The organism is Parabacteroides faecis, assembly GCF_014647375.1.
GTDB lineage: Bacteria > Bacteroidota > Bacteroidia > Bacteroidales > Tannerellaceae > Parabacteroides > Parabacteroides faecis.
Genome location: NZ_BMPB01000013.1, coordinates 57,672 through 173,014, shown reverse-complemented (window position 1 = coordinate 173,014; position 115,343 = coordinate 57,672). Strand labels below are relative to the sequence as shown.

General features: G+C 43.4%; 90 protein-coding genes (2 of these 90 cut by a window edge). 39 read left to right on the top strand and 51 right to left on the bottom strand.

Annotation, left to right across the window (positions count from 1 at the left end; all coding sequences use genetic code 11):
- On the bottom strand, positions 1–384 hold the start of the coding sequence (locus IEY67_RS19025) for a M13 family metallopeptidase (protein WP_183670788.1). It extends 1,662 nt beyond the left edge of the window; the window shows 384 of its 2,046 coding nt (coding positions 1–384); it begins with the start codon at positions 382–384; its stop codon lies beyond the left edge, outside the window.
- Between the two features lie 156 nt (positions 385–540).
- On the opposite strand from IEY67_RS19025, the gene IEY67_RS19020 reads away from it, so the two are divergent.
- Positions 541–2,880 (top strand): beta-galactosidase, encoded by a 2,340-nt coding sequence (locus tag IEY67_RS19020; protein ID WP_183670790.1) that lies wholly within the window; start codon positions 541–543, stop codon positions 2,878–2,880.
- A gap of 113 nt (positions 2,881–2,993) precedes the next feature.
- On the opposite strand, the gene IEY67_RS19015 is transcribed toward IEY67_RS19020, so the two are convergent.
- Positions 2,994–4,004, bottom strand: a complete 1,011-nt coding sequence (locus tag IEY67_RS19015; protein ID WP_122352974.1) for an AI-2E family transporter — start codon at positions 4,002–4,004, stop codon at positions 2,994–2,996.
- An 804-nt stretch (positions 4,005–4,808) separates the two neighbouring features.
- On the opposite strand from IEY67_RS19015, the gene IEY67_RS19010 reads away from it, so the two are divergent.
- Positions 4,809–5,327, top strand: a complete 519-nt coding sequence (locus IEY67_RS19010) for an HdeD family acid-resistance protein (RefSeq protein WP_122352973.1) — start codon at positions 4,809–4,811, stop codon at positions 5,325–5,327.
- A gap of 9 nt (positions 5,328–5,336) precedes the next feature.
- Here IEY67_RS19010 and IEY67_RS19005 read toward each other — a convergent pair whose 3' ends face one another.
- Positions 5,337–6,239: a helix-turn-helix domain-containing protein gene (locus tag IEY67_RS19005; RefSeq protein ID WP_122352972.1), complete on the bottom strand. Its 903-nt coding sequence runs from the start codon at positions 6,237–6,239 to the stop codon at positions 5,337–5,339.
- A gap of 237 nt (positions 6,240–6,476) precedes the next feature.
- Here IEY67_RS19005 and IEY67_RS19000 point away from each other — a divergent pair, with 237 nt between their 5' ends.
- The 12 genes from IEY67_RS19000 to IEY67_RS18945 all read left to right on the top strand — a co-directional run bounded on the left by IEY67_RS19000 (position 6,477) and on the right by IEY67_RS18945 (position 18,485).
- A complete protein-coding gene (locus IEY67_RS19000) occupies positions 6,477–7,094 on the top strand; it encodes a TetR/AcrR family transcriptional regulator (RefSeq protein WP_183670792.1) in 618 nt (205 codons plus the stop codon).
- Between the two features lie 33 nt (positions 7,095–7,127).
- Entirely contained in the window at positions 7,128–8,519 is a 1,392-nt protein-coding gene (locus tag IEY67_RS18995) for a TolC family protein (RefSeq protein ID WP_122352970.1), read from the top strand.
- 39 nt (positions 8,520–8,558) lie between these two features.
- Positions 8,559–9,581, top strand: coding sequence for an efflux RND transporter periplasmic adaptor subunit (locus tag IEY67_RS18990; RefSeq protein ID WP_122374173.1), 1,023 nt, complete (start codon positions 8,559–8,561; stop codon positions 9,579–9,581).
- Positions 9,582–9,594: 13 nt separating this feature from the next.
- Entirely contained in the window at positions 9,595–12,720 is a 3,126-nt protein-coding gene (locus tag IEY67_RS18985) for an efflux RND transporter permease subunit (RefSeq protein ID WP_122360594.1), read from the top strand.
- Between the two features lie 114 nt (positions 12,721–12,834).
- Positions 12,835–13,128: a PG0541 family transporter-associated protein gene (locus tag IEY67_RS18980; protein ID WP_122360595.1), complete on the top strand. Its 294-nt coding sequence runs from the start codon at positions 12,835–12,837 to the stop codon at positions 13,126–13,128.
- A gap of 5 nt (positions 13,129–13,133) precedes the next feature.
- Positions 13,134–13,691, top strand: a complete 558-nt coding sequence (locus IEY67_RS18975) for an STM3941 family protein (protein WP_122374071.1) — start codon at positions 13,134–13,136, stop codon at positions 13,689–13,691.
- 19 nt (positions 13,692–13,710) lie between these two features.
- Positions 13,711–14,472, top strand: a complete 762-nt coding sequence (locus IEY67_RS18970) for a DUF1295 domain-containing protein (RefSeq protein WP_183670794.1) — start codon at positions 13,711–13,713, stop codon at positions 14,470–14,472.
- 37 nt (positions 14,473–14,509) lie between these two features.
- Positions 14,510–15,736, top strand: coding sequence for an NADH:flavin oxidoreductase (locus IEY67_RS18965; RefSeq protein WP_122374070.1), 1,227 nt, complete (start codon positions 14,510–14,512; stop codon positions 15,734–15,736).
- A 2-nt stretch (positions 15,737–15,738) separates the two neighbouring features.
- Positions 15,739–16,590, top strand: a complete 852-nt coding sequence (locus tag IEY67_RS18960; RefSeq protein ID WP_183670796.1) for an SDR family oxidoreductase — start codon at positions 15,739–15,741, stop codon at positions 16,588–16,590.
- A 132-nt stretch (positions 16,591–16,722) separates the two neighbouring features.
- On the top strand, positions 16,723–17,313 hold the full coding sequence (locus IEY67_RS18955; protein WP_122374068.1) for a 50S ribosomal protein L25/general stress protein Ctc: 591 nt from the start codon (positions 16,723–16,725) through the stop codon (positions 17,311–17,313).
- A gap of 90 nt (positions 17,314–17,403) precedes the next feature.
- A complete protein-coding gene (pth, locus tag IEY67_RS18950) occupies positions 17,404–17,967 on the top strand; it encodes an aminoacyl-tRNA hydrolase (RefSeq protein WP_122353103.1) in 564 nt (187 codons plus the stop codon).
- Between the two features lie 89 nt (positions 17,968–18,056).
- Entirely contained in the window at positions 18,057–18,485 is a 429-nt protein-coding gene (locus IEY67_RS18945) for an RNA-binding S4 domain-containing protein (RefSeq protein WP_122352964.1), read from the top strand.
- Between the two features lie 147 nt (positions 18,486–18,632).
- On the opposite strand, the gene IEY67_RS18940 is transcribed toward IEY67_RS18945, so the two are convergent.
- From IEY67_RS18940 to IEY67_RS18930, 3 genes are all read right to left on the bottom strand, one after another.
- Positions 18,633–19,106: a toxin-antitoxin system YwqK family antitoxin gene (locus IEY67_RS18940; RefSeq protein ID WP_183670798.1), complete on the bottom strand. Its 474-nt coding sequence runs from the start codon at positions 19,104–19,106 to the stop codon at positions 18,633–18,635.
- 118 nt (positions 19,107–19,224) lie between these two features.
- The gene (locus IEY67_RS18935) at positions 19,225–20,820 is read right to left on the bottom strand and encodes a beta-helix domain-containing protein (protein WP_183670800.1); all 1,596 of its coding nucleotides are present in this window, start codon (positions 20,818–20,820) and stop codon (positions 19,225–19,227) included.
- Positions 20,821–20,859: 39 nt separating this feature from the next.
- Positions 20,860–23,655 (bottom strand): TonB-dependent receptor, encoded by a 2,796-nt coding sequence (locus IEY67_RS18930; protein WP_183670802.1) that lies wholly within the window; start codon positions 23,653–23,655, stop codon positions 20,860–20,862.
- 164 nt (positions 23,656–23,819) lie between these two features.
- Here IEY67_RS18930 and IEY67_RS18925 point away from each other — a divergent pair, with 164 nt between their 5' ends.
- The gene (locus tag IEY67_RS18925; RefSeq protein WP_183670805.1) at positions 23,820–25,085 is read left to right on the top strand and encodes a DUF3843 family protein; all 1,266 of its coding nucleotides are present in this window, start codon (positions 23,820–23,822) and stop codon (positions 25,083–25,085) included.
- A 328-nt stretch (positions 25,086–25,413) separates the two neighbouring features.
- On the opposite strand, the gene IEY67_RS18920 is transcribed toward IEY67_RS18925, so the two are convergent.
- Positions 25,414–26,439 carry a Gfo/Idh/MocA family protein gene (locus IEY67_RS18920; RefSeq protein ID WP_183670807.1) on the bottom strand — a complete coding sequence of 342 codons (1,026 nt, stop codon included), beginning with the start codon at positions 26,437–26,439 and terminating at the stop codon, positions 25,414–25,416.
- 35 nt (positions 26,440–26,474) lie between these two features.
- Complete coding sequence (locus IEY67_RS18915) at positions 26,475–27,194, bottom strand: 2-phosphosulfolactate phosphatase (protein WP_183670808.1); 720 nt, start codon at positions 27,192–27,194, stop codon at positions 26,475–26,477.
- A gap of 236 nt (positions 27,195–27,430) precedes the next feature.
- Between IEY67_RS18915 and IEY67_RS18910 the strand changes: the two genes are divergently transcribed.
- Positions 27,431–28,021, top strand: a complete 591-nt coding sequence (locus IEY67_RS18910) for a DUF4251 domain-containing protein (protein WP_122352958.1) — start codon at positions 27,431–27,433, stop codon at positions 28,019–28,021.
- 133 nt (positions 28,022–28,154) lie between these two features.
- Here IEY67_RS18910 and IEY67_RS18905 read toward each other — a convergent pair whose 3' ends face one another.
- The 3 genes from IEY67_RS18905 to IEY67_RS18895 form a co-directional block, all read right to left on the bottom strand.
- A complete protein-coding gene (locus IEY67_RS18905) occupies positions 28,155–30,149 on the bottom strand; it encodes a glucosamine-6-phosphate deaminase (protein WP_122352957.1) in 1,995 nt (664 codons plus the stop codon).
- A 128-nt stretch (positions 30,150–30,277) separates the two neighbouring features.
- The gene (locus IEY67_RS18900; RefSeq protein ID WP_183670810.1) at positions 30,278–30,835 is read right to left on the bottom strand and encodes an ABC transporter permease; all 558 of its coding nucleotides are present in this window, start codon (positions 30,833–30,835) and stop codon (positions 30,278–30,280) included.
- A 219-nt stretch (positions 30,836–31,054) separates the two neighbouring features.
- On the bottom strand, positions 31,055–31,522 hold the full coding sequence (locus IEY67_RS18895; protein ID WP_183670812.1) for a nuclear transport factor 2 family protein: 468 nt from the start codon (positions 31,520–31,522) through the stop codon (positions 31,055–31,057).
- A 251-nt stretch (positions 31,523–31,773) separates the two neighbouring features.
- On the opposite strand from IEY67_RS18895, the gene IEY67_RS18890 reads away from it, so the two are divergent.
- Positions 31,774–33,186 carry an aminotransferase-like domain-containing protein gene (locus IEY67_RS18890; protein WP_183670814.1) on the top strand — a complete coding sequence of 471 codons (1,413 nt, stop codon included), beginning with the start codon at positions 31,774–31,776 and terminating at the stop codon, positions 33,184–33,186.
- Here IEY67_RS18890 and IEY67_RS18885 read toward each other — a convergent pair.
- The 4 genes from IEY67_RS18885 to IEY67_RS18870 form a co-directional block, all read right to left on the bottom strand.
- Entirely contained in the window at positions 33,178–34,374 is a 1,197-nt protein-coding gene (locus IEY67_RS18885) for an aminotransferase-like domain-containing protein (protein ID WP_183670815.1), read from the bottom strand. The genes IEY67_RS18890 and IEY67_RS18885 overlap by 9 nt on opposite strands.
- A gap of 171 nt (positions 34,375–34,545) precedes the next feature.
- Positions 34,546–35,712, bottom strand: coding sequence for an N-acetylglucosamine-6-phosphate deacetylase (nagA, locus tag IEY67_RS18880; protein WP_122352952.1), 1,167 nt, complete (start codon positions 35,710–35,712; stop codon positions 34,546–34,548).
- Positions 35,713–35,745: 33 nt separating this feature from the next.
- Positions 35,746–36,912: an N-acetylglucosamine-6-phosphate deacetylase gene (nagA, locus tag IEY67_RS18875; RefSeq protein ID WP_007658849.1), complete on the bottom strand. Its 1,167-nt coding sequence runs from the start codon at positions 36,910–36,912 to the stop codon at positions 35,746–35,748.
- Between the two features lie 154 nt (positions 36,913–37,066).
- Positions 37,067–39,013, bottom strand: coding sequence for an ABC-F family ATP-binding cassette domain-containing protein (locus tag IEY67_RS18870; RefSeq protein ID WP_122352951.1), 1,947 nt, complete (start codon positions 39,011–39,013; stop codon positions 37,067–37,069).
- A 552-nt stretch (positions 39,014–39,565) separates the two neighbouring features.
- Here IEY67_RS18870 and IEY67_RS18865 point away from each other — a divergent pair.
- The 8 genes from IEY67_RS18865 to IEY67_RS18830 all read left to right on the top strand — a co-directional run bounded on the left by IEY67_RS18865 (position 39,566) and on the right by IEY67_RS18830 (position 56,780).
- A complete protein-coding gene (locus IEY67_RS18865; RefSeq protein ID WP_122352950.1) occupies positions 39,566–42,625 on the top strand; it encodes a SusC/RagA family TonB-linked outer membrane protein in 3,060 nt (1,019 codons plus the stop codon).
- Positions 42,626–42,645: 20 nt separating this feature from the next.
- A complete protein-coding gene (locus tag IEY67_RS18860) occupies positions 42,646–44,277 on the top strand; it encodes a RagB/SusD family nutrient uptake outer membrane protein (RefSeq protein WP_122374056.1) in 1,632 nt (543 codons plus the stop codon).
- Positions 44,278–44,330: 53 nt separating this feature from the next.
- A complete protein-coding gene (locus IEY67_RS18855; protein WP_183670816.1) occupies positions 44,331–45,887 on the top strand; it encodes a DUF6057 family protein in 1,557 nt (518 codons plus the stop codon).
- Between the two features lie 3 nt (positions 45,888–45,890).
- Positions 45,891–47,369, top strand: a complete 1,479-nt coding sequence (locus tag IEY67_RS18850) for a TolB family protein (protein ID WP_122374054.1) — start codon at positions 45,891–45,893, stop codon at positions 47,367–47,369.
- 347 nt (positions 47,370–47,716) lie between these two features.
- A complete protein-coding gene (locus IEY67_RS18845; RefSeq protein WP_183671144.1) occupies positions 47,717–50,824 on the top strand; it encodes a SusC/RagA family TonB-linked outer membrane protein in 3,108 nt (1,035 codons plus the stop codon).
- A 22-nt stretch (positions 50,825–50,846) separates the two neighbouring features.
- Positions 50,847–52,628 (top strand): RagB/SusD family nutrient uptake outer membrane protein, encoded by a 1,782-nt coding sequence (locus tag IEY67_RS18840; protein ID WP_183670817.1) that lies wholly within the window; start codon positions 50,847–50,849, stop codon positions 52,626–52,628.
- 118 nt (positions 52,629–52,746) lie between these two features.
- Positions 52,747–53,301, top strand: coding sequence for a DUF3332 domain-containing protein (locus IEY67_RS18835; RefSeq protein ID WP_122352946.1), 555 nt, complete (start codon positions 52,747–52,749; stop codon positions 53,299–53,301).
- A 98-nt stretch (positions 53,302–53,399) separates the two neighbouring features.
- Positions 53,400–56,780 carry a glycoside hydrolase family 2 TIM barrel-domain containing protein gene (locus tag IEY67_RS18830; protein WP_183670818.1) on the top strand — a complete coding sequence of 1,127 codons (3,381 nt, stop codon included), beginning with the start codon at positions 53,400–53,402 and terminating at the stop codon, positions 56,778–56,780.
- Between the two features lie 718 nt (positions 56,781–57,498).
- Here IEY67_RS18830 and IEY67_RS18825 read toward each other — a convergent pair.
- Genes IEY67_RS18825 through IEY67_RS18810 form a run of 4 tightly spaced genes read right to left on the bottom strand, consistent with a single transcriptional unit; the run spans position 57,499 to position 60,818 of the window.
- Positions 57,499–58,368, bottom strand: coding sequence for a TIGR01777 family oxidoreductase (locus IEY67_RS18825; RefSeq protein WP_229801130.1), 870 nt, complete (start codon positions 58,366–58,368; stop codon positions 57,499–57,501).
- Positions 58,369–58,417: 49 nt separating this feature from the next.
- Positions 58,418–59,044 carry a hypothetical protein gene (locus IEY67_RS18820; RefSeq protein WP_183670820.1) on the bottom strand — a complete coding sequence of 209 codons (627 nt, stop codon included), beginning with the start codon at positions 59,042–59,044 and terminating at the stop codon, positions 58,418–58,420.
- Between the two features lie 2 nt (positions 59,045–59,046).
- The gene (locus tag IEY67_RS18815) at positions 59,047–60,030 is read right to left on the bottom strand and encodes a TlpA disulfide reductase family protein (protein WP_122374049.1); all 984 of its coding nucleotides are present in this window, start codon (positions 60,028–60,030) and stop codon (positions 59,047–59,049) included.
- A gap of 11 nt (positions 60,031–60,041) precedes the next feature.
- Positions 60,042–60,818, bottom strand: coding sequence for an EFR1 family ferrodoxin (locus tag IEY67_RS18810; protein WP_183670822.1), 777 nt, complete (start codon positions 60,816–60,818; stop codon positions 60,042–60,044).
- A gap of 90 nt (positions 60,819–60,908) precedes the next feature.
- Here IEY67_RS18810 and IEY67_RS18805 point away from each other — a divergent pair, with 90 nt between their 5' ends.
- The 4 genes from IEY67_RS18805 to IEY67_RS18790 are packed head-to-tail and all read left to right on the top strand — an operon-like array spanning position 60,909 to position 62,157.
- Entirely contained in the window at positions 60,909–61,232 is a 324-nt protein-coding gene (locus tag IEY67_RS18805) for a hypothetical protein (RefSeq protein ID WP_183670824.1), read from the top strand.
- Positions 61,217–61,531 carry a type II toxin-antitoxin system RelE/ParE family toxin gene (locus tag IEY67_RS18800; protein WP_183670826.1) on the top strand — a complete coding sequence of 105 codons (315 nt, stop codon included), beginning with the start codon at positions 61,217–61,219 and terminating at the stop codon, positions 61,529–61,531. Before IEY67_RS18805 ends, IEY67_RS18800 begins: the two co-directional genes overlap by 16 nt.
- Before the next feature lie 60 nt (positions 61,532–61,591).
- Positions 61,592–61,849, top strand: coding sequence for a hypothetical protein (locus IEY67_RS18795; RefSeq protein WP_183670828.1), 258 nt, complete (start codon positions 61,592–61,594; stop codon positions 61,847–61,849).
- Positions 61,843–62,157, top strand: a complete 315-nt coding sequence (locus tag IEY67_RS18790; protein WP_183670830.1) for a type II toxin-antitoxin system RelE/ParE family toxin — start codon at positions 61,843–61,845, stop codon at positions 62,155–62,157. The genes IEY67_RS18795 and IEY67_RS18790 overlap by 7 nt, the downstream gene beginning before the upstream one ends.
- Before the next feature lie 47 nt (positions 62,158–62,204).
- Here IEY67_RS18790 and IEY67_RS18785 read toward each other — a convergent pair whose 3' ends face one another.
- From IEY67_RS18785 to IEY67_RS18770, 4 genes are read right to left on the bottom strand one after another with little or no spacing between them, the layout of a single operon-like run.
- The gene (locus IEY67_RS18785) at positions 62,205–63,461 is read right to left on the bottom strand and encodes a TolC family protein (RefSeq protein WP_122374046.1); all 1,257 of its coding nucleotides are present in this window, start codon (positions 63,459–63,461) and stop codon (positions 62,205–62,207) included.
- Between the two features lie 36 nt (positions 63,462–63,497).
- On the bottom strand, positions 63,498–66,608 hold the full coding sequence (locus IEY67_RS18780; protein WP_183670832.1) for an efflux RND transporter permease subunit: 3,111 nt from the start codon (positions 66,606–66,608) through the stop codon (positions 63,498–63,500).
- A 5-nt stretch (positions 66,609–66,613) separates the two neighbouring features.
- A complete protein-coding gene (locus IEY67_RS18775; RefSeq protein ID WP_183670834.1) occupies positions 66,614–67,723 on the bottom strand; it encodes an efflux RND transporter periplasmic adaptor subunit in 1,110 nt (369 codons plus the stop codon).
- A gap of 46 nt (positions 67,724–67,769) precedes the next feature.
- The gene (locus IEY67_RS18770) at positions 67,770–68,108 is read right to left on the bottom strand and encodes a DUF8478 family putative metalloprotein (protein ID WP_221267787.1); all 339 of its coding nucleotides are present in this window, start codon (positions 68,106–68,108) and stop codon (positions 67,770–67,772) included.
- A 160-nt stretch (positions 68,109–68,268) separates the two neighbouring features.
- Between IEY67_RS18770 and IEY67_RS18765 the strand changes: the two genes are divergently transcribed.
- Entirely contained in the window at positions 68,269–69,822 is a 1,554-nt protein-coding gene (locus IEY67_RS18765; RefSeq protein WP_183670836.1) for a M28 family metallopeptidase, read from the top strand.
- A gap of 7 nt (positions 69,823–69,829) precedes the next feature.
- Here IEY67_RS18765 and IEY67_RS18760 read toward each other — a convergent pair whose 3' ends face one another.
- The 19 genes from IEY67_RS18760 to IEY67_RS18670 all read right to left on the bottom strand — a co-directional run bounded on the left by IEY67_RS18760 (position 69,830) and on the right by IEY67_RS18670 (position 87,541).
- A complete protein-coding gene (locus IEY67_RS18760; RefSeq protein WP_122352934.1) occupies positions 69,830–70,030 on the bottom strand; it encodes a hypothetical protein in 201 nt (66 codons plus the stop codon).
- 32 nt (positions 70,031–70,062) lie between these two features.
- Positions 70,063–70,368 carry a DUF4491 family protein gene (locus IEY67_RS18755; RefSeq protein WP_010802445.1) on the bottom strand — a complete coding sequence of 102 codons (306 nt, stop codon included), beginning with the start codon at positions 70,366–70,368 and terminating at the stop codon, positions 70,063–70,065.
- Positions 70,369–70,536: 168 nt separating this feature from the next.
- Positions 70,537–70,917 carry a preprotein translocase subunit SecG gene (secG, locus tag IEY67_RS18750; protein WP_122352933.1) on the bottom strand — a complete coding sequence of 127 codons (381 nt, stop codon included), beginning with the start codon at positions 70,915–70,917 and terminating at the stop codon, positions 70,537–70,539.
- A 7-nt stretch (positions 70,918–70,924) separates the two neighbouring features.
- Positions 70,925–71,695 carry a DUF8458 domain-containing protein gene (locus IEY67_RS18745; RefSeq protein WP_122352932.1) on the bottom strand — a complete coding sequence of 257 codons (771 nt, stop codon included), beginning with the start codon at positions 71,693–71,695 and terminating at the stop codon, positions 70,925–70,927.
- A gap of 4 nt (positions 71,696–71,699) precedes the next feature.
- Positions 71,700–72,212, bottom strand: coding sequence for an LptE family protein (locus tag IEY67_RS18740; protein WP_122352931.1), 513 nt, complete (start codon positions 72,210–72,212; stop codon positions 71,700–71,702).
- A gap of 1 nt (position 72,213) precedes the next feature.
- A complete protein-coding gene (locus IEY67_RS18735) occupies positions 72,214–73,398 on the bottom strand; it encodes a sigma-54 interaction domain-containing protein (protein ID WP_122353100.1) in 1,185 nt (394 codons plus the stop codon).
- Positions 73,399–73,498: 100 nt separating this feature from the next.
- On the bottom strand, positions 73,499–74,326 hold the full coding sequence (locus IEY67_RS18730; protein WP_122352930.1) for a lysophospholipid acyltransferase family protein: 828 nt from the start codon (positions 74,324–74,326) through the stop codon (positions 73,499–73,501).
- Between the two features lie 7 nt (positions 74,327–74,333).
- Entirely contained in the window at positions 74,334–75,221 is an 888-nt protein-coding gene (locus IEY67_RS18725) for a CDP-alcohol phosphatidyltransferase family protein (protein ID WP_122352929.1), read from the bottom strand.
- Between the two features lie 7 nt (positions 75,222–75,228).
- A complete protein-coding gene (locus tag IEY67_RS18720) occupies positions 75,229–75,957 on the bottom strand; it encodes an SDR family NAD(P)-dependent oxidoreductase (protein ID WP_122374040.1) in 729 nt (242 codons plus the stop codon).
- A gap of 9 nt (positions 75,958–75,966) precedes the next feature.
- Positions 75,967–76,434, bottom strand: a complete 468-nt coding sequence (locus IEY67_RS18715) for an FAD synthase family protein (protein WP_007658908.1) — start codon at positions 76,432–76,434, stop codon at positions 75,967–75,969.
- 177 nt (positions 76,435–76,611) lie between these two features.
- Positions 76,612–77,727, bottom strand: a complete 1,116-nt coding sequence (gene pdxA, locus IEY67_RS18710; RefSeq protein WP_183670838.1) for a 4-hydroxythreonine-4-phosphate dehydrogenase PdxA — start codon at positions 77,725–77,727, stop codon at positions 76,612–76,614.
- Between the two features lie 13 nt (positions 77,728–77,740).
- On the bottom strand, positions 77,741–78,778 hold the full coding sequence (locus IEY67_RS18705) for a DUF4837 family protein (protein WP_122374169.1): 1,038 nt from the start codon (positions 78,776–78,778) through the stop codon (positions 77,741–77,743).
- A 55-nt stretch (positions 78,779–78,833) separates the two neighbouring features.
- Positions 78,834–79,865, bottom strand: a complete 1,032-nt coding sequence (rlmN, locus tag IEY67_RS18700; protein WP_183670840.1) for a dual-specificity RNA methyltransferase RlmN — start codon at positions 79,863–79,865, stop codon at positions 78,834–78,836.
- A 122-nt stretch (positions 79,866–79,987) separates the two neighbouring features.
- Positions 79,988–82,126 carry a peptidylprolyl isomerase gene (locus IEY67_RS18695; protein ID WP_122374037.1) on the bottom strand — a complete coding sequence of 713 codons (2,139 nt, stop codon included), beginning with the start codon at positions 82,124–82,126 and terminating at the stop codon, positions 79,988–79,990.
- A 97-nt stretch (positions 82,127–82,223) separates the two neighbouring features.
- Positions 82,224–83,480 (bottom strand): hemolysin family protein, encoded by a 1,257-nt coding sequence (locus IEY67_RS18690; protein WP_183670842.1) that lies wholly within the window; start codon positions 83,478–83,480, stop codon positions 82,224–82,226.
- A gap of 7 nt (positions 83,481–83,487) precedes the next feature.
- Entirely contained in the window at positions 83,488–84,153 is a 666-nt protein-coding gene (lptC, locus tag IEY67_RS18685; protein WP_122374035.1) for an LPS export ABC transporter periplasmic protein LptC, read from the bottom strand.
- A 2-nt stretch (positions 84,154–84,155) separates the two neighbouring features.
- A complete protein-coding gene (locus tag IEY67_RS18680) occupies positions 84,156–85,520 on the bottom strand; it encodes a tetratricopeptide repeat protein (protein WP_122374034.1) in 1,365 nt (454 codons plus the stop codon).
- 25 nt (positions 85,521–85,545) lie between these two features.
- Positions 85,546–86,826, bottom strand: a complete 1,281-nt coding sequence (gene bamG, locus IEY67_RS18675) for a BamG family beta-barrel-assembly machinery protein (protein ID WP_122374033.1) — start codon at positions 86,824–86,826, stop codon at positions 85,546–85,548.
- Positions 86,813–87,541 (bottom strand): type III pantothenate kinase, encoded by a 729-nt coding sequence (locus IEY67_RS18670; RefSeq protein ID WP_229801129.1) that lies wholly within the window; start codon positions 87,539–87,541, stop codon positions 86,813–86,815. Before IEY67_RS18670 ends, bamG begins: the two co-directional genes overlap by 14 nt.
- Before the next feature lie 965 nt (positions 87,542–88,506).
- Between IEY67_RS18670 and IEY67_RS18665 the strand changes: the two genes are divergently transcribed.
- The 8 genes from IEY67_RS18665 (at position 88,507) to IEY67_RS18630 (ending at position 99,310) form a co-directional block, all read left to right on the top strand.
- The gene (locus tag IEY67_RS18665) at positions 88,507–88,746 is read left to right on the top strand and encodes a GlsB/YeaQ/YmgE family stress response membrane protein (RefSeq protein ID WP_122352918.1); all 240 of its coding nucleotides are present in this window, start codon (positions 88,507–88,509) and stop codon (positions 88,744–88,746) included.
- A 30-nt stretch (positions 88,747–88,776) separates the two neighbouring features.
- A complete protein-coding gene (locus tag IEY67_RS18660; protein WP_183670844.1) occupies positions 88,777–89,958 on the top strand; it encodes a lipoprotein N-acyltransferase Lnb domain-containing protein in 1,182 nt (393 codons plus the stop codon).
- 16 nt (positions 89,959–89,974) lie between these two features.
- Positions 89,975–91,564: an alkaline phosphatase family protein gene (locus tag IEY67_RS18655; RefSeq protein ID WP_122352916.1), complete on the top strand. Its 1,590-nt coding sequence runs from the start codon at positions 89,975–89,977 to the stop codon at positions 91,562–91,564.
- A gap of 171 nt (positions 91,565–91,735) precedes the next feature.
- Positions 91,736–95,122 (top strand): preprotein translocase subunit SecA, encoded by a 3,387-nt coding sequence (gene secA / locus IEY67_RS18650; protein ID WP_183670848.1) that lies wholly within the window; start codon positions 91,736–91,738, stop codon positions 95,120–95,122.
- Between the two features lie 86 nt (positions 95,123–95,208).
- The gene (locus IEY67_RS18645) at positions 95,209–96,351 is read left to right on the top strand and encodes a glycerate kinase (RefSeq protein WP_183670850.1); all 1,143 of its coding nucleotides are present in this window, start codon (positions 95,209–95,211) and stop codon (positions 96,349–96,351) included.
- Between the two features lie 181 nt (positions 96,352–96,532).
- Positions 96,533–97,099 carry an ORF6N domain-containing protein gene (locus IEY67_RS18640; RefSeq protein ID WP_183670852.1) on the top strand — a complete coding sequence of 189 codons (567 nt, stop codon included), beginning with the start codon at positions 96,533–96,535 and terminating at the stop codon, positions 97,097–97,099.
- 153 nt (positions 97,100–97,252) lie between these two features.
- Entirely contained in the window at positions 97,253–98,359 is a 1,107-nt protein-coding gene (gene ald / locus IEY67_RS18635) for an alanine dehydrogenase (RefSeq protein WP_122374026.1), read from the top strand.
- A 231-nt stretch (positions 98,360–98,590) separates the two neighbouring features.
- Entirely contained in the window at positions 98,591–99,310 is a 720-nt protein-coding gene (locus IEY67_RS18630) for a tetratricopeptide repeat protein (RefSeq protein WP_122374025.1), read from the top strand.
- Positions 99,311–99,805: 495 nt separating this feature from the next.
- On the opposite strand, the gene rseP is transcribed toward IEY67_RS18630, so the two are convergent.
- From rseP to IEY67_RS18590, 8 genes are all read right to left on the bottom strand, one after another.
- On the bottom strand, positions 99,806–101,137 hold the full coding sequence (gene rseP / locus IEY67_RS18625) for an RIP metalloprotease RseP (RefSeq protein ID WP_122352910.1): 1,332 nt from the start codon (positions 101,135–101,137) through the stop codon (positions 99,806–99,808).
- A gap of 22 nt (positions 101,138–101,159) precedes the next feature.
- Positions 101,160–102,317, bottom strand: coding sequence for a 1-deoxy-D-xylulose-5-phosphate reductoisomerase (locus tag IEY67_RS18620; protein WP_183670854.1), 1,158 nt, complete (start codon positions 102,315–102,317; stop codon positions 101,160–101,162).
- Between the two features lie 4 nt (positions 102,318–102,321).
- Positions 102,322–103,194 carry a M23 family metallopeptidase gene (locus IEY67_RS18615; protein ID WP_183670856.1) on the bottom strand — a complete coding sequence of 291 codons (873 nt, stop codon included), beginning with the start codon at positions 103,192–103,194 and terminating at the stop codon, positions 102,322–102,324.
- 71 nt (positions 103,195–103,265) lie between these two features.
- Positions 103,266–103,787: a ribosome maturation factor RimM gene (gene rimM / locus IEY67_RS18610; RefSeq protein ID WP_122352907.1), complete on the bottom strand. Its 522-nt coding sequence runs from the start codon at positions 103,785–103,787 to the stop codon at positions 103,266–103,268.
- 11 nt (positions 103,788–103,798) lie between these two features.
- Positions 103,799–105,103 carry a UDP-N-acetylglucosamine 1-carboxyvinyltransferase gene (gene murA / locus IEY67_RS18605; protein ID WP_122352906.1) on the bottom strand — a complete coding sequence of 435 codons (1,305 nt, stop codon included), beginning with the start codon at positions 105,101–105,103 and terminating at the stop codon, positions 103,799–103,801.
- Positions 105,100–105,699 (bottom strand): DUF4290 domain-containing protein, encoded by a 600-nt coding sequence (locus IEY67_RS18600; RefSeq protein ID WP_122352905.1) that lies wholly within the window; start codon positions 105,697–105,699, stop codon positions 105,100–105,102. Before IEY67_RS18600 ends, murA begins: the two co-directional genes overlap by 4 nt.
- Before the next feature lie 129 nt (positions 105,700–105,828).
- Positions 105,829–107,640, bottom strand: a complete 1,812-nt coding sequence (locus IEY67_RS18595; RefSeq protein WP_183670858.1) for a glycoside hydrolase family 2 protein — start codon at positions 107,638–107,640, stop codon at positions 105,829–105,831.
- Between the two features lie 29 nt (positions 107,641–107,669).
- On the bottom strand, positions 107,670–110,192 hold the full coding sequence (locus tag IEY67_RS18590; protein ID WP_183670860.1) for a glutaminase domain-containing protein: 2,523 nt from the start codon (positions 110,190–110,192) through the stop codon (positions 107,670–107,672).
- 162 nt (positions 110,193–110,354) lie between these two features.
- Here IEY67_RS18590 and IEY67_RS18585 point away from each other — a divergent pair, with 162 nt between their 5' ends.
- Positions 110,355–114,299, top strand: a complete 3,945-nt coding sequence (locus tag IEY67_RS18585) for a hybrid sensor histidine kinase/response regulator transcription factor (protein WP_183670862.1) — start codon at positions 110,355–110,357, stop codon at positions 114,297–114,299.
- On the opposite strand, the gene IEY67_RS18580 is transcribed toward IEY67_RS18585, so the two are convergent.
- A protein-coding gene (locus IEY67_RS18580) for a PAS domain-containing sensor histidine kinase (protein WP_183670864.1) crosses the window boundary here: on the bottom strand, positions 114,283–115,343 show its 3' portion. It continues 793 nt past the right edge of the window; the window shows 1,061 of its 1,854 coding nt (coding positions 794–1,854); the start codon falls outside the window, past its right edge; its stop codon occupies positions 114,283–114,285. The two genes, IEY67_RS18585 and IEY67_RS18580, sit on opposite strands and share 17 nt — an antisense overlap.

The window sequence follows — 115,343 nt, the reverse complement described above, 5'->3', positions numbered from 1 at the left end:
TTCTTTGACAGGAGCCATTCCGTCCTTATTCAACTTGATACTGTCGAGACCCATTTCATACAACATACCGATTTTCTGGGCAACACTTCCGGCTTCCTGCGGAGTTGTTCCTAATTCATTGATAAGAGTACGTAATTGTTCCTGATTATCTTCATTCAGCTGGTCGAATGTTCCAAAGCGTGAATACTCCGGTTTAAGAGGATTGTTCTTTATCCATCCTCCACAGGCATACTCATAAAAATCAGTACCGGGAGCTACTGTTGTGTCCAGATTTGCCAGATTGATAGCGTCCACTTTTGCAGTTTCCTTCACAGGTGATTTACTGCACCCCGTCATTGCCATCATACCGGCAGCAACCAACGGAATTACTATTAACTTCTTCATTTTTGTTCAACGTTTACTTGAATTATGCCGCAAAGGTACATAAATTCAGATAAATAGAACCGATTTTAGCCTAATATGACCGATTATTATACCTCTGATCTTTCTTTTTTTACCTACTTTTACCATCGGAAAATATTTATAAACTTAATTTTTATCATGAATCACCTTATGAAGACCGTAACATTTCTAATGTTCATGTTAATTTGCGTACTGTCCGGATGCAAAAACCAATCCGGTGGTAACAGCTCCTTTGAAATCGGAGACAAAACATTCCTGCTGGATGGAAAGCCGTTCGTTATAAAGGCTGCCGAAATTCATTACACCCGAATCCCCGTAGAATATTGGGAACATCGCATACAGATGTGCAAAGCTCTGGGCATGAACACCATCTGTATTTATGCTTTCTGGAATATCCATGAACAGAAACCCGGAGAGTTTGATTTCAGCGGACAAAACGATATTGCGGCATTCTGCCGCCTGGCACAGAAACAGGGTATGTATATCATGCTCCGTCCCGGCCCATACGTTTGTTCTGAATGGGAAATGGGGGGACTGCCCTGGTGGTTACTTAAAAAAGAAGACATACAACTGCGTACCAACGATCCCTATTTTATTGAACGTACACGTATCTATATGAATGAGATCGGAAAACAACTGGCCGATATGCAGATCACACGAGGCGGTAATATTATTATGGTACAGGTCGAGAACGAATACGGCTCATACGCAACGGATAAGTCTTATATAGCCAAGAACCGCGATATTCTACGTGAGGCCGGGTTCACAGATGTGCCACTATTCCAATGTGACTGGAGTTCCAACTTCCTGAACAATGCACTCGACGATCTGGTCTGGACCGTCAACTTCGGCACAGGAGCCAATATCGAGGAACAATTCAAAAAACTGAAGGAAGTCCGCCCGAACACACCGTTAATGTGCAGTGAATTCTGGAGCGGCTGGTTCGACCACTGGGGAAGAAAACATGAGACACGCGATGCGGAAACAATGATCGCCGGTCTGAAAGATATGCTGGACCGCAATATCTCTTTTTCCTTATATATGACGCACGGAGGTACGACATTCGGACATTGGGGAGGTGCAAACAGCCCTGCCTACTCGGCCATGTGCAGCTCGTATGATTACGATGCTCCGATCAGTGAGGCCGGCTGGGCCACTCCCAAATATTACAAGTTACGTGAATTTATGGCAAATTATATGAAACCGGGAGAAGTACAGTCCGATATTCCGGAAGCATTCCCGGTTATTGAAATCCCGGAATTCGAACTAAAAGAAACGGCTTTAGTTTTTGATAATTTACCGGAACCCAAAACCAGCCACGACATCAAACCGATGGAACAATTCGACCAGGGTTGGGGCAGCATCCTGTACCGTACGACCTTACCGGCCGTCAAAGCAGGCACGACCTTATTGATAGACGAGGTACACGACTGGGCACAGGTTTTCATAAACGGCAAATTAATCGGTCGTCTGGACCGCCGTCGCGGAGAATTCACGATCAAATTACCGGCTACCACTGCAGGAGCTCAATTGGACATCCTTATCGAAGCAATGGGACGTGTTAATTTCGACAAAGCGATCCATGACCGGAAAGGTATCACAAATAAAGTGGCACTTATCACCGAGTCTTCTACGGATGAATTAAAAGATTGGCAGATTTACAACTTGCCTGTGGATTATTCATTTGCAGAAAATAAAAAATATGTACCCGGAACAAAGGTAGACGGTCCTGCTTACTACCGTGCCACTTTCAATATCGAATCTCCCGGCGACGTATTCCTGGACATGCAGACATGGGGAAAAGGAATGGTATGGGTTAACGGAAAGGCCATGGGACGTTTTTGGGAAATAGGTCCCCAGCAAACTTTATTCATGCCGGGATGCTGGCTTAAAAAGGGGGAAAATGAAATTATCGTCCTCGACCTGAAAGGACCTGAAAAAGCGACTATTAAAGGTTTGAAGACTCCGATCCTCGACATGTTACGCCCGGAATCGCCACTTACCAACCGTAAAGAAGGAGAAGTTCTGAACCTGAAAAACGAAAAACCTGTCGGACAAGGATCTTTAAAAGCCGGTAACGGCTGGCAGGAAGTAAAATTCGATGCACCTGTTCAGGCACGTCACTTCTGCCTGGAAGCAATGAACGCACAAGACGGAAAAGATAATGCCGCTCTTGCCGAATTTTATTTGCTGGATGAAAACGGTAAACCGCTCTCCCGCCAGCATTGGAAAATTGCTTATGCGGATAGCGAAGAGACATCCGGCGGAAATTTCACTGCCGATAAGATATTCGATTTACAAGAGTCAACTTACTGGAGCACAGCCAGAGGAGCAAAATATCCTCACCAAGTGGTTATTGATCTGCGTGAAAACGTAACAATATCCGGATTCCGTTACCTGCCCCGTGCAGAAGAGGGTTATCCCGGAATGATCAAAGATTATAAAGCGTACGCGAAAATGACCCCGTTCAGTTATTAAAACGGCTCGTTGTTTTTCAGTTGACAGATGACAGTTGACAAGTGACAGTTTAGCTTCGCGCTCTATAAATCGGCTGAAAGCCGAAATAACTGTCAACTGTCACTTGTCAACTGTCAACTATCTTTGTCCAAGTATTCTTTCTTAAACATGCTGAAGCAAAGTATAAAGACAGAGATCAGGAGCGGTCCGAATATAATCCCCATAAAACCAAACAAAGACAGTCCGATGATTACGCCGAAAATGGTAATCAACGGATGAGTATCCGCCATTTTCTTCTGAAGGACGAAACGTATCAGATTGTCTACATTCGTTATAACGATCAACGCATAGGCTACCAATCCCAGACTATTCACCCAGTCTCCGGTCAAAGCCATATAAACGACAAGCGGCAACCAGACCAAAGCCGTTCCAACCACCGGTATAATAGTCGCAAAACAGGTTAGAAAACCGAACAGGAACGGACTCGGCGCATTAAATATCCAATACCCGACCATCGCAATAGCACCTTGAATAATAGCCAGCAAAGGAATACCGATCGCATTGGAAGTTACGATCATGTTGATCTCTTTCAATACTTCGCGTTTATTTTCTTTACTGAAAGGAAGGATATCATAAATATATGTCTCCATCTTACTTCCTCCGATCAGCATAAAGTAAAGAATAAGGACAAGAACAGCAATGTTCACGGCAAAGCCGCTGATCCCTCCCATCAAAGCCTGGCCGATTTTAGGCAACACCGATACGATGGATGCTATATTATCCTTTTCCAGCAAGTCATAACCTGTTTTCTGCCGGATCAGATCTGCGATATGTTCAAAAGAACTGACCAGTTCGGAAGGATTCAGGTTTATATTCTGTAACTTATTGACAAATAGCCAGACAGCCAGGGATAACGGAATAAGAAAGCATAAAATAGTCTCCAGCAATAACAGGATAGCTACCAGGCTACGATTCAGACGTTTCTTTTCCGTCAGGTATTGCAATTGTTTTCTCAATAAAATATAGATGGTGAATGCTCCTAATATACCTCCCAGGAACGGAGTAAATTCAATAAAAAGTATGATTCCCATCACCACGATAATAGTAATCAGGGAATATTTCCAGTACGATTCTTTCAAGCTCATATTTGTTTACAATATAATATTCGACATCCTATTTAAATTCATAACTTCCGGTCATTTTATATAAAACAAATTATTTGCCGGAGTTGTTAAGGTTATCATAACAAAATATCAAAATGACAATTTAAGTATTTCATTACTTGAATATAAGACCCGGGAACATACACAGGAAATTTTATACGATTCTCCAGATATTGGATTTTATCAAATTGAATCAGCCTAGAAGAATAAAGACTTCTTTTTAATAGATACATTCAATATATGACAGCTATTTATTCTTAAATATCACTTTTCACAAGATACACTAAAGATAATTTCAGTCAACTCCAGGACATCATCCGTAGAAGAAACATGCCCAAAAACATAAAATAAGAGACAACAAAATGAACAAACCCATCAGGAATAAAGCATATTTAACACTTTTTTCTGCTTAATCGAGCCCCCATTTCATTTAAAATGAAAAAAAATTCGTTTAAAACGAGATGGATTTTTATTTAAACTAAATTCAATTGGACGAAAAAATCGGGAATCAGAAAGGCATATGTTAAATAATGTATTAAAGACTTCTCTAAAACTGTTATTCCGGACAATATACACGTAAGCAATTTTGAGAATATAAAATCCATTTGACACAAATAAGCGATATTATATATCCATTCGTAAACACTAGCCCAAACATCATTCTTGATGTATGAAACAATACATAACAAACCACCGGCTATAAAAACCATCCAAATTTTCCACAAGTATAAAAGAAATTAGTGTATCTTCGTTGTTATATATAAAGAACTATTAAAATATACTCATATGAAAAGAATTAACAACTCAGTCCTGCGAAGCGCATTTGCTATGATTCTGGGGTTTGTATTGGTTTTATGGCCGGAAGCTGCTATTACCTATCTGGTAATTGCGATCGGTATCTGTTTTATTATACCGGGAATATTTTCTCTACTGAACTACTTCACAAGGGAAAAAGTGGAGGGTGAACCCTCTCCCATGTTCCCCATTGACGGAGCCGGAAGTATTTTATTCGGGGCATGGCTTGTGGTCATGCCGGAATTTTTTGTCAATATATTAATGTATATTCTGGGAGCATTACTGGTCATTGCCGGAATTCAGCAAATAGCCATGCTGGTATCCGCCCGCAAATGGAGTATAGTACCGTTAGGCTTCTATATCATGCCGGCATTGATCTTATTGACAGGTATCATGATCATCGCCTATCCGTTCGGAGCTGCGGCTAACACATTCGTTATCTTTGGCGTAGCCAGTATCTTCTATGGAGTCATAGAATTAATCAACTGGTACAAATTCCGCCAAAGATAAAAGAGTAGATTAGGACTTGCGGTATTCCATCGGGGAAATACCCATGTGCTTTTTAAAGAATTTTCCAAATGTAGACTGATCGGAAAAATGCAGAATGTCTGCGACCTGTTGCACAGTTGCCTGCGGAGCCTTCAACAAGATCTTCGCCTCAACGATCAACGCATCGTCAATCCATTTATTAGCAGATTTTCCGGTCAGTTCCTTTAAGATCAAAGACAGATATTGCGGAGTGATAAAAAGCTTCTCTGCATAGAAAGTAACCACATGCTGCTCCTTACAATGTTCAAACAGCAATTGAAGGAACTGTTCGAAAAGTTCTTCTTTGCGGGAAAGAGCCGGCATCAACAGACCATCTTTTTTTCCCATAAATATATTGGCAATCTCCAGAAGGAACCCGACAAAAGAATTCTGCATCACTTCTTTCTGGAAAAAATGAGTCCGGTTCTTTATTTTAGTCCTCAGCAACTCGATGTAATTGTCTACCAACTCCGTTTCCTCCGGTTCGAAAGTCGTACAGGGGTTTTTTCTCAATTGCATATAATTAGCCATTGAAGGGCTACGCTTCGCCGTATTACATTCATCAAGAAATTCACGGGAGATAACCAAAAGCTTCCCTTTAAAATCTTTACTGATCTTATTGAGTTGTATCGTATGCGTCGGCATAATAATAGTAAAGCTATTAGTTCCTATAGTATAAGGGACATAATCCAATGCTATTTCCGAAGAGCCTTCCAACACCAGGACCATCAACAGTGCATCCAATCGCATCGGCATAGTATGTTCATACACTTCCTGATCATCAACTCCCTGATTACCATCAATATCGGCTATCAGAAATATATCCTGGAAACTGTCGCGAATTATTATACCCCTATTTAACTCTGCGAACTTTATTAAAGGGAGATTTTCCATAATTTTATATTTTACTCATCATTATAGTCTGCACAAAGATAGGTATTGTTTACAATCCCGCAAGGAATTTGTTTCATTTTTCACCAATTCAGATGTTTTTTTCACCTATAAACCTTTATTTATCAAAAACATCTTTCGTTTCAAACCAATCCTGTAACAGAATAAACCTTTTGAGTTTTCTAAATTAGACAGAACTTTGTCACCGAGCATAATGGCTGATGATTCAAAAAAATAAATATGACAAAAGAACAAGTTATGACGACGGCATTGGATCTGTTCTCACAATACGGTATCAAGAGTGTGAGCATGGACGATATTGCCCGGAATATGGGTATTTCAAAACGTACGATCTATGAATTCTTCGAAGACAAGGAAACATTATTACAGGAAGCTATCAAATCCTATAATAATAGCATGCGAAGCACACTTGCCGAACTGGAAAAAGGTCCATACACGGCTCTCGATGTTTTCGTCCTGTTCTACGAAGATTTTATGAAACGCCCCCGTTGGTACAATAAAAAATATTATGATGATCTGAAACGTTATCCGAAAGCATTGGAACAGGTAGAGAAAGACAAAGCGGATTTCACTAAAAGATGTATCAAATTACTTAATCGGGGAGCTAAAGAAGGTGTTTTCCAAAAAGATGTAAATATCGAAATATTAGCTTTGCTGGCAAAAGAACAATTGAAAATGATCCGCCCGTCGAAAACATTTCTGAACCATTCGGTGGCAGAAGTATTCCAGACGGTATTGTTTACCTTCCTCCGGGGTATATGCACAGAGAAAGGCCTGACGATTTTGGAGCGTTATGCTTTGAAACACTCGCAGGACATATTATTAAGTGAAGAGTAATAGGAATTTTATTCAAAATCAAATCTAGTTTAAATGAAACGAGTATTAATTACTAAGAAGATGATGTGGGTAGTCATGATGTTGCTGCCTTCTCTGGTCTTTTCTACGGTGAAAGCACAGGATGTCCTGAAGCTCGACCTGGAAAAAGCATTGGAGATAGCGTTAAGTGAAAACCCGACCGTGAAAGTCGCTGACAAAGAGATCGAAAAGAAAAAGTATGCACAGAAAGGTACATATGCCGCTCTGTTCCCTCAGATTAATTTTACAGCCGATTATACCCGCACATTGAAAAAGCAGGTGATGTATATGGATGGTTTCGATATGGGTGGCGGCAGTGACGAACCGACGCCTGGTATGGAAGGTATCGATATGAGCAAAGGTATTGAGGTTGGCCGTGATAACAACTGGACTACCGGCTTCAATCTATCGATGCCCCTTGTCAACGCTACATTATGGAAAAGCCTCAGCATATCCGCCCTCGACGTGGAACTGTCTATAGAACAGGCACGGTCATCCAAAATATCGATGGTAAATCAGGTTAAGAAAAGCTTCTATGCCGTTTTACTGGCAAACGATTCTTATCGTGTTTTCAAGGAAAGCTATGATAACGCGATGGAAAACTATCTGGATATCAAAAAGAAATATGACCAGGGAACGGTAGCCGAATACGATCTGATCCGTGCAGACGTGACCGTAAAGAACAGTGAACCGAATATGCTCCAGGCAGAAAACTCGCTCACATTGGCTAAATGGCAATTAAAGGCACTCCTGGGAATGGATCTGGAAATGGCTATCGACTGCGAAGGAGAACTGGCCGATTTCGAATCGGTCCTGTTTGCGGATTATATGGCAACCGATACGACATTGGCTGGCAACACCGATTTGAAGCAGATCGATCTGCAGATGCAACAGTTGAAAAAGACTTTGACCATGCAGAAGTTCGACTATCTGCCTACATTATCGCTCACAGGTATGTACCAGTGGAATGCCATGAACAATGATTTCAAGTTCAAGAACTACAACTGGACTCCTTACTCGATTGTCGGTGTATCGCTTACGGTCCCTATCTTTTCCGGAGGCAGCAAATATCATAAGATCAAGCAGACGCAGGTATCCATGCATCAGATGGATTTGCAGCGCGACGATACGAAACGCAACTTGCAGTTGGCTATCAAACAATATCTGGATAATATGAAAACCTGCGTGAAACAATTCGATGCCGCCCAGAAAGGTGTCGAACAGGCAAACAAAGGATATAAGATCGCCCAGAAACGCTATGATACAGGGGCCGGTACATTGCTTGAAATGAACGATGCGGAACTGGCACTGACACAAGCGAAACTGAATCTGAACCAGTCCATCTACAATTATATGGTAGCTAAATCGGATATGGAAAAAGTCTTAGGTCAGGAACAAACGAATTAAGAAATAAGAATGAGAACAAAAATAAAAACAGTTTACAATATGAAAACACGTGAAATGCTGAAAGTTGTACCGCTCGTAACATTAGCCTTGCTGATGTCATGTACAGGTGAAAAGAAAGACTCTGAGGCAGATACCCATGATGAAAAAGTAAAAGTGAAGATTGAGCAGGTATCGGCTCAGGATGTAGACCAGCTGGCGGAATTTACTGCAACCGTAGAGGCAAATATAAAAAACAACATTGCGCCTCAGTCTCCGGTTCGTATTGAGAAGCTGTTCGCAGAAGTGGGTGACCATGTAAAAGAAGGCCAGGTACTTGTCAAGATGGACGAAACAAACCTGAAACAGGCCAAAATACAATTGGACAATCAGGAAATTGAATTTAAGCGCATCGACGAACTGTATAAAGTCGGCGGAGCTTCCAAATCAGCCTGGGATGCCCAGAAAACACAGTTGGACGTAAGCCGCGCAAGTTATAAGAACCTGCAGGATAACACTCAGTTGCTAAGTCCGATCAGCGGTATCATCACTGCCCGCAATTACGACAGCGGCGATATGTACAGCGGTGGCAATCCTATATATACAGTAGAACAGATCCGCCCGGTCAAACTGTTCGTGAATGTTTCCGAAAGTTATTTCACACAAGTGAAGAAAGGCAATGAGGTAGATATCAAGCTGGATGTATATGGCGACGAAGTATTCAAAGGCAAAGTAAGCCTGGTCTACCCGACCATCGACTCCTCCACCCGTACTTTCCCGGTAGAGATTAAGATTGCCAACGCCGACGAACGTGTACGTCCGGGAATGTTTGCCCGTACCACCATGAACTTCGGAGCACGCAACCACGTAGTTGCACCGGACCAGTCCATTGTAAAACAATCCGGATCGGGTGACCGCTACATCTATGTTTACAAAGATGGAAAAGTATCCTACCAGAAGGTAGAACTGGGACGCCGCATGGGAAACAAATATGAGATCGTATCCGGCGTAGAAAATGGCGACCAGGTGGTAATAACCGGTCAGAACCGTTTGACTAATGGAATGGAAGTAGAAATTGACAAGTAAGAAATAATACTATATGAGTTTATATGCAACAGCGGTAAAAAAGCCGGTAACCACCGCCCTCGTATTCGTGGCTGTGGTGATTATGGGACTTTTTTCCTTAACCCGATTATCAGTCGACTTGCTCCCGGAGATCGAGACCAACATGATCATGGTCATGACGGCCTACCCCGGAGCCAGCGCCACCGATATTGAAATGAACGTATCCAAACCATTGGAGAACGTATTGAACAGTGTGAGTGACCTGAAACACATCACCTCACAGTCTCGCGAAAACATCTCTATCGTTACACTGGAATTTGAATACGGTACCGATATCGATGTCGCGACCAACGACGTCCGGGATAAACTGGACATCGTAGAATCGTCTCTGCCGGATGACGTGGAAAACCCGATCATCTTTAAGTTCGGTACCGACGATATTCCAATCCTGTTGCTTTCGGTAACAGCAGAGGAAAGTACCAACGCCCTTTACAAAATCCTGGACGATAAAGTATCCAACCCGCTGGCACGTATCAGCGGAGTAGGTGCCGTATCTATTTCCGGTGCTCCGATCCGTGAAGTACAGGTATATTGCGACCCTTACAAATTGGAAGCTTACGGGCTGACCATCGAGGGAATCTCCTCTATCATTGCACAGGAGAACCGCAATACACCGGGTGGTAGCATAGATATCGGTTCAAACACCTATACGCTCCGTGTACAAGGTGAATTTACCAATGCCAACCAAATGCTGGACCTGGTGGTAGGAAGCAATAACGGTAAGAATGTGTATCTGCGCGACGTTGCACAGGTAAAAGACTATATCGAAGAACGTGCCCAGGAAACCTTCAATAACGGAGGTAAGGGGGGTATGATCGTTATCCAGAAGCAGTCCGGAGCAAACTCTGTGAATATCGCTAAGAAAGTTCACGAAAAACTGCCGGAAATACAGGCCAGTTTGCCATCCGACGTACAACTGGGTGTGATCGTCGATACCTCGACCAACATTCTGAATACGATCGACAGTTTGCAGGAAACGATCATGATCACTTTCATTGTCGTTATGTTGGTGGTATTCATCTTCCTGGGACGCTGGAGAGCGACATTTATCATTATCCTGACGATCCCGATCTCACTGATCGCCGCATTCGCCTATTTGCTGGCATCCGGCAATACACTGAACATTATCTCGTTAAGTTCATTGTCTATTGCAATCGGTATGGTGGTGGATGACGCCATTGTGGTATTGGAGAATGTCACGACGCATATTGAAAGAGGTAGTAAACCGAAGCAGGCAGCCGTACACGCAACCAACGAGGTGGCTATATCCGTAATTGCTTCTACATTGACTATGTTGGCAGTATTCCTGCCATTGACAATGGTGACCGGTATGGCCGGTATCCTTTTCAAACAGTTAGGCTGGATCGTTAGTATCATCATGATCGTATCGACAGTCGGAGCTTTGACTTTGACACCGATGCTTTGTTCTCAGTTGTTACGTCTCGATCCGAAGAAAGGACGTTTGTACGTTTTGTTCTTCACTCCTATTGAAAAGGCACTGAATGCACTGGACGTTGCTTATGCACGTTTCCTGGACTGGGCAGTACGTCATCGTAAAACAGTTATTGCCGGTGCCTTCCTGATCTTTGCAGGCAGCATGATGATGATCCCTATGATTAAGACTGAGTTCTTCCCGACCCAGGATAATGCCCGTATCGGTATCACGATCGAAATGCCCATCGGTACCCGCCAGGAGATCACACGCGATCTGGCTTTGCGTATCGACAAACAGTTCCGTGAGAAATACCCGGAAATTCTGGTACTGAACTTCACCGAAGGACAGGCTGATACGGATAACACATTTGCCCAGTTGAGCGACAACGGTTCGCACATTATTGAAATGAATGTCAACCTGAGCAGTGTCGGCGACCGTGAAAGAGGTTTGATCGAGATTTGTGATATGATGCGTCAGGACCTGGCTGAATACTCCGAGATTAAAGAGTACAAGGTTTTGGCTGGCGGTCAGTCCGGTTCTATGGGTGGTGAGAATGCAGTAGATATAGAAATCTACGGTTTCGACTTTGCCAAGACCGATGCTGTTGCTGCAGATCTGTCAAGACGTCTGGAAGGATTGAAGGGATGTTCACAGGTTAACATCAGCCGTAAAGATTATATTCCGGAATACCAGGTAGACTTCGACCGCGAAAAACTGGCTATGAACGGCCTGAACGTTACGACAGCCTCTTTATACCTGCGTAACCGTATCAACGGTTCCACCGCTTCCAAGTATCGTGAAGACGGTGACGAGTATGATATCAAAGTACGTTATGCTCCCGAATTCCGCCAGTCTATCGAAGATATCGAAAATATTATGATCTATAACAATGCCGGACAAGGGGTTCGTATCCGCGATGTAGGTAAAGTTGTAGAACGTATGACACCGCCGACTATCGAGCGTAAAAACCGTGAACGTCTTATCACTGTATCTGCCGTTGTCGGTCAGGGTGCTGCATTAAGCGACCTGGTGTCTGCCGTTCAATCCGAGCTGAAGAAGATGGATATCCCATCTGATGTAAGCTGGCAGCTGGGAGGTACATTTGAAGACCAGCAGGATACATTTACCGACCTGGGTATATTGATGGTATTGATCATCATCCTGGTATTTATTGTGATGGCAGCCCAGTTCGAGTCGTTGACCGACCCGTTCGTGATCATGTTTTCCATCCCGTTTGCTTTTACCGGTGTAATTCTGGGATTGGCAATCACACAGACGCCACTCGGGGTGATGGCTTTGATCGGTGTAATCATGTTGATGGGTATCGTTGTAAAGAACGGTATCGTGCTGATCGACTACACGATCCTGTGCCGCGAACGCGGAATGAGTATTCTTACTGCTGCAGTTGCTGCCGGTAAATCCCGTCTCCGTCCGGTATTGATGACCACCCTGACTACCGTACTCGGTATGATCCCGATGGCTATCGGTACAGGCGAAGGTGCTGAAATGTGGCGCTCGATGGGTATGACGGTTGCATGGGGACTTTCAGTATCCACTTTGATCACACTGGTTATCGTACCGACGGTGTATTGCGTATTTGCCGGAAACGGTGTAAAACGCCGCCGCCGTAAGATCGCAAGGTTGAATCATCTGGAACAATTATAAACGAGAAAAGAAAGATAAGTCAAAAAGCTATTACTGACCGCAGACAATGCAGAGTCTGCGGTCCTTAATACAAACTTTTTGACACAGTCTCTAATTAACAAAAATAGAACGAACATGAAAGCTATATTCATATCATTCAATCAGGCTTACTACGAAATGATCCTCAGCATTATGGATCGCAGCAACATTCGCGGATTTACTTTCTGGGAAACAGTGCAGGGACGCGGCAGCCAAAAAGGCGAACCTCATTACGGTAGCCATGCCTGGCCAACCCTCAACTCAGCCATACTGGCAATGGTAGACGACGAAAAAGTCGATCCTTTCCTCGATCTGCTCCACAAAATGGATATGCAGACAGAAGCTCAGGGACTACGTGCATTCGTATGGAACATTGAAAAATCAATTTGACGGTTATGGAAGCACCTTCTACAACCACATTCAAATTGAGCAGGCATAAAAAGAGAGGGTTGTTCCTAACAACGGTCCTCTCTGCCCTGATCGGTGCCGGAGCTTTGTATGCTGCTCATGACCTCAAATATGGGGAAGGACGTTTTGTCTTTATCTTCATCGGTGTCTTTGCTTTACTCACGACATTTTTCTGCTTAATCAGCTATTCATTCCTGACTCGCGAAAGTTTCAAGGCGATCTATATCTCCGACGAAGGAATCAATGATATATCGACAGGCAACCGGATAGGCACAATTTTGTGGAAAGATGTTGACAATATCAAAATAATGGACGACCTTAGCAATCTGAAACGTAAATATATCGTGCTGAAGGTAAAAAATCCGAACGAATATATTGACCGGGAGCCCACACGTAGCAAGAAGCGTTCCCTGGAACTGAAGCTTCAATACTACGGATCGCCTATTTGTATTTCCGACCGTGCGTTGGATTGTACATTTAAGGAACTCGAAAAGGCTGTATTCGAGAAATACAACCACTATAAAACGTTACATAAAGAAGCATAATCTTATTACTCGATTTGAAATGACCCTTGATGAGTTTAATATATTGCTGATTATAATGGCGGTCATTGCCGCCATTGTTTTTGTTACCCTTTACTTCGTAGAAGCCGGATACGGTATGTTATTCGACAAAAAATGGGGTATCCCTATTCCAAACAAAATAGCCTGGATCTGTATGGAAGCACCTGTTTTCGGGGTGATGCTCTTCCTCTGGAGCCAGTCCGAACGGCAACTTGAAACCGTTCCTCTACTCTTCTTCCTCTTCTTCGAACTGCATTATTTGCAACGGGCATTCATATTCCCCTTACTGATCAAAGGCAAGAGCAAAATGCCTGTGGGTATTATGACAATGGGGATTGTCTTCAACCTGCTGAACGGTTATATACAAGGTATGTGGATATTCTACCTCGCCCCGGAAAATATGTATTCAACCCAGTGGCTGACCACTCCGCAATTCATTATCGGAACGCTGATGTTCTTTAGCGGCATGTGGATCAACTGGCGGTCAGACTATATCGTCCGCCACCTCCGCAAACCGGGCGACACCAATCATTATCTACCTAAAGGAGGTATGTTCAACTACGTAACCTCGGCCAACTATTTCGGCGAACTGGTGGAATGGTGCGGCTTTGCCATCCTGACCTGGAGTGCCAGCGGAGCCTTGTTCGCCTGGTGGACATTCGCCAACCTGGTACCACGTGCCAATACGATCTGGCACAAGTACAAAACCATGTTCGGTAAAGAGGTCGGAAACCGGAAACGAATCATTCCATTTATTTACTGATTATATAAAATACAACTATAAATAACTGGTTATTAATATGAATAAAGAATCTATGCTATTCACCCCGGCCTCTATCGGTCCGCTCACACTCAGGAATCGTACGATCAGGGCGGCCGCTTTCGAAAGTATGTGCCCGGGGAACGCTCCGTCGGAAATGCTATATAACTATCATACCTCTGTGGCAGCCGGCGGAATCGGCATGACTACTTTAGCCTATGCCGCCGTAACGCAAAGCGGACTTTCATTCGAACGTCAGTTGTGGTTACGCCCTGAAATCATACCCGGTCTGAAGAAGATCACAGATGCCATCCATGCCGAAGGTGCTGCCGCTTCCATACAAATCGGACATTGCGGGAACATGTCTCACAAAAATATCTGCGGATGTACTCCTATCTCTGCTTCCACCGGATTCAATTTATATTCGCCGACTTTCGTCCGGGGAATGCGGCAGTCTGAAATAGCCGCTATGGCAAAAGCCTTCGGCCAGGCAGTCCACCTCGCCCGCGAAGCCGGAATGGATGCCGTCGAAATACATGCCGGACACGGCTATCTGATCAGCCAGTTCCTCTCTCCTTATACCAACCGCCGGAAAGATGAATATGGAGGAAGCCTGGAAAACCGGATGCGTTTCATGAAGATGTGTATGGAAGAGGTAATGAAAGCTGCCGGTTCGGATATGGCAGTCCTGGTAAAAATGAATATGCGCGACGGTTTTAAAGGCGGCATGGAACTCGACGAGACGTTGGAAGTCGCCCGTACCCTGCAAAACCAATGCGGCGTACATGCCCTGATACTGAGCGGGGGATTTGTAAGCCGTGCTCCGATGTATGTTATGCGTGGTGCAATGCCTATCCGCACAATGACTCATTACATGCCGAACGGATGGTTACCAATCGGTGTACGAATGGCAGGGCACCTGATGATTCCTACCGAACCGTTCAAGGAAGCATATTTTCTTGAAGACGCGCTGAAATTCCGGGCAGCCCTGAAAATGCCTCTCGTATATGTCGGCGGCCTTATCTCCCGTGAAAAGATAGAAGAAGTACTCGGCCACGGATTCGAGTTTGTCAGCATGGCACGTGCACTGCTCAACGACCCGGCTTTCGTCAACCATATGAAAGAAGACGAACAGGCCCGTTGCGACTGCGGTCACAGCAACTATTGCATTGCCCGTATGTATTCGTTGGAAATGGCTTGCCATAAACATATGCAGAATCTACCTAAAAGTATTGTCAAAGAAATAGAAAAACTGGAGTATAAATAATAATGGAAAAAGGAATAGCCATTATAACCGGTGCCGACGGGGGCATGGGACAAGAGATCACCCTGGCACTGGCCAAAGACGGTTTTCAGATCATCATGGCGTGTAAAGAACCGGAGAAAGCATATCCGGTCTGCGAACGTATAAAAAAAGAAAGCGGGAATAAGCAAATAGAGGTCCGGGGAATAGACCTCTCCTCTTTATCATCCGTCCATGCTTTCGCACAAAAGATACTGGCGGAAGGACGCCCGGTCAGCCGGTTAATGAACAATGCCGGAGTTCTGACCACCCATATCCGTCCTACGGTAGACGGATTGGAAACGATTGTCAGCGTTAATTACGTCGGTCCGTATCTGCTCACCCGGTTACTGCTTCCTCTGATGCATAAGGGAACCCGTATCGTCAATACAGTATCCTGCACGTATGCCATCGGTAAAATAGAATCCGACTTCTTCACCAAAGGGAAGAACGGACGTTTCAACCGGATATCGGTGTACGGAAATACCAAACTGGCCTTATTGCTCTTTACACGCGAATTGGCGGAAAGGGTAAAAGAAAGAGGAATTACCGTCAACGCCTCCGACCCAGGTATCGTCAGTACGAATATGATCACGATGAATGCCTGGTTCGACCCGCTGACAGATATCCTGTTCCGTCCTTTCATCAAAACACCGCTGCAAGGAGCAGCGACAGCCATACACCTTGCCCTGTCGGAAGATGTAAACGATAAAAGTGGTACATGCTACGCCAACTGCAAAGAGAAAAAGCTGTCGGAACATATCCGGAACCATCCGGCCCAAGTCAAGCTCTGGGACGATACGGAGGGATTGCTTCGTTCCCGTAATCTACTGGATTAAAAAAATATACACGGGACAGTTGGAACGTATTAATAAAAAACATACCTTTGCACCGCTTTTAACCCCCGTACGTGTGATGGGAAAATTAGGAAGCATAAATACTAATTTTGAGTAACACAAAAAATTAAAGAAATGAAGACATTCCAATTAGAAGGAAAAGGAAGAGAAGTAGCTGCTACTTCTGCTGATCAGAAAAGAGCTTTAAAAGCTATGCGTAAAAATCAGGAAATCCCTGCTGTATTATACGGTGGCGAAAAAGTAACTCACTTTACAGTAACTGTCGACAGTGTACGTAAACTGGTTTATACTCCGGAAATCTTCGCTGTTGAACTGAACATCGACGGAACAAAGACTATGGCTATCGTTAAAGATATCCAGTTCCAGGCAGTAACCGATGCTATCATGCACATCGACTTCATGGAAGTTTCTGACAGCAAACCGGTAACAATGGAAGTTCCTGTTGTTCTGGAAGGTCACGCCGAAGGTGTTAAAGCCGGTGGTAAGCTGACATTGCGTATGAGAAAGCTGAAAGTTAAAGCTATCTATACTCAGATCCCTGAAAAACTGACTATCAACGTTGATCACCTGGGCTTAGGTAAGTCTATGCAGGTGGGTGCTTTACACTTCGAAGGTCTGGAACTGACAAATGCAAAGAACGCTGTTGTTTGCGCCGTTCAGTTGACTCGTGCCGCTCGTGGTGCTCAGGCTACTGCTGGTAAGTAATCTGAAAAAGATAATACCAAATAACGTGAGGGAGGAATATTCAGGAGAATGTTCTTCCCTTTCTTATATTATATAAATAATGCAAGAATCATGAAATATCTGATAACCGGACTTGGTAATATAGGCTCTGAATACTGGGGCACACGGCATAACATCGGTTTCCGTGTCGTGAATGCTTTGGCTGAAGAAGCCGGAGTGCCTTTCACGGAAGAGCGTTACGGGGCAGTTGCCCGGATGCGGGTGAAGAACTGCGAGTTGATCCTGCTCAAACCGAATACATTTATGAACCTGAGCGGAAATGCCGTCCGTTACTGGTTACAAAAAGAGAATATTCCAGTGGAGAATCTATTGGTGGTAGTAGATGACCTGGCTCTTCCCTTCGGCACTTTACGTCTGAAACCCAAAGGCAGTGATGCAGGACACAACGGATTGAAAAACATACAACAACTCCTGGGAACACAGGAGTATAACCGTCTGCGTTTCGGGATAGGCAGTGACTTTCCTCGCGGCGGACAAATAGATTATGTATTAGGCAAGTTCCCTTCTGAAGAACTGGAACTGATGCCGGAAAAATTGAAACGGGCCATCGAGATCGTCAAGAGCTTCTGCCTGGCAGGGGTACAGATTACGATGAACCAATACAATAATAAATAGTTGACAGATGACGGTTGACAGATAGGCTTCGCACTCCTATCATCAAGTAACTGTCAACTGTCACTTGTCAACTGCCAACTGAAATTGTTATGAATGAAGTAAGAATAGATAAATGGATGTGGGCTACCCGCATCTTCAAAACCCGGACGATCGCAGCAGAAGCTTGCAAGAAAAGCCGGATCATGATAAACGGTGTCACCGTAAAACCATCCCGTATGATCAAGGTGGGAGAAGTAATTCAGGTTCGTAAACCGCCTGTGACTTTTTCCTTCAAAGTATTAGCATTGACAGAACGCAGAATGGGTGCTAAACTGGTGCCGGAATATCTGGAAAATGTCACGACTCCGGATCAATACGAAATACTGGAGATGAATAAGATATCCGGTTTCGTAGATCGCGCCCGTGGCTTAGGCCGTCCGACCAAGAAAGATCGCCGTGAAATGGAGCAATTCACTGATCCGGGATTGATGGATGATGGTTTCGACTTTGATTTCGATTTTGATTCGAATGATGAATAATAAAAATAAAGGACAAAGTTCAATTATTGTCAGATGTGAACGTAGGGGCGGGGTCTGCCCGCCCATCTTCACCGGTTGTTATATTATCGTCGCAAAGGGCGGGCAAACCCCGCCCCTACAGAACCTGTTATTTGGGTTCAATTATTTCTATAACTGTTTCTCTTCTGTCAACAATTTCCCCTCATCACTCCATGTCCGCCAAATTCCACTTTTCTTTCCGCGGGTGTAGAACATTTCAAAACGCATGACACCTTTGTCATTCCAGATACGCCAGGGACCATCTTTCTCACCATCTTTATAAGAAGCCAGACCGATCAGTTGTCCTGCCTCATTATAGGTTCGCCACTCCCCGTGAAAAACGCCATGATAATACGAGCGGACCTCCGCAATCTTCCCATCGGGGTAATAGATTACATACGTACCCTCCGGACGCCCATCTTTCAGATACAACTCCATCTTCAGCATACCATCGTCATAAAACTCCGTATAACGACCCGTATAAGGTGTAGTTTGTGTTTCGTCCGTATAATACTGACCTTCATTAAGTACCAGGTCCTGTGCCTGGATAGCAAAGGTACTTCCGGCAACCAATGTAGATGTTAATAGCAATTTCTTTATCATTTGTATATGTTTTTACAGTTTCCACCCTCCTGCAAGAAAGGTAAAAGGGCACAGGAAAATGTAACATATCCCGGGCCCCTGAACCATTATTCAAAAATTCGAGTAAGAAACAATCTGATTAATAAGCTGTATTCTGTGGATCCCAGTTTGCCCATCCGGCTGTCCAGTCGTTGGTTCCGTCGAAGGCACCTTTGTAAGTAACCTTATCGAAGAAGTTGTCAGACAAAACAGAATCAGAGAAATCCGCACCACCGATCTTGTCGACTACCACTGAAGAATAATCAGCGTTTGTTACAATCAGGTCGTTGCTGGAAGCATATACCTGATTTTTCAAATTCTCTGTTTCGAAATAGCTCTTGCTGTCATCATCCTTGAAGTTCTCCCACATACCGGCAAAGATCACATTCTTTACCGTTGCACCGGCATTTGCATTCTGCAGGTACAGACCATAAGGCCAACCAGTGAAGACAGAGTTGTAAACATTCAAAGAAGAGTTACGGCGAATATGCATAGCAGCCTGGAACTGTCCACCCTTCGCACCATTAGCTGCATCATCCGTTGTATAAAGAATTTCACTTTCCGCTTTACCGGCTGACTCGCCATAGAACGGACCGATCAGCGTTACGTTAGAGAAAATAGGCTTCGTAATAGGCTCGTCTCCGGAGCCATTCGCATCGTTGTCCGACTCAAAACCGTTGGACTTAGAGGTATCGGCAACCTTCGGATCACGAACACCCAGCAAGAACTGCAATTTTCCGGTATAACCGTAATCCGTATCGAATTCATCATCCCAACCTTTATAAGCAATCAGGTGTTTTGCATTCACCGTTCCGCCAAACCATTCGAAAGAATCGTCACCACAATAAGATACCTGGATATATTCCAGTGTCGTTCCGCTACCGACTCCCCCACAAGTCAGACCATTGATCTCCTTATTCGGTTCCAACGGATAACCGGCAAACTCGATACGTACATACTTCACTATACCGGAATTATCTTCAGGCTTGTTTCCACCATAATGAGTACGCGGACCACCTTCTATCTGCGGATCATTTGCATTAACCGGAGCATTACCACATAAGATCAAACCACCCCAGTCGCCATAAGCACGTGAACCGGCAGGCTGGTTCGAAGTAAAGACAATCGGTTTATCAACCGTACCTTCGGCAATGATCTTGCCCCCCGGTTCAACGATCAGAGAACCTTTTGTGGCTTTTTCCCCTTTGATCACCGTACCCGGTTCGATAGTCAATGTTACACCGGAAGGCACATAGACATATCCTTTCAACAAATTATTATCCACAGCACGTAGAGTCATATCGGAAGGAATATCTCCTTCCAGCGTTACGTCTTGGCTTTCCGGAGCATCGGCATCAACCGTTACAACACAAGTCGCCGTTTTACCACCGTCGTCAGTCTTAACAGTGATAGTAGCCGTACCTTCTGCTACAGCCGTAACCGTTCCATCGCTAACGGTAGCTACTTTATCATCGGAAGAAGTCCAGGTCACACTTGTCGTAGTAGCATCCGAGGGAGTAATGGTAGGAACCAATTTAGTTGTCGATCCCGGTTTCAACGACAAGGTCGTTTTATCCAATGCAACCGCAGTAACACTGATTGTCGCCGAGTCGTCATCGTCGCTACAAGCTACGTTTCCAAACATTGTGGCTATGCATACTAAGGCAGCCACACCTTTCAATAAAAACTTGTTCATAATAATAAACTAATTTAGTTTGTATATAAGTGACATTATTTAAAATTTAACCGATACGCCCAGATTAACAGTCACGCCCGGACGGTAGCTGCGAACCAACTGTTCCACTTCCCGTTTCGCACCGGAAGTTTCCGTCAGTTCCAGAAACTGTTTATACTCAATCTTCGAGTTCAACAAATCTTTGATACCCCCTTTAATCTCCACATACTTGCCCACTTTCTTCGAGAAACTCAAATCCAATGCGTTACGTGGCATTTCATAGATATCAGGGATATCGTCATTCGGGTTCTGGGCAGGGACACCCACTGTTTCAATACGCTTTCCGATGCGGTTATAGAGCACGGAAGCAGAAAAACCTTTATCTTCCAGTTGGTAGAATAACCCGGTATTGATCAGATAAGGAGACTGTCCCTGCATCGCCCGGTCGCGCTCAAAAGAGCCTTCGGCAAAATAGACCTTACTATGAATATAGGCGCCATTGAAAACCAGGCTCAGGTTTTTCAACCCGATAAAATCCAACTGCTTCTTAATATCCACCTCCACACCAAAAGCCCTGGCATGATCGGCATTGTGATAGGTGTACTGCAAGCCGGAACCTGCTTCACTATACGTCTGCTCGATCGGGTCTTCAAAATATTTATAGAATCCTCCTATCGTCACCGTCTCGCCTGTCGACGGGTAAAACTCATAACGCACATCAACATTATTGGTATAGGCATTCTTTAAATTGACATTCCCGGTAATATTGGCATCTAGTGCAAAGTCATAATACACGTAAGGCACCACTTCACGAAATTCGGGACGGTTGACCGAACGCCCATAAGCGACCCGCACCTGTTGTTTATCAGTCAGGCTATAGGCGACATTCAGGGAAGGAAAGAACTCGGTCGAACTTTGGTCCAGATGGACCGCTTTGATACCATCCGATTCGTAGCCATCCAGTTTCAGCTGGTAATATTCCATGCGGACACCGATATTCGCATTCAGTTTCTCTCCATAATTCAACCGGGCTGCCACATAAGCTGCCCCCAACAGATTCTCAGAAGTATAAGAGTCGCTTTTATTGGTGCTTTCCTTCATATAAATACGGTTTTCGGAAATATTCTCATCCGAAAAGATCGAACTGTAATCCCACTCGGCAAAGCGGTTATATCCACTTCCCAAAAGATTGTAGAGAAAACGGCGCGCTTCAAACGTACGGTCTTTATATTCTCCATATACACCGGCATTCAAGACGGGTTTGAAAAGCTCCGATACACTGAAAATATGCTCGTAATTCGTTCCGAGGGAGAAACTGTTATCCGTCAGATCCTGATAATAGCGGGTCGGGTCGGATACATAATATTTAAGTTCGTCATCCAGCTTCCGTTCCATCGACTTGACGACTTTACGGTCCGGCTCCTTGTAGGCGGCATAAGCATACCCCACCGTCCAGTCCAGCTTGTCGGCTTCGTCATGCCATTTATGTTCGCCGCTCAACTGGCCGGCATAGGTGGTACGTCCGGTGTAAAGTGATTCCCATTTCCGGATATTCTCTTCAGAATAGTAATCTGTACCCTGGCGTTGGGAAAGCGAAGAAGTTCCCCGCTGGTTGAAGAAGTTACGGAACTCGAACTTGTTGTTCCCGTTCAGGAAAGACCAGTTGAACAAGGCACCGAGCTTGGTTGTATTCTTATATTGCACATCATCGTATTTATAACGGTAAGACGATTGGTCGTTCGTCATATCATACGACAGATAGTTATTGTTCTTCATCTCGTAATAATCGTAGCCCGTACTGTAATTCACGTTCGTTATATTACCGATCCGCCAGTCACCCAGGTCGAAAAGGCGATTCATGGTGAAAGTCAGCTTCTGTTCCGGGAGTGCCGTGAAATGGCTGATATCCCACCCCGTATTCACCCGGCGGGTAAATGTAGCAGCGTCGGAAGTACTTACATCGTTCAGGTGAGCAGGTGTATTGGAAGGTAGCGTGCGTTTACCGACACCAAAGCCTAGATAATCGACCGCATGCCCTTTCGTCAACTGGAAATCGCGGAAAGTTGCATTTGTATTAAAACCCAGTTGATAAGAGAGATTGAAGGTATTCCCTTCCGGCACATTCTTCGTCAGCAAGCGGACGAAACCACCCGAGAAATCAGCCGGTAACTCTGCCGACGGACTTTTGTAGACCATCATATTATCGACCAGGGAAGAAGGCAGCACGTCAAAGGAAAAAGCACGGCTATCTGTCTCGCTCGACGGTGTCGTGGCATTGTTCAGCCACACATTATTATAACGCTGTGCCAGGCCGCGGACAACAATGAAGCGGTCGTCCACGATCGTAATACCGGGTATACGGCGAAGCACCTCAGCGGCATCGCTATCCTGCGTCTTGCTGATCTGCTGGGCAGATATTCCACTCACTACAGGAAGGCTTTTGCGGACGGTATTCAGTACGGCTGTTTCTGTCCCCAGTTTTCGTTGGGCCACTACCACAACGTTTTGCAGTTGGAGATCGGCGTCCGATAGTTCGATACGCACGACTGCTTCCTGATAAGCTATCACAGCCACATCTTTTATGGTTTGCGTTTTATAAGATACATAAGAAGCGACCAGAGTATATTTACCAGGTTGTACCTTTTCGATACGGAAATTTCCATCTATATCCGTTATAGCTCCGATTGTCGTTCCTTCGATAGAGACAGTGGCACCGATCAGTGGTTCCTTGAATTTAGCATCTGTCACGGTTCCGCAGATAACACCCGTTTGTGCCCGGGCCGTCAGCGCAAGAAAACTTCCAAACAGCAGGAGAACCAACATCAACAGCCCTCTCTTTTCACGCTTATTTCTCATTCCTTTACTTGTTGTTACATTTATTTGCCGCAAAAGTAGAGGCGCGATGTTTCAGCCAAATTTAAAAGAGATGACAATACGGTAACGGTTATTACAATTCGTTGACAAATAAATTTACTACATTTGTACCTTTATTAATCAAAAGCGTAAATGACGATTATAAGATGAAAAATACTAAGATTTTTCCAAAAGACTGGCTGCAACTGCATCCATATAAACAATCCGGACCAACCGATCTTTATTATACCCGTATCGCCAATCAGATACATGATATAATGTTACATACCGACCTGGCAAACTCATTCGACAAAGAAGATGTCATCCAGATCAGTATGCGTATGGCGGCTTATTTCGAGGATGTAATCTCCGGCCTCAACATCTGGCACTCTTTCATCACGGAATATAAGAAACAGACAGGCAACTATCTCCCTTTCTACACTATCAGCGACCATTATTACGATGATGAAGCCAACCTGGAAGATGTCCGTTTCCTGCTCTGGCACTACACCCAGCAGTATCACGGTGCCAAGAAAGGTACTTTTGTCAATCCGGATAACCCGACGAACGAAGAGACGGGCCGCCTGATCTACCAGCTATTCTGCCAGGAGTGGACTACCGCTCCGGAAAACAGCAAGATGCAGGCTTTATTCGCCCCGGAAACGTCCTATGAGACACCGGAAGACTACGAAATACTATTGCATTGGTTCCATTACGATTCGTATTTATTCACGGACACAAAATACAACCTGAGCGAAACGATCAAGGAGTTCTGGCGTCAGAACCCGGGTAATAAGGAGAATACGGAGGTGATTATGACAATCCATAATTCGCTGGCTCACATCGACCGTACTGCATTCCTGGCCTATACGTCGCCCAAATGGTTGTCGCTCATCCTACCGGAAACACACCCGAATCACACTTTCTTCGCGGAACAGGCAGAGCAATCGGAAAACTTCATCGACCCTGCTATCAAAGAAAGGGAAGAAAGCAACAAAGATGCCTACAATAAATTTACCGAAGTGGCCAATGGTAAACTGTTATTCTATATGAAGAGCAAGCAAGAGTTCATCGATTTCGCCTCGCAGCAGTTGAAACTGGAAGAAAACGAATATACCCCGTTGGCGAACTGTATCGAATTCGACAAGTTTGCTGTATATGCTTCTCCCAGAGAGGGGCTGCAATTAGTGGTGGACGGTATCGAATATATCAAAGACGAACAGAATCCTTTCTACAATGAGAAAAAGGCTTCCGAACAGGCATTGGCATTCTTCATCGTCAAACATTGCAGCATGGACTTACTGAAAGCCCTCGAAGAACGCGGTATGCTGGCAGATGCGCAGACAAAGAGCCTGTACAGCCCGGAACGCGGGAAAGATATTATTCATAGGAATTGGGAGTTCCTGGCGAAGTATTTTATAAGAGAGATTTAAAAAGAATTATTAGAAAAAGGTTTCACCTTTTTCAGTTGATAGTTGACAAGTGACAGTTGACAGTTATACTTTGCGGTCGAATATGTTTTGTACGCAGATGACATGGATTTAGAAATTCCAATAAACAGGAGGACTTGCTTGTTACAGGTTTATTTGCCGTCTGCTTCAGCTGACGGATTAGTTAATAACTATTTCTTTGGACTTTAGTCACATTTTAAACACAATCTCTATGTGAAAAAATGTGGCTAAAGCCGAAAAGGAGAAATAACTTGTAAACCGTCAGCTGAAGCAGACGGCAAATAAACCTGTTATAGCGAATCTCCCTCCACTACCTGTCAGCCGGATAGATAATCCCCAACTGCCTCCGTATTTCGTCGATAACCTCCAGAGTAATCAATGAATTCTCATGACTATTAACAGATGACTCGCGTTTACCCGCCTGTATCAGATCCATAAACTCTGCCACCTCATAATAATATTCATTCTTATCTGTCACTGCGCTTATATCTATCGGTTCCGAAACTGCCGTCTTTCCGGCACCTGTCGGGATACGAGGTGTATAAGTAACCTTTCCAATTATATTTATACGATCCAGATTGATATTCCCCTCTTCACCCTGTATCTCCGTAGGAAGATAAGAGTTCGCAATCTTCGAATAAAGGATAGTCGCATTCATATCGTCATACAGAAAATTCACTGCCCCTTGTCCGTCCGCTCCTGAGGAAAGCACGATACCGGAAGCTTCCACCTTTTTTGGCCGTCCGAACAGGACTACCATCGGATAAAGCGTATAGATACCTATATCCATCATCGCCCCATTCGACAATTCCGGCTTAAAGGCATTCAACACGATCCCTTCCTTATACTTATCATAACGCGATGAATACTGACAATAGCAAGAGAAATAACGGCGTATCGTCCCCAAGCGGATCAGATTATCACGAACAGCACGGAAATTCGGAGTCAATGTCGGCTTCATCGCCTCCATCAACGTTACATTATATGTATGGGAAGCTTCGATCATCTTTTTCGCTTCCAACGCATTCGATGCAAAAGGCTTCTCACACAAAACATGTTTGCCATGTTTCATGCAAAGAATACTCTGTGCCGCATGCAGGAAATTAGGGGATGCGATATAAACTGCATCGATCAGCGGACTCTGCGCCATTTCCTCCAGAGAGGTAAAAGTGTGGGGAATCTGATGTTTGACTGCAAATTCATCCGCCCGCTCCTGTGTCCGCGAATAAACAGCCACCAACTCAAAACGTTCATCCTGCCGTGCCCCGGCAATCACCCAGTCTGTTATAAAGTTCGTCCCGACTACTCCGAAACGTATCTTGTTATTTTTTGTCATTGTTCTTATCTTTCAATTGTTTACCAATGTCGGTATTATCTGGTTCTCAAAACCAGGATTCCCTCCTCTATCGTCAATTCCGGCACAACCGCCGCACTGTTCAATGTCAGGCAATAAGGAACCGAATCTGCTAAATGATTTGCTTTCAAACGAGCCATATGATCCGTCGGATCGATATATGTCAGTAAGTTATTCCGATTATTCCTCCACATATCACGGGCTATGATTGCTGCATCGGTAGCCGGTTCATATTCACCGGTAGAGACAAGGACATCGACCAAAGCGCCTCCGAACAAAGTATCTTCTATATTCACCTTATCCTGCCAGCCGGAACACAATACGACAACATCCCGCCCATGTTTCCGGCAAAAGTCCGCCACTGCCTGTAAATTGATAAATGCCCCGGTGATAACGTGATAAGCCGATTTAGCGATCGTTATCGCCTTCGTTCCGTTGGTTGTCGTAAAAATCACATCCCGACCGGTCACCTTCTCCGGTGTATAGTCGAATGGTGAATTTCCGAAATCAGCAAAATCACATCGTTTCACATTGCGTTCGGCCCCGACCAACCAGCCTTTTCTCTTATATTCCATCGCTTCCTCCACAGATGCAACCGGGCGGATACTACTTACTCCATTCTGAAAAGCCGCCGCCATCGTTGTCGTTGCACGGAATACATCCACCACAACAACGATCGCCTCCGGATCATGATATACCGGATACAGAACCGGCGAAAAACAAACATCAATCTTCATATCTTTTCATTTTTATCATCTTATATCATCCACAAAAATACTGGATAATTCGCTGAATACCTAATTCGGAGACTTCGCAACTACCTATTATATAAAAGATTCTATAATAAAAATGAGGATTAACCAAATTACCCTGATAAAATGTTATAGTATCTGCAATCGTCTATTTATTAGAAACCTTTTTATCATCCGCTTGTTTTTTTACTACATTTTGAAAACGTTTTAAACTAAATCGTATGAAAAGAATTGTATCTTTTATCGTCGTTTTCACTCTTGTTATAGGGGGAATGACACATGTACAGGCTCAGAGCAAAGCCGCAGAAAAAGCAGAGAAAAAGTTAGAAAGAGAAGCTAAAAAAGAAGCCAGAGAAGCTAAAGACGCTATCATGGATGAACAGGAATTCAACACCGCCATGCAAGCTATCAGCGACCAGTCTTTCGTTTTGGAGGCCAACTCCGTACAACCAATGAACGGAATGGTTTACTATGTGAACTCAAACACCAACTTCGTCTCATTGAACAATGGCCAGGCAATGGTACAGATCGCATCCAACTCACCGTACCCAGGTCCTAATGGATTAGGTGGTGTAACAGTCCAGGGTAGCGCATCAAACATTCAGACAAAGCAGGATAAAGACGGAAATGTCTACCTGTCCATGAGTGTTCAGGGTATCTTCATCTCTGCCACAGTAAATCTGACACTGATGAACGGCAGCAACAAAGCAACCGTAACAGTAGACCCGAACTTCTCAGGAAGAGACTTGACTATGGTAGGTACATTGATCCCATACGCTCAATCAAACATTTTCCAGGGAACAACCTATTAATTTAGTATCAACTCAGAATTAAATGAGGAAGATGTCTCAAAAGGACATCTTCTTTTTTGTTATCAGCTCCGGTCAGGACATAAAAAGAAGGTATCCTTTTTGGGGATACCTTCTGTATTTTTTAATAAGATTCTTATTTATCAAACGGGATCATATACTGAACAAATGCTTCGATCGCTTCATAAGAAGCCAGACCCAAATCCTTGTACAGTTCAGCTGTAGCACGGTTACGGTCTTCAGCACGTTGCCAGAACAAACGTTCGTCATCGCCCAGGAACGGTGCGCTTTCTGCCTGTGACTGGTGTTTCAGAATCGCATTACGTTTGAAACGTAATTCTTCCGGACTGATAGGAACTGCCATTTCGATGTGGTCCATTTCCCATTCTGCCCATGCTCCGCGATACATCCAAACACGGCAATGTTTCAGCCATTCTTCGTCTTTCAATTCGTCGATAGCAGCCAATACAGCATCCAGACAAACCTTATGTGTTCCGTGCGGGTCAGCCAAGTCACCGGCAACAAACATCTGATCCGGTTGGATTTCCTGCAACAGTTTCTTCACGATAGCCACATCGGCATCTCCCAGATCGTTCTTCTTTACAAGACCTGTTTCGTAGAACGGCAAATCCAGGAAGTGAACATTTTCATCTTTCACACCCGAATATCGGCAACCATGACGAGCTTCTTCACGACGGATAGTACCCTTCATGAACAGAACATCTCTCTTTTCCGGTTCTCCGTTTTCTACTTTCTCGAAACGCAGATATTTGATGATCTCTTCCGCCTTATCCTTAACGCCCGTATCATTCGGAGAATATTTGTCACAAACATCACGCAGGTATTCGCAGTAACGGATTACTTCGTCATCACCTACAGCGATGTTACCGGAAGTTTCATAAGCGACATGTACATCATGGTGTTGGTCGCATAAACGGCGTAATGTACCACCCATAGAGATCACGTCATCATCCGGATGCGGACTGAATACGATCACTTTCTTAGGATACGGAGTAGCACGTTCCGGACGGTTGGAATCGTCTGCATTCGGCTTTCCACCCGGCCAGCCGGTAATAGTATGCTGGATATCGTTGAAAATCTTGATATTTACATTATAAGCAGATCCGTACAGGGCCAACAGTTCGCCCAAACCATGTTCGCTATAATCTTTGTTTGTCAGCTTCAGGATCGGTTTACCCGTTAACTGGCACAACCATACGATAGCACGACGGATCAGCTTGTTATCCCAATCGCAGTTGGTAACCAACCAGGGATGACTGATTCTTGTCAGTTCGTAAGCAGCAGACAGATCGATAACAGCTTTCGCATTCATATGAGTCTGCAAATAAGTAGAAGGAACTGTTTCGCTCACTTTTCCTTCAACCGTATTAGCAACAATATGCGCCTTATCTTCACCCCAAGCCATCAAAATCACATTTTTAGCTTTCAGGATCGTTGAAATACCCATTGTGATCACACTTGCCGGAACATTTTCGATCGATTTGAATGTGCGGGCAGCTTCTTTACGGGCATCGTTATCCAGCAATACCAGGCGAGTACCCACATTTATAGAAGAACCTGGACCGTTAAAGCCGATATTGCTTGCATGACCTACACCCAACAGAATATAGTCTATACCTCCGAAGCTCTGGATATGCTGTTCATATTGTCTGCAGAATTCGAATATATCATCCTTCGGCATAGAACCGTCAGGCGAATAAACATTCTTCGGATCGATATCCACATGATCCAACAACGACTCTTTCAGATAAGCGAGGTTACTGTTTGTTGAAGCGCTCAACGGATAAAATTCATATACATTAAATACAATCACGTTACGGAAGCTCAATTGTTCTTCCTTGTGCATACGGATCAATTCTTTAAAAACACTCTGAGGAGAACGGCCTCCGGATAATGCAAGAACAAAAGGCTCTCCGGCTTCCTGTTTCTTACGTATTTGTGATGCCAGTTCCTTTGCGATCGCAAAGGATCCTTCATTTGCCGATTCGTAGATGTTTGTCGGAATCTTTTCCAAACGGGTTAAAACAGATTGCTCATAAGCGTTTTCCGGACGATAATACCGGGTAGGTATACGCGTCAGGGTAATTTGAGAACTAAGGTTCGTCTTCATGTTTAATTACGATTTAGTACAACTTTTTTACTTGAATTACAAATATAACAATTCTCCGGCAAATAATGATTAAAGAACCCTATCAAAAATATCTATTTACCTATAAGTCGGTATAACTCCCCTGCCCACTACTTAATATGAATGGATTCGACAGGATCTTTTTTAGCTAAAGAATACGTTATGAATGAAATAGTTATAAAACTAATAACCAATGCAGCGACTCCCGGCAATAAAAGTATCACAGGATCCATATTGATTCGATAAGCAAAAGACTTCAACCATTCTCCGAGTGCAACCCAGATGATGGGTATCGCGATCAAGAAAGACAGCGCAATCCATTTAACAATTGAAACATTCAACAAAACGACAACTTCACTTATTGTAGCTCCAAAAACTTTCCGGATCCCAATTTCTTTTGAGCGGCTACTCGTGGAAAACCAGGTTACCGACAACAAATTGATAAAAGCAATGATACAAGCCAATATGACAAAATGCTTCAGAATCAAATTAAGATGAATTTCATCCTTGAACTGTTGATTGAAATAATCGTCAACATAGTAATATTGAAAAGGGAAATTATCGAAGGTTGCGTTATATCTTTCTTTTACATACGAAATCACATCCGCTTTGTTGTAATTCTCATTTACCTTGATCACATAATATCCCCAGAGCATAAATGTTTTCATGGTTATTTACATACTTATCGTAACTTCTTTCATAACCAATATAACTTGATAGTACAATAAATGTAAATATCCCAACTATTATTGAGAATATCATTGTCACTGTCGACAATTTATTCTTCTTAAAATTCCTGAAGACAAGCACTGCATCTAACCTATTCATTTTTTTACACCTTTCTCTTTGTTTCCAAATCAATCCAACACATTCCGCCAATGGGTATTTTACATATGGCTATGGACGATTTTCCATTGTCCGTTTATTTTCGAATAAACAATAGTCCATGCAAATTTGCCGGTTAGGGTACGCCCGTCTTCGAGGTATAAAGAATAATCTCCGGATGCGGTGAGCAATGCGGTATTCTCTCCTAAAACGGTAATCTTTTTATTAATGACGGTCAATTCTTGGGACTTACAACCTATCGCCTTTCCATTAAAATCGTCCATTACTCCTTTAAAAAGCGGGAAGAAACGTCCACTGATAATGAAGCCGGATTGAAAGCTATCGTCTACACAATCTGCCAGTAATTTTGCATCGAGGTTTTCTGCAGCATTAATACTATTTTCAAAAGCCGTTACAATCTCAGAAGTGATCTTTTCTTTTTGTTCAATCGTCAGTTCCTGTGAATATGCATTTAAACCGACACAACAAGACATAATCAAGATAGAAAATAAGCAAAATAAAGTTCTCATACTTTTCGTTTTATTCTTTAGTAATAATATCAGAATATCTTTATCTGTATCCGCAAGTTACTCAGGTCAATAGTAAACGGATATTTTACAAATATATCAGATTAAACCAGAAATAGGGTTATCTTCTTTAATTTTTTTGTTTAGCTACATAAAAAACGTTCCTCTCGTAAGTCTTCCATTATAACCAAATTAACTCCGCGTTTTATCGTTCTTCGAAAGTCTTTCATATCTTTGCAGGACACATACAGAATATGAAAGGTGAAATTTTATATCAGAAGATCGCAAAGACGATCGCCTGGCAAATAAAAACAGGAATATGGAAACCTGGAGACAAACTTCCTTCTCTACGCACGATAAGCAGAGAATACGGTACAAGCCTGAATACGGCCATACAAGCCTATTATGAATTGGAAAAAGAAGGTTTTATCCTCGCCTCCCCCAAATCCGGATATTTCGTTAATTACAAGCCTTTACATCTATCTGCCCCAACTACGACCCAGCCCAGGATCAAATATGCTGCCGAAGAAAACAACGATTTGATATCGGAAGTGTATCGAACCATAGAAGATTTGTCGATCACCCGTCTCTCTCTGGGCGTACCGGAAGATATATTATTGCCGATAGCCAAACTTAATAAGGAGCTGGTCAGAGCGATGCGTTCACTTCCTGGCTCCGGAACAAGATACGAGGATACACAAGGCAGTCCTAAATTAAGAAAGTACATTGCCCGGTTCACATATAACTGGAACGGACTTTTGAGCGAAGACGACATCGTAACTACGTCAGGAGCCAGCCATGCTGTCTCATTAGCCTTGTCGGCCACCACACAAAAAGGAGATACAATTGCTGTCGAAAGTCCTGTATATTTCGGTTTACTTCAACTGGCAAACAGCATGGGACTCCGTGTTATAGAGTTACCGACAAATCCCGTTACCGGAGTCGAACCGGATGCTCTAAAGAAAGTCCTGCCACAAATTAAGGCATGCATACTGATCAGCAATTTCAGTAATCCGATAGGAAGTTGTATGCCCGAAGAGCATAAAAAGGCTGTGGTGAAAATGCTGGCAGACCATCATATACCGCTGATCGAAGACGATCTGTATGGTGACGTCTTTTTCGGAAATTCCCGTCCCAGCCCCTGTAAAGCTTTCGATGAAGAAGGGCTAGTGTTATGGTGTTGTTCCGTCTCAAAGACATTGGCGCCCGGGTATCGTGTCGGTTGGATCGCTCCGGGCAAATTCAAAAAGGAAGTTCTTCGACAAAAGAACATTACATTAATATCCACACCGCCTTTGAATCAGGAAACCATCGCCAACTTTATGGAAAATGACAGATACGAAAACCACCTGCGCAAATTGAGACAAGAGTTACACGCCAATAGTCTCCATTTTGTACAGTCCATTATAGATTATTTTCCGGAAGAAACCAGAATCATTCATCCACAAGGTGGATTTATGATGTGGGTAGAACTGGATAAAAAAGTCGATACAACCAAACTATATTATCAGGCGATGCAGCAAAAGATCAGTATTGCTCCCGGAAGAATGTTTACCTTACAGGATCAATTCAATAACTGCATGCGCCTGAGTTACGGACATCAATGGACTCCTATCCTCGAAGAACGTTTAAAGACCTTGGGAGAGATCATCAAAAAATCAATGTAACCCATCGATATATTCTCTGATAACCTCTCCGATCATTCGAAGACCGGCATCTATTTTCTCCTCCGGCATATTAGAGAAATTGATCCTGAAGGAATTATCTTTACCTCCATTGGGGAAAAAGGAACCTCCGGGCACAAAAGCAATTTTCTTCTCTATACATGTATCCAAAATCGTGCGTGACGAAATATTTTCAGGTAGTTCTACCCACGTAAACAAACCTCCTTCCGGCCGGGTATATTTTATATTGTCAGGAAAATATTTCCCTATACATTCTATTGCCACATCTCTGCGTTTCCGATAGATCGCTATGATTTTCCTAATATGTTCGTCTATATCATACCGATTCAGATATTCGGCAATGATCATTTGAGCAATTGTATTACATTGTAAATCTGCTCCTTGCTTAACTAAAACATATTTCCGGATAATCTCTTTATCTCCGGCAATCCAGCCGATACGGAAACCGGGACAGAATATTTTGGAAAAACTCCCTGTACACAAGACATTCCCTTTTGCATCGAACGACTTGACAGAAGGTAATGATTCCCCTTCAAACCTCAACTCGCCGTACGGATTATCTTCTACTACAGGAATACTATATTTAGCTGACAATTCCGCCAATCGTTTCCGTCTTTCCAGACTCCAGGTTTTTCCCGTCGGGTTCTGGAAAGTCGGTATTACATATATCAGTTTAATGCCGTTGGTTTTCTTTAAAACATCTTCCAGAAAATCCATGACCATGCCATCCCCATCTGTAGGTATTTCGATAAAATGGCATCCGTATGCTTTAAATGCGCTAATAGCAGCCAGATATGTCGGACTTTCACACAGAACAATATCCTCTTCGTCCAGAAAGACTTTACCGGATAAATCCAATCCCTGTTGCGAACCATGTGTAATAAGGATATTATCCTCATCGAAAGAAGTACTTAACCGGGTATTCATCCGGTCGGCAATCCACTTTCTTAAAGGGGCATACCCTTCTGTCGTAGTATATTGAAGTGCCTTCGTTCCCGACTCTTTCAAAACGCCCCGGCTAACTTCATCAATTTCTTTTATTGGAAAAAGTTCAGGAGCCGGAAGTCCCCCCGCAAAAGAAATAACATCTTCCTTCTCTGTCACTTTAAGTATTTCTCTTATTTCCGAAGCCTTTATATCGGACATCCTTCTTGCAAACTGTAACTGCATACTATTTATCTGTTTATTGATTAAAACCTTATTATATAGGTAGAGATTGCAAAGTAAACCACAAAAGCAAAACAGAAACAGATATAATTTTATCTATATTGATAGGTACAGATAAAATGAAATGAGCCCGGTACAATACCGAGCTCATTATATAGAATCATAACGCTTTGATTAAGCCAATGTATTCGTTCCTTCCACCAAATGTCCCATCGACCAAACAGAACGGACATTCAATTTACGGTCCAGAATAACGATATCAGCATCTTTGCCACGTTGTAAAGAACCTTTACGATCACTAACCCCCATCAGGCGGGCAGGTGTCTCGGAAGCCATACGAACCGCATCAGCCAAAGGTACACCCGCATTCTGTGCCATGGTGCGAACCAGCACATCCATCGTAGCTATACTTCCAACCAACGAAGAATGGTCTGCCAGTTTACAAACGCCATCCTCGATAATGATACGGGGATCATCTATCGGCTTTCCTTCATTAGCGGCATAAGCCAAAGCATCTGTAGACAAACAAGTACGTTCCACACCTTTCAGTTTGTAAACCAGACGCAGGATTGTTGAAGGCAAGTGGCGGCCATCGGCAATCACTTCCACTGTCATATCATCTTCCAGGAACACACTTTCTACCGTTCCTTCATATTTATATTCACGCCGCTTGTGGAACCCGGGCATAGCATTATAAAAATGAGCCGCATGCGTAAAACCGGCTTCATAAGCAGCTTTAATATCTTCAAATTCAGCCTCTGTATGAGAAACGGCTGCCAAGAGGCCTTTTGAACGGACATAACGGGCAAAATCCAAAGCTCCTGGTAATTCTGGACTTGCATCCCAACGTTTAATACAATTCGTACTTTCCAGTAACGATTTATATTCATCCGGATCAGGATCTTTCAAAGCATCCGTCAGCAAACTGCCTGCCATCTTCGGATTCAGATAGGGGCCTTCCAACTGTAATCCCAACACAGGACTATTTTTCTCTGCCATCACACTTTCACATAAGGCAACCCCTTTCCTGACTTCAGTCATGGGAAGCGGGGCCAATGTCGGGAAAATACAAGTTGCACCATATTTCATGTGCGCGTTCACTGCTCCGTGGAAAGCTTCTTCCGTACATTCTTTAAAATCATAACCGCCGCCACCGTGTATATTCATAGCAACGAAACCCGGAATAATATACATTCCTTTGGCATCTACCACCGTAGCCCCTATCACTGCCAGGTCACTATTTGTTACTTCCAGTATTTTACCATCACTGATCAGAACAGAACCGTCTTTTAACCAACCTTGTGGAGTCAGGATCTGTCCGTTTATTATTTGTGTTAACATAACTTTCAATTCTCAATTTTCAACTTTCAATTCTCAAAACAGCTTATTGGTACCTTCCACCAATTTTCCCATAGCCCAGACAGCACGTACATTCAAATCTTTGTCCAAGACCATCAGGTCGGCATCCTTACCACGTTGCAAAGAACCTTTCCGATCGTAAACTCCCATGATACGGGCAGGTGTTTCAGAAGCCATACGAACAGCATCTTCCAAAGGAATTTCTGCTTTCTGTACCACAGTACGGATCAAACGGTCCATAGTAGCCACACTACCGGCCAAAGCCGAACGGTCGGCTAATTTACAAACCCCGTCTTCGATGATCACACGAGGATCGAAAGCCACCTGGCTGTCACTTGCAGCACAAGCCAATGCATCCGTGATCAAACAAGTACGTTCCACCCCTTTTACTTTATATACCAGACGGAGGATCGTCGGAGGTACATGAATACCGTCAGCCACCACTTCCACTGTCATATCATCGATCAGATAGATACTTTCCACCGTACCTTCATATTTATACTCCCGACGTTTATGGAAACCAGGCATCGCGTTATAGAAGTGCGTAGCATGTGTATAGCCGGCTTCGTAAGCAGTCTGGATATCCTCATACTCAGCCTGTGTATGACCGACAGCAGCCAGCACACCTTTAGAAGTAATATATTTACCGAACTGCATAGCTCCCGGCAGTTCCGGGGCTGCATCCCAACGTTTGATGCAATTTGTTTCTTCCAGTAAAGGAATATATTCTTCGGGATCCGGATTCTTGATATTTTCAGGGATCTGACCGCCTGCCATCTTCATATTAAAATAATGACCTTCCAGATGCAAACCCAGGATAGGACTATCCTTTTCAGCCATTAACTTTTCAGTAGTAGCCGCTGCCGCACGTATCATCGGGATCGTTGAAGAAGACAAAGTCGGGAAAATACTGGTCGTACCATGTTGCATATGGGCTGCCACCGCACCACGAAACGCATCTTCCGTTCCTTCCATAAAGTCACGTCCACCCCCACCGTGAACATGGATTTCCACTCCGCCCGGAACGATATACATTCCTTTGGCGTCAATCAGGTTCGCACCAACTATGGCCAGGTCACAGTTGGTCACTTCCAGAATCTTGTTATCACTAATCAGAACAGAACCATCTTTCATCCAGCCCTGTGGTGTCAGGATACGACCGTTAATAATTTGAGTCAACATAATATTTTGTCTATATAAATTAGGCGTTTGTTATTTATCAATCAGTTCAAACTCATGGTATAATAAGCCGAAGCTTACCACTGACAAATGTAAATACTTTTTATTTAATGCTATCCCTCTTCAATCAATATATTTCAAAAAAAGCGCCGCCGGATCACCGGGACGCTTTTTCATTCAATTCTTCCAACTCTATGGTCAACTCTGTCCATGTATCCATCGTGTCAGATAATTCTTTTTTCAATGATGAATAATCATTATATAAAGAGGTATCGGATGCACCTTCCGGAGTAGCCAGCCTGGCTTCGATAGCAGCTATGGAGTTTTCCAGTTCAGTTATTTTATTTTCGGCTTCAGCGACAGCTTTTTCTACTTTCTTGATCGCTTTACTCTGCTCCTTGCGTGCTTCATACGATAACTTATTTTGCGTAGGCTGCACTTCCGTATCCGTTGTAGAAGAAGCGACCTGTGCAGTACGTTCCAATTCGCGCAGGCTGTCCATTTTCTTTCTTTCCAGAAACTCGTAGATACCACCCAAATGTTCCACGACGCGCTGGTTTCCGAATTCATAGACCTTATCGACCAGGCCATCCAGAAATTCGCGGTCATGTGAAACAACGATCACAGTCCCGTCGAACTCACGCAACGCATCCTTCAAAACATCCTTCGAACGCATATCCAAATGGTTGGTAGGCTCATCGAGAATCAGGAGATTGACGGGCTCCAGCAAAAGGCGGATCATAGCCAGACGGCTCCGTTCTCCACCGGACAATACTTTCACCTTCTTATCAGACGCTTCGCCACCGAACATAAAAGCTCCGAGTATATCGCGTATCTTGGTACGTATATCTCCCTCTGCCACATAGTCTATCGTATCGAATACCGTCAGGTTATCATCCAGCAACTGTGCCTGGTTCTGTGCAAAGTAACCGATCTTCACATTATGTCCCAACTGCAATTTGCCCTCATAGTCGATCTGATCCATGATACATTTTACAAGCGTAGACTTACCTTCTCCGTTCTTACCGACAAAAGCCACTTTGTCTCCCCGGTTTATAGTCAATGTCACATCTTTAAATATCAGATGATCACCGTAACGTTTGGCCACATTCTCCATGATCACCGGATAAGAACCAGACCGGGGAGCAGGCGGAAACTTCAGGCTCAACATCGCCGTATCGACCTCATCGACTTCGATACGTTCTACCTTTTCCAGCTGCTTGATACGCGACTGCACCTGAACGGATTTCGTCGCCTTATAGCGGAACCGTTCAATAAAGGCTTCCGTATCAGCCAACTTCTTCTGCTGATTTTCAAAAGCACGAAGTTGTTGCTCGCGGCGTTCCTTACGGAGTTCCACATATTCGGAATATTTGACTTTATAATCGTATATGCTTCCCAATTCGATCTCGATCGTCCGGAAAGTCGTGTTATCGATAAAGGCGCGGTCGTGGGAAACCAAAATCACCGCATTGGCGCGGGTAGCTATAAAATTCTCCAGCCATTGGATAGATTCAATATCCAGGTGGTTGGTCGGCTCATCGAGCAACAATACATCCGGCCGGCGAAGCAATAACTTTGCCAACTCGATACGCATACGCCATCCACCGCTGAATTCAGAGGTCGGACGATCGAAATCAGTACGTTTGAATCCCAATCCGATCAAAGTCCGTTCCAGTTCCGCATGGTAGTTGCTTCCCCCCAGCAACTGAAAATGTTCAGAAAGATGCGTTACCTTGTCTATCAGTTTTTGATATGATTCAGTCTCATAATCAGTCCGCTCTGCCAGTTCCAGGTTCAACCGTTCGATCTCTTTTTCCATTTCCCGGATATGTCCGAAAGCTTGCTCCGCTTCCTCACGAACCGTACGGCTATCGGTTAACTGCATTTGCTGCGGCAGATAACCGATCGTTGTTTCTTTAGGAACACTCACTGTCCCGGATGTCGGAGTCTGCAAGCCTGCAAAGATCTTCAACATCGTAGATTTTCCCGCCCCGTTCTTTCCGACCAGCGCGATACGGTCTTTCTTATTTACCACAAACGAAACGTCATCAAAAAGCGTAAATCCGCCAAATTCAACTGTTAGTCCTTCAACCGAAATCATATTTATTCTGTATTACGGGCACAAAGATACAATTTCTATTTTGACAATATACTAATGGATATAGTAAGAGGTCCGGAATTTATTAAATATACAGAGCTTCCTGAAGGTTTAAAGGAAAGTTAATTCATCTAAAATAGAGAAGAAGCATTTAATTATCACACATGATACCCCCAAATACCAGATAAACTAATGACTGTTTGATAATCAATATTCCGGTAAAAAGACTCTTATACTTAAATAAAGGGGAATAGAAAGCGGAAAGTCTGTAAATGACATAGTTCCTGTAGAACTATTTAATAATTACACTGCAAATATAGTATTTTTTTAATATGTATACTATAAATATTTAAAATTTAGACCTCTTCTTAATAAAAATACACCCAAACGTTAAATACGTTCATTGCATTTATCTTAACCTGTTTTAATAAAAAGACATACGTAAAACCACAAACAACTACAATACAACCGATTACCAAAGAAATAAAGTATATAGTTCTACAGGAACTCCATACTAATTACACAGTATTAATATTAATCATAATTAAAAAACACATGAATTACAGGTCTATTTTAAAGCAAAACAAACTCCCTTTGCTTTTAATTGCACTTGCTTTTCCTGTTTCAGTAACCACTTCTTCCTTGTACGCCATTACAACAGAAGTATCTATTACCCAACAGAAAAAAGCCATAAGTGGAGTAGTCTTTGATGGTGGAATGAATGAGCCGCTCATCGGTGCCAATGTTGTTGTTAAAGGCACGACAAACGGAACTGTAACCGATTTAGATGGAAAATTTACAATCGAGGCAAATCCTACGGACATGCTGGTAATCAGTAGTATTGGATTCAAAACATTAGAGATCAAAGCATCCGAAGCTTCAAAAGGGAAAATTGTCCTGAAAGAAGATTCCCAGGCGCTGGATGAAGTGATCGTTGTCGGTTATGGAGTACAGAAAAAAGCAAACCTGACAGGTTCTGTCGCACACATTTCTGCCGAAGCTATTGAATCACGAAGTGTAGCGAGTGTATCTGCCGCTTTAGCCGGCCAGATACCAGGTGTAACTGCCATACAAAGCTCTGGTGCTCCGGGATCACAGACGGCCAGTATTACCATCCGTGGTACAAACTCCATCAACGGTGGTAGCCCCTTGGTTATAGTAGACGGAGTACCCGGTAGTATGAACACGATCGACCCGCAGGATATCGAAAGCCTCACTGTATTGAAAGACGCCGCATCTTCCGCTATTTATGGAGTACAGGCTGCAAACGGTGTCATACTGATCACAACTAAACAAGGTAAGAAAGGAGATAAAGCTCGTATCAACTACTCCGGTTCCGTCGCATGGACATCTCCTGTTGCATTGTTAAAATTCCTGGGATCGGGAGATTATGCTATGTTATATAACGAAGCAGTCAAAAATGAAAATCCCAATGCCATTCTCCCCTACACAGACGAAGATATTGAAAACTATCGAAACGGAACTCTGCCTGACACAGACTGGTATAAAGAAACATTCAAAAAGAATGCAATGGAAACTTATCACAACCTCTCCATCAACGGAGGTTCTGAAAAAACAAGTTACAATGCTTCTATCGGATATACACGCCAGGATGGCCTGATCGATGTAAACAAATACGATCGTTTCAACGGACGTATCAGTGTGGACAGCGACATCAATAAATGGCTGAATGCCGGATTGAATGTTTCAGGCTATAGAGGTACTAAAAATGACGGATGGGAAGGATATGCTTCGCTTCGCCAATATGCAAACCGCTTGTCTCCTACCGTTCCGGTCTATAATGAAGACGGTACATATTATTATAGTGGCCTCAATAACCCGGTTGCCCATCTGAACAATACAGGATTTACACGACAAACAGACCAGCAGCTCAACGCAACAGCCTACGCCAAAGTCAATATTTTACCGGAACTGAATGTCAAAGCCTTATTCTCTGTACGCAACGATACCCGTAATAATGAGGGGTTCAAAAAACTACTGGAATATGGTACCGGTAACAATACTTATAACTCCGGTCTGCGCGAAGGATATCAAAAATATTATGACTGGAACTGGTATACAACGCAGGTATTGGCTAATTATAACAAAACTTTCGGAAAACATTCGCTTGCCGTATTAGCCGGTTTTGAACAAATCTACTATAAATACAAATATACGGAGGCTACCCGTAAAGGTGGTGGAAACGATGAACTTACCGAGTCATTGAACACATTGGACAAGTCTTCCCAGACAAATACAAACGGAGGCCACGAAATTGCACGACGCTCCTATTTCGGACGTATCCAATATGATTTCAGCGACAAATATCTGTTTGAAGCTAATCTACGTGCCGATGCATCTTCCCGTTTCCCGAAAGACTCACGCTGGGGATACTTCCCTTCTGTTTCTGCCGGATGGCGTATTACGGAAGAAAGTTTTGTAAAAGATGCCGATATCAATTGGCTGAGCAACTTGAAGCTGCGCCTGGGCTGGGGACAAACCGGTAATGAGGAACTTGCAGACGACGATATCTATCCGGCTATCCCTACCTATGCATACGGCAGCTATATGTTTGGCAATTCTCTTTACTCTACAGCCTATGAATCACGTTATGTAAACTCCGAGCTAAAATGGGCGACAGTAACCAATTACGAAGCAGCCCTGGAAGCAGGTTTCCTGAATAACCGTTTAGGATTTGAATTGTCAGTCTACAAAAAGAAAACCAAAGATATGTTACTCTATTTGCCGGTGCAGGGTGTCCTCGGCATGGATGCTCCGGCACAAAATGCAGGTAGCATGCAAAATACAGGTTTTGACTTAAGCGTTTTCCATAATAACCGGATCAATAAAGATTTCAGCTATGCTATTAACCTGAATGTCGCCTATGTAAAAAATAAAATTACAGATATGTGTGGAACGGAAGGTGAAAATCCGGATGATAGCAAATACTGGTACCTTGAAGGATATGCTTTAGGCTCATTCTACGGCTACGAAGCTATCGGCTATTTCAATACGGAAGAAGAATTAGCGAACGATGCGAAACGTACCGGAACAGAACAACTGGGAGATATTAAATATCGCGATTTGAACGGTGACGGTAAAATCGATGCAGCGAACGACCGCAAAGTGATCGGTAAAGATAAGCCGTCATGGACAGGAGGTCTGAATATAAGTCTCTTCTACAAAGATTTCGACTTTTCTGCATTTTTCCAGGGAGCCTTCGATGTAGATGGTTATTATACAGGAGAATCCGCTTATGCATTCTACAATAGCGGAAAAGTACTGGAACGTCACCTGGATCGCTGGACTCCTGATAATCACAATGCCTCTTATCCTCGTATCACCAAAGATTCACAGGTAAACTTTTCAACCTCTTCTTTCTGGTTACAGGATGCATCTTATGTTCGTCTGAAAAATATTTCATTAGGATATAATATTCCGTCTGCTCTTACTCAAAAGATAGGAGTCGACAAGGTTAAAGTATACCTATCCGGTGAAAATCTATTAACATTCAGTGGTTTGGAAGGTATCGATCCCGAAGCTCCGGCTTCCAATCGCGGAGCCTATTACGGTAATGTTAAAAAGGTGTCTTTAGGTTTAAAAGTTTCATTCTAATTTCTTACGCTTAAACAGATATGAAAAAAAATATATTATCAGTTACCATATCGGCATTATTATTAAGTCTCTGCTCATGTAGCGATTTTCTGGATCGTTATCCGCAGGAAGAATTGTCTGACGGCAGTTTCTGGACAAAACCAGTCGATGCAGAGATGTTTGTTGCAGATATTTACGGGATATTACCCGGTAGCGCAAATGGAGATATAGATGGAGATATTAACTCCGATAATGCAGTACATGGCATCAAATGGGCTGCCGGAGATGTGTCAAAAGGTATTTATGATCCGGCAGGTTTCAGTTGGAGCGGAAGTTATTCTTCCATTCGTGCCTGCAATATCTTGCTGGAAAAAATAGATATGATAGAAGATTACCCGACAGCAGATAAAGAAGCTACCATCGGAGAAGCCCGTTTTCTGCGTGGTTATCTTTATTTCGAACTAATCCAGCAGTTTGGCGATGTCCCTTATGTGGAAAGCAGCCTGGCATTGGATCAGCTGGAAGGAATCACCCGTACTCCCCGCGAAGAAGTTTACAAAAAGGTAATGGAAGATTTCGACTATGCTATTGAAAAGCTACCGAAAGAATGGTCGTCCGACAAATACGGTCGTATAACAAAAGGAGCCGCTTATGCAATGAAAGCACGTGCAGCTTTGTATTACGCTGATTGGGAAGTCGCAGCAGCGGCTTCAAAGGCTGTTATCGACTCCAACCAGTATGAATTGTTCGATGCAGAAGGCACCGGAAGGTATGCCGAATTATTCTGGGAAAGCCAGGAAGCGTGTAGCGAAGCTATTCTGGTCCGCCAGTTTAACGCACCGGATAACACCAACTATATCATCGGATGGGAATGTTTCCCGACAAAAGGCTGGGGAGGTATCAACCCGACACAGAGCCTGGTAGATGCTTTCGAATGTATTGACGGCGCACCGATCAGCAAATCGTCGCTATACAAAGAAAACGATCCGTTTACAAACCGCGACCCACGTTTGGAAGTTTGCGTATTACATGATGGTGAAGAGATGTATGGTACAGTCATCAAAGTTGCTCCATTGAAGTCTAGTGGTAACACCGGTATCGCCCAGCACGGTGATGCTACGGCAACCGGTTATTATCAGCAGAAATGGTTGGATCCGAGTATCGATCCGCAATCGACAGGTTGGGATATGGGAAAGGATTGGCATGTAATTCGCTTCGCAGAAGTATTGCTGACGTATGCAGAGGCTAAAAATGAAACGACTCCTTTGGATGATTCTGCTTTCGAGGCTGTAAATCGTGTACGCCGCCGTGCCGGTATTCCCGAACTGCAAAAGACAGATGCAAGCAAACCGACATACTGCGGGACACAGGACGAGTTGCGTCAACGCATCCGTAATGAATGGCGTGTAGAGTTTGCCCTGGAAGGAGGCAAACGCCAGTGGGATATTCGCCGATGGGGTATTGCCAGCGAAGTATTGAATGCTCCTTTCCTCGGTTTAAAATACAAACTCGTAGACGACCCCAGCTCTCCCGACGGACAAAGATGTATATTGTATGAGGGTGAGAATATAAAATTAACTGGTAGCCGATATTCAGATCACAACTATGTATATCCGGTTCCTCAATCGGAAATTGACCTGAATCCTGCATTAACACAGAATTCCGGTTATTAAAAACTCAAAGGGACCTGGTTGAATCCAGGTCCCTTCTCCCAAAACGACACCTTATGAAAAACAGCCATTGGTTTCTGTTCATCTGCCTTATCGCTTCATTCATGTTTCTATTCATGGACAGCCTGGCTTATATCATACCTTACCATGAACAGCAGGAACTATTTTTATTCAGCCGTTCTTACCAGGAAAGCTATCTATATGAAAGCGGTGGGCTCGGTCGTTATATGGCAAATTTCATTACCCAGTTTTTTTACTATCCTTATGTCGGAAAAGTCATTTTCACGCTATTATTATCTTTTATTTATCTTCTTCCCTGCCTGATCTGTCAGCGGATCGAAAGACAAAATGATCCATTACATTTAGCAGTATTGATACCGTTATACTTACTGATCCAATTCGAATCTATTGATTTTAAATTTTATCATGCGTCAAATATCATTTGTTACCTGCTGATATTCTATTGTCTTTCTTTTCTCAGAAAAAGATATTTCTATTATTCCTTAATCCCCATCTCATTGATAACCGTGTTCTACCTGGGTTGGATACCTCTATTAATATCCGTTTCAGTGATTATCATCAGTGGGTTATCTGCTAAATATTTATCCCGTTTCTTTACTGACAAAAAATATTACTATTGTCTTTCTATATGCATTTGTCTGTATGCCGGCAGCACATCGTATCTGTTTATCATCAACTACAACATGAAAGAATGGTTGTTGCTTGAAGCAGAAGATCATTTAAAAAAGAAAGAATGGGAGAAAGTATTACATTGTGCCGACAAATTCCGTGGCAATAATCAGCTAATGGAATATTTCCGTAACATGGCACTTTTCCATATCGGACGTATGCCCTACGACTTATTGAAATATCCGCAAACCAAAGGAGTCGCCTCCTTATACCTTCCCTGGACAGGAGAACCCGAAAGAAGTAGATACGGTCATTATATTTATGAACAATTAGGTTATATAAATGAAGCCCACCGTTGGGCTTTCGAAGCGATGGTGGTATATGGAGAAACAGCTCCGATAATAACCAATCTGATCCGGTATAATATAGCAATTCAACGATATGGCGTTGCACACCGTTTCATCAACGTACTAAAACAATCTTTATTCTATAAACGAGACACGGAAATATACGAAAGAATGATTCGGGAAAAACAAAGTCCATTTCCAAATGCACTCTCATATAATCCGGAGGAAAAAGTCCGTTTTGCCAATATATTGAATATAGGCCCGGAGTTAAGCTATTTATGCGACCGGGATTCCTCCAATCAAATGGCGTTTGAGTATTTAATGAGCGACTTGTTACTTAGTAACCAGATTACCCGCTTTGCTGAAAACCTGGGGAGAATACGAACTTTTCCATACGCTTCTTTGCCCCGTCTATACGAAGAAGCACTCTATACTTATAAATTGGGAGTGGACAAAGAAACATATGATAAACTTGGTTTTACGATCAGCGAAGAAACGGAATACCGATTCAGAACTTACTATACTCTTTACCGGAAGAAAGAAATAAAAAAATTAAAAGAACAATTCGGAGATACCTTCTGGTATTATCTCCATTTCCTAAGTCCTTACGGTAATAAGATCATCGATAAACAATAGGTCATGAAACATACACAATACATAGTACTCATATATTCCTTATTATGGATAGTATCCGCTTGTAAACAAACAGGCGTAACACCCGACATACAAACAAGTAAATCAATAAATATCTTTCCGGACTACACGGGAGTCACCTTTCCCTCTAATATTGCCCCGCCCAATTTCCGCATCATGGAAAAAGGAGAAGAATATTATACGGAGATAGGTAATCAAAATCAAATCTATACCCGATTGAGAAGTAAACAACCATCTGTCGTTATCCCGCAAAAAAAGTGGAAAGAGCTTTTAAACGATACTACAGGAAATATGTTTTATATCCGTATTTGTATACAACAGGACAATAAATGGATACAATATCCGGATATTATAAATAATATTTCAAAATCGCCAATCGACCCGTATCTGGCTTACCGTCTCATCTATCCGGGATATGAATTATGGAATCAAATGGGAATTTACCAACGCAATTTAAGCACATACGAAGAGAGTCCGATTATCGAAAATAAATCCGTAGAAAAAGGATGTATAAACTGTCACACATTCTGTAAAAATTCGTCCGAAACCATGATGATCCACATACGTGGTAAAATGGGAGGAACGCTTATAAAGCAACAGGAAAATTTCAGCAGGCTGGATATAAAAACGCCTGAAATGAACAACGGAGGGACTTATGCCGCCTGGCATCCGGCAGGACGGTATCTGGCATTTTCAGTCAATGAAATTCAGCAATATTTCCATTCTACAGGCCCCAAAGCAATCGAAGTAGCCGATTCCGAATCAGATCTGATCATTTTAGATACAAAAACAAACCACTTAATTACCTCACCGGCAATTTATGGCAATGAGTGGATGGAAACATTCCCTGCATGGAATCCTGACGGGACTATGCTTTATTTCTGCCGAAGTAAGGCTATCGATAAAAAAACACCTCTAAGTAATATACGATATGACCTGTACAGAATCTCTTTTAATGCAGAAAAAAGAGACTTCGGCTCTCCTGAATGTGTCTATAAAGCCTCAGAAAAGGGGAAAAGCGTCTCTTTCCCCCGTATTTCACCGGATGGAAAATATCTGATGTTTACTTGTTCTGATTACGGAAACTTTTCAATCTGGCATCCGGAAAGTGAACTGTACTTATTAAATCTGGAAACAAACGAAATACGTAATATGGAAGAGGTGAACAGTACGGATGTAGATAGTTTTCATACCTGGTCGTCTACCGGCGAATGGTTCGTTTTCAGCAGCAAACGACAGGATGGTCTATGGGCTCATCCCTATATCGCCAAATTTGATACTCAAACGGGGATGGCATGCAAACCTTTCGTTTTACCTCAGGAAGACCCGGATTTTTATCTCAAATTCACTAAAACATTCAACTTGCCGGAACTGATCACTGCACCCGTAAAAAACAGAGATCAACTAATCCGTAAAACCCGGAATAATAAAGAGACAGTGAACAGAGAGGTACTTTTTCGGTAGAAAATACAATTAGTAATATCAAAAGAAATTATCCAAGAGAAGAAAAATATAAATCACTTAGTTCTAACAGAACTATTTTATAACGTCGTCACAAATATAGTATATTTTTTATTATCAATGACTAATTATATTAAAATTAATCGCGATTCATAAGGAATAAAGCCCAATATGTTAATTAATAATTATTCAATTAAGTTAATACCATACTTGTCGTTTTTTACCAATCCCCACTAATACACTGATAGGCTTTTGATTACATATTATACACCAGACATAGTTCTGTTAGAACTATGATAACCTTTAATTAGTATTAATTATTAATCAAAAAACACATGAATTACAGGTCTATGTTAAAGCAAAAACAAATTTCTTTGCTTTTAATCGCACTTGCTTTTCCTGTTTCTGTAACCACATCATCCTTGTACGCAGCTACAACAGATGTATCTATTACCCAACAGAAAAAAGCCATAAGTGGAGTCATTTTTGACGGAACAATGAATGAACCGCTGATTGGTGCCAACGTCATTGTCAAAGGTACCACCAATGGAACTGTTACAGATTTGGATGGTAAATTCACTCTGGAAGCAAATCCCAATGACATCCTGGTCATCAGCAGCATCGGTTTTAAAACTATTGAGGTCAGAGCCTCGGAAACTACCAAAGGGAAAATCCTCCTGAGTGAAGATTCACAGGCTCTGGATGAAGTTGTCATTGTCGGTTATGGTACACAAAAGAAAGTAAACCTGACTGGGGCCGTCGCTTCTGTAAGTTCTGAAGAATTGAAGGAGCGCGTAAATACGAATGTCTTGGCATCCGTACAAGGACAAGTTCCGGGCGTAACAATCATCAGCCGCCCGGGTGCAGCACCATCCATTAACTTCCGCGGCCGTGGTAACCTGGGTACCTCATCACCGCTCTTCGTGATTGACGGAGCAACTGCCGATGCTACCGTATTTTCTGCTCTTGATCCGAACACTATCGAAAGTGTATCCTTCCTGAAAGATGCCGCCTCTTCCGCTATCTACGGCTCACGTGCCGCTTATGGTGTTGTCATGGTTAAAACCAAAGGAGGTAAGGAAGGTGACCTGAAGATAAACTACAACGGATACTTCGGTGTAAAGATGGCAACCTATACACCGAAAGTTCTTAGCTCCGAATGGTATGCCCGATTGGCAAATGAAGCCGCATTAAATGACAATCCTAATGCACAAGTTCCTTATACAGATGAAATGATCCAGAAATTCCGCGACGGATCCGATCCGGACATGTACCCGAATACCAATTGGTACGATCTGGTATTGGACGATGTATCCACAATCACAAAGCATTCGCTGAGTTTCAGTGGTGGCAACAAAGTAAAATACTACACAGGTTTAGGATATACATTCGATGACAAATTCACACCGGGAGCAAACAGCAACCGTTACAACCTGACAACGAATATATCTTCCGACATCAAGTCATGGGTTTCAATGCGCGCCAACATCAATTATATCCAGGACGACAACAAATCAGATAAAGGAGGAATCAGTTACGTGGAATTACTAACCGTCCCATCCACGTATGTTGCCAAACAAAGCAACGGAGAATGGGGTAGTTATGAAGGAGGAAAACCTGCTTCTACAGTAAATATGTTACGTAACCCGTTACGCAAACAAAACCAAGGTAACTGGTCGAAAAATAAGACAACCAATACGCTTTTGAACCTGGCGCTGGACTTCAAACCCGTGAAAGGTCTTGTTTTAACCGGCGAAATGATCTATAAAGTATATGATTACAAGGGAACTACTTACGATGCCAGTACATCTAAGATCAAAGACTTCAAGACCGGGTTGGAACTGAACGGTTCACAGACAGACGAGTCGAAAATGACTTACGAATGGATCGAACATAACCGATTGACTTATAACGGACTTGCCAACTACGAATGGAGTAATGACAAACATAGCTTCAATGTATTAGCCGGTATTTCTTATGAGCATTATCAATACCAGAAACAAAAATCGTATCGCAAAAACTTCCCGACAAACAATATGACCGACCTGAATGGCGGATCAAGCGCACCGAACGACACCGGTACGGAAGGGGGTTCAAACGAAAATAAAATGCTTTCATACTTCGGACGTATCAACTACAGCTTTATGGATCGTTATCTGCTGGAAGCCAATTTACGAACAGACGGTTCTTCCCGTTTCCATAAAGATAACCGCTGGGGGATCTTCCCCTCATTCTCTGCCGGATGGCGTATCAACCAGGAAGCATTCATGCAGGATATAAGCTGGATCAATAACCTGAAACTCCGTGCTTCATGGGGTATGTTGGGTAATATTAATAATGTAGGCGACTACGATTATTTCTCCACTTATCAACAAGGTGGTAACTACAATTTTGAAGATGGCATCGTAAACGGCATTCAGGAAGCAAAACCGGCCAATGCTACTTTAGGTTGGGAAAAGGTAACCATTACAGATGTCGGTCTGGATTTCTCTATCTTCAACGGTCTGATTGACTTCACCGGCGACTACTACAATAAAGTGACCAACGATATCCTGCTAGGTTATAACGTACCTTATGAAGTAGGTATTTATAAAGACTTTAAACCTTCACAGAATATCGGTAGCGTCAGCAACAAAGGTATTGAGTTCGGTATCACACACAATAAAACAATCGGTGACTTCTCCTACTCTGTTGGTTTCAACATGAGTAAAAACTGGAATAAAGTAACAGACCTGGGTGCATCCGACCCTATTTATGAAGATCCCTGGATCAAAAAAGTAGGTTATGCAATCGGTACGTTCTACGGATGGCGCACAGATGGCTTATTAAGCCAGGAAGACATCGACAGTGGAAATTATGTAACAGACGGTATGACTCCACAGGCCGGTGACATTAAATATGTCGATAAAAACGGAGACGGAAAACTGGATGCGGAAGACAAAGACTTCCTGGCCTGCGACGTTCCGGATATTACCTATGGTATCAATGTCAACTTACGTTACAAAGGATTTGAACTTAGCGCATTCGGACAAGGTGTAAGCGGCACAAAACAGTATTTCTGGCAAGAACAGGCCTGGGCATTCTCCGACAATGCCAGTCCACGTGAATATCACCTGAAGAGATGGACATTGGATAACCCGAATCCGAACGCTGCTTATCCGAGAATTTATTCCCGTACAAGCGCACACTCGACATACAATAACCGTTTTTCCGAATATTGGTTAATGAATACCGACTATTTCCGTATCAAAACAATTACTCTCGGCTACACATTCAATAAAAAAACACTGGAAGCTCTAAAAATGGATGCCCTGAAAGTATATGTGGCAGCAGAAAATCCGTTCACGATCCGTGCAGACAAAAGAATGGAAGATTTTGACCCGGAAACCGGAAACGGCCGTGGGCAAGATACAAGAGGTGTTTCTTCTATCGCACTGGGAGTTAACCTGACATTTTAATCGATTGTAAAGAATTAGACATATGAAAAATATAAATAAACTATTCAAAAGCATTGCATTCTGTACAATAATAGGTGCAACTGTCGCAAGTTGTGATTTAGAAGTTGAGCCACCCTCAAGTATTGCTTCCGAAACATATTGGACATCGGAAAAGGATGCCTGGATGAATCTGAATGTAATTTACTCCAATACTATTCCGGGCATAGGGGTTTATGACGACACCTATTCACCCGACGCATATTGCCAGTACTCATGGGAGTCAAGCGGTTCTACTTTTCTGCAAAATGGTATGAGTGCCGCTTATGATGCCGGTTGGAACTTCGAAACAATTCGTAAAGCAAACTTATTCCTATCACAAATAGAGAATTGTCCTATGGACGAAGCATTAAAAGCACGTTTCATAGCTGAAACCCGCGTAATGAGGGCATGGCAATATCTGTCGCTTACACAAACTTTCGGAAAAGTACCTCTGATCACGGAAGTACTTCCCTATGATGCTGAAAATGTGACACGTGATGAAATAAGCGTTATCCGTGAATTTATCATGAAGGAACTGACAGAAGGGGCAGCAGGTTTACCTGAAAAATATACAGGAGGTTATCCGAATGAAAAAGGCCGTATCACCAAATATGCAGCATTGTCCCTAAAGGCCAGAGCCGCATTGAATTTCGGAGACTATGCAACTGCAGAAAGTACAGCAAAAGAGATAATGGATAAAGGAGGTTTCTCTTTATTCCGCATCTCTTCATTAAACGAAGCGCAGCAGAAAGAAGCCGATGAAATGGATCTGTATATTGATTTCACCAAATTCAATATCGACAAAGAAAAATTCGTAAAGGGTATGTTCAGCTACGAAGCGCTGTGGCACACAGAGAATGGCAATACGGACAACCCCGAATATATCATGACCCGTCAATATGCCGCATCCGACTGGGATTATCAGGACATGGTACGATATACGAGTATGCGCCCCAACCAGCTGGGCGGATGGTCCTCCGTCACTCCTACCCAGAATCTGGTTGACTCATATTGGGCTGTAGATGGTAGCAAACCCAACCTTCCTTCCAAAACAGAACGTGCCGCCAACTATACGGAACTGAGAAAAGAAGCGGATGAATTTATTGCTACGGACAATAAAAATACTTTCCGTCTTTTTGTCGAAAATAAAGTAAAAAGCGGAGAGATCAGGAATGAAAAATACATCAGCGAATATCGTAACCGCGACAGCCGCTTGTATGTCTCCATTATGCTGCCTTTCAAAGGATGGTATGAAACGAATTACGGAACAGATTTTGCCTACGAATGGATAAAAGGAGGTAACAATGAATCTAAAACAGGATTCAACTTCCGCAAAACATTGTCTCTGGAAAATGACCCGTCCGGATACGGACAGGCCACAGGCGATTATCCTTGCATCCGTTATGCGGAAATCCTGCTGATCTTTGCAGAAGCCAGAACGCAGACAACCAGTTTCGACGGACAAGTACAGGCTGCACTGAACGAACTACGCGACCGTTGCGGGATGCCGAACGTCCCGACCTCTTTGTCAAAAGAACAGGGGCTTGAATTAATCCGCAACGAACGCAGGATCGAACTGGCTGCCGAAGGTTTCCGCCTGGATGATATAATCCGTTATGGTGCCGCCTATTGTAGAGAGCAGATCAATAATGTGGATATTACCATGCCGGACGGAGAAAAAGTGATCACAATGAAATGGGATGACCGTATGCTATTGAAAGCCATACCTCAATCTGCCATCGATTTGAATCCTCTTCTGAAGACTGATCAGAATCCGGGGTATTAACATCTGAAGCAGTGGATAAGAAGGATCCGGTAATGCCGAAATAATAAAGAAACAGTAAGTTGGGAAACAAAATTATTATTATCTTCGCCCCAAATTAACTACAAATAATTTAAAATTCATGAAGAAAAAAAGTTTAACATTATTAGTGGCTACAACCTTGGCCAGCAGTGTTCTATTTTCATCTTGCATCGGATCATTCGGCTTGACAAACAAACTATTGGATTGGAACAGAAATATCGACAGTAAGTTCGTCAACGAATTAGTATTTATCGCTTTCTGGATTGTCCCCGTTTATGAAATCTCAGCTCTTGCAGATATACTGGTTCTGAACTCTATCGAATTCTGGAGCGGAAACAATCCTGTTGCAGATGCAGGAACCGTAAAGACAATCAACGGAAAAGACGGTGTATATACTGTCGAAACCAAGAAAGACGGATATCATATCCAAAAAGAAGGTGAAGAAAAAGCAATCGACCTTGTATTCAACGAAACAGACAAGAGCTGGAGCGTGGAAGCCGATGGCGAAGCGACTAAACTGTTAAAGTTTACTGATAACGACGAAGTGGTCATGTATTTGCCGGACGGTAAAGAAATGAACGTAGAATTGAATCAGGCAGGCGTTCTGGCATTCCGTCAGGTAGTTGAAGGCTACTCTTATTACGCTGCTAAATAAAAATACAACACTTAAAATGGGAGACTGGTAATTGGTATGTACATATAATTACCGGCCTCCCATTTTCAATAAGATACTACCAACCTAAATAAATACAAATGAAACACTCGATTAAGAAAGCAATGCTCACCGGAGCATTCGGTTGCTTCCTTCTGGGTACTGCTTTTGCTGCTCATGCGACAGCCTCCCCGGATACGAAGCCGTACTGGCAGGACATTCAGGTCGTTGCCGTAAACAAAGAACTGCCGCGCAGCTCGTTCATGACGTATGGCGACCGTTCGACAGCTCTCACTTCCAGTTTTGAAAAGAGTCCCTACTATTCATTACTGAACGGAACCTGGAAATTCTATTTTGTAGATTCATACAAGGATCTTCCGGCAAATATCACTGACCCATCCACCAGCACAGCTTCCTGGGATGATATTACCGTACCGGGAAACTGGGAACTTCAGGGACATGGTACAGCCATCTATACCAACCATGGCTATGAATTCAAACCACGTAATCCGCAACCTCCGCTATTACCAGAAACAAATCCGGTAGGTGTTTACCGCCGCGACTTCGAGATCCCGGCAAACTGGGACGGACGCGATGTGTATCTGCATATCTCCGGAGCAAAATCGGGAGTTTATGTGTATGTCAACGGAAAAGAAGTAGGTTATAGTGAAGACTCCAAGAACCCGGCAGAGTTCCTGATCAATAACTATCTGCAACCGGGAAAAAATGTATTGACACTGAAGATATTCAGATGGAGTACCGGTTCTTATCTGGAATGCCAGGACTTCTGGCGTATCAGCGGTATTGAACGTGACGTATTCCTGTGGTCACAGCCCAAGATTGCGGTAAATGATTTCCGCGTGATCTCTACCCTGGACGATACGTACAAGAATGGTATCTTCAATCTGGCTGTAGACATCAAAAACCATACGAAAGAAGCAAAAGACATCACCGTATCTTACGAACTGCTGGATACAAAAGGTCAGACTGTTGCCACAGCAGATAATAAGCTGTGGGTCGGAGCTAACAGCATCAAGACTGCCTCTTTTGAAAAAAATTTAAATGACGTAGCTACCTGGAGTGCCGAACATCCGAACCTTTACAAGTTATTGATGACTGTAAAGGAAGATGGTAAAGTAACCGAAGTTATCCCGTACAACGTCGGTTTCCGCCGCATCGAGATCAAACCGATTGACCAGATCGCAGGTAACGGCAAACCGTACACCGTACTGTTGTTCAACGGACAACCGATCAAGTTCAAAGGGGTGAATATCCACGAACACAATCCCCTGACCGGTCATTATGTGACAGAGGAACTGATGCGTAAAGACTTCGAACTGATGAAAAAGAACAACATCAACTCGGTTCGTTTGTGCCACTACCCACAGGACCGCCGGTTCTATGAGCTTTGCGACGAATACGGATTGTATGTGTATGATGAAGCAAATGTCGAATCGCACGGTATGTATTACAGCCTGAGCAAAGGCGGTTCACTGGGTAACAACCCGGAATGGCTGTTGCCGCACATGGATCGTACAATGAATATGTATGAACGTAACAAGAACTACCCGTCAGTAACTATCTGGTCGCTGGGTAACGAAGCCGGTAACGGATATAACTTCTATCAGACTTACCTTTACCTGAAAAACAAAGAAAAAGGTTTGATGGACCGTCCGGTCAACTACGAACGTGCCCTTTGGGAATGGAATACGGATATGTATGTTCCTCAGTATCCGAGTGCCGGATGGCTGGAAGAGATCGGTGCAAAAGGCAGCGACCGTCCGGTTGCTCCGTCCGAATATGCTCACGCAATGGGTAACTCGACAGGTAACCTTTGGGGACAGTGGAAAGCTATCTACAAATATCCGAACCTTCAGGGTGGCTGGATCTGGGACTGGGTAGATCAGGGTATTCTTGTAAAAGACGAAAACGGAAAAGAGTATTATGCTTATGGCGGTGACTTCGGTAAAGATATGCCCAGCGACGGAAACTTCCTTTGCAACGGCCTCGTCAATCCGGACCGTACCCCGCATCCGGCAATAGCAGAAGTGAAATTTACGCATCAGAATGTCGGTTTCGAAGCTGTTAATGCAGCAACCGGTGTATTCAAGATCACAAACCGTTTCTACTTCACCAACCTGAAAGATTATATGATCACCTATACCGTAAAGGCCAACAACAAAGTAATCAAGAGTAATAAAGTTTCACTCGACCTGGCTCCGCAGGCTTCACAGGAAATCACTGTTCCTGTAGCCGATTTGAAACCACAGGCCGGTACCGATTATCTGGTTGACTTTGTCGTTACTTCCACAAAACAGGAAGGTGTTATTCCGGCAGGTTACGATATCGCACAGGATCAGTTCCGTTTGCCTATCGAAGCCGAAAAGGTAGCTTATAAGGCAGGTGGTCCTAAACTGACTGTATCTGAAGAGGGAGATAATGTAAAAGTAGCTTCTTCTAAAGTCAACTTCGTATTCGATAAAAAAGCTGGTGTCGTTACTTCTTATAAAGTAGGCGGAACAGAATATTTCAACGAAGGTTTCGGTATCCAGCCGAACTTCTGGCGTGCACCTAACGATAACGACTACGGAAGCGGTGACCCGAAACGTTTGGAAATATGGGAACTATCCAGCCGCAACTTCAACGTGACGAATGCTTCTGCCGAGATCGTCGACGGTAATGCGATCGTAAACGTCGATTATAAATTACCGGCCGGCAACCAGTTCCTGATCACTTACAAGATCTATCCTGACGGTGTTATGAATGTAGCTACTCATTTCACTCCGGCTCATCTGGATGGCGTGAAGATCGGTATTTCCGAAGCAACTGCCACGGCAACATTCTCCCCGGGTCGTGATAAGGTAAGCGGTCGCGACAAGATGGTCGTTCCCCGTATCGGTGTTCGTTTCCGTCTGCCGGTTACGATGGATCAGCTGGAATACTTCGGACGCGGTCCGCTGGAAAATTATTGGGACCGTAAAGCCGGTTACATGATCGGACAGTATAAGAGTACGGCTGAAGAGCAGTATTTCCCCTATGTTCGTCCGCAGGAAAACGGTCATCATTGCGATACCCGCTGGATCACTTTAGGCGGCAAAGGCAAGAACTTGTTGATCGTTGCCGACGATAAAATGGAATTTAATGCGATGCGTAATTCCGTGGAAGATTTCGATGCCGGAAAGACTACCAACCGTCCGTACCAGTGGAACAACTTCACACAGGAAGAGATCGACAACCGTCCGAACCTCGGCCCGTACGACAAACCTCGCCAGACACACATCAACGATATTACTCCGCGTAACTTCGTAGAAGTATGTGTCGACCTGAAACAACAGGGATTAGCCGGTTATGACAGCTGGTATTCTCGTCCGGAACCTGAATACACTTTACCTGCCGACCAGGAATACAAGTGGGGCTTCACTTTAATCCCGGCTTCAAATGCGAACAGTGCACAAAAGAAAGCGGGTTATAGCTACAAATAAATAAGTGCCAATATAAACAGGAAAGCGGTCTCCGATTAATGGGGCCGCTTTTTTATTTGCCATATCTACAATGTAAAGCCAAACCTCATCTGTGAATAAACGGGACACATCAACACAACAAAAGTTTTTCAAAATAATTTCTTCATTCCTTCATCTGTAGCTTAATCGATTGATTACCGATATATTACAATGAATGATTTTGGGACAGCATGAAGGTTATGATCTTTCTTTTGGAAAAACACTTCATATTTCTGCTTAAAGTCAGTACTATTCCGGTTGAATCTGTTCGGCAAAGAGTAGCATCTAAATAACAAACAACAAGTAAAGAACTAATTACTTATTACTCCGAAAGTTATTAACTTTCTATTGTTTGTCATCTGTCGAACGCTTATTCGACAGCAGTCTTCCAAGCGTTTGCCAACTGTCAAACAAGCGTCCGACAAATGGGAAACAGAAAAAGAGATATAATAACGGACCTAAGAGATTACCGGATGTATGCTAGAATACTATAAGTTTACAGACAATCCTTCGAAAGAAACCTACTCCTTTTACAGCATCGAATAATATCATCTATGAATAAAAAAAAATCAAAAATAAAGGAAGCATCCTTCATCTTAATTAAATACCTTCATCTATAAAGATTAATAATCAGCAAATTACGTAGCAGATGAAGGAATGAAGAAATTATTGTGAAAAACTTTTGTTGATATGTTTAAGATCACATCATGAAACTATATAAAGCCAGCCGTATATCCGAATAACGGAATATATACCCGGCAGAAAGTAGCCGGGCAGGATAAGCCTGCTGTCCTTTGGTGACCACCTCCGCACCTTCCCCATATACATATTGGAAAACTTTCCGGGGAATAGTCAACCATGCCGGACGATGCATCACCTCGGCGGTAACTTTTGTAAAAGCCCGGTTTGTCAAAGGTTGGGGAGCAACGAGATTCACGATTCCCGACAAATCCTTATGATCGATAATAAACTGAATGGCATGCAAAACATCTTCTATATGTATCCAGGAGAACCCTTGTTTTCCGGAAGCAATCTTTCCGCCGACAAAGAAACGGAACGGCAACAACATCTTAGGCAACGCGCCTCCGTCTTTCGCCAGAACAACCCCGAAACGTGCAATAACCAGCCGGATATCTCTCGATAACTTCTGCGCCTCATCTTCCCAACGGATACAGACATCAGCCAGGAAACCCGTTCCTTCCGACGTACTGCTCTCCGAATAAATACCCTTATCCGGATAAATACCGACGGCAGAAGCAGAGATGAACACTTCCGGCTTCACCTCCATCCCATTGATGATCGAAACCAATCGCCGGGTCGTATGGATACGGCTGTTCAGTATTTTACGCTTGGCTTTCCGGGTCCAGCGCTGGTTGATAGTAGCTCCCGCCAGATTGATTACGACATTGCATCCGGTCAGTGCCTGCCTCAGTTTCTCATCCGACCTCGAACGGAACATCGAATGTTTCAAAGGGACAACAACATTTCCTCCGACAGATAAAAACTCTGTCAGATGCCGTCCTATAAAACCTGAATTACCGCTGATTGCAATTCTCATCTCCTTCTTCATCTATTTATTATTCAATAATAAAACAAGAAGGATTGATTGTTTGTTGTAACTAATTGGATGACAATTGTATTAAAGGTTGTAATTCTTGTTCAAAAATATCTTTACTGATGATACGGTAATGCGGAGAGTAAGTATCTTCGAACACTTTACTGTGATGACCGACATATTCACCCCGGTTCAAACGGTCGTCGATCTCTTTCCTATCACTTTCATAGTCCGGCAAGGTAAGCTCCATCGAACGGATAATTGCTTCAATCCGGTTCCATTCTTTTTGCCATTCGGCAACGGTCACAGGCCGGATTCCGTTCACACTACGGATAAATGCATCAAAAAAGGTCTGGTAAGGAATTTGCCCGTTCTTTATGACGGACAGGTTTACCCGGTAGAAGTTGCCTTCCCAACCGGTCGGCTCTGCCAGTTCACCTTCTGTTTCCGTATAAGAAGCCATTTCACGGCGCAAATAATTTCCGGCAGCAGTCGTATCGCTGATAATATGTCCGGGACCGAACTTATCCTGAAAGAAATTCTTATACAGATCTTTCAGCGTCGATTTCGGATAAGCCTGCATCTGCCGTTCGACAGCCGTACGGACGGCTTTATCAAAATCAACCTTCTCCGCAGCGGAAACCCACAGGCAGAGAAGGCAGAAAAAGGATATAAGCAGATTTCGTTTCATGCTTATTTGATTACATCTTTTAAAGTATTATGCAATTCTTCACCTGTGATATTCTTGGCAATGATCACACCGTCAGGATCCAGCAAAACATTAGCCGGAATGCCACGGACACCATACAAGGCCGGTATTTCCGAATCCCAGTATTTCAGGTCGGATACATGCGTCCAGGTCAGGTTATCATCAGCAATGGCCTTCAGCCATTTATCTTTATTATTATCCAGGGAAATACCGATGATCGTGAAATTCTTATCCTTGTAATCCTGGAATGCTTTCACGACATTCGGATTCTCGCGACGGCAAGGAGGACACCAGGATGCCCAGAAGTCCAACAAAACATATTTACCACGGAAGTCGGACAAGGAAACAGCTACTCCAGCCGTATCCGGTAAAGAGAACTCAGGTGCCGTCTTACCGATCTGTACGTTTTCCAATTGACCGATGATGCCATCCAGATCCTTCACATAAGGACAGTTAGCCAAAGCCGGAGAGATTTTGGAACGAGTAGCCTTCAACTGATCCAGCGGTAGCTGATACGTAAAGTAACGGTACAGATAGAAAACGGCAGCCGGAGAGTCAGGATATTTGCTGATCAGGCTATCGATATCGAACCCGTTCTCAAAGACCTTGCTCTGGTTCTCCTGGAAAATCACATTAACAGGAGAATTCTGAACGATAATTGTCTCACCGTCATTACCGATCGTTACATCCATAGTAGTGTTCTCAACAAAGAGTTGTACCGGATAATTCATATCCTCGGTAGCCAGACCATACAACAGAGGCTGGTCTACTTCACCTTTGAAGGTAAATTTACCATCCTTGATCTCGGCTGTATCCACATCAAAGAACATTTTATTACGGAAGGATTTCAGATAGATCTTGCCATCAGGCATATTCTCCACTACTCCGTTTATTACATAACCTTTGGGTGTTTCCTGACAGCTAGCCAACAGGAACAACGCCATAACCATCATTACAAATTGCTTCATTTTTGCTTTGTTTATTGTTTAGTATCGGGATGATGATATCTTCCTTTCTTCAGGGTAATCTTACCATATTCGATGGCACGAACCGGACAGCGATGGATACAAGCGACACATTGTACACAGGTATCAGACCAGACAGGTCTCCCGCCGGTCAGCGTAATCGTTCCGGTCGGACAAACCCGCTCACACAGGCCGCATGAGATACAGTCATCCGTCACCCGAAAAGAATTCTTCCCTATGGCAAAGTTAGTAAAAAGAGGATATATCCAGTAGCTTTTCAGTCCCGGCAGGCTTCCTTTCTTGTATAAATTAACGTTTTTACCATCCCGAATAGCGGCAACAATAGCATCGACAGCCGAAGGGGCGTCTTTCAGTTTCTCTTGTTCCACCTCTTTGCTATCGACATCGAAACCCGGTAACAGGATATAATTGTTCGGCATAATGACAGAGTAACTATCGGTCAGTATAAGACCTTTCTTTTTCAGTACTTTCCGCATTATATCATCCGTATAGCCACATTCGTCGCCACAGGTTGAGATAGAATAAACCGGTTGTTTATCGTATCCGGTCAGCTTCAAACCAGAGATAAAGCGAGTTACAGGAACAGCTGGTCCCCAGGAATGCACCGGGTAAACGAACAGCACTTTCTCGTCTTCCCTGAGCGGACAGACAAATTCCTTTTTACCTGTTTTTAACTCCTCTGCTATCGAAACAACAGGCTCTCCCAAAGCAATGCCCAAAGCATTCGCAACCCAACGGGAGTTCCCGGTTCCTGAAAAGTAAAATATCATACGTGTATTTCTTATTTGGTTACAAATGTAAATATAATTCAGAATTAATGCCTTATCTTTGTCAGATAAGAAAACCTAAAGCAAGCAATTATGAATACAACGGAATTAAATTTACGGAAACAAAATCTTATTGAACTCGTCGGCTCTTCTGATGAAGAAGTAATTTACGAGATCGAAAAATGTATTGAAGAAAGAAAAAGCAGATCTAACATTCATTCAAATAAGGCATATTCTATCCCTGCAAATGATAACAATACATTAGCAGAACCCAAATTCAATACTCGGTACGGACATCGTTTTACACAAGAGGAACTGATAGCAACAGTCAACAAAGCTTATCAGGAAGCACAAAACGGCGAATGTATCAGTAATGAGGAAATGCATAAAGAAATGGAAGCATGGCTAAAAGAATAAGATGGGTATTAACTTCGCAGTCCGATATTAAACAAATTGCACGCTTCTACACTCCCCTAAGCCAACCATATACAACTAAGCTCATCCAGTTACTTATGGCTTCTGTAGACTTACTGGAAACAAATTCCCAATTAGGTTTTGTAGAGCCATTGCTGGAAAGTTGTCCTGTTTGTTATCGCTCACTTGTTGTCGGATATTATAAAATTATTTACTGGATTGACAGAGAGATTATTTACATAGCTCATATATTCGATTGCAGACAGTCACCGGACAAGTTGAAAGAAATAACTGGAATATAAAATATAATTCAGAATTAATACCTTATATTTGTCATGCTAGTAAACCAAATAAGAAATATTATGACTACAATGGAATTAAATTTACGGAAACAATGTTTCACCGAGTTCATCCTCTCGATGAGTGAAGAGGAGTTTACAGAGTTGGAGAATTATGCAAAAACTTTACAGCAAAGGAAACTTACATCTAAAAGTAAACCATATCCTTGGGCTGTATCTGAAGAAGAATTAACCTCATGTGTCAGAGAAGCAAGAGAAGATGTTCTGTATGGACGTTGCATTTCGGATGAAGATTTAACTGAAGAGATGAAAAAATGGTAAAACTGGCATGGACTACTTGTGCCAGGAAACAATTAAAGAATATCAAACTATATTACAAAGACATAGCAAGTGAGACTGTTGCTATGTCTATTATCCTGCAAATTCAGCAAACGGCACAACGATTGATCAATCAACCTTATCTAGGTAAGATAGAAACTGCGTTAGTAAATGAACCTGAAGGCTTTCGCTCTATTATCGAAGGAAACTATAAAATAGTCTACTGGATTGATAAAAATACGATACGTATTATTACTGTATTTGATACCAGACAAGCTCCCGAGAAATTGAAGAGCTTGATCAATTCATAAAAAGAAATCCCCGGAAAGCAAATACCGGGGATTCTTTATTATATACTTTACATCTCCACATCCCAAACCCCGGCACTCTTCTCTAACTCCACAAGCGCTGTACAATAATTGAACAAAGTCTCTATATATTGTGCCTGCACATCATCATACGTCCGTTGGGCATCCAGGACCTCCAGCAGGGAGACTTCTCCCCGGTTATAGCTATAGATCTTCCCGTCGATCACTTCCTGGGCTGCATGAAGCATGCCATTCTCATAATGACTGACCTGCACCGTCAAAGACTGATAACTGCGGTAAGCCTGCATCACTTCCGTCTGTACCTGTAATAAAGCCTGCTGATACTGCGTTTCCGCCTGCTGTTCACGGAAACGGGCTGCACGCACCGCCCCTTTATTAAAGTTGGAAAACTTCAGGGGAATAGCGATCCCCGCTGTCACCCCCGTAAAGGGAGGAGCCGGAGCTTCTTCATTATGTACCCGGGCATTCTTGCTTACAGCGATGGAAAGGTCTACATCCGTATTCCGTTCCCGCCGTGTCACTTTCAGGGCACGGGCAGCTACTTCCTTATTCTTCAGGGCAGCCACCAGATCGGCACGGTTGATGGAAGCAGTAGAGATCAGGTCGGCAAGCACAAAATCGCGGGATGACAGATGCAGCGAAGCCTCCGGAATATATAAGGTATCCCGGGCAACCGAACCGGTCAGCAGGTTCAGATTAGAGAAAGCGTTATGCAAATCAGTTTCCGCCTGTAATAATTCATTCTTCAGGATACCAGCCTCCAGACGGCTTTGCGTAGCATCGATCTCCATAATCTTCCCTAAAGTGAAACGAACACTGTCACTTTCCGCCAACTGGCGGATATTCTCATAAGCATTCTGCTTCACCTTATACAATTCATATTGTTTCAACGCCTCCAGGTAAGAGACCGTAGCATCGGCACGCAGGTTGCGGAAGTAATCGGCAAGGAGCGCCTTTGTCAATTCACTTTCACTCCGGGCAAGGGCTATATTCGCTCCCCGTTTCCCGAAAGAAAACGTTTTGCTCAGTTCTACCTCTACTCCTTCTCCCATCTGCAAGCTTCCGTTCTCATTATTGAAATACGATACGGAAAGGTTCGGGTCGTTGAAGACTTTCGAAGCAACGACCTCCGCTTCGGAAACATCCATATTCAGACGTTCGGCTGCATACTCCAGGTTCCCTTCCGTTACCTTCTCCATATAATTGCGGTAAGAGAGGGGAACCATCTGCTGGGCACTCCCTGCCAAACTTCCGGCAAGCAGGCACATAGTAATATATTGTCGCATATCTTTTATTCTTTTTATCTGCAATTTCTAATTTATTTAAGCTGTCGGCTCTTCCGAATTAACAGCTCCCGCATCTTCATCTAAATAGTGCTTTTCCACCAGATAATACAAAGCAGGAAGTACATAAAGCGTAATAACGGTCGCAAACAGCAGCCCATAGACAATCACCGTTGCCAGCGGACGCTGCACATCGGAACCGATACCTGTACTCAAGGAAGCTGGTAACAATCCCAATACAGCTACCGTTGCCGTCATCAGGATCGGACGGAAACGGTGTTTCGCCCCGGTAATAATGGACTGCTTGAAACCCCGGTCGCGGCTACGCAGGTTATTGATATGGGAGATCATAATCACACCATTCTGAATCGCCACACCGATCAACGCAATAAAACCGACGGCAGAAGACACATTCAGCGTCATCCCCCGCACATTCAACGCCAACATGCCGCCGAAAAGAGCCAAAGGAACCACGCACATCATCAAAGCTGCCTGACGGAACTTTCCACAGGCGGCAAACAGCAACAACAGCATGATACCTAAAGCCAGAGGCACGACTGCCGCCAAACGTTTATAGGCACGGTTCTGATTCTCGAACTGTCCTGCCCATTGCAGATGAACGGTATCATGATTATAGGATACCTCTTTGTCGATCAGCCGGTTCGCCTTATTCAGAAACTCGGTCAGGTCAACGCCACGCAGGTTGATATGGATAGTCAGATGGCGTTTGTTCATCTCACGGGAAATGGTACTGGCACCGGTTGTCATTTTCACCTCTGCCACCTGCGAAAGCGGTATCTTCGCTCCTGCCCCGTTAGTAAGCAACAGATTACCGATACTTTCGGGCGTATCACGACTGGCATCGTCAAAACGGCAGATCACGTCGTAACTTTTGCTTCCGACAAATATCTGTGAGATAGCCTTTCCTCCGATCGCCAGCTCGATCATATCGGCTACATCGGAAAAGTTCAGTCCGTATTGCGCGATACGGTCACGGTCGGCGACTATTTGCAACTGAGGTAACGGCGGTTCCTGGTCAATAGCTACGTCAGCAGCTCCGGGAATCGCACGCAGTACATTTACCACTTTGTCGGCTATATGGCGGGTATCGGTAATATCATCGCCATAGACTTTGATTGCCAGGTCACTATGGGCACCGGCTATCTGGTCCATTACCATATCGATGATCGGTTGCGAGAAGCTGACAGTATAGCCGGGCATGGTCGACAACGTTTCCGACATTTCCTCGATCAGGTCTGCCTTTGTCTTGCCGAACTTCCAGGTGTCGTAGGGTTTCAGACCTACTCCGCATTCGATATGGGAAAGAGAGAAAGCCTCTGCTCCCTCATCATCACGACCTACCTGGGTCATTACATAAGAGACTTCATCAAACTGTTTCACCGCTTTACGCAACTCCGCTCCCATCTCTTTCGACTTCTCGATCGAAATACCCGGAGGCAACTGCACCTGAATCCAGATAGCTCCTTCATCAAGCGGCGGCAGGAAGTCTTTTCCAACCGTATAACTCAAGACACCGGCAGCAACCAGTATAACCAATAACGGCAGTAATACCCGCTTAGGTTTATCCAGCAAAGCGACGATCTGTCTGTGATAGATCTCTCCCAACTTCTCCAGCCAGCGGTTATGATATATCTTACGCGGTTTGCGATAAGCATAAAAAGCCAGTCCCGGTATCAGGAACAAAGCGACAGCCAGAGCACCCAACAAAGCATATCCTACGGTGTAAGCCATCGGCGTAAACAGTTTTTTTTCGATATGTTCGAAAGCAAACAGGGGAAGATAAGCCGTTATGATAATTAATGTAGAGAAAAAGATCGGACGGGCAACTTCTGTCGTACGGCGCAGGATGGAATCTTCAGTCAGTATCTCGTCCGGATGCCGTTCGCGCTTCTTCAGGATAGTTTCCATCATCACGATCGCTCCGTCCACCAAAATACCGAAATCGATAGCACCCAACGAAAGCAGGTTGGCAGGAATATCCGTCAGGTGCATCAGGATAAAGGCGATCAACAAGGATAACGGAATGGTAAGTGCTACCAATAAAGCGCCACGCCAGTTCCCTAAAAACAGGATCAGAACCAACACCACCAGCACCATTCCCTCGAACAGTGTGTGGGATACGGTATGCAAGGTCATATCAACCAAATTCGTACGATCCATAAAGACATGCAGGCGGGTTCCTTCAGGTAGGGTCTCATTATTCAGTTCGTCCACAGCCAGATGCACACCTTCCAGCACCTTAGACGGATTCTCGCCGCGAAGCATCTGAACAATACCTTCCACACCATCCGAATGATCACGCACGCCGTCGAAGAAACCCAGTACGCCCTTGCGTTCCAGATTCCCGTACTTCAATGTTCCCAGATCGTCGAGATAGACAGGTATACCATTCTCGGTTTTGATAACAATACGCCCCAGGTCTGTCAGGTCTTTTACCAGACCGATACCACGGATCACGTAACTCAGGTCGCCCCGACTCAACATGCTGCCGCCGGCATTTACGTTATTTTTTTCGATCTTCTCGGTGATATCGCCCAATGTCACATTATATTGTTCCATCTTATGTGGATTCACTTCTATCTGATACTGTGTAGTAATACCGCCATAGTTACTGACATCGGCAACCCCTGTCACTTGTTTCAAACGGGGAATGATCACCCACTTATGCAGGTCGGTCAGCTCACGCAGATCCAGCCGGTCACTTTCCAGTACATACCGGAAAATCTCGCCGGTAGGTGAAGTCAGCGGGTTCAATCCCGGAACCGCATCGTAAGGTAGTTCCACGTCGACCAGACGTTCCTGCACACGCTGGCGTGCCCAGTAATCGTCGATACCGTCGTCGAACACCAGCACGACAGTAGACAGTCCGAAGGTATTCTTACTTCGCATCACATTCAGCCCCGGCATGCCGTTCATCGCCCTCTCGATAGGGATACTGATCTGTTGTTCGATCTCTTCGGCAGCCAGTCCGGGAACCTGTGTTACAACCTGTACGGTGGTATCGGCAATATCCGGATAGGCGTCAATCGCCAGGTTCGTCCACGAATAATATCCTACTACGGCAAGAAACAGGAATAGCACGAACATCAGACCCCGCCGATGTATCGCCATATAAATTATCTTCTTCATAGGATCTACCGGGCATCAAGTAAATAAAAAGCTCCCGTACTTACAATCGTATCTCCGGGTGTCAGTCCGGAAAGAATCACCGTCTTGCCGTCTTCCGTAACAGAAGTAGAAACTTTCTGTTTCCGGTAACAATTATTACCCAGAGCAAGCAAAACATAAGCACTCTCCTCTTCCTGCAGAATAGCCGAAGTCGGGATACGGATCACCTCCGTACTGCGGTCGCACAATTTGACCGTCCCATACATAGCCGGTTTCATCAGACGCGAACTGTTATCACATTCGATCAAAACCTCTACCGAACGGGTGTCTTCGTCCAGCATTTCACTGACATGATAGATCTTTCCTGAAAACGGCTGGTCAGGCATAGCCAGCAAACGGACTTCAACACTGTCGAGTGCCTGTATCATCCCCATATCCTTTTCTTTCACATGGGCAGCGACCCATACTTTACTCAGGTTAGCTATCACCGCCACCGGTTCGGCATCTTCCTTGATATACTGGCCGATCACGATACGGTCGGTCACGATCTCACCTGCTATCGGTGAACGAACGATCAGAGGTTGTCCCAGCACCAGTTCGTCCGGCTCTATCTGGAACACCTTCAGGGCGGCTACCGCATTCTCATAATCTTTTTTCTTCAGTTCGTAATTGACTTCCGCCTCCTCCAGTTCTTTCTGTACGCCGACTTTGTTCTGCAACAGGTCCTTTTCACGTTTCAGGCTTTTCAGAGCCAGTTCCATCTCTTGCTTGGCCTGGTAATATGCCTTCCCTGTTTCAAAGAAATCCGGCGAACTTATCTCAAAAACCGGACTTCCGGGTATTACCTTCTGTCCCAGGCGTACGAATGATTTGGATATACGTCCGGCAAAAGGAGAAGCGATCTCCGCATAATTGGACGGAATAGCCTTCACGACACCGGAAGTGGTAAACTCCAGGCGGTAAGATTCTTTCTTTACAACGTCGGTTTTCAACCGGGATAAGATAGGTGATTTATCCCCTATTTGTATCGTGTCGCCATGCAAAGTTACAGCAATAGCAACCTCATCGTCCTGTTTATTATGGTTACAGGAACATAATACCATTGCCGGAAGCAATAGTAATAGTAATTGTTTCATATTGATTTTCTTGTATTAAATAATTCTGTTTTTCGTTACTGGTAAATTATTTAATACAGAAAGGAGGGGCACGAAGATTGATGTTACGTACAAGACGTACAGGGGTTATATACTTGTGTTGTTGAATAAACACGGCAAGAAGTACCCAAGCTGTTGCCAATGCAAAACACAAGGCAGCGGCTTCCAACATAATATCATCCAATTCCTGGATCGTATTGAAAGCAGTCGAGCTATGTGTATGATGAGGCAAACCGTCCGCTCCCGGCAGGAAGGGATGGGAATGGGTAATAGAATAGGTCGGGAAATAATGGGTATGGGTAAACGCAGTACCACCTACATAGTAACTCATAAAGAGTACTACCAGCAGATATTTCGCTATAGCCATACAGATTGATTTCACACGCTCCCGATTTGGTTACAAAGGTATCTATTTATTTTGGTAATACTTTTACAAATGTGTAACGATTCTGTTATTATTTCCCGTATTTCATTTGGTACACGTTGATTTTATCCATTAATTTGTAATACTTAAAACAAACACTGATATGAAAAGGACTATACTTCTCTTTGCGACCATGGCCTGTATGACCATATCATCTCTTCCGGCACAGGATGCCACCGTAAACAAAATCATAGAAACCGCACGAACGGACAACCGGGTCATGAACCATCTGGATATTCTGACCAACCGTTTCGGCGGACGCCCGATCGGCTCCGATGCGTACGACAACGCCACCGAATGGGTAGCCTCCAAGTTCAAAGAATGGGGACTGGAAGTTGAACTGCAGGAAGCTGGCACACTGCCGATAGGCTTCAACCGCGGACCGTGGTTCGGCAAGCTACTCGGCGAGAATGGCATGGATCTGCACTTTGTTACCCCCTCCTACACCTCCGGCACAAAAGGTCTCCAACGGGGACACGTCTTGATGGAACCTCTTACACAAGCCGAGTTCGACCGGATGAAAGGCCAGTTGAAAGGTGCCTGGGTATTGGTAAACGGTAAAAGTAACGGCTGGCCTATCAACACCTCGGAAGTAGCCGACTATCAGCGTGCCGGTACCATTGCAGAAAACAACACAATTGCTCAAAAGAACCAGGAGATTATGAGAGATAATTGGGAAAATAAAAAGAACACCTCATTGCTACCTCTCAACGAAGAAGAGCCCGCTCTTTTCTACAAGGAGATGTGCGAAGCTGGTGTCTTAGGCTTTATCCAATCGGCTCCTGTTCCACTCCGTGCACTTTATGATAAGAACGTCGTATTCGATCAGGAAATGACAATAGAAAAACTCCCGACAGTTCCCGATATTAAGCTAGATGAACATCAATATGCCACCATTAAACAGATGGTAAAAGAACGCCGTTCTTTCATGCTCGAATTCGATATACGTAACCATTTCCGTCTGGGACCGGTAAAATATTACAATGTAATAGGTTCCATCAAAGGAAGCAAATATCCCGGAGAATATGTTATGTTAAGCGGCCACCTCGACTCTTTTGATGTGGGAACAGGCGGTGTAGACGATGGTTCGGGTGTTACTCCTGTTATGGAAGCAGCCCGCCTGGTCGCTACTTCCGGAGCCAAACCCAAACGTACCATGCTATTCTGTGCCTTTGCCGGTGAAGAATTTGGTCTGCTGGGTGCTACAGCCTGGGTGAAAGGGAATCCGAAGAAACTGGAAAAGATATCCAACCTCTTCAACCGTGATGGCGGTCCTACTCCTCCGGTCGGGATCAGTGTACCTAAAGCAATGTATGATGATTTTGTAAAGATATGCGAACCTATCCAAAAGATCGATCCGGAATATCCGTTCGAAGTCAAAGAAGCAGCTCCCCGCAAACAACCGAAAACACCGGGTGGTACGGATGCTTCAGTCTTCGCTATCGAAGGTGTTCCGACCATAGGCTTTATGGAAAAGGATATAAAAGGGTACAACTTCAGCTACGATGAAATATGGCATACGGAACGTGACTTATACACTAAGAGCATTCCTGAATACCAGGAACATGCAGCGACTGTTATGGCTATCGTCGGACTGGGAGTAGCTAACCTCGACCATCAATTGTCACGCGAAGGATTATATATTAAAGAAGAATAAAAGAAAATCAAGCAACCCTGTTAAACAAGTAAGGCAGACGCCCCTGGGCATCTGCCTTATCTCTTTTACGGTTATAAACCTTTTTCGATACATGCACCCGGTTATGACTGACCGGACGTCCGTGATTCTCCAGTTCCGCTTCGCGGCTTCCTTTACGGTTCGCCTTGATGTACTCGTCCAGCGGAGAGACTTTCTTTTTCTTCTTCATAGCTGTATTCTTTTACGGCTACAAAGATACAATTATTTTTCCGGATATTGTCTCTTCGGATTTTTAGGGAACCATCCTTTCAATACACGCTCCTCTTGTTCGAACACTTCCTTGATCGTCCAGAACGAAGAGAAAGCAAATACCCCGCAGATAGCAGATACAAAAACACTTTCGATCAATAAGGAAGCAACCGTTCCGGCAATTCCTAAAAGAAGGAATATCCACCAGCATTTGGTTCCCCAATAGTATTCCGCTTTAACAACTATCGGATGAAATAATCCGATTATCAGAAAAGTAACGATCCCAATCAGTAGCCCGTCAAAATTTATCATCTCCATATTTGTATTGTTTAATATAAAACAGACAGGTCGGTTTGTCTGTTTAGACAAAGATACAAAAATTAAATACTCGTCCTGATAAATTGTATTTATCGGACAATAATTAAAACAAAAAAGGCACTCCCGGAAAGGAATGCCTTTTTGCATATATTGCTATACAATAAAATCTTATTGAGCCTGGGCAGGAGCTTCTGCCGGAGTTTCTTCTTCAGCCGGAGCATTAGCCGATGGCTGTGCTGTTCCGAAATTAGGAGCTACCGTATTCGGGTCGATTGTAACAGCTTCATTTACCTGTTTTTTGATTTCAGATTGCGTAGTAGTTGTTGCTCTGGGAATAAATGCTGTAATAACGATACTACATACAATAACAAAACCCGCCAGGCCCCATGTTGCTTTTTCCAAAAAGTCTGTGGTTTTACGTACACCCATAATTTGGTTAGATGAAGAGAATCCCGAAGCCAGACCTCCCCCCTTTGAGTTCTGGATCAATACTATCAGGATCAGAAGTATTGAAGCGATCAGGATTAGAATAGAAATAAATACGTACATTTTAGTTTTATTTTTTAGTGTTAATAATCAATTTTTCCAAAAATCTAATTTGGTCTGCAAAGTAAGCATTTTTTTCTGGATAATTCAAATATAAGTTTTTAATAATTTGCAAAGCCTTCTCATACCGTTTCTGTTTAACATAAATATGAGCTAAAGTCTCGGTAAAATAAGAATCATCGTCCAACGAACGAGGTTGCTCACTCTCCTCTTCTTTCAACGGAGTCAGGGAAGAGAGATCATCCGACTGCAGAGTTAGTGACAAACCGCTACCCGGTGCTCGTTGTTCGTCGTTTTTAATGAAAGAATCGATCAGATCATGATGCTGAAGTCTGGCAGCCGGCTCCTCTTCCACCGGTGTCTCATCTTTGGATAACGACCAATAAATATAATCCGACGATACGGATGGTTGAAACAATAAACTCTCATCTGCCGGTTGTTGTTCCCCCTCGCTCTCACGATCAGCCAGAAAGGCTTCTATTAAAGAGAAAGAATCCGCAGCGGATGTCTCTTCCTTATCCGATGCTGTTCTAAACGCCATGCCATAACGTTCTCCTTCGATCAATGTAAATAATTTTCTTCTATCCGGTATATAAACTGCCATCCTTTTCAATTCTGCGGCAAAACGTATATCGTTCAATACAGCCAGATTCTTCAGGTAAAGCATCCGGGCTATATGAAAATAGGGATATTCATCCACTATCTGACGCAACGGGGAAAGTGTCTCCTTCGTCAACAGAGAGGGATCTTCTATCAATAGATATAAGTCTGCAGCTTTCATAATTTTACCAATTGGCTACGGTTGCATTATAAATCTGGTCCGTCAACTCATCGACAATCTCCGTACATAACTCAGCCTGTACATCCTGCAACATCCGGGTCGCATCGAACTCGCGATAAGCCGAAAAGCTCTGTTCGAAATCTTCCTCCGGATTTGTCCGGTTAGAATATCGGACACGCACAGTGATCGTCAACTTCGTCTGGGATGACCAGGCATCTTCCTTGACAGCCATCGGAGTCAATTCATAACCGGTAATCTCACCTTCCAGATCCAGATCACCATTGTTATTGACCATCTGAAGGCGTGTCTGACGGATATAAATATCCTTCAATGCTTCGGTAAACTCCTGCGATAACGGAGGATACACCAAAGGAGCCTGGTTCGGGAAATCCTTGACAGTAATTGTTTTTACTTTCGTATAGTCAATCGAAGCTCCGTTGAACTTATAGGAAATAGAACAAGCCGTTACTATTACCCCTATCATCAGACAGAGCCAGATCACATTCTTTTTCAACATATTATTCCAAATTATATTCTTTAATCTTTCTGTAAAGAGTACGTTCTGATATTTTCAGGTCGGCCGCCGCATTCTTCCGGCGTCCGTTATGTTTTTCCAACGCCTTACGGATCATATCTTTCTCAACATCTTCCAACGAAAGTGTCTCTTCTTCCTCTACCGCTTCCGCTTCCTGGATCGGTGCCGAATGTACCGGATGGATCGGATGTGCATAAGTAGTCTCGTCGGCTACCGGCATAGGCATTTTTCCTCCCATGATATCGTGAACCAGCTTTTTCAGTTCATTGACATCGTTCTTCATATCGAAAAGTACCTGGTAAAGTATCTCGCGTTCACTGTTGAAAAACTTCTGGTCGCTCTCCTGTTTCTTAACCAGCACCGGATATTTTTCCACATTCAGATCCGGAAGATACAAACGCAGCACGCTGGCTGTAATATCACGGTTTTCCTCGATCACAGAAATACGTTCCGTTATATTCTTCAACTCGCGAACGTTTCCCGGCCAGCGGTAAGAGGTCAGCAACTGGCGTGCCTCTTCATCCAACCGGATCGGCGGCATTCGATATTTCTCGGCACAGTCTCCTGCGAATTTACGGAACAGCAGGATGATATCCTCCGGACGTTCGCGCAGCGGCGGTATCTGGATAGGTACCGTATTCAAACGATAATACAGATCTTCACGGAATTTCCCGTCTGCCACAGCCTGCACCAGGTTCACATTAGTTGCAGCGACAATCCTCACATTGGTTTTCAGCACTTTCGAAGAACCGACCTTAATAAATTCGCCGGTCTCGAGAACACGCAACAAACGGGCTTGCGTCGGAGTGGGCAACTCCCCTACTTCATCCAGAAAAATAGTTCCTCCGTCGGCTACTTCAAAATACCCCTTCCGGTCTGCCAACGCTCCGGTAAAAGATCCTTTTTCATGTCCGAACAATTCGGAGTCTATGGTACCTTCCGGAATAGCCCCACAGTTCACGGCTATATACTGACCATGTTTACGCGGACTATTCTGATGTATGATCTGAGGAAAAGTTTCTTTACCGACACCACTTTCTCCCGTAATAAGCACAGACAAATCAGTCGGAGCCACCTGGAGAGCGACATCGATTGCCCTATTCAGGCCAGGGCTATTTCCTATAATTCCAAAACGCTGTTTTATTTGCTGGACGTCAACCTTAATCATCATATCTATTGAATATCTGTAATTATTTCAGTTTGTCTGCCAAAATTACAAATCTTAATTCAAATTCCAGCTATCAAGAGTGGATTCTATCAGCGGATTCTTATTTTTTAGCACCATAAGTACGGTTGAATAGAAATTCAGCCAGTGCCGTATCATCCGTAAAATTCTTTATTTCGTCAGGCGAAATAGGTTCACCAACATACACATCAACTGTTTTCCCCCGTTTGTTAAAAGCCTCGGCAGGAATACGCAAAGTACGTATCTTCCAACTGATACTACCCAGCCAGTAAAAGAAGCGGGAATTTAAAAAATCAAAATAAACGGGATATATCGGAACATTAGCTTTGCGGATCAGACGGATCACGCTGTGTGTCCAGGGAAGATCATGGATTCCCTTGTCTTCCTTATTATAAAAAGAAATCGCCCCAGCCGGAAAGAACCCCATCGGATGCCCTTCTTTCAGGCGTTGTAAAGAATAGCGTACGCCATTTATATTAGCCGGGTTCGGACCATTGCCGGTAGAATCGGGTAGGACTGAAACAAAATTATCCTTCATGGCACCGATCTTTACCAGGATCTCGTTCACCATAACTTTAAAGTCCGGACGACGGGCTGCCATGATATCGATCAGTATAATACCATCGACCGAACCTATCGGATGATTCGATATTGTTATAAATGCCCCTTCTGGCAAATGATCCAATATTTCCGCATTATGCAATTTATACTTGATATCGATCAGGGGGTCATTCAGTAATGCAGTAGTAAACGCTGATCCACGCAAATGGCAGTTATTGGCATGTACCTTATTTACCTTGTCAACACTTAACCATTTAATCAGTAATTTGCCAAGGAAGGTGCCTATACGGCTTCTGAAGAACGGGGCAGCTTCCTGCAAATCATTAATGTCTACTACGCTCTTTTTCATATTCTATTTATTCAATAAACGATGCGCACATTTTTTCGTGTTTGCGCATCGACATGAGCAATACAAAATTCAATACGATTATTTCATACAGGAAATAAACCCAGACCTCACCTACCAACACAACGATAAACATAACGATCGTACGTCCGTTAAATGTCAGCAAATCTATATAACGCATTAAGTCACGACTTTGTTTACGAAAAGCAACCCGTACATTTTCCGGAATATCATCCCCGTATTTGGCATGAAGACTCTGTAACATACGCTGCAAAGAAGGAGTGGCTTTCACCTGAAGTAAAGTATATCCCCTGTAAAGAAAATAAAATGTTTTATTGATACCCAGTTTCATCTCTTTATGACGGGCTATCACCTGCTCCAGAGACTGGAATTCTGCCCCCTTATCCTTACTGATGAAATAAAGGTGTAATGTTTTATAATAATCGGTTATATTCGCCTGTACCAGATGGGATAAGCCGGAAATAACGGCTAAAGCGAAAAACCAGTAAGTACCATATTCGTGAGATAAACGGAGAGCAAAACCGACATAGATAGAAGCAAACCAGATATCACCGGCAAATCCGTCAAGTATTCGCCCGATAGCAGACTTAATGCCGGTCAGACGTGCCAGTTGACCGTCTACGCAGTCGAGTATATTAGCAAAAATCAATAATAAAATACCACAGATATTATAAACCAGATTATCATGATAAAACATGAAACCGACGGCCGCTCCTACAAATATGGAAATGACCGTCACCATATTCGGGGTAATACCCGTGCCACGCAACATACGAGCGATACGGAAACCGATCGGACGATAAAACGCCCGGTCAACCACATTTTCTGTTTCTATCGATTTCAGTGATGCTTCGTATTCTTTATCCAAATTACTCATCGATCTATTATTTATACGAATATCCGCCGTCTACAACGACCACTTCGCCATTAAAATAACTATTTTCTATTAACATCTTATACACTTCGGCCAACTCTTCCGGATCACAAAAACGTCCTAAAGCAACCTTGTTCTCTATATTCCTCCGTATCTCGGCCGGTTTAGTCTTCTGCCATTCGGTATCGACAAACCCGGGAGCAACTGCGTTCACACGCAACTCATAAGGTGTCAGGAATTTGACCATATTCTTTACCAAAGCATGCACAGCACTTTTGGTTACCCCGTAAGCCAGAGAAACCGAATGCGGCTGAATACCCATCAAAGAACCGGTAAAGACCACACTGCCCCCTTTATTGATCAATTGAACAATACGTTGTAATAAGAATACAGGGAAATGTACATTCGCAAAAAAGACCCGTTCCCAATCTGCAAGCGACAAGTCTTCAAATGAATCGCGACAAGTCAGTCCTGCATTAAAGACAACAGCATCCAACAGCAAATTATTCTCCCGCAAATAAGCATCTATTTTATCAATGGATTCTTTCTTTGTTATATCAGCCTGTAGTACAGACACGTTGATCCCGAATTGCTGCCGCAAACAGTCTTGTGTTTGTTCGGCTTTTTCCGGATCAGAGGCATAAGTAAGCACAAGGTCATACCCGGCTTTTCCCAGACAGAAAGCCACCGCTTTACCTATACCCTTCGTACCACCGGTAATTAAAGCACACTTTTCCATGAGTTCTTTTTATTCTTCCCCTTTTCCCTTTACAGTAGCAGGTTTAGCATGTCGTTGATATTTCAGGTTCTCTTCGTAGGAATCATGAATCGTTTTCTTCAAATTAGATGAAGATACGCCGGTTCCATATGGGAAATAGAAAACCTGTACACCTAAATCTTTCAGATAATCGTATTTGCCGAACCAGTCGTCACCAACCACGAAAGCATCGATATTCAACTTCTTTACAATTTCTGTATGATCCAACGTATGCTGCGGTATGACAATATCCGGAGTTTTCAACGCTTCAATGATTTGAAGACGTTCATTGAACGGGATAATGGGATTCGCTTTATAGGAAGAAACCAGTTCGTCCGTGCTTACTCCTACGATAAGGATATCAGCCAGACTACGAGCATAATTGATCATCCGGAGATGATTATAATGAAACATATCGAATGTTCCGGAAGTATATACGATCGTTTTATCTTTAAACATAATTCATGTTGCAATTTTGAACCACAAACTTACGCAAACTTTTCCTATCAAAAAAAGATTGAAGTCAAAAAGCGCAATATAGACCAGATTATTATAAAATACAACAGGTATAAAGAGCCAGCTTTTATAACAAATATCCCCCGGAAAACAGTTTTCCGGGGGATATTTATTCATTACTTATTGAGGAGAAACCTCTGTATCGTCATCTTTGGTAAGATCCAGCTTTTCATTATCGCCGCCCTTATCAAAATACTGTTTACGGAGTGGATTAGCCGTCGCTTCACGATAGATAGACCGGTTGCGGTAAATATCCAGAGCTGTATATAAAGCCTGACGGAACGATTCTTCGGAAGCGAGATTCTGTCCGGCAATATCATAGGCGGTACCATGTGCCGGAGAAGTCCGCACGATCGACAAACCTGCCGTATAATTAACACCGTCATCCATCGCCAGCGTTTTGAACGGCGCCAGTCCCTGATCATGGTACATTGCCAGTACACCATCAAATTTATCATACATCTGGGAACCGAAAAATCCGTCTGCCGCATACGGTCCAAAAGACATCACACCTCTTTTTTCTGCTTCTTCCATAGCGGGTATGATGATCGTTTCTTCTTCTTTACCCAACAAGCCGTCATCCCCGGCATGCGGATTCAAAGAAAGTACGGCAATACGAGGCTTCACGATACCGAAATCCTGTTTGAGCGATTGATTGAATATACGTAACTTCGACACAATATCCTCCACAGTTATTTTGGAAGGAACCTCGGAAAGAGGTATATGCCCAGTTACCAAAGCGACACGCAGACCGTCCTTCATCAGGATCATCAAAGCTTTCCGCCCTACTCCTCCGAAACGTTCTTCCAGATATTCGGTATGTCCCGGAAAATGGAACTGTTCGTTCTGGATATTATGTTTATTGATCGGAGCCGTCAGCAATACATCCACCGCCCCTCTTTTCAGATCAGTAACGGCAGCCTCTAAAGCCAGGAATGCAGCTTCTCCGGCGATCGATGTCGATTGCGATAATTCCACTTTTGTTTCATCATCCACACAGTTAATGATATTCACCCGGTTAATACCGGCATCTTCGGCCTGAGAGATGATATTCATATTCACAGGAGGCAACTCCAACGCTTTCCGGTGATAAGCTGCGATCTTCGATGATCCGTATATGATCGGAGTACAAAGTTCTGCAACCCTGGCATCTGAGAATGTTTTCAAGATCACCTCATATCCGATGCCATTTATATCTCCGTGGGTAATGCCCACCTTAATCAATCGTTCTTCCATGTATTATGTTTGTTTATTTCTTACTTTCCGGAATGTCCAGCTTCTCTTCTACCGATTTATCAAACTCACCCGGCAGACGAAGTGTATATAAAGCAGCTTCGATACGGCGGATAAAGTTACGTTTATCTGTTTCAGGAGCAAAGACAAAACCTTCGGCAACAACTACGCGGTTATTTTTTTCATCCAGACGGACATGACTGACAAACGGTCCTCCCATCATATCGCCAACCATCTTCCATAAACCACGTAATACGCCGCAATACTTTCCATTCACTGTGATCGGGGTGTATTCAACTCCGAACCGCGATTCCGTTGTCATGTAAGAATCCGGGAAAGCACCCGGCAAATTCGCTTTCAATACGGAGTCACGCTTCTCTACCAGATATTCGGCCGTAAATGTATTCGGATCCGTATAAGGGAAAGTATATACAATCAAATCCGTACGTCCGGTATTGGCATTATTGGATGCCCAGAAAAAGTCCGTAGTATCCCGGTAATAAGTCATGTTAGCCGGTGCATTCAACATCAGATCATAATGATCCTTCAGGTTATCCATAACTACCGAACTATAATCTTTCTCCAGCTGTGCTATAGCCCTGTTCATTTCAACCTTCACGAAGAAATCGACAAGCGCCCTCGGATGCGCCTGTGCATACTCTATTATCGCTTCCGGAGAAGGGGCATTCAGAGTGACAACTACCTGTCCTTTTGCCCAACGATCGTTCTCATAGTTCAATGAGGTCTTCGTATAAATAGAAGGATCAATATTGACAATCAGAATATTGCGCACATAAGTCAATAACCCGTCAAATTGCGAAGGATCTACATAAGTTATTTTCAATGCTGGTTCAGACTGAGGAAGACCTGGGACATCAGATGTCAGCTCTTGTTTAATAGCCTTTCCCGAAGGGCCATCCCAGTTTGCTTTTTTCATTACTACAACAACCTCATAAGCGAGGCCAGTAGCCCGTTTTCCAACCGGACCAGAGCTACATGATCCCAGCAATACCAGGAACATATATAAGCTAATCAGTAAAGAAATCTTTTTCATACCCATTCGTTTTTATTACACAAATATAGTTCTTTTCCATTAAATGACTTGTCTTCTATCCATTTTGTTGCTTTTTTGCTGTCGACAGCATCCCGCAGGCAGCAAATATATCTTCTCCTCTTGAAGCCCGGATCGTACAAACGAGCCCTGCTTTATTCAAAGTATCACGAAAGATTTCCATTTTCGCTAAATCCGAACTTTCCAACGGGACATCAGGTATAGCGTGGAAACGAATCAGGTTAATCCTGCATTCCATTCCATTCAGTAAACAAATCAGAGCTTTAGCATGTTTCGGACTATCATTTAAATTTTTAAAAACTATATATTCAAAAGAAACACGGCGCTGATGAGTGAAGTCATATTGTTTGATCAGATCGATAACTTCCTGTGCCGGATATGCTTTTTCTACCGGCATCAAAGATAAACGCTCTTCATGGAAAGGAGAATGCAGACTGACAGCCAGATGGCAATCGCTCTCTTCCAGAAAACGTTTCAGTCCCTTCGCAACTCCGATAGTAGAAACAGTTATCCTCTTGGGACTCCAGCCATACCCATAGGGAGACGTGAGGATCTCAAGCACTTTGAACAGTTCGTCTACATTATCCAATGGTTCTCCCATTCCCATAAAGACCAGATTAGTCAGCGAATCCGACTCGGGAAGGGACTGGATCTGATTCAAAATCTGATTCGAGGTGAGATTGACTGTAAAACCCTGTTTACCCGTCATACAGAACAAGCAGTTCATCTTACAACCCACCTGTGAAGAAACACATAACGTAGCCCGGTCATCGGTCGGTATATAAACCGATTCGACAAAATTACCGGGACCTGCAGCAAATAAATATTTGATCGTACCATCCACCGATTTCATACAATCGACCGGAGGTACCGCTCCTATCTCGAAAGACTCTTCCAAAAGGCTTCGTTTGGCAATAGCAATATTACTCATTTCCGCAATGGACGTAATTTTCTTCTTATACAGCCAATCAGCCATCTGCTTTGCTGCATAACCGGGCAAGCCGACCTGTGCAGCGACCTCTTTCAGTTCGTTCAGCGTCATGCCTAACAATCGTCTTTTCTCTTGCATTGTATTTTGTTCTATAACGATTAATTCAGTTACAAAGATAAAAAAAGCTGCCGGACTTTTTTGAATAAGTCCGGCAGCTTTCCTTCAAAAGGATATACCTGATCCTTTTTATAGCTATTTATTTAGAAGAAACGGATACGGTTGTCTTCTACATCTGCCTTGTTAACCAATGACTGGATAGCCTGGAATCCGAAACGATAAGCATTTGAAGCATCCAAAGTCTTGATTTCTTCTGCTTCGTTGTATTCTTTAGCTTCCTTATTTCTGTCATATACTTTAAATACATATACTCCATTGTTTCCGGCAACCGGTTCGCTAACCTGACCCACTTCTGCAACAGAAACCATTGCATTCAGTTTCGGTTCTACACCGATTCCTGCAATACGACGAGTTCCGAAGTTGATAAACTTAACAGAATCGACTTTCGATCCCATCACATCAGCATAAGCTTCTACAGATGTCAAATTCTTTGCTTTCAGATCTGCAGCAATCTTTTCACCCTTCTTCTGAGCAGCGATTTCAGCTTTCAGCGCTGGAGTCAAAGAAGCAACAGAACGGTAACCTTCTTTCAATGTACCTTCTACTCCGGCAATCACGAACTTATCATCACATTCAAAAATCTCAGAGATTTTACCTTTATCGTTCTGGAATGCCCAACGGATAACCGGACGAGAATTCTTGATACTACCCAAAGTCTGGTTATCTCCTGTAACTGTTACACCAGAGATCAGGTTGTAGCCAGCTTCTTTAGCAGCTTCATCCAATTTAGCCAAATCGGTATTCTTAGAAATGAACTGGTTCAATTCATTATAGATATTGCTATATGTTTTTGAACTCGGAGATACAGTCATGTCGATGTCAGCCACTTTATATTTGTTCACATTGGCTGTTTTTTCCGTAACCTTCACCAAGTGAGTTCCGTATAATGACTTCACTTTTACAACTTCATTAACCGGAGCTGAGAAAACAGCATTTTTGAAATCTTCATTTACACCTCTCAGTGCAGTGATTTCAGTAAACCATCCCAGTTCGCCGCCGTTTTCAGCAGCCTGGTCAGCAGAGAACTGTTTTGCCAGTTCTTCAAAGTTTCCGCCATTCTTCAATACGTTCATCAAACTGTCAGCCAAAACAGTCGTACGTGCTTCGTCACCCGAGTTAGCTAACATGATGTGACTTACCTTTACAGAGTCAGGAGCCATCTTTTTATCAACCAGCTTGAACATTCTGTATTTGTCATTGTCAAATACCGGGCCATACACAGCACCAACTTCAGAAGTCGTTGCAAATTGTTTCATTTCAGGATCGAAAGCATTTTCTGTAAAGAAAGCATCCATGTAAGGAACTTCAGAGTTTTCATTTACAATATCAGCAACCTTTTCAGAAGTCTTAAATTCTTCTTTCAGAGATTCGATATCTGCACTGGCTTTGTCATAATCCTCCTGGCTTGGACGGATATCAACTGCGATATATTTAATAACCTTACCTTCTTTTTGTTTGTAAAGTTCTTTACGCTGATTATACAGCTTTTCGATTTCGCTCTTGCTCACTTCAATCGTTGAATCAGGAATACTAGCGTATGACTGCATTGCATAAACGATATCAGAGTTTTCTGCAGCATTGTCGAATGCTTCTTTAGCATCCAAAACATTTGCAGAAACAGCTTTACTCAGCAACGTAGTATATTTTTGTTCCAGACGCTGACGTTTGATATTCTTTTCCCAGAACAACCAGAAATTACGAGCCTGGATCAATTGAGCCTGCTGATCTGCCGGATAACTGGCAATATTGTCATCATCGATAGTTTTCAGGAAGTTCAACAAAGCAGACTTGTCAAATGCTCCGGTCTGCGGATTCACAAACATCTGCATCTGCTGGATCATCGGTGAAATGTTTTCACCCTGAACCATGTCGAACAACTCTTCCGGGCTTACCCCCATACCTAATTTATCTGTTGCTTCGTCAAGTACAACTTCCTGTACCATAGCGTCGAATACCGACTGACGGATCTGATTCATGTATTCTTCGGGAAGACTGCTCTGACCTGACTGCATTTTATACATCTCAGTCATTTCATCAATGCGTCCCTGATAATCCTGAATTTTAATTACTTCCCCGTCAACCTTAGCAACTCTCTCCTGAGTTTGTCTGAAATAAGTAGAACCGGAGTTCAAAAAGTCTCCAATGATAAAAGCGAACAATGCCAAACCCACAACGAGTACAAGCAGTCCTGCTTTGCTTCTGATTTTTTCCAGCGTAGCCATTTATCGTTATTTATTTTTAAAGTTTATATTTTACAGTTTAAGGGCACGAAGATACGAAAAAAAGGATTTGTTACATCTTTTATTCCACTTTTTTTCATCAATTGCCTACTTTCATTCGTACAAGTTCTATTTTCGTCGCCGTTACTTTTATTATTTTGAAAGTATATTTATCAATTACGATTGATTCATTCAAATTAGGAAATTTTTGATAGAAATGCAGTATGTAACCGGCGATCGTTACATAATCGTCTGATTCCGGCAATTCCAGATTAAACTTTTCATTTAAGGTATCGATCTCCATACGCCCCGATATCAGGTATTCGTCATCCGAAACCTTACGGGCAACATACGATTTCATATCATGCTCATCCTCTATCTCACCGAAAATTTCTTCAACCAGATCTTCCAGTGTCACAATCCCGGCTGTCCCGCCAAACTCATCCACTACAACGGCCATGCTCTTTTTCTCCTGCATCAGGACTTTCATAAGCTTATTGGCGGCCATTGTTTCGGGAACAATCGAAACAGTCTTAATATTCTGTGTCCAGTCTTCCGGGTTCTTAAAGAGTTCCGACGAATGGATATATCCTATAATATCGTCGATATTTTCATTATATATCAAAATCTTGGACAATCCTGTCTCGATAAATTTAGAACGTAGCTCATCGATGCTGGCTGTCGTATCACATGCAACAATCTCTGTCCGCGGGACAATGCAGTCACGTAAACGAACATTAGAGAAATCGAGTGCATTCTGGAATATTTTCACTTCGGTATCCATATCCGAATTCAAGGGTGCATCTTCAATACTCTGCTGAATAAAAAAATCCAGATCGACTTTACCCAGAGTACGCCTGCTGGACTGAGTGATATTCTTCACTCCCACCAACTTCAGTATCAAATAAGAAATCAGAGCCGAAAACTTTGAAATCGGATATAATATAATGTATATAATCAGTAAAGGAACCGAAAACAAGTTCAAGGAGAAATTCGGATTCAGCTTGAAAATCGTTTTTGGTATAAACTCTCCCGTAAACAGGATCAACAATGTAGAGATAATCGATTGGATCAGGACGATCAAAGCCTCATTAGTAACGAACCGGGCTATAAACGGTTCCAGTATAATTGCCATTTGCAGGCCATAAACGACCAATGCAATATTATTACCCACCAGCATCGTTGAAATAAACTGGTTGGGATTCCGATAAAATATATCCAGTATTTTACCGGCAATATTTTTATTCTTTTTATCCAGTTCATGCCGCAATTTATTGGAAGAAATAAACGCAATCTCCATGCCTGAAAAAAAAGCTGAAAAAGCCAGCGAAATCAATATGTACGTTAAAGCATTCACATCAACTTTATTTTATTGAATCTACCTTTGCCACCTCTACAGCCGTCGAGTCAACTGTAGTTGTATTTACATTCGATGTATCACGAGGTGTTTCGCTTACAGGGAAAGTACCCTGAGAATCAAAGATCGTGTACTTCGTCATATTTTGATTAGACTCAAAACCAATACCTGTAATGATCTTATCTCCTTCCTGCAATTCAAAATACTCATCTGTATGAATCTTATCCTCCTTCTGGTCGATAAACAAAATGGATGTATCCAACCTTTTACCTTCCAGACTCAAGACACTCACATGTCCTATCAGTTTATACAATGTCTTTTTATCCCAATAATAAGCCGTATCCGCTTTTACACTTGCCTCCACATTAAACAGAGAGTCAAATTTTTCTACATAAACCCCCTGGGGTAAATAATGATAAGGTTCTTTGGCCTTACCAAATACCAGCCATTCTTTCGCATTCATTCGGTAACGCGTGATACCGGAGTCCGAAACCAAGCTGACAACGTCGGTCGTTCTCATAGTATAGGTATTTTCCGGGTCGAATTCAACCTCGACCACCTCTTTATTCTCCTTGCCACAAGAAGCCATAAATAAAAGAAGCATAACAACTACCACGAAGATAGTTGTTATGCCATATTTGTTCGTTTTACCAAGAAAACGCGTTTCCGTCATAATTATCTGATTCTTGTTGTCTCGCCGATCCAACCACCTACAGTAAATGCTTTACCTTTTTCCAAATCCGGATGCATAAATACTTCCTCTGTTGAAGGTAAATGAGCACGGTAAGTACCGATCAGTTTATTTGCTTCTTCTATAGAGCTTTCATCAACCTGTTTTGCTTTTTCCCACTGGTCGATAGCTACATTATAAGCAGCTCTTGCCAAAACACCGTCATTCGGGAACACGTTCTTAACTGTTGCAGCATACATCTGTCCGATCAGGATATAAGGAGCACCATAGCTTCCGTTAATAGATATAGCTTTCTTTGCGTATTCTCTTGCTTTGGAATAGCCCTTCTGGTCGAAAGACAATAAAGCCATCATATAGTAATCTTCAGCTTTTGAAGAAGGGTCTGTCTCCATATTGGCAGCTTCTTCAAAATATTTGATAGCCTTATCATAATCTTTATTCTTTACAGCCTGTTTAGCAATACCGATAGCAGCATCTGCACTAGGTTCCAACTGATAAGCATAACCTGCAGCAGCAAAGAATGCATCAATTTCCTGACAACGTACACGTCTCAGCAAAGTTACGATCTCTTTCAAAGCAGCTAAATCACTTTTGCTTTCTTCTACTTTAGGAGCATATAAGTTCTGCAATGTTTCGCAATCGGCAGCACCACTGTTTGCAAACGCACCGTTCACACTTGTTTTAAAAGTAGTCAGGTTGTTAACTTCTTTTTCATTGTTAGCAGCCTGTGCAGCCTGTAACTGGGTATCCAGGATTTTAGAAGCTTTCAGATAATCTTCTACATACTGTCCTTTATGATTAGGATCATCAGCCATCTTCTGATAAGAAGCAAACATATACAAAGAAACACCTAATGCTTCGGTATTGTCGCCATATTCGTTGATGATCTCACCTAACCAGTTATACAGTTTATTATAATCGGCCTTTTCGCCCATCTGCTGGATATAATCCTGCGCTTTACGGGAAACGATCCAGTCTTTACCGTAACGTTTGTCATCACCGAAGTATTTCACACGCTTGTCATATACAGCCATCAGATCATCGATCAATGCAGCTTTTTTAGCCGGATCTTTCTCATTGGCAATCTTCCATGCCATGATCTTTACACCATGCAGATAAATATCCTTTGTTGCCGCAGGACATTCATCATAAACAATTTTCCAAAAATCGTATGCATCCTTGAAGTTTCCAGCCTTTGCATAAGGGACGAATAAGCTGATATTGGTTACACAACGAATACTGTCTTCACCAGATCCGAACTGTGTGCCATTATCTACTCCTTTCTGTGCATACGCGCCAAATGCTCCCATGGAACATGCAGCGGCAATTAATAATACCTTTATTTTCATATCTGTTTTAATTTAAGTTAGCAATTTAAATTTTCTTCTTCCAGAACCACATTTCATTAAATGTATAATTAATAGTAAAACGGAAATACTGTTCATCGATCATGTTTTTCCCACCAGGTTTAATCTTATTGTATTCAAAAGATATATTTAATAACGAACGGTTATCAATCAAAGGCAATCCAAAACCAACACTCACACCATATTCATTATATCCGTTACCCTTATAGGCAGCATCTTCTGTATTATTTATCATCAAATAAGAATTGCTGTAATGAGCACCGGCACGGTATCTTACACGGCTGAAAAAATTACGATTCTGATAGTTCGGAATGATCTCACCACCGGCAGCTACCCGGACACGGTCTTTAAAACTATCTTTTGAACCTGAATAAGAAGCCTTATCCCATGTTTCGTACAGTACGTCCGCAGCTAATGTCAGTTTATCCTTTTTCACATACGATGCACCAAAACCAATCGAATTCGGTATATCGAAAGCCAGACTCTTCGTCGTATCGGAAGCTACAACTTCGGCTGAACCGGAACTATTCACATTATACGTTGTATTGATATACGTCGAGTTCAGATGATTTTTCGGAGAAAAAACTAAACCCAATGTAATCTCTTCCCTTTTACTGATAGGGTGAGTATACTGAATACCAAAATCCAGTTTTATATCCCGCACTTCCAGATTCTGATTCCGGACAGTATTATATCCTGAACTGTTTACAAATGCATTTGCCTGTTCATGCTTGATATTACCAAAGAGGTATCCGACATTTGCTCCGACTGAAAGACGCTTCTTCCATATATCTATAGACAAACCAGCATACAAATCGTTTAATCCGCCGGAACCATTAAATGATTCCACATAATTGGAACCGTCGCTATTCGTTCGTACAGCACCAAAACTATATCCGACATAAGAATAGGGTAAAATACCGACACTCATGGCAATACGTTCATGCAGAGGAAACTGCAATGCGATATATTCAACGTTTCCATTAATATTGTGTTGCTTATTGATTCCATCGTCAAACCATGACAATTGTCCGGATGCTCCGAAATCAAAAAGAAATGTCAATGAATCCATACAACTGTAAGAAGCAGGGTTCATCGGGTTTATCTGTTTCGATGATCTCAATCCGAAACCTACACCACCCATTGCCCGTCCTGCTCCAAACGAGCGATCAGCCAATTCACCGTAACCGAAGCGGGTATATGGCGAGTTAGTGTTATTTTGTGCCGCGAGCGACAACTGTGTCAATATAAGAATGCTTGCTATTAGTAGCTTATTAATCTTCAACATTATACTCTAAGATTCTATTTAATCCTGTCAACACTAAATTAATGTCTGCAAAGATGGAGTTTTTTAGCCGTCTTTCAAAATAAAACGAATGACCGCCTGTTAAAAAAACCAAAAGATTAGGATATTTTATCCGTAACATCTCGATGTACCCATCCATCTCGTAGACTATTCCATTTACTACTCCTGCTTGAATAGCACTCTCAGTATTTGTTCCCAATAAAGGGATCTCCTCCTGTTCCGTCACCAAAGGTAGTTTTTTTGTATAAAAATTCAAAGCTTTGAAACGCGTAGTCATACCCGGAGAAATATTTCCCCCCAGATAAATGCCTGAAGCTTCGATCAGTTCGTAAGTGATTGCTGTGCCAGCGTCGATGACCAGCAGGTCTTTTCCCGGTTCCAGGTAATTAGCCCCAACTGCCGCAGCCAGCCGGTCTTTTCCCAAAGTTTCAGGCGTTTCATATTGAACCGAAATAGGCAATCGGATAGTCTCATCCAAAAAGATGAAACGCTGAAGTTTCCCCCGAAGGTAATCGTTCAGCTCTTCGTTCTTGCCTATCACTGTCGACAATATTCCATGTTTAAAATCGTATTTCCCAAAGAGAGACTCCAATTCATCAACATCGAATTTCTTGTATACAAAAGAGGCTTCCATATGCCGTCCGTTGTATACCGCAACTTTTGAAGAGGTGTTTCCTTGTTCTATAATTAAATTCACGTGACTGAAATTTTCCGCAAAGAAAAGCAAAATTGGTGAAATAACAGGCATAACTAAGGTACAACCTGTAAAATAATCAGCAAAAAAACTTTCAGATGCTCCTATTTCTTTTGCTTTACCAACATAATCACCGGATTCAATGGTTTGAAATAAACAGAGTGTTTTTTCTTAATTTTCTTTATAACAATGACTATCAATGAATTTGCATCATATGCAGTAAATGAATCAAACCCGCTACCTATAGTCAGATCCATAGGCCCCGGTCCAATAGAAGAGTTTACCCAAAATCAGATTCTGATATATTCTTTCATACAAATTAGCAAAAAGATATTTATAACCATATTTTAATATCAAACAGATTCACAGTACACAAATATACTTACATACACATTATCCGGAATAACTGTTTTAGCGAATACATATACACATTAATTAACATTCATCTCTCTTATTCCCGCTTTTTTACCTAACTAAATTTGGATTAAACAAAAAACCCATCTCGTTTTAAACGAGTTTTTTTTCATTTTAAATGAGAAGGGGGTTCGTTTTAACAGAAAAACGTGTTAAAGAACCTTTAATATCGAGAAGTTGGTATGTTTTTTTGTTCTGGATTTTATGCTTTCAGGCATATTTTTACCACAGACCACTCTTAGACATGGCACAAAATCATCTTTCACGAATCATCCGGAAACCGATATACCAGAACATAAAGTCACAACAATATATACATCACTGCTATATTCATCGACCAGTCCCTTTTTTATCAACAAAAAGACATAATAAAACCATCGGAGAATCGTCTAAAAAAGCCTTTACTCGTCCCCGGACTCATATATTCAAGTAATGAAACAGATGAAATATCATTTTGACAAAAAGAAGAACAGATTTACTCTCAACCGATTCATTTGTTTAAACATAAGCCCTCGATCCCTTGTTTATTAATAACAACACTAAATTAGGTTATTATGGGAATTATAGGTTCGATTATTATTGGTATCCTTGCCGGTTTTCTGGCTGGGAAGATATTGAAGGGAAGTGGATTCGGGTTGATTGTAAACCTGATAGTAGGTATCATCGGCGGTGTATTGGGCGGATGGATATTCGGGCTGCTGGGATTGAGCGTGAACGGAGTCATCGGAAGCCTGGTCATGTCGACTATCGGTGCCATCGTTTTATTATGGATCGTTTCTCTATTTAAAAAATAGCTTTACCTTTGTGCGATAAAAATTTATCGTATGAAAAAGAACTTGCTTCTGCTTTTTCTGCTCCTTTGCCTGATCCCGGCAAAGGCGCAAAACAGATTAAGCGACGAAGCGCAGATCAGCATATTGACGGCAGCTCCATCCGATGATGAAGTCTACACCCTGTACGGACATACAGCCATACGGGTAATAGATACTTTGCATAAGCTCGATGTCGTATTCAACTATGGTATTTTCGACTTTTCAAAACCCAACTTCATTTATCGCTTCACGAAAGGGGAAACGGATTATAAACTGGCTGCGTACAATTTCTCACATTATATAATAGAATATCAGATGCGGGGAAGCGAAGTGACCGAGCAGGTACTAAACCTCACCCCCGAAGAAATCAATAAGATATGGAATGCACTGATCACCAATGCACAACCGGAGAATGCGGTTTACAGGTACAATTTCTTTTTCGACAATTGTGCCACCCGGCCGGTCGCTATCGTGGAAGAACAGGTAAGCGGGAAAGTTAAATATAACGATCCTCCTAAGCCACAAACATTCCGCGACCTTATTAATTATTGTACGCGAAATAACTCATGGCTGACATTCGGATGCGACCTGGCATTGGGTAGTCCGACCGACCGGATCGCCACGCCGCATGAAATGATGTTCCTACCGGTTTACCTGAAAGAAGAATTCGAAAAAGCAACCATTGTCAATCCGGACGGAAGCGAAAGAAAACTGATCAAACAGACAAACCGACTTTCGGAAGAAGTGATCGACGACACCAACGGTACGAAAGAATGGTTCACCCCTATGTTATGCAGCATGATTATTTTCCTGCTGGTACTGTCGATCACATTTGTCGAATGGAAGAGAAAAACCTATTTCCGTCTGGTGGACTGCATCCTCTTTTTCCTTGCAGGAGTGGCCGGTACGGTATTATTTTTCCTCTGTTTCATATCGACGCATCCATGCATCTGGCCAAACTGGTCGATTGCGTGGTTACAACCTTTCGACCTGGTAGCTGTTATTTTGTTTGCAGTAAAAAAGTTCAGAAAGGCTGCATATTATTATCATTTTATTAACTTTGCGGCGCTTACGCTGCTGTTGGCGGGTTGGTACTTCATCCCACAACACTTAAATATAGCATTTATCCCGCTTGTAGCCACGCTTTGGCTACGTTCCGGATACGGTATATACAGATGGCGGGCACATATTTGAACAGATGGAGAATCGAATGAGAAAAATAATAACGTCACTTATCGCAATCCTGGTAGTTACCAACCTGGAGGCACAACAACGTACCCCCAAACTTGTGGTTTGTATTACCGTAGACCAGTTAAGAGGCGATTATATCGAATATTTCTACAATACATTCGGTGAACGCGGTTTCAAACGGTTGATGAATGAGGGTTTGGTATATAACAATATCAAATTTGAATTCACGGATGTCGACCAGGCAAGCGCTTTCGCCACCTTATTTACCGGAAGTAATCCTTGTTTTCACGGAGTTACCGGAAATAAAATCTACGATTTCGACAACGATAAAGAAACTTCAGTCCTTTACGATAAAGACTATCTGGGGAATTATACACGTGAGAACTATTCTCCCAAAAAGATGTTCAGCTCTACGATCGGAGATGAGCTGAAAATCGCATCCAAAGGAAGAAGCGACGTTTTTGCGATCGCTCCCGATCCTGAAAGCGCCATCCTTTCCGCAGGACATGCTGCCAACGGGGCATTCTGGATGGATGACATAAACGGGAAATGGGCTACGACTACCTATTACAAAGGAATCCCCTGGTACGTAGATCGTTATAACAATGGGGTAGAATCTTTGTCTGCCCGCCTGGACCAGATGGTATGGACACCTTCCCTCCCACTGGACAAGTATAATGCTTTTCCGTATGTGCTGGATGAAATCCCATTCAAATATACCTTTAATGAGAAGACGAACGATTGTTTTCCAAAGTTGAAAACAACTCCTTTCATTAATAAGGAGATCAACCGCCTGGCATTACAGTTCCTGGAATATGGGGCTTTCGGCACACGAAGCTGTCCGGATATGCTGGCTGTTACGTACTATGCCGGTAATTACAAAGGGATACTAAGCAAGGATTATACCCGTGAAATCCAGGATACCTACTATCAACTGGATAAAGACCTGGAACAGTTGCTGGATGCTATCGACAAGAAAGTCGGTCTAGCCAATACATTGGTCGTATTTACCGGTTCCGGTTATTACACCAGTGAAGAGGAATATGCGGACGGGCTACAGATAAACGGCGGCGAATTTCATCCGAAACGTTGCGTAGCGCTGCTCAACATGTATTTGATGGCTATCTACGGCCAACAGAGCAATTGGGTAAAAGGTTTCTATAATAACCAGATTTATCTGAACCGCAAGGCTATTGAAGATGCCAAACTCAGCCTGACAGAGATTCAGGATAAGTGTGCCGAGTTCCTGATGGAATTCAGCGGAGTTCAGCATGTAACAACCGAGCATGCCCTTCGAACCGGTGAATGGAACGAAGGAACGGTTAAATTCCGTCAGGGTACTCATCACCTGAAACGTGGTGACCTGATCATCGAATTACAACCGAGCTGGATCATCAACAACGACAATCCGAAAGAAAAAGTTAAAATAATTCGTAACAACGCAGTCATTACTCCGCTTGTATTTATCGGTAACGGCATCAAGCCGGAACACATCTACCGCGAAGTAAAAGCCACAGAGGTAGCCCCCACGGTAACCCATGTGCTGAGGATACGGCCACCTAACGCTTCTCAAAGCTTACCCCTTTGGGAGTTGACGATCAAAAGATAAGACCTGACCGGTCATTCAATATTGTTGTTAACCTCCCACTACTCGATAAACAAAATTTGACAGGTATTAATTTTGGCATGGAATTTGATAGAAATATATCATTCCGGTGATCAAATTAATCCGATCGTCAACAAATAAACACTTTACGAAATAAATAAATTAATATATATCATGGGATTTAATGAATTTATGACGAAGCTGTTCGGCAATAAGTCGCAGCGAGACCTGAAAGAGATCACTCCGTACGTGGATAAGATCAAGGCCGTATATCCGTCAATCCAAAAGCTCTCGAACGATGAACTGAGAGCAAAAACAGATGAAATCAAACAACGTATTCAGGATTATGTAGCTGCTGAACGGGCTCAGGTAGAAGAGCTTCGCAAAGGCATCGATGATAAAGAACTGGAAGAACGTGAAGCTATCTGGGCTGAAGTAGATAAAATCGAAAAGGCAATCACCGACAAGATGGAGATCGTTCTGGAAGAATCTCTTCCGGAAGTTTTTTCTATCATGAAAGAAACAGCCCGCCGCTTCACTGAAAATGAAGAAGTGGTAGTTACTGCAAGCGATTTCGACCGCGATCTGGCAACCAAACACGATTTCGTTCGTATCGAAGGTGACAAGGCAATCTTCCTGAATCACTGGAAAGCCGGTGGTAATGAGATCGTATGGGATATGGTACATTACGATGTTCAGCTGTTCGGTGGTGTCGTTCTGCATAAAGGTAAGATCGCTGAAATGGCAACCGGTGAAGGTAAAACATTGGTAGCAACCCTACCGGTATTCCTGAACGCCCTGACACGTAACGGTGTACACGTTGTAACCGTGAACGACTACCTGTCAAAACGTGACTCGGAATGGATGGGACCGCTTTATATGTTCCACGGACTTTCCGTAGACTGTATCGATAAACACCAGCCGAACTCGGATGCCCGCCGCGCTGCTTATAACGCCGACATCACATTCGGTACAAACAACGAATTCGGTTTCGACTACCTGCGTGACAATATGGCGATCAGCCCGAGCGACCTGGTACAACGCAAACATAATTATGCCATCGTCGATGAGGTCGACTCCGTATTGATCGATGATGCCCGTACACCGTTGATCATCTCCGGTCCGATCCCCCGTGGTGAAGAACAACTGTTCGAACAGTTCCGTCCGAACGTGGAAGTCGTGGTAAACGCACAGAAAGAGTTGTGCTCCAAAATGCTGATCGAGGCCAAGAAAAAGATGGCCAGCAGCGATCCGAAAGAAGTAGAAGAAGGTTCTATCCAATTATACCGTTCATTCAAAGGATACCCGCGTAACAAAGCGTTGATCAAATTCCTGAGTGAACAGGGTGTGAAAGCCCAGATGTTGAAGACTGAAGAATACTTCATGTCGGAAAACATGCGTCATATGCACGAAGCCACCGACGAACTGTACTTCGTGATCGATGAGAAAAATAACAGCATCGAACTGTCGGATAAAGGTATAGACCTGCTGACAGGCCGTTCCGACGACCCTACTTTCTTCGTTTTGCCGGATATCACTTCCGAACTGTCACAGTTGGAAAACTTCAAAGGCTCGGAAGAAGAAAAGCAGGCTAAGAAAGACGAGATCCTTGCCAACTACTCTGTAAAAAGCGAACGCGTACATACTATTAACCAGTTGTTGAAAGCCTACACATTGTTTGAAAAAGACGATGAATATGTGGTGATGGACAACAAGGTGATGATCGTAGACGAACAGACCGGACGTATCATGGACGGCCGCCGTTACTCTGACGGTCTGCACCAGGCTATTGAAGCCAAGGAAGGTGTAAAGGTTGAAGCTGCAACACAGACCTTCGCTACCATTACTCTGCAGAACTATTTCCGTATGTATCACAAGCTGTCGGGTATGACCGGTACAGCCGAAACGGAAGCAGGCGAGTTCTGGGACATCTATAAACTGGATGTAGTGGTGATCCCGACAAACCGTCCGATCGCCCGTAACGATATGAACGACCGTATCTACAAGACCAAACGCGAAAAATATGCTGCCGTGATCGAAGAGATCAGTGCATTGGTAGAAGCGGGACGTCCGGTACTGGTCGGTACGACTTCAGTCGAAATCTCCGAGTTATTGAGCCGTATGCTTACCCTGCGTAAGATCAAACATAATGTATTGAATGCGAAGTTACACCAGAAAGAAGCTGAGATCGTAGCCTTGGCGGGTCAGAGCGGAACGGTGACTATCGCAACCAACATGGCCGGTCGTGGTACCGACATCAAGCTGTCGCCGGAAGTAAAAGCCGCTGGCGGTTTAGCCATCATCGGTACGGAACGTCACGAAAGCCGCCGTGTAGACCGCCAGTTGCGTGGTCGTGCAGGACGTCAGGGTGACCCGGGTTCTTCTGTATTCTACGTATCACTGGAAGATAACCTGATGCGTCTGTTCGCTTCCGACAAGATTGCCGGACTGATGGACAAACTGGGCTTCAAGGAAGGTGAAGTACTGGAACACAATATGCTGAGCAAATCGGTAGAACGTGCACAGAAGAAGGTAGAAGAAAACAACTTCGGTATCCGTAAACGTTTGCTGGAATATGACGATGTGATGAACTCACAACGTAACGTGATCTATACCCGCCGCCGTCACGCCTTGATGGGAGAACGTATCGGTCTGGACGTACTGAATACGATCTACGATACTTCTATTGCCATTGCCGACCAACATTCGGACGGAATCGACTACGAAGGATTCAAGCTGGAACTGTTCAAGACTTTCGCTATGGAAAGTCCGTTCACAGAGGAAGAATTCAAGAGCATGAAAGGCGGACAGTTGGGTGACAAGTTGTTCGAACAGGCTTTGCAGACATTCAAACGCCGCATGGAGCGTATGACACAGGTAGCCCACCCGGTGATCAAACAGGTTTACGAACACCAGGGCGCTATGTACGAAAATATCATGATCCCTATCACCGACGGTAAACGTATGTACAATGTTTCATGTAATCTGAAAGAAGCATACGAAACTGAAAGCAAAGCGATCACGAAAGCATTCCAGAAATCGATCGTACTGCATACCATCGACGAAGCATGGAAAGAACATTTGCGCGAAATGGACGAACTGCGCCACTCGGTACAGAATGCAAGCTACGAAAACAAAGATCCGTTGTTGATCTACAAGCTGGAATCTTACAACCTGTTCAAATCGATGGTCGACACCATGAACCGTAAAACAGCCGCCGTATTGATGCGCGGACAGATCCCGGTGCGTGAAGAGCCGACAGAAGAAGAAAGACAGGCTATGGCTGAACGCCAGGCGGCTGCACAGCAAGCTCAGCAGCAGGCTGCCGCAGCAGAGCGTCGCCGTATCGAAGTAAGACAAGCTGGTCCGGAACAACGCCAGGACATGAGCCGTTACCGTACGGAAAAAACCGACATCAGCGGAAACAATGATCCGGAAGAACGTGCTCCGCAGCAACCGCGCCAGGAACCGGTTCGTGCCGAAAAGCGAGTAGGACGTAACGATCTCTGCCCTTGCGGAAGCGGCAAGAAATACAAAAACTGTCACGGACAAGGTTTATAAAACCTGACAAGATAACAGATAGAAAGGGTAGCTTACTGGTTAAGCTGCCCTTTTTTGTATCTTTACCCCATCCAAACAGATAGAAAATGAAAATAGTTATCGCTGTCGATTCTTTTAAAGGATGCCTTTCCTCCTCCTCCATCGCCAACGCCGTAGAAGAAGGGATACAGAATACTTTGCCCGGATGTGAAGTGATCAAAGTACCTATAGCCGACGGTGGCGAAGGGACTGTCGATGCGCTGGTAGATGCAACCCTAGGGAAAATCATAACTATACCGGTGCATAACCCCTTGATGCAACCGATTCAGGCCAGCTACGGTATGACGGGAGACGGACAGACGGCAATCATCGAAATGTCGGCTGCCAGCGGTCTGGATCTGATTCCTTTGAAACCGGGGAATGTTATGGATACGACCACCTACGGCACGGGTGAAATGATAGCCGACGCCATCGAACGCGGCTGCCGCAATTTTATTATCGGTGTGGGCGGGAGTGCGACGAACGATGCCGGAACAGGGATGATGCAGGCTTTGGGTATCCGCTTCACTGATGAAAAGGGTAATGAGGTGGAAAAAGGAGGGAAAAGTCTTTCCTCCATCCGGCATATCGACACACAAAACCAATTACCAGAATTACAGGATTGCACTTTTCATATAGCAACCGATGTTACCAATCCCTTTTATGGTCCGCAGGGAGCAGCCTGTATATTCGGTCCGCAAAAAGGAGGGAATGAAGAACAAATCAAAGCACTCGACAAAGGGATGGAACACCTGGCTGAACTTATTTTTGAAACGACCGGAAAAGAGATCGGTCATCTGCCCGGAGCAGGAGCCGGCGGCGGTATGGGAGGAGGTTGTGTCGCTTTTCTGCAAGCTAATATATCTCCGGGTATCGAACTGATTATGGATTATCTGCATTTTGACGAGATCATTCGCGGGGCCGGTCTGGTGATCACCGGAGAAGGAAAGATGGACCGGCAAACATTGTTCGGCAAAGTACCTGTCGGCATTGCCCGTGCAGCAGCCTCACAGCAGATTCCTGTCATTGCCATCACCGGACAACTAGATATTACAGCAGACAAAGAATTACGGGAAGCAGGTCTGTCCGCTATATTCCCTATACACCCTGCCCCCATCTCCCTGGAAAAAGCGATGCAACCAGACTATGCCTATCGTAATATCCGACGGACCATAGAACAGATTTGCTATATTCTTAACTTATTATTTTAAAGAGGAACATTAGTGTTTATCAATAACGAGTCAATATGTCCTGATAATGGAGATAGCAAAAGGTTCAATATTTATCAGATTTGAGTTTTTACGAAAAGCATGTTTGGAAGAGTGGGATAATTTCAATTAATTCATTACATTTGCGACCAATGATATTAATAATTATCTTAAAAAACCAACTATGAATGAAATACGAATAATTCAAAGTAAGATCTATGAGATACGAGGGCATAAAGTTATGCTGGATCGTGATTTGGCAGAAATGTACGGAGTAGAAACAAGAACCTTAAATCAGGCAGTAAAACGTAATATTGACCGTTTCCCGGAAGACTTCATGTTTCAGTTAACAAAAGAGGAATCTTTAAGATCACAAATTGTGACCTTAAAAATGGAACAAGGAAAGCACCTTAAATACATGCCTTTTGTTTTTACAGAAATGGGAGTGGCTATGCTTAGCAGTGTACTCCGTTCAAATACAGCAATACAGGTGAATATCAACATAATGCGTGCCTTTGTTGCTGTGCGGCAAATGATCACTAACCCTCCTGTTGATAAAACCGCAGAACTTCAGCAAGAAGTAAAAGAACTCAAAGAATACATTGAGGAAGTTTTTACTGACTACAACGACATAAACGAAGATACCCGGATACAACTGGAATTAATCAATAAAACTCTGGCAGAATTGCAAGTCCAAAAGAAACAGTCTGATAAGCCGCGCAACCCGGTAGGATTTGTGAAGCCAAAGTGACTTTGCCATTACTGTTTCATTTCTTTCTATATTCAATCGCGAAGTCCAGCCATCAACCATCACTTGTCAAAAAGAAATAAAAATCATTCTTTTACAGCATAATGTCATATCTTTATGTATATTGCAGCATAACAACATTTAAACATTAACATTATGATCATCGGAATTCCCAAAGAAATCAAAAACAATGAGAACCGTGTAGCGCTTACGCCTGCCGGAGCTAAAGAATTGGTGAAGAGAGGACACACCGTCTATATACAACATACAGCCGGTGAAAACAGCGGTTTTCCTGATTCAGCCTATGTAGAAGCCGGAGCACAGATTCTCCCGTCGATAAGCGACGTTTACCAGACTGCTGAAATGATCGTTAAAGTAAAAGAGCCGATTGCCTCCGAATACTCATTGGTACGCAAAGGACAACTCGTCTTTACTTATTTCCATTTTGCTTCAGACGAAAAACTGACACTTGCCATGATGGACAGCGGTTCCATCTGCCTGGCGTATGAGACCGTTGAAAATCCGGACGGTACACTGCCTCTTCTGATCCCTATGAGTGAAGTTGCCGGACGTATGTCGATACAGGAAGGTGCCCGCTTCCTGGAAAAACCGCAGGGTGGAAAAGGCATCCTTTTAGGAGGCGTACCGGGAGTAAAACCAGCTCGCGTATTGGTGCTAGGAGGTGGTATAGTCGGACATAGCGCCGCATTGATGGCCGCCGGACTCGGTGCCGACGTGACAATAGCCGACATTTCACTACCCCGCTTACGTTACCTCGAGCAAATCATGCCCGCTAATGTAAAAACACTTTATTCCTCCACCCACAATATCGAGACAGAGCTTCCATACACGGACCTGGTGATCGGTGCCGTTCTGATCCCCGGAGCCAAAGCTCCCCACCTGATAACAAAAGAGATGCTGCAATTAATGAAGCCGGGAAGCGTCCTGGTAGATGTCGCCATCGACCAGGGAGGTTGTTTCGAGACTTCACATCCCACAACACATGCCGATCCGGTCTATACGGTCGATACGATCGTCCACTATTGCGTAGCCAATATCCCGGGTGCCGTCCCCCAGACCTCTACACTGGCATTGACGAATGCGACATTGCCTTATATACTGGAACTGGCGGATAAAGGATGGAAAGAGGCATGCAAAGAAGACAAAAGCCTTTATCCCGGACTGAATATCATAGAAGGGAAAATCGTCTATCCGGCAGTAGCCGAAGCCTTCGGACTCCCCTGCTATCCTGCCGTATTATAACCCCAAAACAAATGTCGGTTATGCTCCTGATCTTTGTCCGGAACATAACCGACATTTACAATCCTTTATATTCATGCCTTCTTTTATCTGTAATCTGTCTGCTTGCCTTCGTTTCTAAATTAAGGTCTCATTCCTTTATAATATCAAAAAAAATGTAAAATCGTTTTGATACTTTTACAGAGCTTACTACCTTAGCGCATCTAATAATAAAAATTAAATCGTTTAACAACCATGAAGAAAATTGTTTTGTTATTGGCTTTCTGCCTAAGTATTGGAAATGTATTTGCACAAGACGCTGATAAACTGCGTGATGAAGGTGATGCAGCCTTAAAAGCTAAAAACTATGCGGAAGCATTTACAAAGTATGACGGGTTCCTGAAGCAAACTAACAATGAAGATGCCGACCGTGTTTTTAATTGTGCATTCGCTGCTTTTCAAGCTAAGAAATATGAAGATGCAGTAAAATATTATGATTTAGCAATTCAAAAGAACAAAAACATCGACGATGCCTATACAGGAAAAGCAATGTCATTGCGTAACCTGAATAAAGCTGCCGAATTTACAGCAACTGTAGAGGCAGGTTTGAAAGCAAAGCCAGGTGATGCCGATCTGGAAAAACTGCTTTATGTATATTGTATGAAGCAAGGACAGGCAGCCCAGAAAGGTGGCAAAGTAGCCGATGCTGAAGAATTATATAAAGATGTCCTGATCGTAAGTAATCCTAAATATAAAGGTAATGCGCTTTATAGCTTAGGAGCTATGTATTACAATGAAGGTGCCAAGATTCTGGCAGCCGCTACCGATCCTGCAAAATATGATGCAGAAAAGGATAAAGCAGACGTTCAGATGAAGAAAGCAAAAGAATATCTGGAACAAGCTTTGGCAATCAATGCTGCAGATGCTAACTCCAAGAAAATCCTGGATTCTATCAACGAAACGTTGGCTAAATAAACGTATAATCAGCGTTTAAATATCCATCCCTCAAGGGAGTTTTTATTTCACGTTTCAGCCTTCAGGCTGTTTCAGAATGTAAAAATCAATAGCTCCGGCTGAAAGGTTCTTTTCCGACAGAGAAGTTCACCTTTCAGCCGGAGTTTTTATTATTCAAGCTGTAGGAAAGACTGAAGGCTGAAACATATAGTTCGCGAACTTCATAGCACAGAACAAAAAAACGGATGCCTACCCATTTCCTGACTGATAGTTATCCGTTTCAAAAAAGACTTACATATTTCAGAAGAAAAGCGTACACTTTTTTCCTTAAAAGGTAGCAGCTTCTACCCTATATCCTACCGGAACTCTCCCTATAGAATAACAGACTTTTCCCTATAACATAGAAATGATATACCCGCACTATAGACTCAGGTATCCTGATACTATAATGTCACTACTATCAGCACAGTAGTGCTAAAGGTAGTGACATTATAGTGTTATCAGTTTACAAAAACGTCAGGACTTGAAAAAGAAGCGGAATATATCATTCCCATTTGCATAGATCAGCAAAGCGAACAACAGGAACATACCGGTAATCTGTGCATATTCCAGGAATTTATCGCTCGGCTTGCGACGGGCAACCACTTCATAGAGCAGGAACATCACATGTCCGCCATCCAACGCCGGAATAGGCAATATATTCATAAAGGCCAGGATGATCGACAAAAATGCCGTCTGCATCCAGAATACCTGCCAGTTCCAGACTGTCGGGAAGATACTTCCGATCGTACCGAAACCGCCCAGGCTCGACGCTCCTTCTTTCGTAAAGACGTACTTCATATCATTGATATACCCTTTTAAGGTATTTACCCCCAGCATAGCACCGGCAGGGAACGATTCGAAGAAACCATATGTACGGGTCACTGTCGGATATATATCGGACGAACTCATCAGATAAGCTCCCATCTTTCCGGCTGTATCCAACTGGAGAACAACCGACTGTTCCTTATTATCACGATAAAAGTTCAGAGTTATATCCTTTCCTTTATTCTGATCGAATAATTCAGCGACCTCCTCCAGTAAAGGAGTAGACTGTCCATTCACCGCAACAATACTATCTCCAGCCTGTAAACCGGCAATCGCAGCCGGTGAATCTTTGGACAACAAGCTCTTTACAACCATCGGTATACGGTTCGGATTGGCAAAACCTTTTCCTTCACGCATAAAACGCTGCATCATATCTTCCGGTATAGGAATAATCGTTTCTACCCCGTCACGCAATACCGTAACGTTATTAGCTTCCACGACTTTGCGGAAACTGGCCTGGTCCAGACGGTCCAACTCTTCATTATTCGCTTTCAAAAGAATATCGCCATCCTTAAAACCGATGTTATGGAAAGCTTCACTGTAGTACATACCATGCTTCATATTCTTCAGAGGCAGATAGGTTTCGCCCCAGGTATAAAGCACCATCGAATAGATAAACAATGCCAACAGGAAGTTGAACAAAACACCTGCAATCATGATCATCAAACGCTGACCGGCAGGTTTGGAACGGAATTCATACGGTTTGGCAGGTTGCGACATCGCCTCCTTGTCCATACTTTCATCGATCATACCCGATATCTTGCAATAACCGCCCAGAGGCAACCAGCCGATACCGTACTCTGTCTCACTGTTCTTCGGCTTAAACTTGAACAATGAGAACCAAGGATCAAAGAAAAGATAAAACTTCTCTACCCGAACCTTGAAAATACGGGCAAAAATAAAATGTCCGAACTCATGCACAAGGACCAATATCGATAAGCTCAGGATGAGCTGTAACGCCCTAATTAAAAATGTCTCCATCTATTTGTCTGTCTGTATTAATTTATATTGTTTTCATAACCGCTGCCGCCACCCGGCGTGCTTCGGCATCTGTTGCCACATAATCCTCATAAGTAGGTGTTGCTATGAAAGATGATTTCTCCATCGTCTTTTCAATCACATCGCTCATTTGCAGGAATCCGATCTCATCCCGTAGAAAGGCTGCGACCACTATCTCGTTGGCTGCATTCAAAATACACGGCATATTTCCTCCCGTACGGATCGCATCGAATGCAAATGCCAGGTTGCGGAAACGCTTCATATCGGGTTCTTCGAATGTCAACGTGGAATACTGGTTGAAATCCAACCGGGGCGCTTTACTCTTCAAACGCTTCGGATAAGAGAATGCGTAACTGATAGGTAACTTCATATCCGGAATACCCAACTGGGCCATCACAGCGCCGTCTTCAAACTGCACCATCGAATGAATGACCGATTGAGGATGCACCACGATCTGTATCTGTTCTGGTGTTACGCCAAACAGCCATTTGGCTTCGATCATTTCAAAGCCTTTATTCATCATGGAAGCCGAATCGATCGTGATCTTTGCCCCCATACTCCAGTTCGGATGTTTCAAAGCCTGGGCTTTGGTTACCCCTGCCAGTTCTTCCATCGTTTTCGTACGGAACGGTCCGCCGGAAGCAGTAAGCAGAATCTTCTCCACCTGATTCTCCCACTCTCCCGCTAAACACTGGAAAATGGCAGAATGTTCAGAATCGACCGGCAGGACCGGTACTTTATGCTCTGTAGCCAGCGAAGTGATCAATTCACCCGCCACCACTAACGTTTCTTTATTGGCCAACGCAATCGCCTTGCCTGCTTTGATAGCGGCAATCGTCGGTTTCAATCCGGAATATCCGACCATGGCAGTCAGCACCATATCGATCGGCTCCGACTGTACCACCTGTGCAATCGCATCCGAACCCGCCCATACCTTGATCGGCAGATCTTCCAAAGCCTCTTTCAACTCGGGATATTTCTGTTCGTTGGCAATTACGACCACTTCGGGCATATATTTACGTGCCTGATTAATCAGTAAATCTACCTGGTTATTGGCGGTCAAGGCATACACTTCGAATAAGTCGGCATGTTCGCTGACTACTTCCAGGGCCTGTGTCCCGATCGAACCGGTAGAACCTAATATGGCTAAAGTTCTTTTCATCGATTTAAAAAGCTATATATTCTTCAGGATTGACCGGAGTACCTTTATACCACAACTCGAAATGGAGATGCGGGCCGGTAGACAGTTTCCCCGTGTTTCCCACCAAAGCAATCGCTTCGCCGGCTACCACGTGGTCGCCAATCTCTTTCAGCAATAATTCATTATGTTTATAAACGGAAAGGAATCCGTTCTTGTGTTGCAACTGGATCACATTCCCGAAATTAGGATCAAATCCGGTAAATACCACCGTACCGTCCAATGTCGCCAGTACGCTTTCTTTCGGAGCCGCCACGAGGTCTACACCGAAATGACGGGCATCTGCTTCATAATGCGAAGATACCACGCCGTTGACAGGTTTATAGAAAAAGATCCCGTCTGTAGGAACCGGATTCGGATTCAGCACCGTCAGGTTATATTTTTCTTCTTCCTCAAAACTCTTGACAAACTTTTCTTCCGACTTACTGCGGGGTATTTCGTAGTTTGCATCCACATGGGCCAGGGAATCAATCTGACGGATAGAATCCAGCTCGATCGTACCGGACAGGATACCGGCTACATTTTCCAGATAAAGCGACTGGATGGACATCATCCGCTCCAGTGAATCGGCACGCAGTGCATTCTGCATGATCTCCTTACGTATTTCTACATCCAGGTAACCCGGTAAATAATTTCGTATCGGTGTTTTAATAATAATCAACGCAGTTATCCCCACCAACATAAAAGCAAACAAGGCAAGCGTAAGAAAAGCCGAGAGCTGTGACAAACGGAAAGACCATACTTCTTCCAGCGTCGTTTCATTGAAAAAAGACAGCTTGTATTTGAACCTGATCCGGTGCCAGAATGATTTCTTATTGTTCTTTCGTTGTTTTCGTGCCATGTTTTTATGTTAAAACGCAAAAGTAACAAAAACCGTATCTACACGGGCATTGTTTACTCTAATTAACGTTATTATAAATCAAGCAGACCTTCGGGAACGGAAACCCGGAGTGTTTTATTTTCATGATCTGCAGCCGTTATCAACTCCTCGGCAGCCGGAAGGAGTATTTCGTTGCCTTTATGGTCGATCTGCAAAAGAACGTTGATTGTCGTTTCATCCACATCAGTGATCTTACCCAGTTCCCCGTGTTGCTCGTCGATGACAGTATATCCGATAAAACTATCCCACGACATATCGCCTACCAGGTCGTCTTCATCCACATCTTCCAACGGGAAAAAGACTTCACGGTTCGTAAATTCACGGGCAGCTTTCTCATCATTTATATTTTCAAGCTTTACCAGCATGACAGTATCGGTCTTATAACGGTACTCCTCGATAAAGAAAGGGACCAGGATACCATCCATCTCACAAACGATACAAGGGTCTTCTACATCATCAAACAAGTCGCAGTTCGTCACCAGCGAGATCTCTCCCTTTATCCCGTGAGGTTTGGCAAACTGCCCGATCTTAAAAACTTCTTCTTTTCTTATCATAACAGGAAATATCAGAGCCGGGTAATACGGGCTCCTATGTTATTCAAACGTTTATCGATATTCTGATATCCGCGGTCGATCTGATCGATATTATGGATATGGCTGGTTCCTTCCGCACTCATTGCAGCGATCAACAAGGCTATGCCGGCACGGATATCCGGAGAAACCATATTGGAACCACGCAGTTTGAAACGGTTGCCCAAACCGATCACCGTAGCACGGTGCGGATCACAAAGAATGATCTGAGCTCCCATGTCGATCAGCTTATCCACAAAGAACAGGCGGCTTTCAAACATCTTCTGATGAATCAGCACACTGCCTACGGATTGTGTAGCTACGACCAGGAGAACACTCAGCAAGTCGGGAGTAAGTCCCGGCCAGGGAGCATCGGCAATGGTCATGATAGAACCGTCGATAAAGGTATCTATTTCGTATGAATCGTGTGTAGGGATATGGATATCGTCGCCGATCTGTTCGACTGTGATACCCAGGCGGCGGAATGATTCGGGAATAATTCCCAACATCTCATATCCGGTATTTTTTATGGTGATGTCGGAAGCGGTCATGGCTGCCATACCGATAAAACTGCCGACTTCGATCATATCCGGCAAAATAGTATGGGTAGTTCCTCCTAGAGAGTCGACACCTTCGATGGTTAGCAGGTTCGAGCCTACTCCCGATATATTAGCCCCCATCCGGTTGAGCATGGATGACAGCTGTTGCAAATAGGGTTCGCAGGCTGCGTTATAAATGGTGGTAGTACCTTCTGCCAGCACGGCAGCCATCAGGATATTGGCCGTACCGGTTACCGAAGCTTCGTCCAGCAGCATATAGGCTCCTTTGAGACGCTTCGCTTCGATCTCGTATAACTGACGTTCGGCATCATAGCTAAAGCAGGCACCGAGCTTCTGTATACCGACAAAGTGGGTATCCAGACGACGGCGTCCGATCTTGTCGCCACCCGGTTTCGGGATCAATGCCTTGCCGAAGCGGGCAACCAACGGTCCGACGATCATGACCGAACCACGTAACGATCCGCTTTTACGCAGGAAATCATCCGTATTCAGATAATCCAGATCGATATTATCAGCCTGGAACGTATAGGTATCGGCTGCCGGATGTTCCACTTTCACCTGCATGTCACGCAAAAGCTGAATGAGGTTGTTCACATCCAGGATATCGGGTACATTATGGATCGTTACTTTCTCCGGAGTCAGCAAAACAGCACAAATCACTTCCAATGCCTCGTTCTTGGCACCTTGCGGAGTGATCTCGCCGGATAACTTATAACCACCTTCTATAACAAATGAACTCATCGGCTTTTACGGGGATAATTCTTTTTGTTCGTATTATTCCGGGCCAGGATATCGCGGCTTTCCGTCAGTTTATGTACCTCTTCGCTCAACACGATCTGTCCTTCCGACAATTCATCGAGGTCTTTGAATATCTTACGGTCGTCAACCGACTCCTTGTTCCAGGTAAGGAACGATTTCTTCATCTGGGTTGCCAGCAACTTGATGAGCTGATCTTTTTCAACGCCCGGTTCCAGCTCCGTAGCTTTACGGATCATCAGTTCCAGTGTTCTCCCGTAATGACGGTAACGGATACGGTTATTGTTATACGGGATCCGCGGAGGACGGGCATACAGGTTCTCTTTCTTCACGATTTCATAAGGATAATCGATGTCCAGTTTAAAATCGGACATGATAGCCAGATGATCCCATAAAATGTGTTTGAAGTCGTTCACATCACGCAGATGGGGAAACATATTTCCCATGATGTTGATTATTGTATTGGCGCAACGCTTGCGTTCTTCCCTGTCCTCTATTGCAACACAATAGTCTACCATATTCTGGATATTGCGTCCGTATTCGGGCATAGCCAATTTCTTTTCTTCTGTATTATATTTCATTATCATATTCGTTTATCCGGCAAATGTACTTATTTTAATTGATTTACACAAGATGTCCCTACACCTGCAAAAGAGGCATAGGGACAAAATCTATCTGCTAAACAAATATTACTTGTTCTGGTTAAATATTTACTTTGACAACTGGTTGATCACCGCCTGGTTCGCTTTCTTCACGGCAGCTTCGTTGATCTTGATCTCCTTGCGGTCGTAGGTCATCAAACCATTCACTTCGCCTTCCACATCTGTGGTCTGAGTGTAAACGGCTGCAGAGAAACCACGGTCTACCATATCTTTCAGTTCATTAGCATATTTTACATATTCTGCAGTAACCTCATCGCTGTTCTTGAACTGAACATATCCCCAGTTACGTTTATTCCACCACAAATGGTTTTCCAAAGGCAAACCGATACCACCGTATTCTCCCAATACTGTTACCCGCTGCGGATCATACAGGAACATGTTCGGACCCGGATAGTTATGCAGGTCGAGAATATCTCCGCAGGCACGGTGGTTACCTCCACTAGCCGGATTTACCAGACGGGAAGGATCGTAATTCTTTGTCCATTCAGCAACCTTTTCAGTATCGAACTGTCCCCATGCTTCATTGAAAGGAACCCATACGACTATAGAAGGGTGAGAAACGCACAGGTCCATGATTTCTTTCCATTCCTGATAATAGTTTGCGATCGAAGCGGAAGAACGCTCCTTATCTGTTCCGCCGTTATAAGTATGAGGAGCCCACTGGTTACCCATATCACCGCTCGGCATATCCTGCCAAACCAGGATACCTTCTTTATCGCAATGATAATACCAACGTGACGGTTCTACTTTTACGTGTTTACGGATCATATTGAATCCCCATTCTTTTGTTTTGATAATATCATAAAGCAATGCCTCATCGGTCGGAGCAGTATATAAGCCGTCAGGCCACCATCCCTGATCAAGCGGACCATAATGGAATAAATTCTTATTGTTCAGCTGCATACGCATAACGCCGTTTGCATCTCTCTTAGCAGAAATCTTACGGAAAGCAGTGTATGATTTTACATCATCCAGTACTTTACCATCTTTAACCAAAGAGACTTTCATGTCATACAGATACGGATTGGTTGTATCCCAAAGAGTCGGATTCTGTACGGCCAAACGAAGTTCTTTCCCCTGGATACCTTTCGCAGAAGCAACCACCTGGCCCTTGTCCATCAGCTTAACTTCAACAATAGAGGTATTACAAGGCATAGAAGTACCGACCGTTACATTCATCGTTCCATTGTCAATGTTCGGAATCGATTTAACGGAAGTAATATGATTAGTAGCTACCGGTTCGATCCATACAGTCTGCCAGATACCTGTTACCGGAGTATACCAGATACCTTCCGGATTAGAAGTCTGTTTACCTCTCGGCTGGTATCCTTTGTCACTCGGGTCCCAGACACGGACAACCAATTTCTGGTTACTCTTTCCGTTCAGATAAGGAGTGATATTAAATGAGAACGGGGTAAAGCCTCCCTGGTGGGAACCGATCAGGACATCATTGATAAATACATCCGCTTTCCAGTCCACAGCACCGAAATTAAGTACAATATCTTTATTCTTCCAGTTAGCCGGTACCGAAAAAGTCCGTTTATACCACAGCTCATTGGCATCTCCCACTTCTTTCTGAACACCCGACAGAGATGATTCTATGGCAAAAGGAACCAGTATATTCCCGTCAAACGCCTGCGGTTCGACCTCTCCCTTCGGTTTAATAGCATATTCCCACTCTCCGTTCAGATTTACCCAATCCGTACGTTCCAGTTGCGGACGGGGATACTCGGGCAATACATTTTTAGGGTTGATCTGTTCCGCCCATTTCGTCTTGATCTTGTCACCTGCCGGCTTCCATTGGGCCTGGGCACACACGGTTAGTGCCAAAGCACAACATACCAATAATGTTTTTTTCATGTTCGTGAATATTAAAGTTACTATTTCGTTTATTTGTTTTTATTCATCTTATTTTCAAGCATCTTCATAAAATAACCACCGACAACCGAACGGGCACGGAAACCGACAGAGTTACCGTCCGTTGTTTCATGCCAGTCGCTAAGCGGCATACGGGTGGTTGTTTCACCGGCATATTTATACACCGGAGAGACAAGCCGGTCGAATGTATTTCTGTCTTTTGCCAGGCAGGCAGACCAGATGATCCAATCCGATTTCGTATAAGTTTTACGACTATCCAGCGGCAGACCGTATGTATTTTGCCGGGTCAGATAATAGGCTATTTCCCGATCAACCACTTCATCCGGGAAGATGTTTAATCCCAACAATTTATCCCACACCAGATTGTATTTCTGGCTCCAGGTTCCCGGCTGGTCAAATGTCAACCGGTAATGATCGCCATCGTCTGCCATAACAACCCACTTAATGGCCATATCCTTAGCAGCAGCCATATATTTGTCGGCAGTAACCTGATCACCCAGCATGCCGGCCAGTTTTCCGTATCCGGCTATTCCCATGATCGCTTTGATAGAGAGGTTGGCGTTATGGGCAAAATGACCGGCAAAGTCATCCGTACAAAGCTGGTTCTCGGGATCCAGCCCTTCCTTCAATAAATAATTCGCCCAGGTAGTCAACACATCCCAATGTTTCTTCGCGTATTCGGCATTTCCTTCCCGCTGGGCTATGGCTGTCGTTAGTATCAGCATATTACCGGTTTCCTCCACCGGCATATCACCGCCATAAGTCTGACCGTTTGCGACCGGATAAGTACCTACATCATGGGCGGCAAAAGGTTTATTCCACTGTCCGCTCTCACTATAATAAAAAATCGGATTCATCATACCCTTCAATAGATCAGGGTTATAAATCAAAAACAAAGGAGCAGAAGGATAAGTGATATCGACCGTCCCGATCGAACCGTTGCTGAAATTCTCTTTAGAAAGGAACAACAGGTTACCGTCCTTATCATTTACCAGTTTATGTGCAGCTATTGCCTGACGGTAGGCCAATGCACAAAGAGCGGCATACTTCTGACCTCCGGCATTTTCTGCATCGTTCATCAACCCGACATCAAAAGCACGGCAACGCTCCATTACTTTATTATAATCTTTACCTGCTTTGGCTAAAGCCTGTATCATATCGACCTTTCCGTTCTGTTTCCAATACCCCATCCGGTTATCCTTAAAATACTGTATCGAATACAGATCGTCATAACCGATCATAAGGAAACCGTCAGCGGAAGAAGATACTTTACCCAAATCCTCACTATAGGCAACTACCGGTTCTGTTCCGGATATTTCCGAATTAGGGACTCCCATTAATGAAACAGAGCCTCTATCGGCAAACAGTTTCTTTATCTTATGATATTCTCCCATAGAAATAGCACGCTCCGGTTTAACATCCGATGCCAGATAGAAATATCCCCAGTCGATACGGACATCATCGCCTTTTTTCTGTAAAACGGGCTGTTCCACAGTTCCGACTTTTGCATACGTTATCTTATCCGGACCTCCCAGGTACACAGACAAGTCCATTTCCTGTCCCGGCAGGTTCATTGCCCAAAGCGGAGTAGCATCCATATAGATCTGCACATCGTGTGCTTTGCCATCCAAAGTTTTTACCTGATAAGAGATATAGTTTACAGGAGTAGACATCAGTTGAAGGTCATCCTGCAATAGAGGAGAAGTAAAAATCAAATCCAATTGTACCGGACCACACTCAAACGTATAATAAGTTTGTGTCGGCAACACATTGACTGATTTCTGAAAAGCCGGAGTGTCGAACACATCCTTTACTTTATCTTTCACAAACAGACCAAAATCAACGAAACCGCCACCCACGCGATTATGGCAATGGGCAGCAATTACGTTTTTACCCGGCTTAAGGGTAGCTTTTACATTGGTCGGTAATTCTTTCAATACATTGTTTTTCCATGAATAATCCGTTTTTACGACCTCGATCCCATTGATATACAATTCAAAGATATCATCGTGCGAGTAATCGAGAATGACGGTTTCATCAGCATAATCCTGAGACAGGTCAAAGGTGCGTCTGACCCATATATCCTTACTGTTCCATTCGGTAGAAAGGTTCGGCATCCCGGGAGTTCCGAAAGCAGCCAGGCCTTTTTCCCAGGCAGCGTCATTAAAATCCGGTTGGTTCCACTTTCCTGCCGGTTCCTTTTCTGTGTAAGAGGCGGCCCATTTCTCAGCTCCTGCCGTAGGTAAAACTGACTTCATCGGTGTCTCTTCTACCCCCATAAAACGATAACTTTTACCATCTACCCGCAATGCTCCGACCAAAGGGAAAGGCTTCCCGGTCCAGTGCCGTACATTATCTTCATTCAATTGATCCGTAAATGACCAGGCACTCGTATAAGGATCGATGGTTACCAAAGGATAGGCCGGAGCTCTCAGCTCGTTGATCTTTTCCGGCTGGAAATATTTACTTTGCTGACTGCAGGAACACAATAAACCGGCAGTCACCATATATAATAATAAGGTATATTTCTTCATGGCACGTAGTTTTTTATGATTGCAAAGGAACTGTTTTTCAGGTATAAGGACTTTCAATTTTCCTGCATAAGCTTTCAATAATCATTCAGAATGATCTTTATTGGTTTATTTCTCTTTTTTATTTATTAGCTTTGTCTTCGAGAAACACTATCACTATTCGATATGAAAAGAATACCGCTGCTGATCTTCTATGTTTGGCTATTGTTGGAATGCTTGCCGGGAGTTGCCAATAACCCTCATTTCAGACATTACAACAATAAGCACGGATTATCGCATAATACGGTGTATTGCTCACTGCAGGATCAGCGGGGTTTCATGTGGTTTGGTACGGAAGACGGACTGAACCGTTTCGACGGGCATACGTTTAAAATCTATAGGCATAATTCATATAATCCGAATAGCTTGCCGAACGACCATATCCTGAATCTTTTTGAAAGTTCAGATGGCAAGATATGGGTTTTTACCGCCGGCGGAACCTGTTATTATGATTACAAAACAGATACCTTTCATGCATTCCAGCTGTCACCCGGGCAAAACGAACCGGAGTCTTTTTCCGCTGTAACAGAAGACAAAAACCACAGTCTCTGGTTTATCGGTTATAACCGGATCGTCCGGTACAACCCGTCGGATAACACTTCCCGGACTTATCCGGCTGAAAACAATTTCTATCCAGCCATTATCACATTAATGAACGATGGAGAACCTCTTTTCTCTGACCGACAATCTTTATATATGTATAAATCCGAGACCGATAACTTTCAGAGACTTCCTCTTCTGAATGAAATGCAGATCGATAGCCAGATCGTTATACAAGCTATATGCCAGATCCCAGACCTGGGTATCCTGGCCGGGACCAATCAGGGCGGACTTCTGCTTTACAAATATCAGGACCGGAGTGTAGTGAATATTATTCCCGAAATACAGGTCCGTGCCATCACTCCGTATAGTACGACAACCTACTGGATTGCATCTGAATCAGGCATCTACATTTATAATATACTGGATCAGACAGTAACCAATCTGCGAAAATCCCTGACGAACGAATATGCCATTGCTGACAATGCCATTTACTCCGTAACCCGGGACCGCGAAGGAGGCATGTGGGCAGGTTCCTTTTTTGGCGGGATCAGTTATCTGCCCAAAGAATATAACCGGTTCAACTATTTTATCGGAGGAAAAACACATCCCCAGTTACTCGGTAACGCAATCCGCGAAATCGTACCCGACCAATATGGCAATCTATGGCTGGGAACAGAAGATAACGGCATAAACTGCTACAATCCTCAAAACGGACAAATAACAAACTACTCATACAACAATCCGAAACATCTTCTGTCGGCGACCAATATACATGGGTTACTGGCTGACGGTAACCAGTTATGGGTAGGCACGTTCAATAAAGGGATCGACGTATTGGATATTCCATCCGGAAAGATCATCAAACATTATTCACGCGAAAATACTCACAATGCCCTGAACAATAATTTCGTCCTTTGTTTCTGCAAAACAAAGAATAATGAATTTCTGGTAGGTACCGGCAGCGGGGTATTGTCTTACGACAGGCAGACTGAAAGTTTTACGCAATGGAATAATATTTACACCCTGATCAGGCAGATATATGAAGATAGCCGCGGAGATATATGGTCTGCAACATCCAACGGTATTTATCACTACCTGCGTGAAGAAAATAAGGTAGAACAATACACGGCCGATGCCAACAAATTACAGAGTATTGGCAGCAATAACACGACGTCAGTCTTTGAAGATTCAAAAGGCCGGATATGGGTTACCACTGTTAACGGATTATCCCTGTTCAACCGGGAGACAAAATCGTTCAACCGGATCACAGCAGAAGACGGGTTACCCAGTAATATCATCTACCGGATCGTTGAAGACGATTCCCACAATTTCTGGTTATCCACAGCGAACGGCCTGGTCAGGTTCAATCCGGAAACATACGTGATGAAAACCTTTACCTATACAGACGGGTTGCATGAAACACAATTCAACTACAGTTCTTCCTATCAGTCACCCGACGGAACGATCTATATGGGAACTATCAACGGTATGTTGTCATTCAACCCATCCCGGTTCAAAGAAGACACATTCACCCCTCCTATGTATATTACCGGGATCGACCTTCCTGAAAATGAAGCAAACGGATATAATTTCACTACTTCTTCCATCGAAAACAGGGACGTTTTAAAGTTACCTTACGATGCTTCGACATTTACCTTGTCGTATATAGCTCTCAGTTATACTTCGCCGGATGCGATCCGTTATGCCTATAAGCTGGAAGGCGTCGATAAAGACTGGATCTATATGAATCAGAATAAAAATGTCACTTTCGCCAACCTCTCTCCCGGAGAATACACCTTCAAAGTGAAATCGACCAATAGCAGCGGTATATGGCAGAATAATGAGCAGTCGTTACAGATCATCATTACCCCGCCTTTCTGGGCTACCGGATGGGCATTTCTGGTTTACATCCTGATCATTTGTATCTGCATAGTACTCTTCTATAATTACAAAAAAGCAAAACTGGAAGAAAAACACCGTATAAACCAGGATTTATTCGAGAGCAAAAAGGAAAAAGAACTATACGATGCCAAAATACAGTTCTTTACCTTTATCACTCACGAGATACGGACACCACTCACATTGATCAAAGCTCCTTTGGAAAAGATCATCAAATCGAACGACGGTACTCCTTCTACCAGGGAGAACCTTCAAATTATTGAAAAAAATACACAACAGCTATTGAACTTAAGTAACCAGTTACTCGACTTCCGGAAAACGGAAAGCCGGGGATTCAAGCTGAATTATGTAAATACAGATGTTACTCTCTGGCTTCAAACGATCCTGCAACCATTCCTTCCGGTTATGGAACATGATAATAAAACATTTGTCTGCGAGATACCAGAAGAAACATTCTCCGCCTTTATCGACCGGGAAGCTTTCTCCAAAATAATGAACAACTTGCTGACCAATGCTATAAAATATTCAGACAAGTACCTCTCCCTGCAACTGCAAATACAGAAGGACAGAAACGAGTTTATCATTTCCGTCACTAATGACGGTATGCTCATCCCCAATAGCGAAAAAGAAAATATATTTACCCCTTTCTACCGTCTGAAAGAAACGGAACATCAGCAAGGAAGCGGTATCGGACTTTCGCTGGCACGTTCACTGGCTGAATTTCATAAAGGTACTCTAAATTATACGCAGACTCCGGAAGGAATGAACAGGTTTACACTTACCTTACCTAAAGAGCAGGAAGACTGCTATTTATTAACATTCGACAAAAACACAGAAAATACGGTCACAGATAATACCTGCGACGCTGATAATGAAAAGCCGGTAATCCTGATAGTGGAAGACCAGGAAGATATGCGTCGGTTCATTGCCAAAGAGTTGGCAGAGACATACCGGATCCGGAAAGCCGCTAACGGAAAAGAAGCGGTTACAATTTTAAAAGATCATACGGTAAACCTGATCATCAGTGATGTAATGATGCCTGTTATGGATGGGTTTGAACTATGTAATGAGGTAAAGAATGATGTCAACTACAGCCATATTCCTTTCCTCCTGCTGACAGCTCAACACAATCTGCAATCCAGGCTAAAAGGGTTGAACAATGGAGCCGATGCATATATGGAAAAACCCTTTTCAATCGAGTTGCTGGTTGCCCAGGTCGCAAACTTGCTGAAAAGCCGGGAGATGTTGACCAGAACTTACAAAGAAACTCCATCCACCCCGGCAACAACATTGGCTGTTTCCACAGTCGATGATCTTTTCCTGCGGAAACTTAATACATATCTGGAAGAACATATCACCAACGAAGCCATGAATGTAGAAATGCTGGCAACGGAAATGGGGATGAGTACCTCCAGCCTGTACCGGAAAGTAAAAGGATTATCAGGGTTATCTCCGGTCGACTTTATAAAAGTAACCCGACTGAAGAAGGCTGTCCAACTTATGGAGAAGGGAGAAAGCCGCATCAATGAAATTGCATTCCAGACTGGATTTTCTTCTCCGGCTTATTTCTCTACCTGTTTCCAGAAACAATATGGGAAAACACCGTCGGAATTTATGAAAGAGTATTAGCCAAAGGCAATGTAAAACGGAAAGTGGCACCCTCTCTGAGCCTGGAAGATACGGACATTTCGCCTCCCATCTTATTTACCAGTCCTTTACAGATAGCAAGTCCTAATCCAATACCGTTGCTAGCTCCTTTCAACTGCACGAAACGGCCAAAAATATGATCCAATTCCTTTTCCGGAATACCTGTACCGGTATCGGATACATAAAAGTGAACATAGCTGTCCTCCAATTTATAACCAAAGCGAATAGTCCCGACAGAGGTATGTTTTATCGCATTCGTCAGCAAATTACTAAGGATTTGTACCAACCGGCTCTTATCCGTCCTCATAGTGATATCAGCACAAGGATCCAGTATCAATTCCACATTTTCCGGCATCCGCAGCTGCATCACATTGTACATATCTCTCATGGTAGAAGGCAAGTAAATATCTACATAAGCAAACGAGAGCATGCCTGATTCTATTTTTGAAATATCCAGCACATCGTTTATCAAACGTAATAACAATTCATTATTCGATTTGATGAGACTTATATAAGTCTCCCTTATTTCCGGATCGGTTTCAATAGACAACAGATCGGAGAATCCCACTATAGCATTTAACGGGGTACGGATCTCATGTGTCATATTGGCTAAAAACGCAGATTTCAACTGGTCGGCATTTTCAGCTTTCTCCTTGGCATCTATCAAGGTTCGTTCATATTCAATATATTTCTGATTATCGACCATGCAACCTACAATCAAATTTACACGTTCGTTCTCATCATGTTCGAGTGCTCTCCCGATCACCTCGTAATTCCGGTATTCTCCGTCATCGTTCTTCAAACGGAAATTAACGGCAAACTCCAATAAATTCCTGTTTCTTATCTCATTGAACAAAAGAAAAAAATCTTCCCTGTCATCGGGATGACGGAGACTGGACAGAGCACGGCAGATATATTTATTCCTTTCCAACAGGTAATTACTGGCACCATAAAACTGAAAACAATGGTTACAATGCTCTTTATCACAAGTCTGAAAACGATGAAAATTAAAAGAGTAGGTGGTTA

What these genes read in the sequence shown, in the direction of transcription:
- IEY67_RS18915 (WP_183670808.1), bottom strand. Translation starts at nt 27,194, where the DNA reads ATGAAGATTGATGTTTGTTTTTCGCCGGTTCTGTATCCGGTATATCAT.
- IEY67_RS18835 (WP_122352946.1), top strand. Translation starts at nt 52,747, where the DNA reads ATGAAGAAAAAAAGTTTAACATTATTAGTGGCTACAACCTTGGCCAGC.
- bamG (WP_122374033.1), bottom strand. Translation starts at nt 86,826, where the DNA reads ATGTTGAAGATTAATAAGCTACTAATAGCAAGCATTCTTATATTGACA.
- IEY67_RS18775 (WP_183670834.1), bottom strand. Translation starts at nt 67,723, where the DNA reads ATGAAACAATTACTATTACTATTGCTTCCGGCAATGGTATTATGTTCC.
- IEY67_RS18965 (WP_122374070.1), top strand. Translation starts at nt 14,510, where the DNA reads ATGAATAAAGAATCTATGCTATTCACCCCGGCCTCTATCGGTCCGCTC.
- IEY67_RS18820 (WP_183670820.1), bottom strand. Translation starts at nt 59,044, where the DNA reads ATGAAACGAAATCTGCTTATATCCTTTTTCTGCCTTCTCTGCCTGTGG.
- IEY67_RS18870 (WP_122352951.1), bottom strand. Translation starts at nt 39,013, where the DNA reads ATGATTTCGGTTGAAGGACTAACAGTTGAATTTGGCGGATTTACGCTT.
- IEY67_RS18845 (WP_183671144.1), top strand. Translation starts at nt 47,717, where the DNA reads ATGTTAAAGCAAAAACAAATTTCTTTGCTTTTAATCGCACTTGCTTTT.
- IEY67_RS19015 (WP_122352974.1), bottom strand. Translation starts at nt 4,004, where the DNA reads ATGAGCTTGAAAGAATCGTACTGGAAATATTCCCTGATTACTATTATC.
- pdxA (WP_183670838.1), bottom strand. Translation starts at nt 77,727, where the DNA reads ATGGAAGAACGATTGATTAAGGTGGGCATTACCCACGGAGATATAAAT.
- rseP (WP_122352910.1), bottom strand. Translation starts at nt 101,137, where the DNA reads ATGGAGACATTTTTAATTAGGGCGTTACAGCTCATCCTGAGCTTATCG.
- IEY67_RS19005 (WP_122352972.1), bottom strand. Translation starts at nt 6,239, where the DNA reads ATGGAAAATCTCCCTTTAATAAAGTTCGCAGAGTTAAATAGGGGTATA.
- IEY67_RS18590 (WP_183670860.1), bottom strand. Translation starts at nt 110,192, where the DNA reads ATGAAGAAATATACCTTATTATTATATATGGTGACTGCCGGTTTATTG.
- IEY67_RS18740 (WP_122352931.1), bottom strand. Translation starts at nt 72,212, where the DNA reads ATGTTGAAAAAGAATGTGATCTGGCTCTGTCTGATGATAGGGGTAATA.
- IEY67_RS18975 (WP_122374071.1), top strand. Translation starts at nt 13,134, where the DNA reads ATGGAAGCACCTTCTACAACCACATTCAAATTGAGCAGGCATAAAAAG.
- IEY67_RS18955 (WP_122374068.1), top strand. Translation starts at nt 16,723, where the DNA reads ATGAAGACATTCCAATTAGAAGGAAAAGGAAGAGAAGTAGCTGCTACT.
- IEY67_RS18945 (WP_122352964.1), top strand. Translation starts at nt 18,057, where the DNA reads ATGAATGAAGTAAGAATAGATAAATGGATGTGGGCTACCCGCATCTTC.
- IEY67_RS18995 (WP_122352970.1), top strand. Translation starts at nt 7,128, where the DNA reads ATGAAACGAGTATTAATTACTAAGAAGATGATGTGGGTAGTCATGATG.
- IEY67_RS18765 (WP_183670836.1), top strand. Translation starts at nt 68,269, where the DNA reads ATGAAAAGGACTATACTTCTCTTTGCGACCATGGCCTGTATGACCATA.
- IEY67_RS18905 (WP_122352957.1), bottom strand. Translation starts at nt 30,149, where the DNA reads ATGAAGACGAACCTTAGTTCTCAAATTACCCTGACGCGTATACCTACC.
- IEY67_RS18930 (WP_183670802.1), bottom strand. Translation starts at nt 23,655, where the DNA reads ATGAGAAATAAGCGTGAAAAGAGAGGGCTGTTGATGTTGGTTCTCCTG.
- IEY67_RS18865 (WP_122352950.1), top strand. Translation starts at nt 39,566, where the DNA reads ATGAATTACAGGTCTATTTTAAAGCAAAACAAACTCCCTTTGCTTTTA.
- IEY67_RS18715 (WP_007658908.1), bottom strand. Translation starts at nt 76,434, where the DNA reads ATGTTTAAAGATAAAACGATCGTATATACTTCCGGAACATTCGATATG.
- murA (WP_122352906.1), bottom strand. Translation starts at nt 105,103, where the DNA reads ATGAGTTCATTTGTTATAGAAGGTGGTTATAAGTTATCCGGCGAGATC.
- IEY67_RS18840 (WP_183670817.1), top strand. Translation starts at nt 50,847, where the DNA reads ATGAAAAATATAAATAAACTATTCAAAAGCATTGCATTCTGTACAATA.
- IEY67_RS18980 (WP_122360595.1), top strand. Translation starts at nt 12,835, where the DNA reads ATGAAAGCTATATTCATATCATTCAATCAGGCTTACTACGAAATGATC.
- IEY67_RS18830 (WP_183670818.1), top strand. Translation starts at nt 53,400, where the DNA reads ATGAAACACTCGATTAAGAAAGCAATGCTCACCGGAGCATTCGGTTGC.
- IEY67_RS18960 (WP_183670796.1), top strand. Translation starts at nt 15,739, where the DNA reads ATGGAAAAAGGAATAGCCATTATAACCGGTGCCGACGGGGGCATGGGA.
- IEY67_RS18985 (WP_122360594.1), top strand. Translation starts at nt 9,595, where the DNA reads ATGAGTTTATATGCAACAGCGGTAAAAAAGCCGGTAACCACCGCCCTC.
- IEY67_RS18630 (WP_122374025.1), top strand. Translation starts at nt 98,591, where the DNA reads ATGAAGAAAATTGTTTTGTTATTGGCTTTCTGCCTAAGTATTGGAAAT.
- IEY67_RS18615 (WP_183670856.1), bottom strand. Translation starts at nt 103,194, where the DNA reads ATGGCACGAAAACAACGAAAGAACAATAAGAAATCATTCTGGCACCGG.
- IEY67_RS18735 (WP_122353100.1), bottom strand. Translation starts at nt 73,398, where the DNA reads ATGATTAAGGTTGACGTCCAGCAAATAAAACAGCGTTTTGGAATTATA.
- IEY67_RS18805 (WP_183670824.1), top strand. Translation starts at nt 60,909, where the DNA reads ATGAATACAACGGAATTAAATTTACGGAAACAAAATCTTATTGAACTC.
- IEY67_RS19000 (WP_183670792.1), top strand. Translation starts at nt 6,477, where the DNA reads ATGACAAAAGAACAAGTTATGACGACGGCATTGGATCTGTTCTCACAA.
- nagA (WP_007658849.1), bottom strand. Translation starts at nt 36,912, where the DNA reads ATGTTGACTCAAATTATTAACGGTCGTATCCTGACACCACAGGGCTGG.
- IEY67_RS18705 (WP_122374169.1), bottom strand. Translation starts at nt 78,778, where the DNA reads ATGAAAAAGATTTCTTTACTGATTAGCTTATATATGTTCCTGGTATTG.
- IEY67_RS18745 (WP_122352932.1), bottom strand. Translation starts at nt 71,695, where the DNA reads ATGAAAGCTGCAGACTTATATCTATTGATAGAAGATCCCTCTCTGTTG.
- IEY67_RS18795 (WP_183670828.1), top strand. Translation starts at nt 61,592, where the DNA reads ATGACTACAATGGAATTAAATTTACGGAAACAATGTTTCACCGAGTTC.
- IEY67_RS18770 (WP_221267787.1), bottom strand. Translation starts at nt 68,108, where the DNA reads ATGGCTATAGCGAAATATCTGCTGGTAGTACTCTTTATGAGTTACTAT.
- IEY67_RS18810 (WP_183670822.1), bottom strand. Translation starts at nt 60,818, where the DNA reads ATGATATTTTACTTTTCAGGAACCGGGAACTCCCGTTGGGTTGCGAAT.
- IEY67_RS18585 (WP_183670862.1), top strand. Translation starts at nt 110,355, where the DNA reads ATGAAAAGAATACCGCTGCTGATCTTCTATGTTTGGCTATTGTTGGAA.
- rlmN (WP_183670840.1), bottom strand. Translation starts at nt 79,865, where the DNA reads ATGCAAGAGAAAAGACGATTGTTAGGCATGACGCTGAACGAACTGAAA.
- rimM (WP_122352907.1), bottom strand. Translation starts at nt 103,787, where the DNA reads ATGATAAGAAAAGAAGAAGTTTTTAAGATCGGGCAGTTTGCCAAACCT.
- IEY67_RS18890 (WP_183670814.1), top strand. Translation starts at nt 31,774, where the DNA reads ATGAAAGGTGAAATTTTATATCAGAAGATCGCAAAGACGATCGCCTGG.
- IEY67_RS18860 (WP_122374056.1), top strand. Translation starts at nt 42,646, where the DNA reads ATGAAAAAAAATATATTATCAGTTACCATATCGGCATTATTATTAAGT.
- IEY67_RS19020 (WP_183670790.1), top strand. Translation starts at nt 541, where the DNA reads ATGAATCACCTTATGAAGACCGTAACATTTCTAATGTTCATGTTAATT.
- IEY67_RS18900 (WP_183670810.1), bottom strand. Translation starts at nt 30,835, where the DNA reads ATGAAAACATTTATGCTCTGGGGATATTATGTGATCAAGGTAAATGAG.
- IEY67_RS18925 (WP_183670805.1), top strand. Translation starts at nt 23,820, where the DNA reads ATGAAAAATACTAAGATTTTTCCAAAAGACTGGCTGCAACTGCATCCA.
- IEY67_RS18800 (WP_183670826.1), top strand. Translation starts at nt 61,217, where the DNA reads ATGGCTAAAAGAATAAGATGGGTATTAACTTCGCAGTCCGATATTAAA.
- IEY67_RS18680 (WP_122374034.1), bottom strand. Translation starts at nt 85,520, where the DNA reads ATGAAAATAAAGGTATTATTAATTGCCGCTGCATGTTCCATGGGAGCA.
- IEY67_RS18720 (WP_122374040.1), bottom strand. Translation starts at nt 75,957, where the DNA reads ATGGAAAAGTGTGCTTTAATTACCGGTGGTACGAAGGGTATAGGTAAA.
- IEY67_RS18935 (WP_183670800.1), bottom strand. Translation starts at nt 20,820, where the DNA reads ATGAACAAGTTTTTATTGAAAGGTGTGGCTGCCTTAGTATGCATAGCC.
- IEY67_RS18940 (WP_183670798.1), bottom strand. Translation starts at nt 19,106, where the DNA reads ATGATAAAGAAATTGCTATTAACATCTACATTGGTTGCCGGAAGTACC.
- IEY67_RS18790 (WP_183670830.1), top strand. Translation starts at nt 61,843, where the DNA reads ATGGTAAAACTGGCATGGACTACTTGTGCCAGGAAACAATTAAAGAAT.
- IEY67_RS19010 (WP_122352973.1), top strand. Translation starts at nt 4,809, where the DNA reads ATGAAAAGAATTAACAACTCAGTCCTGCGAAGCGCATTTGCTATGATT.
- IEY67_RS18815 (WP_122374049.1), bottom strand. Translation starts at nt 60,030, where the DNA reads ATGAAGCAATTTGTAATGATGGTTATGGCGTTGTTCCTGTTGGCTAGC.
- IEY67_RS18655 (WP_122352916.1), top strand. Translation starts at nt 89,975, where the DNA reads ATGAGAAAAATAATAACGTCACTTATCGCAATCCTGGTAGTTACCAAC.
- IEY67_RS18755 (WP_010802445.1), bottom strand. Translation starts at nt 70,368, where the DNA reads ATGGAGATGATAAATTTTGACGGGCTACTGATTGGGATCGTTACTTTT.
- IEY67_RS18990 (WP_122374173.1), top strand. Translation starts at nt 8,559, where the DNA reads ATGAAAACACGTGAAATGCTGAAAGTTGTACCGCTCGTAACATTAGCC.
- secA (WP_183670848.1), top strand. Translation starts at nt 91,736, where the DNA reads ATGGGATTTAATGAATTTATGACGAAGCTGTTCGGCAATAAGTCGCAG.
- secG (WP_122352933.1), bottom strand. Translation starts at nt 70,917, where the DNA reads ATGTACGTATTTATTTCTATTCTAATCCTGATCGCTTCAATACTTCTG.
- IEY67_RS18620 (WP_183670854.1), bottom strand. Translation starts at nt 102,317, where the DNA reads ATGAAAAGAACTTTAGCCATATTAGGTTCTACCGGTTCGATCGGGACA.
- IEY67_RS18600 (WP_122352905.1), bottom strand. Translation starts at nt 105,699, where the DNA reads ATGAAATATAATACAGAAGAAAAGAAATTGGCTATGCCCGAATACGGA.
- IEY67_RS18885 (WP_183670815.1), bottom strand. Translation starts at nt 34,374, where the DNA reads ATGCAGTTACAGTTTGCAAGAAGGATGTCCGATATAAAGGCTTCGGAA.
- IEY67_RS18970 (WP_183670794.1), top strand. Translation starts at nt 13,711, where the DNA reads ATGACCCTTGATGAGTTTAATATATTGCTGATTATAATGGCGGTCATT.
- IEY67_RS18760 (WP_122352934.1), bottom strand. Translation starts at nt 70,030, where the DNA reads ATGAAGAAGAAAAAGAAAGTCTCTCCGCTGGACGAGTACATCAAGGCG.
- pth (WP_122353103.1), top strand. Translation starts at nt 17,404, where the DNA reads ATGAAATATCTGATAACCGGACTTGGTAATATAGGCTCTGAATACTGG.
- IEY67_RS18660 (WP_183670844.1), top strand. Translation starts at nt 88,777, where the DNA reads ATGAAAAAGAACTTGCTTCTGCTTTTTCTGCTCCTTTGCCTGATCCCG.
- IEY67_RS18785 (WP_122374046.1), bottom strand. Translation starts at nt 63,461, where the DNA reads ATGCGACAATATATTACTATGTGCCTGCTTGCCGGAAGTTTGGCAGGG.
- IEY67_RS18780 (WP_183670832.1), bottom strand. Translation starts at nt 66,608, where the DNA reads ATGAAGAAGATAATTTATATGGCGATACATCGGCGGGGTCTGATGTTC.
- IEY67_RS18920 (WP_183670807.1), bottom strand. Translation starts at nt 26,439, where the DNA reads ATGACAAAAAATAACAAGATACGTTTCGGAGTAGTCGGGACGAACTTT.
- IEY67_RS18645 (WP_183670850.1), top strand. Translation starts at nt 95,209, where the DNA reads ATGAAAATAGTTATCGCTGTCGATTCTTTTAAAGGATGCCTTTCCTCC.
- IEY67_RS18850 (WP_122374054.1), top strand. Translation starts at nt 45,891, where the DNA reads ATGAAACATACACAATACATAGTACTCATATATTCCTTATTATGGATA.
- IEY67_RS18855 (WP_183670816.1), top strand. Translation starts at nt 44,331, where the DNA reads ATGAAAAACAGCCATTGGTTTCTGTTCATCTGCCTTATCGCTTCATTC.
- IEY67_RS18725 (WP_122352929.1), bottom strand. Translation starts at nt 75,221, where the DNA reads ATGAGTAATTTGGATAAAGAATACGAAGCATCACTGAAATCGATAGAA.
- IEY67_RS18825 (WP_229801130.1), bottom strand. Translation starts at nt 58,368, where the DNA reads ATGAAGAAGGAGATGAGAATTGCAATCAGCGGTAATTCAGGTTTTATA.
- IEY67_RS18730 (WP_122352930.1), bottom strand. Translation starts at nt 74,326, where the DNA reads ATGAAAAAGAGCGTAGTAGACATTAATGATTTGCAGGAAGCTGCCCCG.
- IEY67_RS18595 (WP_183670858.1), bottom strand. Translation starts at nt 107,640, where the DNA reads ATGAAAAAAACATTATTGGTATGTTGTGCTTTGGCACTAACCGTGTGT.
- IEY67_RS18665 (WP_122352918.1), top strand. Translation starts at nt 88,507, where the DNA reads ATGGGAATTATAGGTTCGATTATTATTGGTATCCTTGCCGGTTTTCTG.
- IEY67_RS18695 (WP_122374037.1), bottom strand. Translation starts at nt 82,126, where the DNA reads ATGGCTACGCTGGAAAAAATCAGAAGCAAAGCAGGACTGCTTGTACTC.
- lptC (WP_122374035.1), bottom strand. Translation starts at nt 84,153, where the DNA reads ATGACGGAAACGCGTTTTCTTGGTAAAACGAACAAATATGGCATAACA.
- nagA (WP_122352952.1), bottom strand. Translation starts at nt 35,712, where the DNA reads ATGTTAACACAAATAATAAACGGACAGATCCTGACTCCACAAGGTTGG.
- IEY67_RS18640 (WP_183670852.1), top strand. Translation starts at nt 96,533, where the DNA reads ATGAATGAAATACGAATAATTCAAAGTAAGATCTATGAGATACGAGGG.
- IEY67_RS18895 (WP_183670812.1), bottom strand. Translation starts at nt 31,522, where the DNA reads ATGAGAACTTTATTTTGCTTATTTTCTATCTTGATTATGTCTTGTTGT.
- ald (WP_122374026.1), top strand. Translation starts at nt 97,253, where the DNA reads ATGATCATCGGAATTCCCAAAGAAATCAAAAACAATGAGAACCGTGTA.
- IEY67_RS18910 (WP_122352958.1), top strand. Translation starts at nt 27,431, where the DNA reads ATGAAAAGAATTGTATCTTTTATCGTCGTTTTCACTCTTGTTATAGGG.